The following is a 115,343-nucleotide window of genomic DNA, read 5'->3' as shown; positions in this document are numbered from 1 at the left end:
TGGTAAACTATGGCCAGAGCTTAACGCAAAGAAGTTTTGAAATACTTATTAGCTCAAGATTCATCTGAAGGATTATATATGAAGCTGAAGATTCTTTTTGTAATTATTTGTTTTGTCGGCTTTTCAGCTCAGGCTGAGCTTGTGAACCACTGGCAGCTTAACGAAGGCAGCGGTTTTAGTATATCGGGTATAGGTAAAGCTGAAAGCTCAGGCACGCTGATGCAGGCGGGCAAGAGCGGAAAGCATGGCCCGAGCTGGTACAGCGATTCCCAGCGGGGCAGCGTTTTGGAGTTCGACGGGGACGACTGGATACTCACAAATTCCCGCGGCGTTCTGGGCGGGAGGCCTCGCACGATAACGGTATGGTTTTATCTGCTCAGCAGCAAACACCGCCATACACTGCTCCAATACGGCGGGACAGGCCGAGGCGGGGAATATTTCCGCCTGCTTGCAGAAGACCAGCGGCTTCGTTTTGAGGTTGCCAATGGCAATGCGCTTGCATTGAATGCAGGCGATATCTCTCTGAACTGCTGGCATTATGCAGCTTTGGTGATTGATGATTTCAACGGCGACGGACAAACCCGCACGCCTGAAGTGAAGTTTTATTTCGATGGGCGCCAGCGAGAACAAACCGCCGGGGTAAACCAAATCATAAACACCCGCATCAACGGCGAGGACGGGTATGTGCACCTGGGCGGAGCGGCTCAGGCCGGCAGCGGCAAACCTCCACGCGAGGCGATGGTCGGATATCTGGGGGATGTAAAGATATATGATACCGCCCTCTCAGAAGACGAGGTGATAAAGGATATGGGTCAGAAAACTGCATGGAGCCCGATGCCTGCAAACGAGCAGAACGTGCCTGTTTCAATAGATTCGCTCTCGTGGCTGGCGGGGATACACTCAAAACAGCAGGACTTATATTTCGGGAACAATTATTATGACGTATCAAGGGCAAGCCCCAAAAAACCGATGGGCGTGTATTTGGAGACAGCAAGGCTCACAGGTTCCGGGCAGATCGGCCGATACAGGATAGATTTATCAGAAGAGGAAATCGAATTAAGGCCTTTAAGAACGTATTACTGGCGGGTTGACCAGCGCAATGCAGACTTCTCCGAAAGCCCTTGGAAGGGCAGGGTATGGAAATTCACAACCCAAAGGCTCAAGGCCTGCCCATCCCAGCTCAAAGCAAACGGCGAGCTGCCCGATATAAAGCTCACTTGGGATCCTCCGCGTGATATTTCAGACCCTGTTTACGAGGCGGTGATTGCGGAAGATTCAGATTTCCAGAAAATCGCAGAACGAGCAAATGGGCTGAAAAAGCCTTCTTGGAAGCCTGAAGAGGGCAAACTTGCCATTGGCCGGCAATACTATTTCAAAGTTCGGGCATACAAACCCGGCGAGCCCGAGATGGAGGGGGTGAGCGAGGTTATGCCACTGCTTTATGATTCGCCGATAAAGGTTGAATACTTCGATAAATACACAGAAAATTCTGAGCTGGAAAGCTTCTGGCAGGATGGCGGCGGCAAACCTTCCAATGCCGCTTCTATAAGCCTCAGTTTCGAGGCAGACGGGCAGTCTATGAGGCTCGATTACGACACTATGGTGAAGCTTTGCGAGGCGAAAAGAAAATTCAATGAGCCTCAAAACTGGCTCGATAGCGAAGCGGAGGTGATGGAACTCTTTTTTCGCGGAACCCCCCAGAACTACCCCGCCCTTCTTTACATTGAGATCGAGGATTTGCAGGGTCAGGCGGCAAAAATTACCTGCACAAAAAGCGGGAAGCAGCTTGTGGAGCCAAAGTGGTCCCCTTGGGAAAAGGTGAGGATCCCTTTGAGCAAATTTGAATCAGAGGGTGTGAATCTTACGCAAATCAGCTCTTTGAAGATCGGTGTTGAGGCTGGCTCCGGGCAAACGGGCAGCGGAACAGTTTTTGTTGATTCGATAGGGCTGGATATCAAACGCCCTTCAAATAAATAAGAATTTCGGGAAAAATTATGGTATATTCAAATTTAACATACAGGAAGCTTTATGAAAAGAAGAGATTTTGTTAAATTAGCCGGCTCCGCATTCGGCGCAGCCTTCTGCTCAACAGTGAGCGGGCAAACCTTTTTTGCCAACAGCAAGATGAAGGTAAGCAAATCCGACCGCCCAAACATCATCCTGATTCTTGCAGATGACATGGGTTTTGCGGATATAGGCTGCTACGGCTCTGAGGTTCAAACCCCCAACCTCGACAAGCTCGCAGCTCAGGGAATCCGTTTCACACAGTTCTACAACAGCGCCCGCTGCTGCCCCACAAGGGCGTCTCTTCTCACAGGTCTGCACCCCCATCAGGCGGGCATTGGCTGGATGACAGACAAGTGGGCGGAAAATCAGCGTGAAAATCTCAACAGCCCCGCCTACACAGACGGGCTCAACAAGGAATGCATCACAATCGCTGAGGGGCTCAAACGAGGCGGCTATCATACGATGATGTCCGGCAAATGGCACGTTGGCGAGGACAGAGACAGAGGGCACTGGCCTTTTCAGCGAGGCTTTGATAAATCCTTCTCGCTGATCGTGGGGGCGAGCAGCTATTTCAGGATGAATCCAAATGTAACCGTTTTGAACGACAAAAAGATCGATGCAAATCACGACGACTTCTACATAACAGACGAATTCACAAAGTATGCAAATAAGTTCATCGAAGAGGCGGCCGAAGAGAAGCAGGAGCCGTTCTTTATGTACCTTGCCTACACCTCCCCGCACTGGCCTCTGCACGCAAGACCGGAGGACATAGAGAAATACCGCGGCAAATACAAGGCCGCAGGAGGCTGGCCAGGGGTGAGGGCTGAGAGATTCGAGCGTATGAAGAAGATGGGCATTATAGACCCGAGCTGGGATATATCTGAGCCCGATCAGGGCGTGCTGGACTGGAGCAGTGTTGATCAGGACGAGATGGACCTGCGTATGGCGGTGTATGCTGCTCAAATAGATTCAATGGATCAGAATATCGGCAAGCTGGTTGAAAAGCTCGAAGAGCTCGATATCAGAGACAACACCCTGATTATGTTCCTCGCTGATAACGGCGCCTGCGCAGAGCACTACAACAAAAAGGAAGGCAAAATAGGCTCGGCCGATTCTATGACTGCATACTGGCAGTCCTGGGCGAATGTGAGCAATGTTCCGTTCAGGAGATACAAACACTGGGCTCACGAAGGCGGCATCGCAACCCCCCTGATTGCAAACTGGCCGGCTCAAATCAAAAAGCATGGGATGATTACCCCGGAACCCGGACACATTACAGACATTATGGCAACCTGTCTCGACCTCGCCGACACGGCGTACCCCGAAACGTACGACGGCCATCAGATTACCCCGCTGGAAGGCAAGAGCCTCGCCCCGATTTTCACCAAAGGAACACGTCCGGGGCACGATTATATCTGCGTTGAGCATGAAGGGCATCGCTGCTGCAGGAAGGGCAAATGGAAATTAGTGGCTGTGGCCAATGAGCCATGGGAGCTGTATGATATGGAGGCAGACAGAACCGAAACGAATGATCTGGCAAGTGAGCATCCGGATAAGGTGGCAGAGCTGGAAGCCGATTACAACACATGGGCAGCAAAATGCAATGTCCGACCGCCTTCATACTGGTAGCCGCGTTGAGCGGAAAGCTTCAAAAAGGGCATTATAAAGGGCAGCGGGATTGGATTTACCTTCTGCCCTTTTTGATTTTGCCTGATAAATATGATTTTAGTTTTTCGTAAAAACTGCCTTGAGCTGAGCTTTTTCGCCGCTTTTGAGCTCAAATTTAAATCCAAGCATTTTTGCCCCTTTGTTTTCTGCGTCGTATTCTCTTGGCCCCTTGGCCGAGTAAATCTCAAGCTTGGGAACGAATGAATCCGAGATCGCCTTGAATTTCAGTTCCTGGCCTTTGCGTTTGAGAATGGCCGAGCTGCCTGAGATTTCAATATCTGCCTTTGTCATAAACGCCCAGCGAACAGTGCGGTCTTTATCGCCTGCAGAGAGGCTGTCTTTTATTACTGCATTTCTGCCAACAAGCTCTGCTTTTCGAATCGCAGATTCAAGCTGGCCTTCATATATCTCGCTGAGGTCGGTTTGTGCTGCAAGCCTGCTGTTTGGCGAGGGCTTGCCAACTGAAGCAAAGCCTTTCACCCGCTGGAGCTTCCCGTCAACCACGAGGGTGTTGTGTGAGTAGTTGTTGAGGCGGAAAATTGTCCATCTCTGACCGTTTTGCGAGCCCTGCCAAAGCTTTATTCCTCTTTTCTCGAGGCCGTGGTAGCTTTGGGAGCCAAGGTCAGCAGCCCATCTTACGCCTTCAGTATCGAGCACAAACGAGCCGGCATCCATATGGGCGTGGTTGGCTGATGGGGTTCCGCCCTTGAGGCCGAGATAGAAATGCTTTGTACGAAATATGGCAATTGGGTTGATCCCTTTGCTGAAATATTCATTTTCGGATGTATTACTGTGGTTTTTGAGCATATCTTCTTCTGCCCACAGCAGGCTGAGAGGGAAAAATCTTCCGTGCGGCGTACCTGAGAAATCGCCTTTGGCGAAATGGGAAATTTCATCGATCTCGTGGTCTGTCCAAGAGGGTTTATCGTATCTGCCGGCAAGCCAGAACGCTGCGGGTGTAAAGTTTCTGCCGCTGCCGCCGTCGGAATAATTGAAGTATCTCCCGCTCAGTCCGGTGGCAAAGCTGTAGAATTCGCCGGTTTTGCTGAAGCCTTCCATCTCCGAGAGCCCGAAATCGGTGCCGAGGGCGGTTTGGAGGGCATCGAGGAAAATAACATTGTAAGACGTGCCGTATTTCCAGTAGCCCGGGCCTTCGGGATAGGAGCCGTTGGGCTCGTAAACCTCCATTGAAGGCGGGATATTTTTAACCGCTCTTTTGATAACCTCTCCCGCAATCTCAGGAGCCCTTTCATAAACAGCAAGCGCCCCGATTGTGAGCCCGCCGTTGCAAACCTGATTCCAGTTCATATTTGCCCTTGCCCACCAGTGCTTTCCTTTCAGCGAGGGCTTAAGGCCTTTTTCAATAATCGCATCTGCTATTATCTTTCGGCTATCTTCGGGCAGGTCGTTATAGAGCCAGTCTAAGCCGAATCCCAGTGCGCAGCTCATCTCGCCTACATCGAGAAAATGTGAAGGATTCCAGCTCTTAAAGCCGGCGGCGTTGAGCATTGCGGCTTCTGCACTTTTGAGGAAGCGCTTCTGGCCAGTAATACGGTAGCACAGGGCAGGATAGAGCACACGCTCGATTGTCTCTCGGGATTTGCTGAGCAGCCTTCGCCCGATTTTCTTTTCCTCCACAGGCCTTAAATCAAGCATATTTTCCGCCTGCCTGAGCGCCCCATGATACATTGCTGAAAGCTCTTTACTCTTCCCCCTGAGCTTATTCAAACGCTCCTGTCTCTGTTTTGTCCAAGTTATTCTGGGGTGGCTTTTTTTGATCTTTTCGCTTATAGAGAAATCATCAACCGCCCCCGCCTGAGCAAAAGAGCAAATCAAAACAGCCGCCGCTGCCAAACGTAATGCAGACATAAGAATCTCCTTAAAAATTTCCTGTTCATTATAATGTACGCAGAAAAGAAAATTATGCAAATTCGCTGAAAGCTTGATTTAAAACATTGGTGGAGATGTAAGGTTTAACAGGCAGTGCCCTTCCGTGTGCCTCTGTAAGCCTCTGGCTTAGTCCGTAAATGCTGCGGCCAATCTGTGATGAACGTCTGCTGTCCACTTATTCCGTCCCGCCTGCGGCGGGCCTACATGCGTGGCTCGGTTTAAATATCTCGTTTCGTGAAATCGCTGCGTAATACTAAAGACAATCAGAGCCGTGCGTGGAGTCCGCCGAAGGCGAAGAGCCTGTCCGCCTTCGGCGGAAAACAAGCGGATAGATTCGGCTTTAAAAAGCTCCACCAAAAAATATTGTCGCACACACGAGGCTTATCTCGGGATGATAGTATTTGACTAATCGTATTCAAATATTACAATCTGCTGTTCTATCGGGGCGTGGCTCAGTTTGGCTAGAGCGTTGCGTTCGGGACGCAAAGGTCGGAGGTTCAAATCCTCTCGCCCCGATTTTATCTGATTACTGCCCATCCAGCTCAATCCGTCGGCACGTTCAGCGATTTTTCAAAGCGGAAGATCTCAATCTTATGCAGTTCAATCTTTTCTTCGAGTCTGAAGTCCTTTTTGAGCTTTTCAACGAGCAGATAATTTGGATCGTAGCTGTGGCAGTAAACCAGCCAAACCCCATCGCTGCCCTCTGATTGGCGATGAATAAGCGGGGCGTTCTCAGGGGTTACAGCGGGGCCTTTGCCCTCAATTTTCTGATCGAGAAGCGGGAATCCTTCCACCTCAGCCTCGCCGGCATAGTAGTAGTTGAAGGCCTTTCTGCAGAAGGCCGGATGGATTATAACTGTCTCTGAAGGACTTGCCTGTGCTGAGATTTCTCCGGCTGCTGCCTTCCAGTTTTCATTGAACGGGCCGATGTAGTAATCAGCCAAAACACCGCTCATCACAATAAAGAGAGCAGCGCCAGCGAAAAGCAGCCGTTTCCCTTCAAGCCGGCTTAGGGCCTTGCCCGCAAGGATGAAAAACGCAAACGAACCTGCAAGTATATAGCGTCCTGAATATACGGGCGCAGCAATGAGAGAGAAAACGTAAGGCAAAATCACCGTCCCAATCAGCCACCAAATGGCAATATGGTCTTTGAGCAGCTCAGGGGCGAAAGCTTTCATACTGCCGGCGGCTTTGTAAACCGCCCAGAGGTACAGCATAAAAAGCCCTGCAAAAACAGCCGCAAGCACGAGGCTTTCTCCCGCAAAGAAATAGGGCGCTGCAAGCAGATGGATTATCCCGGGCCTTTCTAAAACCCCTGTCCCGCCTCCGTATTTGCTTAGCCCCTGAAGCAATACTGCAAACCACGGGATAAACAAGGCAGCGGCAAAAAGCTGGCTTGATATCCAGCCGAAAAGATCTTTTCTTTTCAAGCGCCCCGATCTGCGTGTTTCGATTATGATCTGCGTGAGGGCTGCAAGGTTCTGCGCAGCTATAACGAAGATGCCGTAGTAGTGATTGTATAAAAGCAGGGCGGAGGAAAGCGATAGTCCCAGAAGCGAGGCGAGGTTTCTCTTTTCAATAAGCCGAACGAAAAAGTACATCGAAACGCAGGTTAGAAGCCCCATAAGCGAATAGAATCTTGCCTCCTGCGCCCATTGGATATGGTATGCAGAGACTGCAAACATCCACCCAGCGAATAACGCTGCCTTTCTGCCGGCAAGCTTCAGTGCGGTGAGGTAGAAAAATGAAACAGCGAGCATCCCTGAAAGGGCGGATATGAATCTCAGCGAGAATTCCGAATATCCCGCTATCCCGCACCAGAGCTTTGCGAGGCAGTAGTGAAGGGGCGGGTGGTATTTGAGCTCAAGCAGGCGGGCAAACATATCCTCCCAAGACATCGAAACGCGGTGGAATGTGGCCATTTCATCTATCCAGAAGCTCTCCTGCCCGAGCATAAAGAAGCGAAGAAGCCCCGCTGAGACTGTTAAGAGAACAATATCCCGCCAGATGGGCTTTGATTTGTTTTGCAGAGCCCTCATCCGCAAAATCCCTTCATTGAGCGATGTTTGTAAACGGATTCGAGCTGCATTTCTCCCTCGAGTTTCAGTATGCCCGCTCAATGCCGGCAGCTATGGCTTTTGCCAGTTTGGTTCTGTATGAACTGCTGCTGAGTTTTTTGGCCTCGGCCGGGTTAGACATAAATCCAAGCTCAATGAGCGTGGAGGGTTTGCTGTGTTTCACGAGCACGCGGAAATCCGCCCGCCTAACACCGCGTACGGGAAGGCCTCTGTCTCTGAATTCGTCCTCTAAAGCTGATGCGAGCCTTTTGCTCTGCCCAACAGCCGAGCGGGCTATGAAGAAAGATGCTCCCGAAACGCTTGGCGTTCCGCACCAGTCTGCGTGTATGGAGATAAGGGCGTCTGCGTTGTGCCGCTCTGCAAGGGCGGCTCGGGAATTGAGCTCTATGAAGGTGTCGTCATCGCGGCTCATAACAACCCTCGCCCCTTTCTGTTTGAGATAGTATGCCACTTTCTTAGCTGTATCTAAGTTGATCTGTTTCTCATCCAGCCTTGAAAGCGCCTTGCCGAGGGCGCCGGGGTCTTTGCCCCCGTGTCCGGCATCAATTATGAAGGTTTTGCCCTTGATAGAATCCCCGCCGTAACGAGATGTTCGGGGCTCTTGGTAAGTGTAGTCTGGAGTTCTGTTTTGAATCCTTTCAAGCCGCGAGTCTCTCCCTGTTACCACAGGAGCCTGAGCGCTCGGAGCGCTGCAGCCTGCAAGAAATGCCCCTGCCAGCAGGAATACAAGCCCGCTTAAAATCCGTTTAGCAGCCACGCTTCAATACCTTTCTGATCTTTTTGTTAAGTTTAGAAAGAAAAAGTTTTTCCTGTAAGCTTTTCGAAGCATTCTATATATTTCTCGCTGGTTTTGCTTACAATATCCTCCGGCAGTTCTATACCTTCGCCGGATTTATCAAAATCGACGCTCTCGAGATAGTCTCTCACGAATTGCTTATCAAAGCTTTTCTGAGGTCTTCCGGGCTCGTAATCGTCTCCCGGCCAGAACCTTGAGGAATCAGGCGTGAGCACTTCGTCTATGAGGATAATATCCCCTTCGTATCTGCCCCATTCGAATTTTGTATCGGCAAGTATAATCCCCTTGTCTGCGGCGTATCTGCCGGCTTTCTCGAAGATTTCAATGCTCTTTCTGCTTACGTATTCAGCAGCTTCCTTTCCGATTATCTCCGCGCTTTTCTCAACGGAGATATTTTCGTCGTGCTTGCCGTATTCGGCTTTGGTTGATGGGGTATAGAGCGGTTCGGGCAGCTTCTGGCATTCTTTAAGCCCTTCGGGGAGCCTGTGCCCGCACACCTTACCGCTTTTCTGATAATCCTTCCAGCCTGAGCCGGTGATATAGCCTCTGATGATGCACTCTATCGGGAGAACTTCTGTTTTGCGAACAAGCATACTCCTGCCTTCAAGCTGGTCGGGGTGTTCGTTGAAGGGCTCGGGATAATTGCTCACATCATCGGTTATGAAATGGCTTTCTATATCGTCTTCAAAGAAATCAAACCAGAATTTGGATATCTGCGTGAGAACTGTTCCCTTGCCTGGAATGCCGTTTTTCATCACAACATCAAATGCGCTGATTCTGTCTGTCGCTGCGATAATAAGTTTATTGCCGGCATCGTAGATATCACGAACCTTGCCGCGATGCACCTTGGCACCGGGAATGGATGTTTGAAGTATAGTTTTTGACATAAGCACAAACCCTTCATTAATATATCAGATTTTTCGGAGTATATTATTGAAACAGGGTTGCCGAGTCAATATAAATCCCCTTTTTTCTGCTTGGCGGTGTGAGACAATTTTATTGTGCAAAATGCAAATTATCGTGCTGCAATGCTTTGCAGAATTTATTGCTCTTTATTCACTGAACCAGTCCGCCGCAGGCGGGGAGATTCGGCTTAAAAAAGCTTTGCCAAAAAATATTGTCGCTCACTTGCCTGTTAGAATTCGATTTTTCTTGAACAAAGGCCGTTATAATGCTATATATGGTTAAGTAATGTATTATTTCATCTGCCGTATTAGTATTCGGCGGGAAACAGATTAGGCGAAAAGAGGAGATAAGATGAACGCATTACGCGATAAAAATGCAGGCGTGTCGATTGTTCTTTGCGGTCAGGCAGGTCAGGGTATTCAGACGGTAGAAAAGCTGCTAACCTCAATTCTCAAGGCCTCCGGCTGGAATGTCTTTGCCACGAAGGAGTATATGTCTCGCATCAGAGGCGGCACTAATTCCACTCTCATTCGCGCTGGAGCGGGGCCTGTGCGGTCTTTTATCAACAGGATAGACGTGTTGGCGGCGCTGGATAAAAGCGCAGGCGGGCATCTGGCCAAAAGGATCTCGCCGCACACATTGATAATGGGCGAAAAGGAGGTTCTCGAGGGCTTCGGCGATAAAGGCAGCTTCTTTGAGGCAGGCTTTTCTCAGGCGGCCAAAGACCTCGGCGGTAAGGTGTATGCAAATACGGTGGCCGTGGGGGCTTTGCTAAGGCTTCTTGGCATACCCGCAGAGAAGGGCAAAGAGCCCTTGGAGAAGTTTTTCGCGGGCAAGTCCGATGAGATAATCGAAAAAAACCAGCAGGCACTTAAAAAAGGCTTCGAGATGGCAGAGAAGCCCGCTGAGGATTTCGGGGCAGGGCTGAAACTCTCCGGCGAGCCTGATGTTCAGGGCAAAATGCTCGTGAACGGGGCTCAGGCCGTTGGGCTGGGGGCTCTTGCCGGCGGATGCAATTTCATCTCGTCTTATCCCATGTCTCCCTCAACAGCGGTTCTTGCGTTTCTTGCTCAGCAGGGCGGGCAGTTTGGGCTGCTTGCCGAGCAGGCCGAGGATGAGATTGCGGCGGTTAATATGGCAATCGGGGCGTGGTATGCCGGTGCGAGGGCTATGATCACCACCTCAGGCGGCGGCTTTGCGCTGATGGGCGAGGGCGTCAGCCTTGCGGGGATGATGGAAAGCCCGCTCGTGATGCACGCTGCCCAGAGGCCCGGGCCTGCCACAGGCCTTCCCACCAGAACAGAGCAGGGCGATCTCGAGCTCGCCCTATATTCCGGCCACGGCGAATTCCCGCGTATTATCCTCGCCCCGGGAACGCTGAGCGAGGCCTTCAGTCTTGCGAAAAAGGCCTTCAATCTTGCAGATAAGTATCAGGTGCCTGTGATTATCCTCACAGACCAGTACTTTATGGATTCATACTACAACACAGAAACCTTCAGCCTCGACGGGCTCGATAACAGCCCGCATATCACTGAAACCGATAAGGACTACCTCCGCTACAGGCTCACCGAAAACGGCATTTCCCCCCGAGGCGTTCCGGGCTTCGGCGATGGGCTTGTATGCCAAGACAGCGACGAACACGACGAGCAGGGCAGGATCACAGAAGACCTTGAGCTGAGGGTGAAGATGAACGATAAGCGGCTCAAAAAGCTTGAAGCCGCAAAGGCCGATTACGTGCAGCCTTCGCTTGAGGGCGCAGAAGATTACGAAAATCTTATTATCTGCTGGGGCTCGAACTACAATATCGTGAAAGAGGCGATCGAGCTCTCGGAAAGAGGCGATACGGCAATGCTTCATTTCAGTCAGGTGTATCCAACGCCTGAGGATGCCCTTGCCGCCATAAAAAAGGCCAAGAAAACGGCCGTTCTGGAGAATAACGCCACAGGGCAGTTTGCAAAGCTATTGAAGCTCCAGCTAGATTTCGAGCCCGACGAGAAGATTCTCAAATACGACGGGCTGCCGTTCGCAGCAGATACGCTCTCAGAAAAGATTAACGAGATGTTTTAAGAGGTGAGAAATGAGTGCTGAAAAATTTGATATGGGAAATATAGACATTGCGTGGTGCCCGGGCTGCGGGAACTTTTCAATTTTAGACGTTTTGAAAGACGCCCTTTCCGAACTCGAGATTGCTCCGAAGGATCTGGTTTTGGTTTCCGGTATTGGGCAGGCCGCCAAGATTCCGCATTATCTGAAGACGAACTTCTTCAACGGCCTGCACGGGCGGGCTCTCTCCCCCGCCACAGCGATAAAGGCGAGCAATCCCTCGCTTACTGTGATAGCGGAAAGCGGAGACGGCGATATGTACGGCGAAGGCGGGAATCACTTTATCCATACAATCCGCCGAAATCCGAATATCACGAATATTGTGCACGACAATATGGTGTACGGCCTTACCAAGGGTCAGGCCTCGCCAACCAGCCGGCGCGGCTTCAAAACCGGCGTTCAGATTAACGGCGTCGTGCTTGAGCCGTTCAATCCGCTTGCCGTGGCGATTGGGCTTGATGCCGGTTTCGTCGCCAGAACCAGCATAACAGACAAGGAGCTCACAAAGGATATAATAAAGCAGGCCGTGGAGCATAATGGCTATGCTCTGGTTGATCTGCTTCAGCCTTGCCCGAGCTTCAATAAGGTGAATAATTACAAGTGGTTCAAGGAAAACACCTACCGCTTAGAGGATTCGCACGACCCCTCAGACAGAGACAAGGCCTTCAGCCTCGCATGCAAGAAGGACAAGCTCCCGATGGGCGTGTTGTATAAATCTCAAGAGAAGCCGAGCTTCGAGGAGAATATCTCTGCCGGCCCAGAACCGCTCTATGAAAACCGCCTTGATACCGATAAGCTCGATTCGCTGATCCAGAGCTTCGCATAAAAATATTATTTTCGCTGATTTTTGAAATCTTTTCTGCCTGTAAAGCGTCTAAGCAGTAAAACAAATACTTAACGGTTTATCTATAAAGGCGGAAATATGGCAGTTTTTGATACATTTAGAGCGGGAATGATTGCTTCAGCGATTTTTGCAGGGATTGTCTGTATTGATTCGGTCCTGTCTGCACGTTCAAGCAGTGCAGGGGTAAGGCTTTTTTCTCGAATAGATGCAAACACAGACGGCAAGCTGTCTTCTGAAGAGCTTGATGATTATCCAAGGCTTAAAAGAATTCTTATCAAAGCGGATTCGGACGGAAGCGGCGATCTTACTATTGAAGAGCTGAAAGGGTTTTCGAGAACAAACAGAACCTCTGAGCCTGAAGAAAATAAGCCCGCCTCAAGAGATCAGATAAAAGAGCTGACTGTAAACGGCAAAGAGCGCAGATACCTTGTTCATTTCCCCGAAGGTTACGACAAAGACGCCCCAGCTCCTTTGGTGTTGGCGTTTCACGGAGGCGGCGGGAATCCGCGGAGTATGATAAGGCTCAGCGGGCTCAATTCCAAAGCTGATGAGGAGGGTTTTATAGTCGTCTATCCGTACGGTTCCGGGGTTATGGAGGACCGTTTCCTCACCTTCAACGGCGGGAACTGCTGCGCGTATGCAAAGAATAACGGTATTGACGACGTTGCCTTTGTTGAGGCGATTCTGGAGGATATTCAAGCCCATGCAGCAGTAGATCAGCGCAGAATCTACGCAACGGGCATGTCGAACGGTGCAATAATGTCTTACTATCTCGCCTCTGAGCTTGCCGGAAAGATTGCAGCGATTGCTCCTGTGGCCGGGCCTATGGGAACTCAGGAATGCACGCCTTCCGAGCCGGTTTCAGTGATTCACTTTCATGGGACTGGGGATGAGAATGCCCCATTCGAAGGCGGCTACGGGAAAAAATCAATAAGAAAAAAAGACGCAGCCCCTTTCCATTCTGTGGAGCATTCTATTAACTGCTGGATTGAGGCAAACCAGTGCAGAAATGGACCTGCTGTTACCAATCTCCCTGACAGGGCAGAGGACGGGATGAAAAGCATCAAGAAGGTGTGGGATGACGGAAAAAACGGCTCCGAGGTGGTGCTTGTGGAGATTAAGGGAGGCGGGCATACATGGCCAGGCAGACCGCCTACAACTGCCATTTTGGGCGACTCAACTATGGACATATCCGCAAACGATATGATGTGGGAATTCTTTAAGAAGCACCCTAAGCCTGAAAAGGAAGAGAAAAACGCCGCCAGCAAAACCGCAGGAGAGCCAAAGGTGATGCCGGATACGGATGCCTCAAGGGATGCCAGAGGCAGGGGAAAGATGTTCGAATCTGTTCACGTTCCAGGGCTGACCGATTTCCCTGAAGGGACAAACGGCATAGCTTTCGCAGATTTCGACGGCAACGGATACCTCGATGCCCTTACAGTTACAACGCCTCCATTTATCCTTGCAGAAGAGATGAAAGGCCGTGAAAACCCCCGAGATACTCTGCGCCTGATGATGAATTACGGCAGTTTTGAATTTCGCAGCGAAGAGATTACCCTCAACGGCTCGCCGGCAAAGCCGGATGATTTCGGGCAGGGCTGGAGGGGCAGTCAGGTGCCTGTAGCGGCAGATTTCAACAACGACGGCCTGCTCGATTTTTTCGTTTCCAGACAGTTCCCCGGCATGGGAAACAAGCGCCGCAAAGGGCATAAAGCTGTTGGATGCAGCCTTTTTCTCGCTGAGGGCAGTTATAATACCTTCAAGGATGTATCTGAAAAGCTCAATGTGCTCAATGAACGCGCATACAATCGCCAGCCTTCTCTCGGGGATGTTAATCAGGACGGCTGGATTGATATAGCAGTGGGGGCGGACAACACAACAAACGCATTCGAGGGGATATCCAAGGCCGCTCTCTTTGTTTACCGCCCTGAGGATGGAGATTTCGCTTCAGGACGGTATGAGGATATTGGCGGCTCAGACTTAGCCCCAGATTTCGGAGGCTTTTACAACAATCCGCAGAAGGACAAGGCTGGGCCGAAAGTGAGTCTGCGGGATATCGATAACGACGGGGATCTGGACCTTTTCCAGTCAACCCATGTGCTTATCAATATACATTATAACGCAAGAAATCTCCCGCTTTCTCCCGCCGAATACAGGCAGGGGGTTTTTACATGGCGGAATATGCTTGCCGAAACCGGCGAGCTGCGTTTCGAGAAGTCCGTTGATAATGGTATGGCGGGCGAGGCTCGCCTAAAATATGACAAACAAAAGCAGATTTATGTCCCTGAAAACGCAGAAACCGCCCCGGGGCTGGCATATCTGTTTTTTGCAGATATAAACAACGACTCCTTTCTCGATGCCGCAGCGGTGGACGGTACAGACTTCCTTTACACACCCAAAACCGAAGACACTGCGGCCTGTTTATGGCTGAATGAAGAAGGTTTCTCTTTTCGTAAGGCCTCAGGAGAAACCAGTTTCGATGCGCTGAATCATTCATACAGGTACTGGTACCAGTTTTTTGAAAATGAAATTACGAAAAAGCTGAAATTCACAATCCCAAGGGGTAAGATGAATAAGTCTCAGCCGGGGCTTTCACGCAAAGCGCCGCTTGATTTCCGTCCGTATTACGGCGATTTGGTTTTCGCCGATTTCAATAACGATACGTTTATAGATTTTGTGGCTATAGACAGGCGGGAGGCAAAGCTTCTTGAGCCCAGGGCTATTCTCTTTCTCAATCAAAATGGAGAGAGCTTTGAGCCTCAGCCCACAACGTTCTCCGGCATAGACAGCACAGGAATAGCAGGCGAGGCTGCTGATTTGAACAATGACGGACTCGTTGATTTGTTTATATCAGGCGATCCGGACAACACAGCTCCGGAGGGCAACCCGAGACATCGCTATGAGGATAAGGTGTATCTGAATACAGGTGCCCGCAATTCTAAAGATAATCACTGGCTGCGTCTGCGTTTCAGCGGGATATCCCATGCCGCCCTTATCGGCACACGAATAGAGCTTTTCGAGCCGGAAAACGGCGAAAGGATAGGCACGAGAGGGATATACGCCGAACATTCGTATAAATCCGGAAGTCCGCTTGAGGCACACTTCGGCCTTGGGGAAAATGAGCTGGCAGAGGTTAGGGTTTTTCTGCCTTCGGGCGAGAAATTTACGCTCAGAGAAGTGAAAGCAGATCAGTATCTTGATTTAAATGTCTCAAGCCGCAGCCTTGAGCCTGTAAAGGTAGAGAATAAGGCTGAAACGGCGAGCTAAAATAATCCCTTGCGTGGTTTTATGAATCCAGCTTTTCCTTCAATATTTTCTCGATGCAGTCGAGGAGGATCTTGAAGGCGGCGTGGGGCATTTCGCCGTGGTCGTAGCCTTCGAGTTCGTAGATGCTGGTTTGTTTATGCCCGCAAACCTTCATCATCCGCCACATATATGCGTTTTCCTCGTAGCGGCCGAGCATTTCCAGCTCTCTGTCTCCGGTGATAATCACGTATGGCGGTGCATCCTTCCGCACGTGATAGAGCGGAGACATCTCATCGGCTATCGGCTGCGTGCCGGGAATGCCGCGTTCCTTGCGGACGGTGAAATGGGTGATTGTATGCCCGCTGAAGGGGATCAGGCCGGCGATATCGTTCGCATCGATGCCGAATTCCGCCAGATAGCTCTTATCGAGCCCTGCCATACTGGTGAGATAGCCCCCCGCCGAATGGCCGGAAACGAATATCTGCTCGCGCGAGCCGTTGTATTTCTCGATATTCTCAAACACCCAGGCGATCGACGCAGCGGCATCTTCGATATACACCGGCGATTTCACCTTCGGATGCAGCCTGTAATTCACAGCAGCAACGATAACGCCCTTCTCCTTGAGCTCGTGGGGGATGTATTTGCCTCCGGCGCTGAGCCCGCCGCCGTGAAACCATACCACGCTCGGATAAACGCCCTCCTCATCCGGGTAGTACACATCAAGCCGGCAGCGCTGCTTGATATAGCTGTCTGCCTCGGCCTGCCCCGCACTGCGGTAGAGGATGTCGGTTTCGGTTTTGTAGTTCTCCGCCGCAATCGCTGGAAGCGAGAACAAAACAGCGGCGAGAATGATTGCGAGCTTCGGGGCAGTTTTCATCGAATATCTCCTTGAACCCTTTTTTGCATTCTATTTTGAATTAGGGGTTATATTCTATAAGTCAGAAGCTGTGCATAGTTTTTTAATTAGATTTTTCGTTGGTTTCTCTTTGTTTGGAAGAAAGCTCTTGTTGAAGCTTTAATCTTTCAAGTTTTGCCTGAATAATCTTGTTGTCGGTTCTGATCTTTTTAAGTTGTTTATGATCCTGCTTTTGCTCGATTACGAATAAGTAGATTCCCGTTACGCTTGTAAGTAAGGCGTATAAAATTACAATTATTCCTTCACTATCTCTCAAACCATATTCAAGCAAGGCATAGAGAGTCCATATTAAAAAGACTACGCAGCAGATAAAGTGTATCCAAGACATTGCTGTTTTCATCGTCATTTCTTTCAACTAATAAAGGTTATATGGTTTCTTTATAATACCTGTAAGCAGCTAAATAGTTTTCCATAAGCATGGTATGAGACATGCCAAACGTTATCTATTGCCTAGCACTCTTTATCCCTGCCATCTCACGCCAAAAACCTCAACATGCTATTTGGGAATAGGTTAATATATAGTTTTTTAAAGATTTTTGAAATTTTTGATTTGTGTTACAAACTCCTCCGGCTTATCCGGCGAAACCACAACCGTGCGTTCGGCAAACTTCAAAACAACTGTGCGGCTGTTGTCTGTGGCAAAAGCACGATAGGAGCCGAGAGCTTTATTATAAAATGCGCCGGCGAAACAAAACAGCCCTCCATTACCAAATTTACGTATTGATTTGGCCATTGCCTTAGGCTTAGCCTCTGCTGAAATAAGACCCGTTAAATCTAAGCTTGAATTCCAGCCGAGGCGCTGCACGAGAAGAGCGTCTTCTGTGAGGACATAGCCGCGAATCATAAAAAAGGCCGAAATGATGAGTATCGCAAGCGGCATTGCTGTCATGCTCAATGTCCACGTTGCATCACCTTCGGGGCCTGTAAATATGCCAACAATCGCAATGCCGGCAAGAATCAGAGAAAAAAGCCCTGTCATCCCCTTCAAAGCGCCGCTCCAAGGGGCTCCAAAAACCACAGATGATTCCATAATAACTCCTTCATAATATTTGCTTCATCAGCCAGGCCCCGCCGGCATTTCCCCGCATCGCAGCCTGAACCCTGCTGAATTAGGGCATATTGATAAAAAGGTTTTTGTAGACGCAAAACTAATTGCCATTAATAATGTGTTTTAATTTTTCGCAAAGCTCTTCTATTAAATTAATTACCTCTTCTTCAGTATTTGCATATTTAGTAAATTTTTTATTTTTTATCTCTGTCATTTTTGATTCATTCAATATATCTCTAATTGCATTTGGGATATGAGTACACTCTATAGGCCTGTCTTCATTTTGTATTGAGTTTTCATTTTTAGGTTCAAAAGAAACAAAAGAAATCTTATAACTTTGCCTATCACTACAAAAAGTTATTTTTATCTCAAATTTAATATCCTCAAAAATAAAACCATAAATTTTTGCGTGGGCCCGCCCCAATTCAGTTCTTACATATTCATACTTGCAGTATTCAAACGGCGTAAAATCACGGTTTTCTAAGTATTTTTTAAAAAAGGCATAAGAATATAATTCTGCATGCCAGCTACTAAGACGAGCCTTAGTCAGCAATTGTATATTATAATCCGACTCAATTCTCAAAAAGCCATGGCCACAATAATCTATACAACAAGGGTCCCTAACCAATAATACTTTCCATGGCTTAAGGGTATTACTTTTCAAAGCTGTCTTACATATATCACACAAAGATTTTTCTATATTATCAGCATCAAACATTACATCATCAAACACAGCCTTAACGAGGCCTCTTTCTTCCAAATCATCTTTAGAGCTATAGTTTCGATTATTAGGTAGTCTTAAAAGCCTTTTCCAATTAAAATCTCTAGGGATATTATATTCTCTAGAGTTAGTGCTCAGAAGATTGCGTCTCCATGCACTGGTTTTTATCATATAATCTCCCTTTGTAAGTACAGCTCTTTCCCAAAGATATTTAATAGATTTAGACCCATCTTTAATGCAACTGAATACTGAATTTGCTTTTGACGAATAACTCTTAAATTTGTCTAAAAATCGAGAGTTGAGCTCTTGCCCCCAATTACAATGCCCATTTTCTTCGTAATACTCAGTTATTCCGGCAAACTCTAGAATAAAACCGATTTGCCCTTTGAAATAGTCATGTTTTTCTATAGTGATTATAGCTTCACGCCACTCTTGACTTTTCAGAATCAGAGATGCCTTAACTCTCTCTTCATATTTTTGAAAAATAGAAAAGCCTTCAATAGAATTGTTTATATTGGCTAAATATTTTAATATTTCCTGACCTTTACTTACTAGAAGGTTAATTATTTTTATATCTCTTATATAATCTCCTGAACTATCATATATCGTGTTCTCTGTTAAATTATAGACAACCCTTATCCAATCAGTTAATCCAGTATCATCTTTACCAAATTGAATGAGATAAACATAAAAAGCATAGAACCGTAAATTATCTCGATAAGTAGTTGATCTAGCGATTGCTTTTTCAAAAACATTATCCTCATCATAATAACTGCTATCTTCAAGATAAGTTTTAATCTTATCGTTTCCGCCTTCAAGCAAATCAAATATTGCAATTAGATTTTCAATCAAATCTTTAGTAATACATCCAATCTCTTCATAATAAAAATAGGCCTGATTCTTCTCTGCTAACTCATCGCTACGCAGTTTTCTGATAACCTTTTCGGTATCCTCATTTTTTTTCTTAATTGAAGATAATGCATAATTATTTGTTATAACTGTCTGGATGAAATTCATTATCTCTTTGTCGAATGTATTCGTTTTATTGTTGCGGTATTTCCAAAACAAATCTGACCATCTGGTATCTATCTTATGGGAAAAATATTCATGAGCTCTTACTTTTCGGGATCCTCGATGATAGGTAAGTTCATACTCTGGGAGTTCGTTTGAAAATCTTTTAATACACTGCTCAAATTTGGCCTTGAAGTTTTCAAAATCACTTAGCGGTTCTCCTCTAGAATTCATTTTTATATATAAATCATCGGTGAGCCCTAGTGTTTTTAGGTTGAGAAAGTTAAACGTTATTACTGGTTTATCTTTTGCCAATAACCTATCAAACAAATTTTCGGTATCTTTAAATTTACCGTCAATTGTATCAAGCATCGTAAGCATGGCTTTAACTGTTGGGTCATTATCCCAAGACTCAAAATACCAATGCATATCTTTTATAGTTTTTGACAGTCTGTCCTCGCCTTTCTCTGCGTTAACTTTTCCAAAATCAATATCACATTTAGCTAACGCTGTACAAAACTCGCTTGAACTTGCACGAGTGGCATAACAGAATCTAGACTTGCTATCTGAATCATCAGCAAACATAAATTCTTGAAATTCTTTAAACTTATCTTCTTTGGTTGCTAAGTACCAATGCAGCAAGAATAGTGTAGTAAGCCTTTGTTGACCATCTAAAGGAACAAAACAATCTTCATTATTGCCTGTAATCTCTCCGTACACAAAATCCAAGTCAATATTACTATTACCTGTTACATGCTTATGCAAAACATTTATGAAAGATTCCCTTATGCTTTTGTTAGACGCTCTACCCTGTGCATAATCTCGCTGAATTATTGGTATTTCAATTGAAAGCTTATTTTCTGAGATAAGTTGATAAAAACTTAATTGTTTGCTATGTTCTTTTAAGCTATTATTGATTGTCATTGGTATCTCCTTCAATTGCACTTTTTTCGATAAAACCAGCATCGGCCAATGTTTTTTTGATTGCTTCTAGATACTTCGAGCGGTCCTGTTGCTGCCAGTACATCAAATTATCAAACCTCGAGCTATACGCTTTTATGAACACATTTTTGGTGCAGAGAGGGACAAAAGTACCGCTTGTATCTTTGGATAATATAATCTTTCGTTTCACGGGAAAAGGTGCGTTTTTGTAAGACCTATTGGTGCCAGAATCAAGTAAAGTCAAATTAGAGATCTTATCAATATCTTCAGGTTCTCCAGACTCTTCGGATTTATTGAAGAATCCCATTACATTATTATAAATAGCCGTAAAATCGCTCTCTTTATAATTCAAGGCCTGCTCAATTTGACTTGCAATTTTTTTCTCTTTCTCTGGTAAATTATTAATTGAAGCTTGCTCATTTATTTGGTTATAGCCGATAAAATATTCCAGCACTAATTTTAGCCATTCACGTTGCTGCTTTTCAACAACAGGTTTATCAGATTTGATGGAATGAATATGCTCTAAATCCCACATGCCGTTTTTGTAATAGTCAAATGGAAACCGGCTTGATGACGTTGGATTATTTAATAGCGACTGAATATTGAACAACAATAAAACCTTTCTTATTTCATCATTATTTTCACCATAATCCAAAGAATCTATATCATTAGTGCTCTTTTCTTTAATCTCCCCTACCAGAAACTGTTTGAATTCCGATTTTGATTTCTGAGCAGATTGATTCACTAACTCTGAAACACTGCTTCCTGTAGCAATCAAAAAGCCAATGTAATGATAGAAATCTCTATTATGAAACCAATCTTCAAATCTCTGAAAATATTTTTTTACAGAAAGCCATACCTTATCTATATTTTCTTTATGTAACTGTTTATTGAATTTATCAAAGGTATAAAATTGATCATCCTTATTCAATTTTTTGCTTTTCATTAGGTCAAATATATACTCAATCCTTGTATCATAGTTTTTTGTGCCGTTGTAAATGAAATGCCAGAAATCATCTTTTTGAAGTGAATTTTCTATGTTATCCCATTCTGTAGCAATTTGCAGCCTCTTTAAATCAACATGATCTTGATCCTTACCATCTTCCTTCTGGATTTTACCTAAAAACAAGGCTTTGATCAGTTCAGCATTAGTTAGAGGTATCTTCCCGATGTTGATACGGGTAAAGACATCAATTGCATAATCATTATCTTTACACTCATCGCTAATATCATACCAAATTACCTTTACAGCTTTATGTTCTTTAGAAAGCAAAATGTTGAGGAAAACGTTTTTTTCATTGAAGTCCTTATTCTGAAACCACGAATCAATAGTTTGGTAAGCTTTATTAATATAATAGTAATCTACATTACTATCAGACAACTCAGCATTAATATCCCTAAGATACTCTGCGCTATCTGGTCGTGTTTCGTATTCAAGAGTAAAAAGCGGTTTTTGAAACGCTTCTTCAAGAGAAACCTTAATATGCTCTTTTTCCAAAAAAGACAGAATAATATAAATCGTTGTTAATCTTTGCTGCCCATCCACAACTTCCCATTTGCCCTTATTTTTAGAAACAACTAAGGGCTGCAAACAGTAAAACCCTTCCTTAGGAATACAATCAGCATTAGCTTGAAATTCCCAAATATCATCAAGGAGATTTTCGATCTGCCTTTTTTTCCATCTATAACCACGTTGATATGCAGGGATAAAGAACTCTTCACCTAAAAGACTATGAATTGTCTTTGGTTCTAATTTTAATTTTTGGCACAAAATGGACCTCCTGTATATTATCGAATACAAAATATGAGTTTAATTTATACACTTTGGGTTTTCCGCAATATGCGGTTGTTTTGCGGTTTAGGGGTTTGCGGGCGGCGTTTTGACCCGCCTTCGGCGGATGGATGAAGATGGCGCTGTTAAATATTGGGCTCAGCCACGGCGGCTCAGCAGGTGCGGCAATTTGGGTTTGATTTTCAGGAAATCTTGCCATAATGATATTATTATACTATTTTAACCGGTCGCTTCAAGGAGAAAAAATTTGTGGCGGGTAGCAGAGCTGCAAGTCCGCCTGCGGCGGATAGCCAGTGGCAGAGCTGTAAGTCCGCCTGAGGCGGATTGCTCGTTGCAAAATCATTAGTGAAATCTCAGTGCTGATTAGCGGCTTAAAATCTCATAGCTCAAGAGCTGCGAAAAACAAAAATTTTTCAATTTTTCTTACTCCTTCCCTCGCAGGGTTTTATGTGATTACCGTCATTTATTAAACCCGGATTTTTCGCGCAAACCCTTAACATCCCGCCAAGGGTGAGAGGCCTTATTATTTTATAGGCTATGGCAGATTGAGAAAATTCTGTTTTTTTTGGCCTCGTTTCCGATCTGCCCTAAACCGCCAGAATACCGAAAAATTGCAGATAGACAATTTGGCACATAGACAAAATGGCTATAGACAAAATGGCGTAAACATAAGACAAATTGGCGTGCAGCATAGACAGATTGGCGAGGATCATAGACAAATTGTCTACCATAATTTAAAAAATAAAAGAAATAAAAAAGAAAAGGCGGCGTCTCGAACAAAAGAGCCTTCCGGAGGGGCTCTTTGTTCTTCGCCTTCGGGGGAAGATTCGGCCGGCTCAGTCCGTAAATGCTGCGGCATGTCTGTGATGGGCATCTGCTGTCCACTTATTTCCGCCGAAGGCGGATTCATGCGTGGCTCAGTTTAAATATCTCGTATCGTGAAATCGCTGCTTAATACTAACGACAATCAGAGCCGTGCGTGGAGTCCGCCGCAGGCGGATCTAATCTCTAATTTAAGAGAAAGTTAAACATCGGAGTAAGCGGAGACAGCGGAGAGATTCGTGGCAAGTGGCAGAGTGGCAGAGCTGCAAGTCCGCCTGCGGCGGATTGCAAGCAGCAAAATCATTAGAGAAAAATCAGCGGAGAGGATGTGATAAATTAGACAGGATTAACAACCCCGAACCGCTTTGGCTACGGGGCAAGGATTTACAGGATGAGATAAAGATTTCATATTAATTTTAAATCGGCTTTCTCCATCAAAAAAACTTATCTTAAATCATTAGTGAAAAATTAGTGCTGATTAGCAACTAAAAATATCTCCCCTCCGCTTCCTCCGATAACTCTGTGTCAAAAATACAATTTAAACATTGGAGAAGAGTTTGGTATTGCGGTGAAACGTTCTTCCGACAGAGAGCTTTCCCTCATTTATGAAAATGTTTTCTCTGATGTAAAAGAGAGTTAAACATCGGAGGGAGCGGAGACAGCGGAGAGGATGTTAATATATTTATTTAAAAAACCTCTGTGCCCCTCGGTGTGCCTCTGTGGTTAATATATATCTTTTCTCTCCGTGGTTAATGTTTTTTTTACCACAGAGGACACGGAGGATCACGGAGGATGTGTGAATTTTATCTTTAAATCTTAGGATATTTATCCTGTTAATCCCGTCAAAAAAAGGTATCTTACAAAATCATTAGAGAAAAATCAGCGGAGATTAGCGGCTAATATATCTCGCATTAAAAAACCTTAGCGTATCTTAGTGCTGCTCAGCGGCTAATAAATCTCAGCGCCGATTAGCGGCTGAAAGATTCTCTCTGCCTATTCCCTGTATTCTTACGCCCTTTAGCTTTATCCCTTCTCGCTCTGCGTGAAAGCAAATAAAATGGCGTTGGTTTTCTGTTTAACAGGCAAAAAACTTGACTTTTCCAGCCTGTTAGAGATACTCGTGAGATTAGCAAAATCGTTGATTTTTGTTTTTATCTTACTTAAAACCCTAATTAAACAGGCAAAAGCAGTATGAAAGCATCTGATATGAAAAAAGGTATGTCCATAACCATGGACGGCGAGCTTTATATAATCCTCGATTACCAGCATGTGAAGCTCGGCAAGGGCGGCGCTGTGTATCAGACAAAGCTCAAAAACCTCACCGACGGGGGCACTCGAGAGGTTCGTCTTCGTGCGGAAGAGGACATTGAGCAGGCGTATTTAGACAAACGCAAGTACGAATATCTGTACTCCACGGGCACAGAGCACGTTTTGATGGACACAGAGACCTTCGAGCAGATATCGCTTGATGATGATCAGTTCGGCGACGGCACGAAATACCTCAAAGGCAACGAAGAGCTTCAGGTTTGTATGTATCAGAACAAGCCGGTTCTGATAGACCTTCCCAACACCGTTGACCTCGAGGTAACCGATACCGCTCCATACATCAAAGGGGCCACAGCAACCAACCAGAACAAGCCGGCAACCCTAGAAACCGGCATAAGCGTTATGGTTCCGCCTTTTGTAAAAAACGGCGAGAAGATTCGCGTTGACACTCGCACGAATGAGTATGTTACCAGAGTGAAGGAATGATCTGCTGAACCAGCTTGGTTTTCGCAGAATGCTGCATTCGGCCTGCATTTGCCGGCCGTTACCGGCGAATAATTTTATTACAGAAAGGCAGTAATGTTTTCACGCTTTTCAAAAATGCTTGTAAATCTTTTCGGCTCCCGCAATGAGCGAGTCGTTAAAAACTACATGAAAACTGCGCTGAAGGCGGGTGAGTATGAGCAGCAGATGGCTGAGCTGTCTGATGACCAGCTCCGAGATAAAACCAGCGAGTTCCGCGAGGCGATAGCCGGCGGGACAGACCCCGAAGAGCTTCTGCCAGAGGCGTTTGCTGTAGTTCGTGAGGTTGCCAAGCGAAAAATCGATTTGCGGCATTATGATGTGCAGCTTGTTGGCGGGAACGTGCTTTTCGACGGCAAGATTGCCGAGATGGCCACGGGTGAGGGTAAAACGCTCGTTGCCACGCTTGCCTGCTATCTGATGTGTCTTACCGGGCGTAAGGTGCATATTATTACGGTAAACGACTACCTCGCCAAGCGTGATGCTGAATGGATGAGGCCGGTATATGAATCTCTCGGGCTCACTGTAGGGGCTATTCAGGCCGATATGGACCCGGGCGGAGCGGAACGCAAAGAGCAGTATTCCAAAAATATAACCTACGGAACAAACAACGAATTCGGCTTTGATTATCTTCGTGATAATATGAAAGTCAGCGCAGAGCAGCTCGTTCAGGGCAGGCTGGATTTCGCCCTGATTGATGAGGTGGATTCGATCCTGATTGACGAGGCGAGAACGCCTCTGATTATCAGCGGGCCTGCGCACGACGATGTTACCAGATACAAGAAGGCCGATTCGGTGGTACGGGAGCTTATAAGGCTTCAGGGCGGCTACAACAAGATTCAGGCGCAGATAGACAAGCTCGAGAAGGATATCGCAAACGCAAAGGGTATCTCTTCGGATTCGTCTTCCTCGCAGGAGCAGAAGCAAAAGGCCGATAAAGATATTCAGGCCGCAGAGCAGAAAAAGGCGGAGCTGGAAGCGGAGCTTGAGAGGCATACACAGTATTACGAAGTTGAATACGACAAAAAATCTGTACACCTCACTCACGAAGGCATCGGGGCTGCGCAGGATATAGCGAATGTGGGTTCGTTCTATGTGGGCTCGAATATGGACTGGCCTCACCTTCTCGAACAGGGGCTCAGGGCGCATGTATGCTTTGAGCGTGAGAAGGATTACGTGGTTATGGACGGGAAGGTGGTTATTGTTGATGAATTTACCGGCCGTCTTATGCACGGCAGGCAGTGGTCAGACGGGCTCCATCAGGCCGTTGAGGCAAAAGAAGGCGTTAAGATAAAGGAAGAGAGCCAGACTCTCGCCACAATCACCCTGCAGAATTTCTTCAAGCTATACGACAAGCTTGCCGGTATGACCGGTACTGCAATGACCGAGGCGCAGGAGTTTCTCGAGATATACGGGCTGGATGTGGTATCGATACCCACAAACGAGCCATGCATACGAGACGACAGGGACGATGTTATATACAAGACTATGCCGGAGAAATTCAACGCTATTGTTGAAGAGATCAAACGCGAGAGCGAAAAGGGCAGACCTGTCCTTGTGGGAACTGTGAGCATTGAGAAATCAGAGGCGATTTCCAACGCATTGAAGCGGAAATACGGCGTTGAGCATGAGGTGCTCAACGCAAAGCAGCACGCCAGAGAGGCCTCAATTGTGGAGAAGGCCGGCCATCAGCATAAAGGCCGCGACGGGAAGATGTGGGGAAATGTTACTATCGCCACGAATATGGCAGGACGCGGTACCGACATCAAGCTGGGCGAAGGCGTGGCAGAGGCCGGAGGCCTGCATATCGTTGGTACTGAACGCCACGAATCAAGGCGAATCGACAATCAGCTCCGCGGACGTGCCGGAAGGCAGGGAGACAACGGTTCGAGCCAGTTTTTCCTTTCGTTTGATGATGAGCTGCTGTCTGTCTTCGCAGGCGACTGGACAATAAAAGCCCTCACCAAAACAGGCTGGGAAGAGGGAGAGCCGATATATCACAAGTGGATCACCAACGGGATCGAAAAGGCTCAGAAGAAGGTAGAGGAAAAGAACTACGAGATACGAAAATCGCTTCTGGAATACGATGAAGTGATGGACTACCAGAGGCGTGAATTCTACACGAGAAGAAAGAACGTATTGAAGGGCATCGGGCTGCGCAAGATCATCGAGGAGATGATGGAGAACGTTGTTGCAGATGCCTGCGATACGATCCTCGCAGATGACTACCCGAAAAACTGCATCGTTGAATGGCTGCGTGTGAATCTGGGTGTGGATGTTGAGCCCGGCCAGATTAAGGCCAATTCCACGCCGGAAGAGATCGAAGAGCTCGCCAAAGAGAAGGCCAGAAAGAATATCGAGAACGATATCTCAATAACTATGGGCGAGTATATCGAAGATTCTTCAGATAAATCCACATGGAAGCTTGATAAGCTGAGCAAATGGCTTATGAGCACCTACAGCGCAAATGTTCCCCTCTCCAAGCTGCGCAAGATGGAAGCGGATGAGATCGAGCAGACAGCAGTTGAAGCAGCGTCAGGGCAGCTTAACAAGAAAGACTGCAGCAAGCTGGCCGAATTCCTAAAAGACGGCTTCGCAGAACGCGTGTTTACCGATACTGTATCCGCGAGGTTTGATATAAAGATTGATCCGGAAAGGATTAAGGGCAAAGAGAGTGAAGAGGTTCGAGATTATGTGCTGAGCCTTGTCTATGAGAAGTATAATCAGCGCGAGATAGAGTATCCGGTGGAATATGCCCTCAGTATGACATATTCCGGCGATTCGGCGAACGTTTATCAGTTCGACAGCCTCGCCAAATGGGCAAAGCATAAGTACAATGCAGACTTAAACCCCAGCGAACTGCAGGATATGAGCTTCCATCAGGTGGAAGAAAAGCTCATGGCGATAGCTCATGAGAACACGCCGGAGAAAGTGCTTGCTGAAGTAGAAGAAAAGATACAGAGCCTCGGAGCTGAAGAGGCGATAAAGTGGTCTGCTCAGAGGTTCGGCTTCAATCTTGAGGCAGAAAACGCCCCGAAGGATGCCGAGCAGCTCAAAAATCAGGTGCATGAATTTATGCGCAGAGAGCTCAGCAGGCTCGAGAGATACGTACTTCTTCAGGTGTTTGATGCGGCATGGAAAGACCACCTCTACGCAATGGACAGGCTCAAGGAAAGCGTTTCGCTCAGAAGGTTTGCAGAGAAAGACCCGCGCATCGAATACAAGCACGAGGGCTACCGGATGTTCAGCGATATGCTGGAATCTATTGAAAACCGCGTAACCGATACGGTGTTCAAGCTCAGGCTTGAGGCGAACGCTAAAACGAAAAACGTATATGGAAGCCAGCAGAATGAGGTTCACCAGCAGGCCGATCAGTTCGCGCAGAACGAGAAGCAGAGGGAGGCCGGACAGGCCCCAAAGGCTTCTCCAAAGCAGATTGTAAATAAGTCTCCGAAAGTCGGCAGGAACGATCCGTGCCCCTGCGGGAGCGGGAAAAAATACAAAAAATGCTGCGGGAAAAATAAATAGGAGCATTAAATGAGAAGATTTATTCCGGCATTGATAATATCGATTATGATATCTGCCCATGCAGAAACGCTGGTGCTTGAAGACACCGGCTGGCAGCCTGCCCAAGAGGCTCTAAGCGATGTGCAGCTGAGCCTTGCAGAGATTTGCCGTCTTGCGGAGAATCAAAATCAGGACGGGCTCAGCGAAAAACTCGAAGAGTTTGAAGCCGCCAACCCGGATCTCTCGGGTAAGGCATGGGATGCGTTTGCCGAAGCAGAGATGATATATGCCGAGAGAGACGTGGAAGAGGCCGCTGAGAAGTTTTATGAAGTGCTGGATAATTACCCCATGAGCGAATTCTATCAGCCGGCTTTGGAGGGGTTGTATCAGTGCGGAAAGCTGTATCTCTCGGGCAGAAAAAAAACCTTTTTGATGGTATTCAAGCTCAAGGCTTATGATGAGGGCGAAGAGATTATGCGTTCGATAGCCGATAGAGCGGGAAATGCGCCGATCGCTAAGAGAGCGTTCTACACCCTCGCAGAGAGCTACGAGAAGCGGGAAGAATATATCGAGGCTTACAATATCTGGGTGGAAATCGCCACTCGCTGGCCCACGGGCGAGGAAGGATTGAAATCGCTTTACGAAATGGGCAAGAATATGCATCAGGCATACAACGGCCCGAAGTACGACAGCTCATCTCTCAAAAGCGCAGAAGGATACTACGGACAGTTCAAAAAACGCTATCCCGAAGAGGCAGAGCTCAGGGATATAAGAGAAAAAATACAGCTCACCCAAGAACAGCAGGCATACAAGGAATACAGAATCGCAATGCACTACTACCGCGTGGAAGACTATCAGACGGCCATGGTTTATCTTGAATCTTTTCAGGAAAACTGGCCTGATTCACAGTATGCCGGTGAGGTGGAGAAGGTTGCCGCAGAATGCAGAAAAGAGCTGGAAAAGCTGAAGGATAAACCGCGTATCAGGCCGGTAGATAAGAATATCTTCTGGAGGTTCGCTCATTTCTTTGATTTTGATGTCAAATAAGAGGGCTATAAAATGAGATCTGTTAAATTTTTCACACTGCTCACCCTTGCTGCCGGCATTCTGTATATCTCGGGCTGCTCGGGATACACGCAGGGATTCCCTTATCCTGAAAAGGTGCAGACTGTATGCGTGGAGATGTTTGAGAGCAAGAGCTTCCGCAGGGGATACGAATTCGAGCTCACCGAAGCCCTCTGCAAACAGATTGAGGCGCAAACCCCGTACAAGATCGTTTCAGACCGTTCCCGGGCAGACAGCCTGATTTACGGAGAGATAGAATCAATCTCCCAGACGGTTTTGAATACAGACAGCGAAACAGGACTCCCGATTCAAAGAGAGATTGGCGTGAATGCGGTGTTTACGTGGAAGAATCTGGTAACAGGGAAGTTGTACGCAAATAACAAGAGGATTAAGGCTGCCGGTACTTATGCAGACGGGCAGGACGTGGAACTGGCAGGGAAGGCGGCAGTGAACAAGGCCGCCGAGAAAATAGTAGAAGCTATGCAGTTGGAATGGTAAAAGCTCTATAACTGCCGGGGCTTTCGCTCAGCTGGTTAAAAATATACATAAAGGATTAGCTATTTATGGCAGAAGATAATAACAGCAATAACGATAAACAGAAAAACAGTATTCCAAAGGTTCCGGGCGGCGGGAAGTTCAAAAAGCCTAACCCGATGGGTTGGCTTTTTATTATTTCGGTGATGCTTTTGATAATAAGCTCTTTCGGCAAGCTCACCCCCACAGACTCAATAAAATACAGCGAGTTTGAAAGGCTTGTGGAGCAGGGGTATGTGCGAAATGTTGAAATCGGCACAGGCTCTGTAACGATTGAAGGCGAGCTTACCGATGCGGGCGTGCAGGCGAGGAAAAGAGAAAACCCGAACGCTGCAAACCGCTTCAAAACGCAGTATTCTCCGGAAATCCTCGAGGGAACTAAAGACCTGCTTGCAGAGAAACAGGTTGACTACAAATTCGTTGCAGACGGATTCTGGGTAACCTTCCTGATACAGGTAGCACCGTTCCTGATTATAATCGCCCTTTTCTACTTCATCTTCGCAAGGAATATGAAGAGCGGCGCCGGCGGTATGCTGATGAACTTCGGCAGAAGCAAGGCAAGGCTCATGGGAGATGAGCAGAAAAAGGTAACGTTCAAGGATGTTGCGGGTATTGATGAGGCCAAAGACGAGGTAGCCGAGACGATTGAGTTTCTCAAAAATCCGAAGAGGTTTATGAAGATTGGCGGAAGGATACCCCGCGGTATTCTTCTGGAAGGCCCTCCCGGGTGCGGAAAAACGCTTTTGGCAAAGTCTATAGCAGGCGAGGCGGATGTGCCCTTCTACAGCATCAGCGGATCGGATTTCGTGGAGATGTTCGTCGGCGTAGGTGCAAGCAGGGTGCGCGATCTTTTCAAGCAGTCTAAAGAGAATGCCCCGTGCATTATTTTTCTCGATGAGATTGATGCAATCGGGAAGAAAAGAGGCCCGGGCGTTGCAAGCGGCGGGCACGACGAACGGGAGCAGACTCTCAACGCAATTCTCGTGGAGATGGACGGCTTCGAATCCACCGATCAGGTTATTGTGATAGCTGCTACCAACAGGGTTGACGTGCTCGATCATGCTCTGATAAGGCCGGGAAGATTCGACAGGCAGATTTATGTGCCTTTCCCGGATATCAAGGGAAGGCTTGAGATACTGAAGGTGCATTCAAAGAAAATCAAGATGAGCCAGAAGGTCAATCTCGAGGTGATCGCAAGAGGCACGCCAATGTTCAGCGGAGCTGAGCTTGAGGCCCTTATAAATGAGGCCGCTATCGGCGCCACCATGGCAAACAAGAACTATGTGGAGCAGGACGACCTTGAAGAAGCCCGTGATAAGGTGCGATGGGGAAGGGCGAAGAGAAGCCGTGTAATAGACAAAAAGGAAAAAGAGCTCACGGCCTATCACGAGGCTGGACATACGCTCATTCAAAGCGTGCTCGAAGATGCAGACCCGCTTCACAAGGTGAGCATTATACCCAGAGGCCCCTACGGCGGGGCTACGTTCTCGCTGCCTGAGAAGGAGCGGATGACGTTCTCTTCGAAATACTGCTACGCATTTATCAAGGTGTGCTTCGGAGGCAGGATTGCTGAGGACATATTCTTTGATGATGTAACAAGCGGGGCTCAGAACGACATCAAACAGGCGACCATGCTGGTTCAGCATATGGTAACCGACTGGGGGATGAGCGATAAGATTGGTATGGTTAATTTCAGCGGCGATAACGACCAGAAGATGATGTTCGGCGGGAGAAAGCTCGACTGCTCGGAGAAAACATCCGAGGTGATTGATGCTGAAGTGAAGAGGATTATAGACAGCTGCTATAATGAGGCCTATAAACTTATTGAAGAAAATAAGGACAAGGTTGAAGGGATTGCTAAGGCGCTTCTGAAATATGAAACGCTTGATGCTGATGAGGTTAAAACCATCCTTGACGGAGGTGAACTTACCAGACCTACAGTTTCTGATTTGGTAGAGGCGGAGAAGAATAAATCTTCTGAGCTGAGAACCCTCTTTGATGACGACGATGAAGAATCTCTCAAAGAAGATGACTTCTACGATACTGATATCGAAGATGAGGAAGAGGAAGACGACGATCTCTACTGGGACCTCGATGAAGATGAAGAATTTGAAGACAACGATGATGACAAAGACTCTCATGACAGCAGCGATAACGAGGACAGGAAAGATTAGTTCTTAGACAAAACAATGCATAGAAATACGCGAGGCGGGGAAATGAAAAGATATTTTGCTGTTTTGCTCTTGCTCCTTAGCGGCGCAATTGCTCAAAAGGTGGAGATAATCAGCTATCAGGACTACACCAGCGCAGCCGAAGCAGGGCTCGTAAGAGGCTCTAAGAATAGGCTCGCTGTTGAGGTTGATTTTACAGGCAGTGAGGTAATTCATTACTACGCAGACCAAAGCACTGCCCCGGGCGGGCGAGTTCTTTCGGTGAGCCTTGCAGACCCTGACCTCTCAGCAGGCAGCGCTGTTTATCCTGAAACGAGCCTGTATGTTGATAAGCAGGGCAAGAGCTATGAGGTTTATGAGGGCGATTTTTCAGTTTATATTCCCGTTAAGCAGGAGGCCGAAAAGAGCGGGGCTGATGTGATTATTGAAGGGATCGGCTGCGCAGGAGACACCTGCCTGCCTCCATTCGAGAAGTCGCTTACAGCAGAGCCTTCGGATAATATCCAAACCCTTGATATCGCCTTTGCAGCAGAAGAGGGCTCAAAGCAAACTGAAACCCCGCCGGCAGAAGATCCGCAGGAAGCTGAGCCGTTTGAGCTTGGCGAATTTCTGCTGTATTGCCTTTTGGCTCTCGCAGCGGGGCTGAGCTTTAATGTTATGCCGTGCGTTTGGCCGGTTCTCCCGATTGCGGTGCAGAGGCTTGTGAACTTCGCAGGCCACGGCAGAAAGAAACTCTTCGAACAGGGGCTCGCATATTCTCTGGGTATCATATCATTCTTTGCGATTTTCGCTGCTGCAGGAATAGTTATCAAGCTCACAACAGGCAATGCCCTGAATTGGTCTGAGCATCTTCGCTACCCGCCCGTGCTGGTAACAACCGGTATGCTGCTGATAGTTTTTGCATTATTTATGTTTGATGTGCTTTCTTTTGCTGTTCCCGCTTCGATCTCAGGCGGCGGGCAGAAAAGCTCCGGCGGAGACCTCGCCGGCACTACCGTAATGGGATTTTTCGCCGCCCTTCTCAGCACGCCCTGCAGCGGAGCGATTCTCGCAGCGGTTTTCCTCTGGGCGCAAACGCAGTCCCTTGCAGTCAGCACGGTGATAATCCTGCTTCTCGGCGTGGGTATGGCAATACCATACTTCCTGCTTGTAAACTTCCCGGCGCTTCTTGAAAAGCTTCCCAAGCCCGGGGCGTGGATGGAGAAATTCAGAAACGCAATGGGATTTCTGCTGCTTTTTATCGCGGTGAAACTGCTCGCATCGCTCAATGCGGAGATGCTTTCCAAAGCGCTTACTTACGCAGTTATACTGAGCTTTGCGGTTTGGATGTTCGGAAGCTGGGTAAACTTCACCACCCCGAAACGAAAGAAGATGATTGTGCGGGCATTAGCGGTTGTTATTGCTGTTCTGCCTGCATTTGTAATATTCTCCTCTGGCGATAAGCTTATAAACTGGCAGCCATACAGCACACCTCAGATACAGCAGCAGACCGAGCAGGAAAGGCCGGTGCTTATAAAATTCACAGCAGACTGGTGTACGAACTGCCATATTCTCGACAGTCAGGTCTTTCAGGATGAGAAAATCGCATCTGCTCTGGAAGAAAAGAACGTGTTTACAGTGCTGGCTGATACAACGCTCAGCTCAAATCCCGCCACAACTGCCCTGAAAGAGGAGTTTGGAGAATCGGGGAACGTGCCGCTCACGGTGATTATATCCCCGGAGGGAGAAAGAACAAAACTTAGAGGAATTTATAGTAAGAAGGAGCTGCTGGAAGTGTTGGATAATTTCAGCGTGAAGCAAGATGGATAACAGCAGAAACAGCCAAATCTTGAACGAAGAAACTTGGCGCGTGTTCCGTATTATGGCGGAATTCGTTGAGGGCTTTGAGGAGATGAGCAAAATCGGGCCGGCAGTTTCTGTTTTCGGCTCGGCAAGAGCCGATGCGGGCAATGAATACTACAGTCTCGCAGAGCAGACCTCAGCCATGCTTGCAAAGGCCGGATTCACTGTAATCACAGGCGGAGGAGGCGGGATTATGGAAGCCGCTAACAAGGGGGCCTTCGAGGCAGGAGGCGAAACAATAGGCCTCAATATTGAGCTTCCGCACGAGCAGAAGCCGAATGATTATCTCTCGAAGTGTTTGAGTTTTCGCTATTTTTTCTGCAGGAAGGTTATGTTCCTCAAATACGCCAACGGGTTTGTTGTGTTCCCGGGCGGATTCGGCACAATGGACGAGGTGTTCGAATCTCTCGTGCTTATCCAGACATACAAACAGGCATACTTCCCCGTTGTGCTGATGGGCAGAGATTTCTGGCAGGATATGCTCGATTGGATGGTAGAGAAAATGTGCAAGGCTCACGAATTTATAACGCCTGAAGATATAGACTTCATAGACATCACCGACGACCCGCAGGAAACTCTGGACATCCTCCTGAAATTCCACAGAAGGCACGGAACCGGCCCGCTTCAGCCGATTAAATAATTATCAAAGTCATTTGAAAAGCCCAAGATGGAAAACTTCAGGCAAAACCCGCCCAAACAGCAGATCACAGCAGTTTCTGCGAGTCCGAGAGTGAACGGCAATTCCGATGCAGTTCTGGAAGGCATTGATGCAGGGATCAGGGAAACAGGGATTTCGTGCAGACAGGTTCAGCTCAGAGATTTGGATTTCAAGGCATGCATTGGCTGCGAGAGGTGCAGGAAGGATAAGATCTGCACAGGCCTCATAGACGATCTAACCGAGCTTTACCCCTCTTTAATCGAATCTCAGGGCTTAGTCTTGATTTCCCCAACACATAACTACAACGTAACAGCGATGATGAAGGCCTTTATAGACCGGCTCTACTGCTTCTACAATTTTGAGAACACCGTTCCTCGCGGCTGGAGCAGCCAGCTCAGCGGGCAGAGCAGGAAAGCTGCTGTTGTGGGGATAGCTGAGCAGATGAATGAGGAGGATATGGGCTTTACCATACCTTCTATGAAACTCCCGCTTGAGGCGCTGGGTTATGAATTTGTGGATGAGCTTGCTGTTTTCGGATTGTTTGAAAGGGGCAAAGCCAAAGACTGCCCGGAGGTTTTGGATAATGCCCGCAAGCTCGGCCTTAAACTCGCCGACTCGCTCAAATAATAAACTTCGGCAACTGGCCAAGCCTAATCCAAAAAAACGCTGATTTAATCTAATCTTTTGCCACTGAGTCAGTCTGGCGCAGGCGGGAAGCCCGCAAAGGATCTTAGATTTTTGTGCTTTCAGACCGGATTTACAGGACAGAGAGGAAGGCTTTGCTGGCCTGCCGCTCCGTACTGTCTTTCCTGTTTGTCCTATATCTCCTAACAAGGATTATAGAGGCAAGATCCTGCGCCTGTCCGCGGGTGTCTTTGCTCTGCTGTGTTTGCCGCAAGTTCTTCGAGATGATTTATAGCAACGTAATTTAAAACCGAGCTGCACTGGAACACGCGGATAGATTTGGGCAAAGCAAAATCAGCAAAGATGAGCGGCTTATGAGTGTTTTCTTCTCAATGCAAACCCGCCGATTCCAAGAAGGGCGATTGTTGCCGGCTCGGGGGTTATTGTCATTTCGATCTTTTCACCTTGGGCGAAATTGGAATCTGTAATTGTGTATGTACCCATATCCATTCCGAGCGAGTTTATTGTGCTGTTTTGGAAGGTCATTGAGCCGCTTACTGTCAAGATGTTGTTCTCATCGACATCTTCAGGCAGAAAATACAATCTATTTAAGCTTCCGCCTTCTAAATGCAAATAATCCCCGGTTGCGCTGTCAGCACCAACAGGATCGCCGTCCCCAAATGAAGGAACAGACTCCAAAATAATTCTGGCTTGAGTATCTCCCACAGACGGCTCGCTGAAATTAGTAAGATACCCGTCTGAAGGTATCACGCCGCTGTTATAAGGGACCTCGATGGTGTATTCAGCGTAAGAGCCTCCCTCAGCTTTGAATTGTGAGATATTGAGGCTGCCGCTGTGAGAAACTATTACATCGTTTTCCTGCTCGTAGATTTCAATGCTGATATAATCTGCTGAAGCATTGTTTGCCGATAAACAGAAAACCGCTGATATAATCCAGAATATACTAAGCTTTTTAACCATATCAAACACCTTTCAATATATTAATTTTCATTTGAATAACATACTAACATAGTAATTTTTCATAATCAAACTATTTTCCCAAAAAAATTTGATTTCAGGATTTTGTAACGGATTTGAAAAAATATTTTGTTGAATTTTTTCACAGCCATCCCATAGGTCCATAGATTTATCGTTGAGGGCTTGTTTATTGTATTAAAACGCCCTTTTCCTGAAGGATTTCAATCACCCCAGTTTGCATTTTTTTGGCTATTGTTCAATTGTCAGTTTTTTGCTCAATACTGCCCACTCTTTTTTCACCTCTTTCTTTGCGTAAAATCTTGCTACATATTAAAACCTGGCAAATAAGCCTGCTGAGGGCTTGCAACCATACGCGGTGAACCACGTGCTGTCCCACAGGCAGCCATAACGCTAAAAACATCCAGCCGGCTGAATAATACACCCCTCAGCAAAGTAAACAATCGACTGAATGTTCCTTTCCATTTGCCGAGGAAACCTATATACCGTATTAAAATATAAGCAAGCATTGCCGTCCATACTTGCCATAGAATCGCTTCTTGGCTATGCCCTAGGAAATCGCTTAGCTGCAAAGTCTGCTTTATTTGCTTGAAAAACACCTCTATGCCCCATCGGCATTTATATAGGCCGCAGATACTGCTCGGCGCCCACTGAGTATTGTTAGTGATAAATTTCATAAGCTTTTTCTCGCCGTTAACTTCCACATAAGCCTTAACCAAACGGAGCTGCTTCGGGTAGGCCTCATAGCTTTTCGGCATTTCAAGTTCAATTAATGCATCGTATTGGATATCACCTTTTGGTTCTGTATTCTGTTTAACAAAACGATATTTCATATTGTCTTTGGCTCTGGTAACCCAGAATAATTCTCGCCTGTCAAGATCAGCCAGATGCTTAAAATCCACGTAAGCCTTGTCAAAAACCGCTATTTCGCCGCTTTTAAGGTTCTGACAGAGCTGATAAGCCTCTGTCGAATCATGGGTTGAGGCTTCTTTTACAATAGCAAATTGAGGCAGGAATGTCTGGAGATTAAGCTGCATGTGGCACTTTGCAGCGGCTTTGCGTCTGCGATGTTTAGCCCAGTCAATACAGTTGGCTACAAGCTGAATCGTTGTTGAATCAACCGCATATATTGCTCTCTTAAAACGCCTTGGAAGGCCGGAGTATTTATGACCTCTGCCAAAATTAGGATGCTGGGCTTGGATATGGGACAGCACCTCCCAGAAGAGAGTCTCTGCCATACGAGGATCTCGAACCCTGTTTGCATGAGAAAGCCCATTCCTGCTTGGTGGGGTTGCACGGCGAATAGGAATCAAAGCTCCGGAATGATTACGCAATGTGTCGGCAACGTCGTTCAGCGAGAGGCTGTGAGCAATCTGGACATGAAGCATAGATACAATGTGAGACCAGCACGAAAATGTTCGTGATTGCTTGTCAATACCGTAAAACCGGGATAATTTTGAAACAAGATAAGCAGGAATATATTGGCATATCTGCTTGAGAACTGTATATTGATGCTTAGCGGGTGTCATGAGTTACTCCTAATTTTTGGTTAGTTTGTTGAAATTAGTGTAACTCATACCCCGCTATTTTCAAAGAAACATCTTATATTTTGTTCTTCTATGGGATGGCTGTGGAATTTTTTGTTAAATTCCATTCAAATACGCTTATGGAATTCAGAAGAGAACATCAGCGGCTAACCGCTTCGCAGGTTTTGCAGGCCCTTGCGGACGGGCAGGATATCAGTCTTCTCAGGTGTACGGTTTCAGGCGATCTGGAGGTTGACCGTTTCTTCGAGAAGGAGGAGAAATTCGACACATCAAACCTCCAAACCTCTGCACAAGAGCAGTGCAGAATAATCACATTCCCCCAGAAGATCATTATGAATGAATGCACGTTCGAGGGTAACGTATTTTTCGCGCCAGAATGGGATGATGAGGGGCTGCTGCGGGTTGTATTCAAGCAGGATGCGGTTTTCAATATGTCCGTTTTCAAAGAGCAGACCCGCTTCGCAGACAGCACCTTTCACGGCAGGGCGGGCTTCGACGGCTGCAAGTTTTACAGCGTTGCCGCCTTTACAGACTGCAAATTCGGGGCTCAGGCGATGTTCAGGACAGTAGAATTCCACGGCTATGCTCTTTTCAACCGTGCCCGATTTGCTCAAGACGCAAGATTTATCAACACCCTTCTCAGCAAAGGCGGGAACTTCAAGGAATCACTGTTCATGAGCGCTGCGGATTTCAGCGGCGTTTATTCCACCGGCAAATCACTGCCGACCCATTACGATATCACCTTCGCAAGGAGATGCTCCGGCGACGGAGAAACATTCTGGCGCTACGTAAAGCAGGCGGCTACCGAAGCCGGCTACTACAAACTCGCCGGCGACTGTTTCTACGAAGAACGAAAATGCAATATGCGGGGCAGGTTCTACGGCAAAAATTTCGCTAAGCTCGATAAGAAACAGAAAATCGCAAAGCTTGCAAAGGGGATAAAGCTTCTGCCGGAATTCCTGCTCGGCGATCTGCTCTTCGGCTATGGAGAAAAGCCCGTCAGGGTGATTTACGCTGCCTTAACTGTTATCATAACCTGCGGGCTGCTGTATTTCAGCGTGGGTGATTTGGAGTGTCCCCATTCCCCGAACGGAAGTACGTTTTTCGAGAGTATGTACTTCAGCGTTATCACTTTCACCACGCTGGGCTTCGGAGATGTGTACCCAAACGCAACGCACACCTTCACAAGGGCGGTTGCGATGTTCGAGGCGATCAGCGGAACGTTTTTGATTTCACTTTTCGTTGTATGCCTTGCCAAACGCTTCTCCCGCGGATGAAATAAGTATATTTACGGTTTTCTTATTTTTTCTCCCTCTTATCCGCCTCTTTAAGCTATTTAACTTGAAAATGCGTTTTTAAAATGGTAGCCTCATCCTTATACCTTGGAGTTGAGCAGGATGTATCAGTTCCACTTCTTTGATTCACCTCGAATGAAATTCTGGGGTTATCAGCTTTCTGGTATGCGCGTAATCTGCCGAGAGGCAGGGGAAATATTTCAATTTTTTTTTGCAGGAGTTTTATTATGAAGAAATTAATTTTCACAATTATTATTACAGTTTTAGCCGCCAGTGTCTTTGCAGACTGGCAAAGGGATCCGGCAAGCGATGTTGACAAAGAATTTATCTCGGGCAATGAAGGTATTGATACAGGCACGCCCCCGACAGACAACAGCTGCTGGATGGCCTCGGCCTCGAATCTTCTCGCAGGAGCAGGCTACGGCAGCGGAGCGACAATTCAGGAACGGGCAGAAGATATCTATATCGATATGCTCAACTGGCAGGCGACCATAGACCCGTCAAACACGCATGGCACCCAAGACGGCGGCTGGATTGATACAGCCCTAACTTGGTGGCTGAGCTCGTCTCATAACGTGTGGCCTTCCAATCCCTATAACGTTGTGAACGTGTACGGGAATAAAAGTAAGGTTCCGTGGTCTAATGCTGACGGAGCGAAGGATATAGGGAATATGCTTCGGGATTATAAGCAGGTGGGTTTGAGCATCAGCAGGCCGCGAACTTCCCCGGGAGGAAGTCCCAGCGGCGGGCACGCAATAGCTGCATGGGGCGATGACGGCTCCTCTGCCCAGCTCGGAAGCAATCCGGATGAGGTTATTGTGGCCGATTCAGACCGCGATACCGGCGGAACAGACTTCCAGAGCTACACCTACGACGACTACACAAACCCCAATCCGGGAGGCTATGATGAAGGCAACGGCTGGTATTTCAATTTCTCAGCCAACCACTGGTTTATTAAACACATCGCCACTCTTACACCAACAGACAACCCTGTTGACCCGGGAGACGGGCCGACACAGCTTGTTGTGGGCTCTTATAAGATCCATCAGGACGAGCTTGAATCAGCAACCGATCTGCATTACACAGCATGGACAGACTACGACATCCTCGGCTACAATACAGATATAGACTGGCAGACATCCAACTCTCCGGAAATCACAGAAAGCAATACTCACGTTCCGAGCCTCACAAGATCCGATATTACCGCAGACTGGGATCTCTCCGACAATCCCGTGCCATACTGCAACGACGTAACGATAACCACAGAATTCGTGCTTCAGGGCTGGAACGGTGTTTGGTATGACGATGTTTACTTCACATACCCGGGCGGGCAGGAGACAAAATACCTCCAGCCGCCATACGACTCTTCGCTCGGCACAGATATAAGATGCGACACCTACGACGATATCCCAAGGCTTTTGGCAGATGACTTTGAATGCACTCAGGAAGGGCCGATCACCAAGATCTATCTCTGGGGTTCATGGGATCAGGATTATGCAGAAGGCGACCCTCCAGGGAACGTGCAGAAACTGCATCTCAAGATCTACAGCGATGATCCAGTGGGCGATGACCCGAAAAACCCCGATGACGACCCTGATAACGAGGCTTCAAAGCCGCTTGAGCTGCTTTGGGAAGGGGATTTCTCTGATTTTTCAGCAAGCCAGTACAGCATTGTACAGGAGGAATATTTCTGGGATCCGTTCACGAATTCCTCTCTTAGCTGGGACAACAGGATATGGCAGTATGAAATTGATATACCCGAATCTCAGGCCTTTGAGCAGCAGGGTTCCCGAGATAATCCTGAAGTTTACTGGCTCGGCGTTTCGGCTGATATAGACGGCTACAGCTATGCAAAATTCGGCTGGAAAACCACCAGTCTCGAAAACGGCTGGAACGACAAGGCTGTTGCATGGAAGGATACGCTGGTTAAAACAGACGAATTTGATTTCTGGGAAGACCGTTCAAGCCATTCATATCAGGAAAACGGCTCTATTTCTCAAGGTGCATACGACTGCTCAGGCGATCAGGCTCTGAGAATCGGCAACGGCGACAGCGGCTCATCTGTTTTCCTTATTATGAACGTAAATCCGAACTCTGATCAGGTTAAGCTCAGATACAAGATTCCTTGGGCAGGAGCTGTAGCAGGTGTGATTGGCGCAGAGCTTATGGTAGATGGAGACTACAAGGGCAATATAGTATCAGACGGCTGCCTCTGGCAGGAAATGGTGCTGAGCGGAATGGCCGGCGATACCGCAGACGGTGAGATTGAAATAAAGATCAGGGATACATACCCAGACTACGACGGAGATATACAAATCACATCAATTGAGGCCTATTCAATGGCCAAAGACTGGGAGCCGCTGGTCTATCCAGATGGCCACGAGCTTGTTTCTCAGCCTGTGGATATGGCTTTCGGTGTTGTAACTCCACAGACCAGCCAGGGCGTGTTTATGCCTGAATTCGGCTGGAATATCGTTACAGAAGACCTGGACAACACAGACATACCGGATATTTCAGGCGGGTATGTTCTGGGTTCATTTGATTTGTTCGGCGATGATGGGCTTCTCGGGCAGTATCGTTTCGTGCATCAGTATCCATACACCCAAGACCCCGAGACACATACCTTCACAATCCAAGGCGGGCCGGGTGGTTCTTCTGCTCCATGCGCTGATTTCGAAGACGTTAAATCCCCGAGCTCATATTCTGTAGGCGGTTCTTTCAACACTCAGGGCTATGATGTTGATTTCAAAAAATTCTTCTGGCTTCCCAGCGGCAGCACAACAAGCGGCACAGGAACAGTTGATACCTCAGGACAGGCAGGCGGCTCCGGCAGTGAACTCGAGCTGGATAATATTAACGCAGAATTCACCTTCAACTATCCTGTAGAGTGCCTGAGCCTGCTTTTCGGCGAATACGGAGGTAATATAAACCTTGAGGTGAACGGAGTTTTCTCGAATTTCGACAACTTTGCAGACATCAACGGCTACACCATAGGAGGCTGCAGCATCAGCGTAACAAACGGCTACGGCAACGATAAGGGGACTTTGCAGATTCAGGGTACTGTCAATCAGTTCAAGATAGGCGGTCAGGAGCTGTTTATCGATGATGTATGCCCGAGCTGCGGTTCCGGCGGAAGCACTGTAACAGCGGCGAATTTCCGTTTCGGCCACAGCTACGGCAGGCCAGGCAAAGAGAGGCTCTGGGAGTTCAGCGACTGGCTGACAGTTTCACCTCAGCAGGTATCGCTCAGCTCCGGCGAGCCGGCGGATATATCACTCAACTGGGACGGCAGGCTGCCATACCCGGCAAGCGATATTACCCCGGCAAGCCAGATGCCTCAGGCTCCGGACTGCACGGTTTATCTTGAAGGCGACCTCAACGAAGACTGCTGCGTGAATCTCTTAGACCTCAAGATGCTTGCTTCCAACTGGCTCGAATGCACGTTGGCACAGCAGCGATAATAAAGGCGTAAAAAACGGGACTGTCTGCAAAGGGCAGTCCCGTTTATAATACGAATTGCATACAGAATATGCAAACTCGGCCAATGTGAGTAAAGTGTACTTTTCATTGTGTAGGTTGAATCTGCGCAGCCGGCTGATTATAGCTAAGACCTCTACCATCATTCATTTCTGTAAATTCTATCACCCGCATTTCACCAAATTGGCGGTTTTGGGGAATTTTGGGGAATCTGGAAATTTTTCTTGCTTTCCCTTCGTTTACGATAAGAATAGCTCTTATGGAGATTGAAACGTCAATATAAAGGCCTTTTGGCATGATTAGAATTAACAATCACATATCTACTATCGATGAACTCATAGATCTACTTCACGATCTCTGGATTGATATTTCTACTATCGAATACAATCAACAAAAAGCGAAAATTATTTTTATCGTAGGTAAATTCGTGAAATCAAACATATTTAATAAAAAATTTACTCCTTTATTTAATATAAGTGTAAGTCCGGTTTTTGATTATACACTTAATGACAGTGAAAAGGTAGGCACTTATGATATCAATAAAATAATCATAAAGGGAAATGATCTAAGGATTATAACTGGAATTCCATTGGTTTTTGAAATGAAATTGGCAGATAGTTATGTTATTGACGTTGAGTATAGATAGGCAGATTACTTTTAAGATCAATTTTTTGAGAAATATCAAAAACAATGTTTAGCGTTGATCATATTGACAGTATAGCCCCGAACTGCCAGAAGGTGGATGAAAGCGCTGTCGGGAATCCGTATATGTTTACCGGCCGGCGGTATGACAGCGAGTCCGGCCTGTACTATTACCGCGCCAGATACTACAATCCCAAGCTCGGAGTTTTCCACTCCCGCGACCCCCTTGGCTATATCGACTCAATGAACCTCTACGCATATTGCGGAAATAATCCCATAAACTTCGTTGATCCTTGGGGAGAGAGACATTATTGTAAAAATGAAGTGGAAATTATATTAAAGAGAGGAAGACAAACTTTTTACAATCCCTTCAAACATGCGATGCCTCCTAAAGCTACCAAAAACTACAGTCATCCCTATCTAAATAAAATAATTAATCTTATACCTTCAGGGTTCTATCCTGGATGGGATTTTGGTGCTGGCAAGGAGTGCCCAGATACTTATGAAGTTCCGGGCAGGGGGGAAATGAATGCTTCAGAATTTACAAATTATTTTGCTGGATATATGGGGGGATATCATGGTTCAGGATTAGGTTATCTTGCTATGAGGATGGCTGGTAATCTTTACGAAAATTACCAAGGAGATGGTATTCAAAAAGCAAATGTTTTTTCAGGTGATTGTGAAGAAAGCGTTAGGGATATAAATAACGGAGCATATGATGGCATTAAAAGAAGGTATAGAGATATAAAAAACACTTTTACGGCTTTGGACGATCTAATTAATTAGCCGCAATCATGATATAAATTTTATGCGGAGACTACCCATGTTAAAAATACGAAAAGGCAATGCCATAAGCAAAATGTTTTTTGTTATCCTCTGGGCTTTTGTATTGATTGCGATAATCTTTTTGAGGCAAGGGATTTCATTTAACAATGATAAGCTCAAAAGGCTTCAACAGAATAATTACATCAAGCTTGGAGCTGCTTTGAATAATTACAGGGATCTGAATGGCGAATACCCAGCTAAGAATGAATGGGTCGATTTGCTCATTAACTATTTCCCTTATATTCACAGTTCAGACTTCAAAGACTTTACTGCTGGCGGGATTTACTCAGCAGCTCTGAACGAAGATATATTTGATAATGCACTAAACGAAAGCTCGGTTTTGCTTTTTGGGATCTCTGGAGACAAGAAAAATATGTGCCGAAAATTCAGCGAAATGAAAGCTCCTAAGATTAAATGGATTGTTACAAGCTCCGGCGTTTTCTTCAAAAACAAAGATATGTACAACAGAGCAAAGGAGTAAAGATGAGATCTAAAAAAAATGTAGGCCCTATTACTATTCTCCTTTTGGGAGGCTGGCTTTTTGGCGTCGTTTTCGCAGCAGTTCAGCTTAGAATATTTTTTGAAGGTTATGAAAATTGGGCACTGCTGCACAAAAGAAACTATTTGAAAGTGGCCTATGCCTTAAACGAGTATGAAAATTCTTTTGGAAAATATCCGGATAGTAAAAGCTGGTATGATGATATTATAAATGAATACAACTTTGTGTCGGAAGAAGACTTCTTACTTTTCGGGGAAAATGAAAGCTTTAATATTGCACTAAACAGAAATCTGATGGGTAAACAAAGAAAAGATAGAGATACAGTGCTTTTATATCAGGGCTCTGACGAGAAAAATCAGGCAGGGGGAAAAGCAGATTACAAGAAATCAAAGGGCTGGGTTATTACAGTCGGAGGTAAATACTTCGAATTTGACAAAGATTCAGGTGTGCTGAAATCAGAAACAGAATCAAAAGCGATTCAGCCTAAAGATTTAAGATTTTAAATTTGAATCGGAAGAAAACAGAGTTGCCGGCGGGAGCAGGCTGGACAGAAAGCATGAGCGATTTGGCGGAGGCGTGGCTTTGCGCCGAGGGCGATTTATGCTATGATGCAAATTACGATTTTATCGACAGCACCGAGCCTAATATGATCAACATCGAAGACATGGCGTTTTATCTGAGCGAGTATTATATTGCAGAGCGGGATGCCGCCTTTGCGGAAGAATACTACGGCTATTTCGCAGGCGGGCTGGGCAGCGTGGCTGCTGTTTACAGCACCGAGCCGAACGGCATCGCTGAGAGATACAGCTACGATGCATACGGCAGCGTTTCAATAACCGATCCGAACGGCCAGCCGCTGGATGAAAGCGATGTCGGGAATCCGTATATGTTCACCGGCCGGCGATATGATGCCGGCTCGAAGCTGTATTACTACCGCGCCAGATACTACAATCCCAAGCTCGGAGTTTTCCACTCCCGCGACCCCCTCGGCTATATCGACTCAATGAACCTCTACGCATATTGCGGGAATAATCCTGTGAACTTCGTTGATCCGGGGGGGGAGACTTACGAAATTATACATCCTGGCGGAAGCCAAATACCAAGACCTGCAGTAACTAAGGAAGAACATTATAATCGCAACAATTTGAATACATGGCGTCCTAATACAGTAGAAGAAGCAAAAAGATTAGGCTGGAGAAAATTAAGCGGAGCGAAAGACAATTACCATCAACAAGGGCAGGGAAACGAAAATAACCAAAAATGGGTTTCGCCGAGCGGCAAATGTGAAGTAGTTTATGACTCAACAGGCCAAAATATTGTAACAGATCCTGTGAATATGGGGACCTATAATTTTTTCCCTGATACTGAACCTATGAACCACTTAAATTATGATGTTTTACCATACATTAGATGGGGCAATTCTCCAGATGATCCTACAAAATGGTATCAAAGAATCTTAGGCACTTACTAATATTTAACAGCTAGTTATTAAACCAAAGAGACGCAATATTGAAAATAGAATTTGAACTAAAGGGAACAAAATGAAAAAGAGAAAAGCTGTTTTGTTAATTTTCCTGTTGATGATATTTGCAATACCTTTAGCGGTTTTGGGATGGCTCGCAAAAATAGGATTGTTCACAAAAATCTACGAAGAAACCTACATCTGCAGCGAATTGGAGAAGTATAGCTTTCCGCCTGATTTAACCCAGATTGATGAAAACGCATCTTTTATGGTAGAAGGCTGCTGCATTTACCCGTTCTTATCAACTAATGATAATGAATTCGACGGCAATGTACGAGGAGGGCCTTACGAATTATTCATTCAAATCCGCAAGCCCTCAGGGAATAACTGCAAGATAAAAGTAGCTGGCGGTGTCTTAGAAACAGAAAGCCGAAAATTGAATTTCCCTATGGAAAAATTTGATTCCGAAAAATATCCAGCGATGGAGGTATTTAACCTTACAGAAGAGATTCATCTGGATTATAATGCCGAAAAGAAATTTAAACTGAAAATAAAGCTTGATGTTATTGAAGAGGGAGGCAATATTTCACGAAGGAGCATTGAATATAACTTTACAGCAAAAAGAAAAACAATTCCTTCGTCAGTTGTCTAACAATATGCTGATGCGAGAGGGCGTAACAATCGACTCTGCGGCCGAAACGTATTCGGCCGATCCGAACGGGATGGGTACTGTTTTTTGATTATGAGATATTAAGATGGACAAATCGAAAAGTGCGTCAAAGAGAAATATTTTACTGCTTATAAGCGGACTTCTGCTTGTTGCAATCGTGGTATTATGTTTTCAAGCAGGATTTTTGATTATCCACAGGAAGGAAAAATATATATGCAGGGAGCTGAACGAGTACAATCTTCCCATTACCAAAAATCAGATTGATGAAGAAGATTTCAATGTGATAGAGGGCGTACTGTTTTATCCTTTCTTTCAGCCTTCTGCATATAGAAATAATACAGCCGGACCTTACGGCCTTTATATTCAGGTTCATAAAGCAAATCCTGCTGTTAATGCAGAAATAAATCATATTTATATCAAAAGAAAACAGGGAGATATAAAATTAGAAGAGCAAGATTTGGAATTCTCCAAGCTGAACGGATTTGAAGTTTTATCATCAAAAGAAAAATTGCATCTTAATTCAGATGGAAACAATAGGCTTGATTTGATTTTAAGTGTTACCGTTACTAAGAACCAAAAAACGATTGATGATAACATCAGATTTGATTTTGCTGCCCAAAAAAGAACTTATCTGACCGGTCCTGTAAACTAAACTGTTGAAAATGATTATTATAGATAAATGTGGTTTGTATGATTGATGTGGTGAGGCCGGCGGGAGCAGGCTGGACAGATAGCATGAGCGATTTAGCTGAGGCGTGGCTGTGCGCCGAGGGCGATTTATGCTATGATGCAAATTACGATTTTATCGACAGCACCGAGCCTAATATGATCAACATCGAAGATATGGCGTTTTATCTGAGCGAGTATTATATTGCAGAGCGGGATGCCGCCTTTGCCGAAGAATACTACGGCTATTTCGCAGGCGAGCTGGGCAGCGTGGCTGCTGTTTACAGCACCGAGCCGAACGGCATCGCTGAGAGATACAGCTACGATGCATACGGCAGCGTTTCAATAACCGATCCGAACGGCCAGCCGCTGGACGAAAGCGCTGTCGGGAATCCGTATATGTTTACCGGCCGGCGGTACGACAGCGAATCCGGCCTGTACTATTACCGCGCCAGATTCTACAATCCCAAGCTCGGAGTTTTCCACTCCCGCGACCCCCTCGGCTATATCGACTCAATGAACCTCTACGCATACTGCGGGAATAATCCTGTGAACCGTGTCGATCCTTACGGCGAGGCTTGGCCTCCACCTGGAAAAGGTCAAAAAGGTTCACTAACGAATCCAATCAGCATTACGAATAAGTTTCTAAAAAGAAAGATGAATACCTTTAGAAAAAGAGGGCTATTCCCTAATCATCTATATGAACTGCCATTATTATTGTCGTCTGATATTGGATATTTTTATGAAAGAGCAAACCATTATTTCTTATTGAATGGGAAAAAATACACTGGAGAAGAGATTAACTATATTGCTGTTGGGATGTCTTCGGCCTATTGGAATTTTCCTCGCTTCTTGCCAGATGTTTGGAATATGGGAGCAACAGAAGGTGAAAAATATTTCTTCAACTTTGGCTATGACTTTTATGATGAAAATTATAAGTATCATTACAATACCAATTCAAATGATCCCAGTAATATTCCGACTTACGTCCCAGATATATTTTAATTCTTAGGATTGAGCAAATGAAAAAGGTAACTATACTCATCTTTATGTTGATATCAGCCTCTGTTTTGTACTATTCTTGCTGGTATATGGTTGGCTGCTCACTCGTCAATAACCCATTATTTACAGGTATTTGTTCTGTTTGCTTCATATTGTTTATGTTTCTGATGAGCATTGCAGCCCCTGTTTTGTTGATTTCAGCTTTAGTAATGTTTTTTAGAAGCAAGAAAGATAAGGCAAAAATATTATTTATTTCAGGCATTGGATTAGCCGCTGTATCATTTTTTGCTTTGCAGCCTTCATTTAGAAGATACGTATTGCTTAAAGGCTTCGAGAAAAGTATAGCGGGCAAAGCGGAACGCTTTGATTTGGCAGGGCAAATTGAGGGTTTAGATTTACCCGATTCAAAAGAATGGCAGAAAATAAAAGATCCAGAAAACAAAATAAAGGGCTATGATGTTTTTTCGCCGAGAATAATCTTGTTTTACAGAGACTCTGATAAGAAAGCAGTTTATCTTTCTTACGGCAAAGGAATCATCAAACCTTTTGGAATAACAGTCTATAATTCCGACATAGCAAAAGATGATATTGGGGTTTTCGGCGATCAATTAGATTATAAAGCTATCAATAGTAAAATGATTTTATGGAGCGATAAATAAAAGCAGTTTTTTGCAGAATTGAAAAATTAGCAGCTTTGCGGGGAAATTGCTTACAAGGATTGAATATGGTTTTATATATAATTATTTCAATATTTTTGCTGATTTCATTGTTATATTTGATTGTTAAAAAGCGTTTTATTGGAGCTGTAATTATAATTGCGTGCCTGCTTGGAATGTATTTTTTAACATTTAGACCACCTGATGGGGTTAGACATCTTAAAAACGTTGCAACTGTTCCTGATCTCCACAAACCTATAGCTCAGAAAGAGTTAGATATCACCCAAGATGCTATCGTCTTTGCAGACTTGGAAATTCCTCTAAACGACGAGTATTCAGTGGGATTTAGGCCGGTTGGGAATTATTTGCCTTCTGATTATGAGTTTAACGGCACTTGCTCAGTGAAAATAATTAAAAAAGGCAAAATAATTAAAGAAGCCATCGCCAACAGCAGCACAGCACAAGAATACAGAATCTATGATGACGATCTAAATTTGCATACAGATAAGGTGTCTCTGGTTACTTTTGATTCTGGGGATTTGAAAATTGACGGCAAAAAAGTAACAATCGAGATTCGTTTGTTAGATGAAGATGCTTTTGCTGAGGTTGAAAAGCCTGTAAAATTCTATATTGGCATAGATAAACTGCTTTAGTTAAAATAAACGTAATATGTCAGATGTAATAATCGTAAATAAAAGCATGAGCGATTTGGCGGAGGCGTGGCTTTGCGCCCAGGGCGATTTATGCTATGATGCAAATTACGATTTTATCGACAGCACAGAGCCTAATATGATCAACATCGAAGATATGGCGTTTTATCTGAGCGAGTATTATATTGCAGAGCGGGATGCCGCCTTTGCGGAAGAATACTACGGCTATTTCGCAGGCGAGCTGGGCAGCGTGGCTGCTGTTTACAGCACCGAGCCGAACGGGATCGCTGAGAGATACAGCTATGATGCATACGGCAGCGTTTCAATAACCGATCCGAACGGCCAGCCGCTGGACGAAAGCGCTGTCGGAAATCCGTATATGTTTACCGGCCGGCGATACGACAGCGAGTCCGGCCTGTACTATTACCGCGCCAGATACTACAATCCCAAGCTCGGAGTTTTCCACTCCCGCGACCCCCTCGGCTATATTGACTCCATGAACCTCTACGCCTACTGCGGGAATAATCCTGTAAACTACGTTGATCCTTGGGGGCTTAATATCGTTGATGATATTTTTGGTGTAACACTTGATATTGCTGGTAAAACTTGGAATATCCCAAATACCGCTTTGGGATTAGCTGTTGGTGGCGCCGGCTTGTTGATAGGTGGCGAAGGGCCAGAATTTGCCAATAATGCAATTTGTTTTGATAACTCTCCAATGATGTTAGATAGGGCAGGCTTGACTTTGGGAAATGTTATATTAATAGGTAGCAATTTAAGGGAAAATGAGAAATGCGTAATAAGGGAACATGAAGAGCAGCATACCCATCAAGGAGAAATATTAGGCCCCTTATATATACCATTACATTTGATTGACAAAGCTGTTTGGGGATTTTATAAAGGCCCTCTTGAACGAGGTCCTTATGGATTTCCATATGGTCATCCGTATAGTGAAAAGCCAAAAAAACGTCAACCTTGGCCTTGGCAATAAGTATTGAAAGGTTAAATATTATGAATATCAAGTTTTTCGTAATGGCCGCATCAGCCTTGTTTATTATGCAGGGATGCAGCAGATTTCTTTCTTACAACATTTTGGTAACTAAAAGTGAGAAATATTCCCAATCAGAATTTCTTGGAATAAACGATAAAGTCTTGGATTTAGTGAAAGGTATTTGTTTAGATAATGGTTTCAGGAAAGTTCGAGAAAACAGCGATATTCCTGCTGGAGCAGATGCAGAAAGCCGCACTGGCTACAAAATGCACAATCACTTTTTTACTCGTACGGAGTTGGGTTGGATTTCTGTAGCTTCTTATAAAAAACCGATCAGTGTATATATTGAAATTACAAGCTGGGGAGTTGAGTCTTATGATGAAAAAATATATATAAAAATATATGAAGCGTTAGCGCCTTTAGGATTAGAAAACAATATTAACATCAGAAAATGGAAAGGATACATTACTGACAAGCAGTTAAAACAAGCTTGCAGCTCTCTTATTGATGATTCAAAGAAGCTCCCAAAAAACTGGTCAATTGAAAATGCTGGGAATAATTAATCTGATGATCATTGATTCGCGATACGGCTATTTCGCAGGCGGGCTGGGCAGCGCGGCTGCTGTTTACAGCACCGAGCCGAACGGCATCGCTGAGAGATACAGCTATGATGCATACGGCAGCGTCGAGATAACCGATCCGAACGGCCAGCCGCTGGATGATAGCGCTGTCGGAAATCCGTATATGTTTACCGGCCGGCGGTACGACAGCGAGTCCTGCCTGTATTACTACCGCGCCAGATACTACAACCCGGCCCTCGGAGTTTTTCACTCCCGCGACCCCCTCGGCTATATCGACTCAATGAACCTCTACGCATATTGCGGAAATAATCCTGTGAACTACATCGATCCATGGGGGGAGACTTACGAAATCCTAAACCCTAATGGACATATGGCAGATGCTGCAGGCAGTGTACTAGACAATTGCATTACAATGTCTTTTCTTTGGTTTACAGGAATAGGCCCTGATACTTATCATTGGGAGGGAGAGACAAATATAGCTGAAGCAATGAAACACGCAGATGGTGTTAACTTTGCGAGAGAAAGATACTATAAAGAAAAAAGAAGAGACCCAAAGAAAAATGAAGGTAATTATCCATACGATGCTAGATATAAATATAATGACCCTATAAGCTATTATTTAGGTGATGACAGCTGGATTGAAAAATTTATGGGTTCATATAATGTTCATATTACAGAAAATAAAGGCAAATTAAATTTTACTGTAACAGATACAAATAGTTTGGGTTCATTCTTTGGGGGTGCTTTGGGGCAGTTTGGGTATGATCTTCCATTGCCGGGCTCAAATATTTATCAAAACATATCTTGGTCAGAAGAAATGGAGTAAAAACACTGTGATTTCAATCGAGAACTACATATTTATGCGATCCATGTTTCCTTTTTTATTAACTACCCTTGTTATTGTATCTTCTGCAGCTGCAATTTTACTTAAATCATACAAGCTAAAATTATTGCGAAACGCAGCTTCTAAACTTCTAATTTTATGCACTTTTATGGCTACGCTTTTGATATATTTTTTTTCTGTTTTTAATAACTATGCTAAAATTTACTCCGCTTTAGAACCTGAACTTGAAAGCAGAATGATAGCAGGTATTTGGAAAAACCCTGACAATGGAAAAATCAGCTTCTTTTCAAATGGAAGTGTTGAGATTTCGGCAGGTGATTCTATTTTGACAGGCACATGGAAAATAGTTAATGGCAATCAACAAAACAAAGGGAAAACATTAAATGTTTATACAAATAACAAGATCTATGGCAAATATCTGATTTATACGTTTTTTGAAGTTTATTGCTTATGCGAATATGAGAAGGATAATGAACTTCTGAGTTTCCCCACTCCCGATTATTACAAAACATCAATTTCTACGGAGAGCTTATGAAACTTAATAAGATAGATTCTGTAGGCATTCTTTTGTTGCTGCTGACCAGATTACCTTCTATTGCTGGCCTTTTTTTTATAATTGCTTCAGTTGCTTTTAGCATATTAAGGATAATTGGCTTAAAAAAAGACAAGAAGCAGCTGACTATTTTATCCATGATTTGTGCCTCAATAAGTATATCGCTTGGTCTTTCAGTTATACTTCATTGCTGTCTTTCTTTCTATTTTGATAATTCTAAAATTAAAGCTCATTTAAACGCAAGGCATTTGCAAACTTGCTTAGAAAAATATATCAATAACCGAAAAGATAAAAGAATGTACTTTGAAGACGAGTGGCACAAAGAACTTTCAGTCTATTCAAGTTCTACACCGATAAAATTTTATGTTTCAGCGAGAAAAGGAACACATTTTGCATTAAATAACTCGCTTATCGGGAAGGAAGCATCAGAAATAACTGACGAGACTGTACTTTTTGTCGAAACAGATATTTCAAACGACTTAATTGACCAAGAAACTTTAAGCCAAAAAAACGAAGGGAGATACCTGTATCTGTACGACAGAGATTTGCATACAAACACCTCTCTAAACAACGATAATTTAATAATCATTCACAATTTTAGAAAATTGGATCGGTTGGATTGGGGGAAAAATTAAAAGATTACACACTTATTACGACTATGAAGACCTCAGCTCTCAGACTGACGACAACAGAGGGATTTACCTTGATTCGATTGAGCATTTTCTTGGCGGTTCTTCCGTTAGTTATATCGGATACGAAAGAGATCCTGCGGGGAATGTGATATCGAAGGAAGATTCGGCTAATAATACAAAATCGTATTTCTACGACAAAAACTACTGGCTGACTGAGGCAGATGGAATAGAATACGATTATAACAATATGCTGATGCGAGAGGGCGTAACAATCGACTCTGCAACCGAAACGTATTCGGCCGATCCGAACGGGATGGGGCGATACAGCTCTGCGGGCTCTGAGGCGGTGGAGTATGACGGGAACGGAAATCTCTCCCGCTGCGGCGATGAATACTACATCTACGACCCGCAGGACAGGCTTCGGGCACATTATCGGCTTGCTGGTGATCCGAATGAGGCGAGCGTATCGCTGGAAGGTTATGATGTTTTCGGCCGTCGGATGAGCAGTGCGAATGGCTCAGGCGTTGGCGCTGATGATGGCGAGCTTCAGCAGAGCTTTGCATATTCGGGGCATCGCGTGATAGCGGAATACGACGGCTCGGGCGGCCTGCAGAAACGCTTCGTTTACGGAGCGGGAATTGATGAGGTGGTTTGTATGATTGATGTGGTGAGGCCGGCGGGAGCCTGCTGGACAGAAAGCATGAGCGATTTGGCTGAGGCGTGGCTGTGCGCCGAGGGCGATTTATGCTATGATGCAAATTACGATTTTATCGACAGCACAGAGCCTAATATGATCAACATCGAAGATATGGCGTTTTATCTGAGCGAGTATTATATTGCTGAGCGGGATGCCGCCTTTGCGGAAGATTACTACGGCTATTTCGCAGGCGAGCTGGGCAGCGTGGCTGCTGTTTACAGCACCGAGCCGAACGGGATCGCTGAGAGATACAGCTATGATGCATACGGCAGCGTTTCAATAAGCGATCCGAACGGCCAGCCGCTGGACGAAAGCGCTGTCGGGAATCCGTATATGTTTACCGGCCGGCGGTACGACAGCGAATCCGGCCTGTACTATTACCGCGCCAGATTCTACAATCCCAAGCTCGGAGTTTTCCACTCCCGCGACCCCCTCGGCTATATCGACTCAATGAACCTCTACGCATACTGCGGAAATAATCCTGTAAACTACGCTGATCCAATGGGGTTAAGAAAATTAAATAAATATGGTGGTTGGCATTTTAATTATCAGGAAACAAGAGATATAATAAAGGAAGGAGAAAAAGGAGATTGGTCTCCTTTTGATCATATTATTGTTCCTTTTATTAGTGAAAATGCAAAATATGATTATAAAGCCAATAATCCCAATAGAACTTTTACAATCCCAGCTTCAAATACAGCTGAAAAGAAAAAAGAAGATGTTGTATCAGCATCCCAATTTGGGAACTATATTGCAGGTTATCTCGCTCAATATCATCTGGGAACAGCTGGCTGGTTAAGTATGAGGGTAGGCGGGCACCTATATGGGTACATTGATGGTTGTGATTATTATGAAATTCCTATGGTTCCTTTAATGATTGATCAATGTGAACCGCTTATTTGGGACTATGAGAGCTTTGTGGATGATGAGGATAGTATTAGAGATATAAATCGCGGTAGGGATGACGCAATAAACGGGGCTTGGGATTGATGAAAAAGCAAATTTATAAACTAATACTTTCAGTTGTTGCATTATATTTGCTTCTTTTGTCCATGCCGTATATTTACACGGCTCCTGTAATTACAAGCAGCAACAGCAGCCTTATCCAAGAGCTTACTGCATTATTCCAAAATAAACCTGCTATTTATGAAGTTACAGGTTGGGATGTGATTATGGAAGATAAGATATATGTTGGAGAGAAGATTAAGAAGATTAAAAATGTTGACACAAAATTGCTGCATAAATTAATGAAAAAAATGAGAAGGGGGAGATTTTATAAAGCTCGGAGGCGAAATGATTTCGTTCTATTTTTCACTGCAACCCATCACTTTAGTACTGTAAAGTATGGACTGTGTTATTCGGTCGAAAATATCAATCCAAATAGTTCAGAAGATAAAATTATTTCGCGTTACAAGCCTTATTCTGAAATCTCACCGGGCTGGTATATATCCCAAAAACTTGCTGTAAAACAAAGAGTCCTTTTTGTACCGGATAATATACCAAGCAGCTCTCTTATTGATGATTCAGAGAAGCTCCCAAAAAACTGGTCAATTGAAAATGCTGGGAATAATTAATCTGATGATCACTGATTCGCTATATGGTCTGTAGGGACATCTGCTATTTCTGTTATGATAGAGGTTTTTAATGACTGATTCATTTAGCATAAAGGTAAAGTTAGCCAAATTAATAGAGGATATGCTGAACGGCAAGGTTAGTGCGCAATATATTCTCGAGCAGTGGGGCAAGGAATGCTCTTCTTATAATTTCCCGGATAAGGATATTGATGCAATAATACACCAGATCCAGCATTACGCTAACGACAGTGATATTCGAACTAAAGATGAAAAATACGAGGCATATTTCCGGCAGGAGTTTGAATTGTATATCAAAATACTTTTGTCGGAAGTAAAGCCTCCGGTATTTCTTTATGATAAAAAACTCCGGATTTTTGAAACTGTCCTTGCGGCTTGTGAATATTTGAATTATCCTCCGAAAGATACTAACCGCATTACAGCATTTGATGCTAATGGTAATCATTTGCAAACTGAAAGTATGGAAATGCAAACTAAGTATTTTGTTCACAGGCAGTCAAAATCGCCTAATCCGGAGTTATTCCGCAAAGAATTAGAAAAATTTGTTAAATCTCGAATACATAAAAACAAAGATAAATCAAGACTAAAGGGCGATGACTTTTTCAGTGATATGAGCATAAATGAGCTAATCAATTTTATTATAGAGCAGAGGAATGAGAGGGGAAAATGATATATAGGAGCTTCAGCAGAGCTTTGCATATTCGGGGCATCGCGTGATAGCGGAATACGACGGCTCGGGCGGCCTGCAGAAACGCTTCGTTTACGGAGCGGGAATTGATGAGGTGGTTTGTATGATTGATGTGGTGAGGCCGGCGGGAGCCTGCTGGACAGAAAGCATGAGCGATTTGGCGGAGGCGTGGCTGTGCGGCGAGGGCGATTTATGTTATGATGCAAATTACGATTTTATCGACAGCACAGAGCCTAATATGATCAACATCGAAGATATGGCGTTTTATTTGAGCGAGTATTATATTGCAGAGCGGGATGCCGCCTTTGCGGAAGAATACTACGGCTATTTCGCAGGCGAGCTTGGCAGCGTGGCTGCTGTTTACAGCACCGAGCCGAACGGAATCGCTGAGAGATACAGCTATGATGCATACGGCAGCGTTTCAATAACCGATCCGAACGGCCAGCCGCTGGATGAAAGCGCTGTCGGAAATCCGTATATGTTTACCGGCCGGCGGTACGACAGCGAATCCGGTTTGTACTACTACCGGGCAAGATACTACAACCCGGCCCTCGGAGTTTTCCACTCCCGCGACCCCCTCGGCTATATCGACAGCATGAACCTCTACGCATACTGTGGCAATAATCCTGTGAACTATTTTGATCCAATGGGAAAAGATGTTTGGATCGCCAGGCATTACGCAACTGGATGGCACGCTAATTTAAATGTTGGGAATCCTAATGGAAGATACAAATCTTTCGGGTACCATCAAATTGGTTGGGGGACAAGTGGTAGTGATGAATTCTTAAAAAACACATTTAACCCTTGGGCAGAAAATTTTCTAACAGGTGAAGTTTATCGAGACAAATGTCATAAAGGTGGTTTTGTCGAGAAAAAACTTAATACTACAAGCGAAGAAGATGAAGCAATATCTGGCTGGCTTGACAGTATTGTAGGGCAAAGAGGAAACTATTTTATAATTGGTGCTAACTGCCACGCATGGACAAATTTAATGTTTAATGCAATTAAAAATGCATATGGTAAAGAAGAAGAGAGAATGGGAAATGGAATGCGTGCTTATATTGGAGTAGGAATATGGCTGTAAAAAAACTTGTTGCGGAAATTATTTGGGGGTTGGCATTAATATTCAATTTTTTGTATTCGACGAGAGGCATCGGGATGATAAACAGGTGTATTTCGCAAGAGATGGATATAAAAAATGCTAATCCAATAATACACCTTTGGATTGCGTGTCTTGCGATATGCATTCTGCTGGTATTTCTTTATTACAGAAATGCGAATACAATAAAAAAAATATTCTCAGCGATAAGTTTGGCGTTCTTTCTGATATTTACGACTTTATTCTGGTTAAATTGGTGATGTTTAATATATTGCAGCAGAGCTTTGCATATTCGGGGCATCGCGTGATAGCGGAATACGACGGCTCGGGCGGCCTGCAGAAACGCTTCGTTTACGGAGCGGGAATTGATGAGGTGGTTTGTATGATTGATGTGGTGAGGCCGGCGGGAGCCTGCTGGACAGAAAGCATGAGCGATTTGGCTGAGGCGTGGCTGTGCGCCGAGGGCGATTTATGCTATGATGCAAATTACGATTTTATCGACAGCACAGAGCCTAATATGATCAACATCGAAGAGATGGCGTTTTATCTGAGCGAGTATTATATTGCAGAGCGGGATGCCGCCTTTGCGGAAGATTACTATGGCTATTTCGCCGGCGAGCTGGGCAGCGTGGCTGCTGTTTACAGCACCGAGCCGAACGGGATCGCTGAGAGATACAGCTATGATGCATACGGCAGCGTTTCAATAAGCGATCCGAACGGCCAGCCGCTGGATGATAGCGCTGTCGGAAATCCGTATATGTTTACCGGCCGGCGGTACGACAGCGAATCCGGCCTGTACTATTACCGCGCCAGATACTACAACCCCAAGCTCGGAGTTTTCCACTCCCGCGACCCCCTCGGCTATATCGACTCAATGAACCTCTACGCCTACTGCGGCAATAATCCTGTGAACTACGTTGATCCCTGGGGGCTGTGGGCAATAACAATTGGCGGGAGTTCCTCTGGGGGATATGGAGCTTCAGGCACTTATGGCCTCGGGAGTTATTTTGGATATTCAGAATCTGAAGGTTTCTATTGGGGAACTTATTATACTAAAGGAATAGGAATGGCTACAGGAACGTTTGGAGGCTTTTCAATTGATTATGGTTTTTCAAAAAACGCCAAGAAAGGAGAAGATTTAGCTAATAAATCGGTAGAAGTAGGCGGATCTTATGGGGCTGGCTTTACTAGAGGATTTACAAGAGGCCATAATATAAACTCTAAATCCAAAGATGGTTTAGGAAAGGTAGATTTAACAACCTTTAATTTAGGAATTGGGGCAGGATCAGCAGAAGGGCATATAATTATGCTTGAAACTCAGATATTAAAAAACGGAGGTCTATAAAATTGGCAGTTTACTTACAATCAGCTTTTATTGCAGCAGCTCTCGTTACATGGGTATGCTCAATGATTATTGGGCGAAATCAGAGAAATATATGGCTTAGCTGCAAAAAAAGAGGAAAGCTAAATGAATTTGATGCCCCCGATGAATACATGTCTTCATGCCCAGTTTTTTGGTCGCCAGGAAAGATGCTTTCATATACGAAACAAAAACTGAACTTCTTTAGAAATATTCAAAAAAGATTTTCTTCAGAAAATATAGATGATGAAATTGCCGTTATGCTGAGAAGAATCTCAATATGCAAGAATATCATAGGAACTATTTGGCTGATGTTCTTAATAATAGGGATATTGGCTATAATCTTTTAATAAATATCAAATATAAAAATAAAATAAAGCTCAATGTGGTTACTTTAAATAACGAAATTGAAAAGCCTCAACGATTTAAATCTTCTTGGTGGCAAGTGAACACCGATCCGAACGGCCAGCCGCTGGACGAAAGCGCTGTCGGAAATCCGTATATGTTTACCGGCCGGCGGTATGACAGCGAGTCCGGCCTGTACTACTACCGCGCCAGATACTACAACCCGGCCCTCGGAGTTTTCCACTCCCGCGACCCCCTCGGCTATATCGACTCAATGAACCTCTACGCATATTGCGGAAATAATCCTGTAAACTACGCTGATCCAATGGGGGGAGACTTACGAAATTATACATCCTGGCGGAAGCCAAATACCAAGACCTGCAGTAACTAAGGAAGAACATTATAATCGCAACAATTTGAATACTTGGCGTCCTAATACAGTAGAAGAAGCAAAAAGATTAGGCTGGAGAAAATTAAGTGGAGCTAAAGACAATTACCATCAACAAGGGCAGGGAAACGAAAATAACCAAAAATGGGTTTCGCCGAGCGGCAAATGTGAAGTAGTTTATGACTCAACAGGCCAAAATATTGTAACAGATCCTGTGAATATGGGGACCTATAATTTTTTCCCTGATACTGAACCTATGAACCACTTAAATTATGATGTTTTACCATACATTAGATGGGGCAATTCTCCAGATGATCCTACAAAATGGTATCAAAGAATCTTAGGCACTTACTAATATTTAACAGCTAGTTATTAAACCAAAGAGACGCAATATTGAAAATAGAATTTGAACTAAAGGGAACAAAATGAAAAAGAGAAAAGCTGTTTTGTTAATTTTCCTGTTGATGATATTTGCAATACCTTTAGCGGTTTTGGGATGGCTAGCAAAAATAGGATTGTTTACAAAAATCTACGAAGAAACCTACATCTGCAGCGAATTGGAGAAGTACAGCTTTCCGCCTGATTTAACCCAGATTGATGAAAACGCATCTTTTATGGTAGAAGGCTGCTGCATTTACCCGTTCTTATCAACTAATGATAATGAATTCGACGGCAATGTACGAGGAGGGCCTTACGAATTATTCATTCAAATCCGCAAGCCCTCAGGGAATAACTGCAAGATAAAAGTAGCTGGTGGTGCCTTGGAAACAGAAAGCCGAAAATTGAACTTCCCTATGGAAAAATTTGATTCCGAAAAATATCCAGCGATGGAGGTATTTAACCTTACAGAAGAGATTCATCTGGATTATAATGCCGAAAAGAAATTTAAACTGAAAATAAAGCTTGATGTTATTGAAGAGGGAGGCAATATTTCACGAAGGAGCATTGAATATAACTTTACAGCGAAAAGAAAAACCATTCCTTCGTCAGTTGTCTAACAATATGCTGATGCGAGAGGGCGTAACAATCGACTCTGCGGCCGAAACGTATTCGGCCGATCCGAACGGGATGGGTACTGTTTTTTGATTATGAGATATTAAGATGGACAAATCGAAAAGCGCGTCAAAGAGAAATATTTTACTGCTTATAAGCGGACTTCTGCTTGCTGCAACCGTAGTATTATGTTTTCAAGCAGGATTTTTGATTATCCACAGGAAGGAAAAATATATATGCAGGGAGCTGGACGAGTACAATCTTCCCATTACCAAAAATCAGATTGATGAAGAAGATTTCAATGTGATAGAGGGCGTACTGTTTTATCCTTTCTTTCAGCCTTCTGCATATAGAAATAAGACAGCCGGACCTTACGGCCTTTATATTCAGGTTCATAAAGCAAATCCTGCTGTTAATTCAGAAATAAATCATATTTATATCAAAAGAAAGCAGGGAGATATAAAATTAGAAGAGCAAGATTTGGAATTCTCCAAGCTGAACGGATTTGAAGTTTTGTCATCAAAAGAAAAATTGCATCTTAATTCAGATGGAAACAATAGGCTTGATTTGATTTTAAGTGTTACCGTTACTAAGAACCAAAAAACGATTGATGATAACATCAGATTTGATTTTGCTGCCCAAAAAAGAACTTATCTGACCGGACCTGTAAACTAAACTGTTGAAAATGATTATTATAGATAAATGTGGTTTGTATGATTGATGTGGTGAGGCCGGCGGGAGCAGGCTGGACAGAAAGCATGAGAGATTTGGCGGAGGGGTGGCTATGAAAAGTATATTAAGCAACTTAAAAGAATTTGCTTGGATTTTAATCCCGTTTTTTAGTTTTTATTGTTCAGTAAATGGGATTTTTATCGCATATTCATTCTTTACTCAAAACAAATATAATAGAGAAAGCCCTCCGCTAATCCTGTTGTGGTTTTTATGCTTATTGGCTTCTGTAGTTAGCACAAAGCATTTCCGAAAAAACAGAAGCGTTATTATAAAGTTATTTCTGTACATAACGCTTGCTGCCTTTTTGGCTTTTTCTGTATTCTTTTGGGCTTACTGGTAATAGATTATGTGTGCGATAAAGATGAAACACAGCTACTATGGCTATTTCGCCGGCGAGCTGGGCAGCGCGGCTGCTGTTTACAGCACCGAGCCGAACGGGATCGCTGAGAGATACAGCTATGATGCATACGGCAGCGTTTCAATAACCGATCCGAACGGCCAGCCGATGGATGAAAACGCTGTCGGAAATCCGTATATGTTTACCGGCCGGCGGTACGACAGCGAATCCGGCCTGTACTATTACCGCGCCAGATTCTACAATCCCAAGCTCGGAGTTTTCCACTCCCGCGACCCCCTCGGCTATATCGACTCAATGAACCTCTACGCCTACTGTGGAAATAATCCTGTGAACTTCGTTGATCCGTGGGGAGAGAATGAGACTCCTGAAACCCATGAGATACCTGCTCAAGGAGATTATGGAAGCCGCACCAATCCTTGGCCTATCACTCAAGAACAACTTAATCAAGAAATTGAAAATCATATTAATAATCATATGAAACCAACACCGTTTCAAACTGATAGAGAAGATACCTTATATTACTCTACCTCTAATCAATATTATGAAATAAAAGACGGCAAAAAAAGGGAAGTATATAGAGGTGAGGAAATCAACTATTTCGGAGTTGGAGCGGCAGGCGCACGATGGGGGCATCCTTTGTGGATGCCTGACGCGTGGAATTGGATTAAATATGGTCATCCTGCAACTGAAGGAGAAAGAAAATTTTATAAAATAGGACATGATAAGTATATTGAGATGAAGGTTAATAAAAACAAACCAGCAAGACCTTATATTGGAGGCGGAATATGGCTATAAAGTATAATAAATTGCAGTTGCAGGTTTTAATATTTTGCCCTCTAATATTAGCTTTTGTGTTAAATGTTTGTATTGTAAGTTTATGTTTTTTTACTGGCAAATACCTTGATTCAAATATGTTTTACAAGGATTTACTAACCCCTATTTTGTTTTATGGAGATGTTTATAATAGCATTGTGCCTTTCATTTTATTTTTGCTGTCAATCACAGCATTTTTTCTAAGAAAACATAGTTTGTTATACGGAACATTGTTTGTGATTTTCTTAACAATCTGGACTAACCTGATATATGCTGGCATCAGTCCAATAGGATACCATGTCAAACAAGGAGTTATGAAAAGTTCCCCAGAAGTCGATAAAGTCCAAATTAGAAGCTGGCTAAAAGAAGAAGATTGTATCAAAGATACTCCTTATCGCCCTCAGTATTACATAAATGTGATTAATGATAAGCCAAAATGGATTACAGATTTAGACAGTTCTTGCTTTGTCTTTCTTTATAGTTTCAATGGTAAAAAAGCGGCTATATTAGATTACGGTAACCGTTCAATAGGGTCATTTTCGTTAGTAATAACAGATGACAAATTATCTCCTTCTATGAATGCTTATATTAAAGAGGATATTATTGAAATTGGCGAAGGTATTTATTTGAATTGTAACAAATATGAATCTCCGGTTCTTTGGCCGTAATGAATGTTTTATATAAATTAACTACTGGCTGACTGAGGCAGATGGAATAGAATACGATTATAACAATATGCTGATGCGAGAGGGCGTAACAATCGACTCTGCGGCCGAAACGAATGGCCAGCCGCTGGATGAAAGCGCTGTCGGAAATCCGTATATGTTTACCGGCCGGCGGTATGATGCCGGCATGTGGCTGAGCCTTTAAATTCAGCTAAGAATTTTTCATCTTTTCATGATTTTGTTTGTGTTTGAAGCGGAGGGAATCGTTTAATGAGCCTGAGCGGAATCCGTTCTCATCCAAAACGACTTCGGAGAAGCCGGCATTGAGGATTTTTTCTTTAATATGCTGCTCACTTTTTTTGTACTGCTCGAATTTTTCGGGAGGTATTTCGATTTTTGCAGTTATTCCGTAATGACGCACTCGGCATACATCAAATCCGAAATCGGCAAGCACTTTTTCCGCCTCTTCCACCTGCGTGAGCATCCGCCGGTCAGCAGGGCGGTTGTATGGGATTCTTGAGAGAAGGCAGGGTTCTGAAGGCATATCGGCGGTATCAAGGCCGAATTTTCGGCTAAGGGAGCGGATTTCATCTTTTGTGAGCTTAGCTTCAAGGAGAGGCTCGCTCACGCCCATTTCCTTCACTGCATCCCTGCCCGGGCGATAGTCTGAGAGGTCGTCGAGATTGCTGCCGCAGGCGATAATATTGAATCCCTTTTCCTCTGCTTTTCGGCTGATCAGGCTGATGATATTCTTTTTGCAGAAATAGCAGCGTCTTGGGTCTCCCCTTCGCACCTGCTCCACCTCAAGTTCATTAACATTTATTATCTCAAGAGGGAAATCGTATTTTTCGGCTGTTGCAGAGACGTTGCTTGTTTGCTTTTCAGAAGCGGCCGCTCCTCTCACGTATACGCAGAGCATATTTTTTTTACCGAGCACTTTGCGGCAGGTGTATGCGAGAAAGCTTGAATCCACCCCGCCGGAAAAGCTTACACAAACCTTCCCTGACCTTCGGATAGTCTCACAAAGTTTTTCATATTTTTTCAGACACATAACATATCTGCGAAATAAATTATGAAATGTTCTGAAAATAAAAAATTTCTGCCTTATTTGCTTCATTAAGACATTTTTGTGTAAAATTTGCCTTCCTTGCGGCATTAACATAGTAGAGGGGTGTTATTAAGGCCTTGCACCAAAAAACTAAGTGTCCAATTGGTAAGTCCCGCTCCCTCTGCTCTTTAACAGTTGATATGAAGCTAATCTTGTTTTTTAGCTCTGGGTTTGTATAAACCTCGGGGCTTAAAAAATTACTGAACTTTGATTATGTCTTATTATTTCGACAACAAAATAATAGATGATATACGAAACGCCCCCGGCAATTCTATTGAGGATGTTGTAGGTGAACACCTCAAGCTTGACAGGAAAGGTAAAAACTTTATCGGTTTGTGTCCGTTTCACGATGACCACAAACCCAGCCTTACTGTTACTCCCGAGATAGGCAGGTTTAAATGCTTTGCCTGCGGTGCGGGCGGGGATATTTTTTCGTTTATTCAGATGAGGGAAGGCCTGAGCTTTCCTGAAACTGTTAAGCGGTTAGCAGACCGCGCTGGGATTACTCTGCGCGAAAAGAAGGCTCCGGCAGAAGAAAAAACGGTATTCGAGTCTCCCAGCGGCCTTGTTTTTAAGGCCAACAGATGGGCTCTAAACTACTGGCGCGGTGTCATGGAGAGAAGCGAGATGGGCGGGAAGGCCCGTGAATACCTGAAGGAAAGGCAGATTAGCGAAGAGTCTTCAAAGGCCTGGGCTATAGGCTGCGCTCCTGAGGGCTGGAGAAATCTCACAGAAGCCGGTCTATCTGCCGGCATCTCGGAAAGACTGCTGATTGAGGCAGGTCTTTGCAAGAAGAGAGAAGAATCAGGCCGCCTTTACGATGCGTTCAGAGACAGGCTGATGTTCCCGATCTTTGATGCCTCCGGAAATGTAATTGGATTCGGCGGCAGAACGCTCGGCGATGAGAATGCGAAATACATAAATTCGCCTGTAACGCCTGTATTTGATAAGAGCAGGAGTATATACGGGATAGACAAGGCACGGCACGGAATAGTTCGAGAGGGGCGTTCGGTGCTTGTGGAAGGATATACCGATGTGGTAATGGCGCATCAGTACGGGGTGGACAATGTGGCTGCTGCCCTTGGAACCAGCTTTACTGAAGGGCATGCGAGGCTGCTTAGGCGTTATGCACGGAAGCTTGTGATAATGCTTGATGGGGACAAGGCTGGGATAAATGCCGCAGAGAGGGCTTTGGAGGTATGCCTTCGTGAGAGTATGGATGTTGAGATCTGCATTATTGAAGGCGGAATGGACCCGTGCGAATTTCTGCTCTCTGAAGGGAAGGATAAGTTTGTTGAGCTTATAAACTCTGCAGAAGACGGAATAAAATGGAAATGGGAGAAGCTCAAAGCCGATTTCGAGGCTTCCGGCATCTCCGACGGTAAGTTTTTAGTAGAAAAATTTGTAAAATTTCTTTCCGAAGCAGTGGAAAACGGCTCAGTTGACGATATTACAAAGGGGCTGATAGTTAACCGGCTCTGCGCGCTTTCAGGTGTTAGCAGGGAGCAGGTAAATAAGATGATTTACAAAAATATCAGCTCAAGAAGGTTTTTTCACGAAAAAAACCGCTCTGTTGAAGCAATAACAATCGGCGGAGACTATATTTCTGTAGCGGAAAGGGAAGTGCTTGAGGTGCTTCTATGCAGTCCGAGATTAGCGGGGAAAGTTAGAAACCGTATTTCGCCCGATGATTTCACTGTTCCGGTGCTGAAGAAACTGGCGGAAAAGATCTTTCCGCTTGCCGAATCAAGCGATTCGATAGAAACCGCTCTTGTTTTCGACGGACTTGATGAGAAAGAGATCAGGCTTGTAAACGAGATGATCGATTCGGGAAATGAGAAACAGAATTTCGAAAAGAGGATTCAGGATGCTGCTGAAGTGATCTACTACGATAAAACAAGCAGCGAACAAGAGGATTCAGAATCATTAGAAGAATATTTGGAAAATATAAGAAGTAAACAGGAAAACAGCAGGTATAAAAACCTTCGCAATGGGTTGTTTTAAGAGAAACATATGGCAAAAAAGAGTAAACAGGCAAAAGACAATATAAACGAGTCTCTCGGTCAGGATGCAAGCCCTGAACAGCTCAGTGCAGCTGCGGACGAAATCCTCAAGCAGGCCGAGCAGAAACAGAAAAGCGAAGACAGCGCTCACGAAACAGTGCCGGTGAAGCTTGTTCCAGACGAGACGCTGATTGAAGAGAAGATTCGTGAGATCATAAAGAAGGGCAAAAAGAAGGGCTACCTCACCTATGAAGAGATGAATGAGGAGCTGCCTGATGAGTCTATCTCACCCAACAGCCTCGACGGTTTGCTGGTAACGCTGGATGAGATGGGCGTTCAGATTCTCGACGAGGAAGATGTGCCAAGCGCTGAGGGAGAAGGCGTGGAGATAGGTGCAGAGGGCTTTGAAGAGGATGTGGTGGAAGAAGTTGAGCCGGAGGTGCAGGAAGAGGTGGATGCTTTCAGCGCAGCCCTGCTCGAACAGGACGCCAAGAGAATTGAAGATCCTGTCCGGATGTATCTCTCGCAGATGGGGGAAATTCCGCTTCTTACAAGGGATCAGGAAATCAGCCTCGCACGCAAGATTGAGCTCACGAGAATGGCTTTCAGAAGAAGGGTGCTCGAGAGCGACTATGCCGCAAGGCGGGCTGTCTCGATACTCAGGAAAGTGGAAAGCGGAGATCTGCCTTTCGACAGAACAATGAAAATGAGCACAGCTGAGAACCTTATTCGCTCAGTAGTGAAAAAGAGGCTTCCCCAGAATCTTGAAACGGTGGAAAAACTGCTCGATAAAAACAGCGAGCTTTTCCTTGAAGCCCTCGACAGCGGTGATAAATCCAAAAAACTCACAATGCACAAGCAGATCCAGAGAAACCGCAGAAAGATTGCCACCCTGCTTGAAGAGCTCAGCCTGAGAACCAGCAAGATCCTTCCGATGAGAAGGAAGCTGGGAAGCCTTCTCAAGAAGATGAAAAACCTTGAGAGGATTATCTCTGAAGGCCCGGGCAAAGACTACTTCGAAGAAGATATTATGGCAATGACCGAAGAGCTTCGGGGTATGATTGAGCTTGTTAAGGAAACCCCCAAGCAGCTCGAAAAGAGGCTCCGCTCGGTGGATATGGTTTACAAGGAATACGAAAACGCCAAGCGTGATCTCTCAGGCGGAAACCTCAGGCTCGTTGTATCTATCGCCAAGAAATACCGCAACAGGGGGCTCAGCTTCCTTGATATAATACAGGAAGGCAACACCGGCCTGATGCGGGCTGTGGATAAATACGAATACCGCAGGGGATACAAATTCAGCACTTACGCTACATGGTGGATCAGGCAGGCGATAACCAGAGCCATCGCAGACCACTCTCGCACAATCAGAATCCCCGTGCATATGATCGAAACAATGAGCAAGCTGAGAACTGCGAGCAAGAACCTGCTTCAGAGGCTCGGCCGCGAGCCCACCATTGAAGAGATAGCCAAGGAGCTGAAGATCGGGATAAACGAGGCCAGAAGGGTGCTCAAGATATCCAAACACCCAATCAGCCTCGACCGGCCCATTGGCGACAGCGAAGACAGCTACTTCGGCGATTTCATAGAAGACGAGCGAGCAGATTCGCCTGTGCAGTCTGCAACGCAGGAAATGCTCAAAGACCGCATTGATGAGATCCTCAACACCCTCACCTACAGGGAGAAGGAAATCGTTAAGCTCAGATACGGCATTGGCGACGGATACACCTACACGCTCGAAGAGGTGGGCAAAATTTTCAAGGTTACAAGAGAACGCGTGAGGCAGGTGGAGGCAAAGGCTATCCGCAAGCTCCAGCACCCTGTGCGTTCCAGAAAGCTTCAGGGCTTCCTCGACAACGAAGAAGAAAATGATGAAGACAGCGAGGAAGAGGCTTGATAGCGAGAATTAGAGGAAATCTTCTTGAAGTAACCGAAGACTCTGCTCTTGTGGAGGTGGGGGATGTTGCATATCAGGTGCTTCTGCCCGGATACTGCATCAGCAACCTTTCCGCCCAAACAGGCAGCGAGGTTACGCTTTATACAAGCCAGTATTTCGAGGGAACTCCCGGCGGAGGGAATATGATTCCCCGAATCATCGGCTTTATGAGCGAGAAGGAAAAGCAGTTTTTCAATATTTACACAAGCGTTAAGGGGATGGGCATAAAGAAGGGGCTTAAATCGCTTTCTATGCCCGTTGAAACGATCGCCTGCGCTATCGAAAACGCTGATGAAAAGATTGTTATATCGCTTCCCGGGATAGGCAAAAGGCTCGCACAGCATATAATTGCCGAGCTCTCTGGCAAGCTTGATTATTATGCCCTTTCTCAAGGGGCTCCCTCCGCAGAAGGGGGGGCATCTGCCGGAGGCTTCAAGGCGTTTCAGCTTGAGGCGCTTGAGATTCTCACCGCATGGGGTGAGAAAAGGGCAGAGGTTACAGAGCTCATTATGCTTGCTCAGAAAAAACACCCCGAAATCAGCACTGCTGAAGAGCTTGTGCCAACTATATATCGCCTGAAGCAGGGCGCAGAGGCTTAGCCGACAGTTCTGCTTTTATTACGCACATTTTTCAAAAGATTTATTGAATTAAAGTGCAGCAAACCATATAATGCCTTCGAAAGAGAATTTTACGAGGTTTATTATGTTTAGATTCGTTATTATTACAGCTCTCACAGCTTCACTGCTGTTTGCAGACACCTTCACACACAGCGAAACCGGCAAAGTTTACAACGGCTTTGCAACTCAGCCCGATGAGAATGACAAGACCTGGATTGTGCCCGAGGGCGGAGAAAAATTTGAGGCAGATCTTTCCGAATACAAGATTGAGCCTAATCAGAAAGGCCGCAAAAATGAGATTGCGGTGCTTGAGATTACATATCCGATAGTTTCGGCAATGAAAACCGAGGCCTTTGAAGAGGCGATTGTTGAGGAATCGAACAAAGGGCCTTCTGCGATTATTGTAGAGGTGGATACCCCGGGAGGCAGGGTCGATCTGGCAAAGCGGATTTGTTCTTCGATAATGAAAACAAGCAACTGCACCACAGCGGCATATATAGCCGGCGGTCAGCACGGGGGTGCATATTCAGCAGGGGCTGCGATTTCAATGGCCTGCGATAAGATTTATATGGCTCCGGGGACTGTAATTGGAGCTGCTACAGCTATAATTAAGTCTCGCAGAGGGGCTTCGGATATGGATAATGCCTTCGGCGAAACTGTAGGCGAGAAATTCAATTCCGCTTGGAGGAATTACATGGCAAGCATCGCCGAGCAGTCCGGCAGGTCTGCTGCTCTGGCAAAGGCTATGGTGGAGAAGGATACATCCGTTCTTGAAGTGAGCAGGGATGGAAAAAAGCTTTTTATTGAGCCGGGCAGGAAGATTGAAGGCGATGAAGTTAAAGGTGTTGTAGTGCAGAAAGGCTCGCTTCTCACCCTCACAGCGAAAAAGGCGAAGAAATGCGATATGGCAGATGAAATCTGCGAGTCGAGGGATTATGCGGTAAGCGAGCTCAGCGACAGCAAGCCGGAGGTTGTGGTATCTGATAAGATCAAAGATGCAGAAGAAAAGCTTGATAAGGTAACAAGAAGATTCAAGGGGCTTAAAGCAAAAATTGAGCGTGAAATTGTTCAGATAAACGCCCGCTACGAACAGAACAGGCTCAGAAGGCGCGATGCTCTCAAGAGCCTCAGGTCGCTTAGCAGGAATTCAGAATTCCTGCTGAACCTGAAGAAGAGATTCCCCGATGTTCCGGTGAGCGTTGAGGAGATAGAGAGGCTGAAAAATGATGTTGACGGGATGAAGGCGGCAATGGAGTAAAACGCTCTACTGCTCGAAACGAAGGTCAATATTCTCGTATCTGCCTTTAAGGTTTGGATGGGACTCAAAGATTGTATAGAGAACAGCGAGCTTTTTCTCCTCGGGAATCTCGAAATACGCCTCGGCATCGCCCGGGGCAGCTCCCCAGAAGATATCAAGCCCGTCTTTGGTTTTCAGCACAATCTGCGGTATTGAGGAATCTGTGATTCCGTAGTTCTCAACGTCTATGCTCTCCACGTGGGGGAGGAATTTGCGTGTTCTTGATTTATCCATCGCTCTGAAAAGCTGTGTCAGCTTAACGGCAGCCTTAATCTGCTCGTGGAATAGCGGCTCGCCGGGGGAAGGCGCAGATGCCAGCACCACCCCTGAAACTTCCGGAACGCTGAGGCTGTTCATCGGGATATAATCCAGCACAGTCATATCCTCGGAGATATAGAATTTCGTTGATTTATGCCTTAGAAGCACTGCGGGCTTGCGGTAGTCTGCAACGATTGTGAGCCTGTTTACTGAGGTTTGAACGCGAACGTTCTTGAGCCAGGGAAACTTAGACCTGAGATTCTCCGCAACAAGCTCTGCTGTTCCCGGCTTTGCTGTTAGCTTTTCGAGGCCGATATAGCCCTGCTCCACGATTCTTTTTTTCAGAGGGGTGTTGATCCATTCGGGATAGCCCCGCAAAACCATACTTATCTCTCTCTTCGATTCCCTTACAATCTCCTTCCTTACGTGCGTTTCTGCTTTCTTTAGCCCCCAGCCGGCCGCTGAAACCGCAACGATTACAAAGATGAACCCGAGGAATCTAAGAAAGGGTTTCTTTGAAACGCCCAAGGTCTTTTTCCCAGCAGATTTGGTTTTTGCAGCGGTTTTCTTTGTTCTCCTTGCCATTATGAGCTCCTCGAAAGCGCAGAATGGATTATCTGCGAGCAGAGTTCAGGCTGGCTTATTCCAATATGCTCCGCTGCTGCTGGAAGAAGTGAATGGCTTGTAAAGCCCGGGATGGTATTAACTTCTATAAGAAGCGGATTGCCGTTATCTATCATAAAATCCACCCGAGCCAGATCCCTGCATTCCAGAAGATTGAAGGCCTTTTCGGATATCTGCTGCATTTTTTCTTCCAGCTCTTCATCGGCGGCGCCAAACAGAAAGCCTGTCTGGTCGGAGATGTATTTTGCGTTGAAGTCGTAGAAGCCTGTATGGGGCTGAATCTTTATCGACGGGAGTATATTGCCTGCCGCTATGCCTACGGTAAATTCATCGCCCTGAACGTAAGATTCTATCAGGGCTTTGCCGTATTTTTCGGTGCATTTCTTTGCACTTCTCACAGCCGCCTGACTTCCAACCCTTATCTCCACGCCCACACTGCTGCCCTCACAGGCCGGCTTCACTACGAATCTCTCGCTTTTACCGCGGATTATCTCTTCGGCCTTGTCCCAGTTGGTGTCCTGTTCCACAGCAATCCCGAAGGGGCATTCAATACCGCTTTCGGCGAGCTTTTGGCGGGTTATATCCTTATCAAAGCAGTTTTGCGAGCTGATAGAGCCGCTGCCAGTGAACACTGCATCATTCTTTTCGAGGATTTTCTGTATTCCTCCATTCTCCCCCCATATTCCGTGAAGCATAATGAAGAAAAGATCGAATTTTCCGATTATGCTCTCTATCGTTTCGGGGGAAACATCAATAAGCTCGGCATTGAAGCCTGCTTTTCTTATTGCGCTGAGCGCATTTTGGCCGCTCTCAAGCGAAATTTCCCTTTCGCTGCCTACTCCGCCGGCCAATACAGCAATATTTTTGTTATAGTCCATTATTATATCGCTTCAGTTTCCTGCAATTCATTATTTTTAGATGCCTTAATCCTATGGAAGCTCCATATCAATCCGCCCACAACTACTACCGTTACAAAAGCGAGGATGATGTATGAAACCGTTGTTAAAGAATCCGGTATTTCTGCCTTTGCCTTATCCTCGAGCAGTATATCGGAAAGGTAGGTTAGTATTATCGAAAGGCATGCGCTTATGCTCATAACGCTCATAACCCCCGATGCCCCAGCCTGAATGTTGGGCAGTTTTCGAAGCTGACCCAGGCAGCTTATATTCTTCTCCGCCTGAAAGGCATCAACCGCCGCTGAAACTATCAGCAGGTATGCGAGGAACATCACAAGCTTCTGTTCGAGTATTACAGAATCTGGGTATGCAGTATTGTGGATCGTCAATCCGAATGCTGCGATTGACAGAGCGAATATCACACACGCAGAAGAGAAATGCCTCCTGATTTTCTTCCGGTTCGGCATATCGTTAATCTTGAGGTGAGGTATATTTGGCACGTCATCCTGTATTCTTGTTTTCAGGAGCGTAGCAAGGCCGGCAAGCAGAAAGCCCAGAGCGGTTACAGCGGCAGTAACGAGTACATTTATGTTATAACCGCCTTCCGGGTTCTTCATCGGCGTTCCTGCTGTTGCCTTGTCGAATATATTCCAGAAGAAGAGCGTTCCGAGGATTATCGGAATCACGATCCTTATGCTCACATCCCACCATTTGCCCAGCGGCCATTCACTGCAAGAGTTGCTGTGTTTTCTGAGGTAGTCGAGCCGGTAGAGCCAGCCTATCGCAAGACACTCAAGCAGCCCCAGGAACGCAGCACCAAAGGTCCCGTTTACGATTCCGTCTATTTCGCCTACCCAGTTCAGTCCGCCTTGAGTGGCGAAAACTGAGCTGACAAATATGCCCGCAACTGTTATCCCTACAAGCACCTTCCCGCGTGAGAAACCTGTTTTATCAACGATGCTCGCAAGCAGGGTTTTAGTGATTGAAAAGGCAGAATCAATTCCCAATGTTACAAGGGCGAGGAAGAAGAAAAAGCTGAACCAAGCCGAGAACGGAAGCTGAGCGAGGGTGTATGGGAAGGCTATAAACGCAAGCGATACGCCCTTATCTGCCACCTGATCCACAGGTACGGCATTGCCCGCCTGAGCTGTAACGTAAGACATCCCGCCGAGGGTTGCGAATATTGCAACACCTGCTATGAAGCTGGTTGCAAAGTCTGTGAGGGTTATTATGCCGGCATTGTTGTTCAGATCGCTTTTTCTGTGGAGGAAGCTGGAGTATGCAATCATTGTTCCCCAGCCCAGACTCATCGAGAAGAACACCTGCCCGAAGGCGTATCGCCAAGTTATAGGCTTTGCAAGCTCCGAGAAGTCCGGCGAGAGGTAGTATGCAAGCCCTTCGGTGCTCCCGTCGAGCGTGAGCCCGCGAACTGTGAGGATTATGAGCATAATCCACGGAATCGGGACTGTGAGCCATACAATTTTGCCCACAAGATTAATTCCCTTGAAGATGCAAAGATACATAAGTATCCATATTATGATTACCGGCCCGAGAACCTTGAGCTCAATCCCGCCTAGGCTGAAGCTCTCGTGGTGATTTAGGTATTTATCGAAGAAAAAACCCTTGGCCTGATTGATTCCCTCAACTCCTTCCGCTGCCCAGGGCAGCTCGCCCCCGTTGAATATACCCTGAATGCTGTATCCGAGGTATGTAAGGCAGTATCCTAAAATCACCGGATAATAGCAGATAATCAGGATGCACATAAAGCTCCCGAGCCATCCAATCCCCTCAAACGGCTTTACGCAGCGGCGCATTGCGTTTGGGGCGGCTCGCTGGGTGTAATGCCCGAGGCTGAATTCAAGGATAATCAGGGGCAGGCCAACAGCGAAAAGGGCGATTATGTATGGAATTAGGAATGCCCCGCCTCCAAAACTGTATATCTTGTATGGGAAAGCCCAGAGATTTCCCAGCCCTACTGCCGAGCCGACGGCGGCCAGAATAAACCCGCCGCGCGAGCCCCAGTTCTCTCTTTTTTCAAGAAGATCAGTCATAAACTATGTACCTTAAAAAATCAAGATTGCAAAATCAAAGCGAAGAACCGGAAAATCAGCGGGTGAGTTTATTTTTTCTTTTTGGCCTTTTCTTTTCCGCCCTTTTTCTCTTCCGTCTCGTTTTCTGATGAGCTGCTTTGTTGTTCTTGTGCAACAGGCTCTTTTGTTTCCGCATCTACTACTTCCGATTTCGGAGGGGCGGAGAGGTCTATAGAGAGCTTCTTGGGAACGTTGGCATTAACAATCTTCCTAATCTCATCAAGCGGGACCACAGGAAGCTGCGTGTTGGCAATCATTCTGTTAAAGCCGAGCAGTGTTTCCAGACATTCATTCGGCTGATGACTGGGATAATTGCTCGCAAAGAGCAGCTTGTTGATTGCTTCGCCCTCAAAGAACCTTACAAGAAGGGTGTATGTCTGATACCATTTAGACGGGTTTACAGGCAGTGTGGAATAAACGTTTTTATTCTTTGCAAGAACTGCCACCGTCTCGCTTTGGAACGGGACGCCGCAGTTGCTGATGATGATTTTCATATCGGGGAAATTTCTCGCTATCTCGTCTATGAGATAAGGCCTTCCATACTCCAGTATGTCGGTCGGGTCGAGCTGTTCAGGCATATAGAAGTATATCGGCATCGAATTTTCGTTTGCGTATTCATAAAAACGCATTGCCTGAGAATCTGCCGGATGGAAGCCGTGCTTGGAGCAGTACAGGGCGAAGCCCTTAATGCCCCATTTCTCCGTTACTTCCTGCGGGCACTGCTGACCTTCTTTTACCAGCGGATTTACAACACCGAAACCTATGGCCTTTGTATTTGTGCTAAGGAAATCCCCAAGCACCTCATTGGCGCCGGGGTCCATGGCCAGCTTCGGCGAGGCCAAAACCAGATAGTTATCGAGCCGTTCAGTAGCTTCGTTAAATTCTGCAAGCTCTATCGGGCTCAGACGGCCTGTAAGATTGATCTGGCAGTCTGTTATCATAATAAAACTCTACCAAAAAATTAAAGCGGTTATCGCATAACCCAGCTTTTATCAACAAATTCCAGCTTCTGCGCTGCCCTTTTTCTCGGGTCTCCGGGCAGAAGATACTCTAAACAGAGAGTTTTTTGAAGGATAAATTTCCTGTCCTCTCCGTCCTTTTGAGGGATAGTTACAACTTCGGTTTCGTTGCTCAAACCTGCAAAAAACAGTTTTATATTTTTCGCTTTTTTATCAAAGTCTTTCCAAACTGCGAGCAGATCTATCTTGTTGTCGTCCCCCTGAAGGATCTTGTCTTTGGTCTCATCAAGTGTTTGGAGGAAAGGATAACGACCCTGATTGATCAGCTTTATCTTCTCATATACAGGTTTTGTAATCCCAGTATCCGAGGAATAAAGCTTCCAAGTGTCTGTCATAAGCTCAAAATCGGGATAGAAATCCACATCCTCACCGGTATTGTTGGTGAGAGTGAGAATTATGTACCAGTATCTCTGAGTCTGCTCGCCGGTTTTTAACGTAATCTGCCTCGGCATATTGAACTCAACATCAAGGGTCCAAATGCCCGGGGCCGGCGCACGGCTCGGCTCAGGAGCGGCGGCCGCTGCTGCTGTTACTGCTGCTGCGAATAAAATTAAAGCTCTTTTCATAATAAGTATTCCTAAAATCAGGACATTTTTCAAGCTGAATTAGCATACATTCAGCTGTAAATGGTAATAAAAAAATGCGTTAAGGTAAAGTGTTTTGTGGGTTTCAACGCAAACCTTATTGCGAAAATTCAGCTTATTTGCCTATAAACTCGGGGCTTAAACAAATTTCTCACCTGCAAGACAGCCCTTTATGCACCTGAATCTAAGGATGTAAAACGATATTATCCAGCTAAGCACGATTCCCGCAAGCCGAAAAACCCAAAGAGGCCTTGGCTGAATATTTTCCTCTAAACCGCTTAGAAGCACAACGAACATTATAATTATCGGGAATACATACACCATCGCAGCAGATTTTCTTCCCCATAAAGCGATTGCAGAAAACGAAAGCGGAGTTATGAAAAATAACAGCCACACCTTTTGAAATGCCGGATAAGCGAAAAGAAAATCTTTGCTGAACATCTCCGGTGCAGGCAAAGGCATATACGGAGCCGCTGCCTTGGATATAAGCCCGGCCAATAAAAACAGGCAAGCAGAAAGCATCATATAGCTAAATACAAAAGCCAATGAAGCGTTCAGTTTGTCTTTTCTGCTCGAAGGCAGAAGCAAAGACGGGTAGAGCGGCAGCCCCCACATACCAGCCCATAAAGCAGGCAGCGCGAAATATACGCCCCAGTGCACTGCCCCGTTTGTTTGGTTGGCCGGCATAAAACCCAGTATGTAGCCGAAGAGCAAAAGCACCAGAAACGGGGTAAAAACAAACTGCTTCCAATTGAGCAGGAGGCTGTCCAGCAGTATGTATAAATAGCCGGCTAAGGTCTTGGCAGGGCTTCCTTTGAGCCCAAAGATCACCGGCAGACATATTTTCTCGGCAAAAGAAGGGGTGCCTGATGTATTTCGTTTTGCTGCCATGATGGTAATTTTTGCTTTCAAAATATCATTTTTTGAATTCCAGCCTCCCATCGTGCTCACATAATCCTCTTTCCCGCAGATATCCCTTCTCGAGGACGGGTCGTTTATATTTGAAGCAAGATATGCCGCTGCCGCTGCAATTATCAGCCCCGAACAGATTGGGAAATTGATTATCAAATCGCTTACCTGCTTTGAACCGAAAACAAATAATAGAGCCATCCCAAAAGGGAGCATTCGAAGGATGAAGCTGCTTTTTAATGGGTCAGTCTTAAAGCCCAAAAGTGCGGCATACAAATATACAAATATGCACAGCAGGATATTCACGGCAAAGTAAAAGGGGTTTGCGAAAAGGTTGTCCGCACGCACTGCACCTGCAAAGAAAAACAGCAACGCCATTACAGCAAGCATTACAGCCCCCATTGCTGCTATTACCCTGATCGGCATTCTCTTCTGCCCGGGCAGGCAGAAAGTGAGCGGGGCAGAAACTACATCCTTCTGCATCGCGCCGGCAAGAACTCCCAAGAATAATGGAATAATCAGGAAGAGGAAAGACCGTTCAATATGCCCTGTGATGCCCATAACAGCAGCGGGAAGCTGGCATAATGTTACAAGATACCAGAAGTATGCCATTGGCCTTTTATAATAGATGCTCAGATTTGCTGATAGAGGTTTCATAATACATACTCCGCCTTTCCAACTACTGCCTTATATATCTCTTCCAGAGGCAGAGGGATTATTTCAGCATCAATTCTCCCCTCAGAGAGGATTTTTTCAACCTCCGCTCTGCTCGTATCCTGAAGAATAAGCGATGTCTTTATCCCGTCCGAACGGCGGTGAGCAGTTTTCCCAGCGAGAAGGCCTGTCAGCTCTGCCTGCTGGCCTCCCCGCAGGATAACCTTAAAGATATGCTCTTTGAGCTCATCAAACTGGCAGTCTTTGAGGATCCTGCCGCTGTCCATAATCACAGCGCGGTCTATCACCTTCTCGATATCAGAAAGTATGTGCGAGGAGATGATGATCGTTTTCTCGCCGTCGTTCTGCAAAAGCTCGAGGAGAAGATCAAGGAATCTGCTCCTTGCAAGAGGATCCAGCGCGCTTGCAGGCTCGTCTAAAATCAGCAGCTCCGGATTATGGCATATTGCCGCAAGGATGGCCGCCTGCTGCCTCTTCCCGGGCGAGAGCTTGCCCACTACGGCCTTCGGGTCTAAATCGAACCATTCGATAAATTTCTGCTCCAAATGCTCATCCCAGCTCTGGTAGTATGAACGCACGTACCGCAAGAGCTGCCTTATGCTCATCCAGTCGAGAAGCCGGCCTTCCTGATGGACGTAGCCGATTCTTGAAAGCGTTTGCGGGGAGAGCTCCCTGCTCTGCTCGCCGAAAACCTGTGAGCTGCCCTCATCAGGGAGATAAAGCCCGATGATATTTCGCAGGAGCGTGCTTTTTCCGCACCCGTTTGCCCCCATAAGCCCGATGATAGAGCCCCTGCCCGCCGAGAAGCTCACATATTCTAAAGCCTTTTTCCCACCGAAGCTCTTAGTAAGCCCGCTTACTTCTATGATATTATTCATTTTTCTCTCCATCTGAATAACTATCGTACAAATTCTGCACAATTTTTGTGAGCTCTGATTTAGATATCCCGAAAGATCTAGCCTGAGATACTGCCGATTTGAGATTGGATCTGATTATCTGTTCGCCGCTTTCTTCCCTGATCGCCTCAGGCTGAGGATTTACAAACATCCCAACGCCGCGCCTTCTCTCGAAAAAGCCTTCCATCTCAAGATTTGCGTATGCCTTGCTCACTGTCATTGGATTTACGCGAAGCTGAGCGGAAAGCTCCCGCACGCTGGGCATCTGCTCGCCTTCAGTGAGCGTGCCTGAGAGGATGAGATTCTTTATCTCGATGGTAATCTGCCGGTATATCGGAATACCTGAATGAGTGTCTATGTTTATTATCATTATCAAAACCTTCGTATTACTGTATTACCTATATAATACACCAATGCGCCGCCTGTTCAACAAAAAAATGATTTTTTTTCGCATCGCAATATATTTGCGGCAACAGGGGAAGTTTTTTCTGCGAAAAAACCCAAAACGGCCTATCCCGAACAGAACAGAAAAATTATATCTGAAATTTTTATCTCATCCTGTAAATCCTTGCCCCGCAGCCAAAGCGGTTCGGGGCTGTTAATCTTGTCTAATTTATCACATCCCTCACCGCCCAATTTAGTTGAACCGCAGGAAGTGCAGGAAACTTTTAAGGTAAACCCGCGGAGCTAAGGGGCGTGTGGATATTGTGCACATAAATTCAGGCAGAAGCGAGAGAATACCCAAGATAAACACCTGAATATCTTGTTAAAACTCAGCTTACGGCTATGGAGACTCGCTTTAAAAGACAAAATTTGAAATATCTTAACTTCCTGCAAACAAAAGTTTTATAGAATTTTTTGAATAATTCTGATTATTTTTTTTATTTTACCTGCGTTTTTTTAATCAATTCGACTTATAATAAACATAAACATTAACCACCATTTTTTTTAAGGGGAAACAAAATGAAATGGTTCACCTCAATTCTTGTATTGGTAAGTCTGTCTTTATCTTCTTTTCTATACGGGTACGATATCGTAGATCTGTCGTATCTCTCTCCAGAAGACCCAACTCTTGAAGGTCAGGATGTTGTGATAAAAGACGGAGGAGTTTTGGAAGTTGCCGGAGAGCACAGCTTTGCAAGCCTCTATATCGAAAGCGGAGGCGCTCTCACTCATCCTTCAGGCGATGCACCAGAGAACAAAATAGACCTGTCGATTACCGGCGATGTTACGATAGATTCCGGCGCAGAGATCAGCGTTAGCGGGAAAGGTTTCCCCGCACAAAGCGGCCCCGGCGCGGGCAGCGGAGCAAGAGCTGATTCTGCAGGCGGAGGCGGCGGGGCATACGGCGGAAACGGCGGCGAACCCGAAAACAGCTACTATTCAGGCGGCGTGGGATACGGCTCAATTTTAGAGCCTCAGGATCTCGGCTCAGGCGGAGGCCATGGCTTCGCAGGAAATGGCGGAGCCGGAGGCGGGAGAATCAAGATAACAGCCGGCGGCACATTCACAAACAACGGCATGATAGATGCCAAAGGTGCGAATGGGCCTGTTCATTACTGGGGCGCATCCGGCGGAGGTGCAGGCGGCAGTATCTGGATTGAAGCCGATTCCTTAGCAGGCACCGGCAGCTTTATTGCCGACGGGGGCAACGGAGCTTTAGTAAGCGAAGAAGACAGCGGCGGAGGCGGAGGCGGAAGAATCGCCCTGTATTATGCAGGCAGCAGTTTCGCCGGCAGCATATCCTGCGCTGGAGGAACAAGCGCAGACGGCAGATGCGGCGGGGCAGGCACGATATGCACAAAATCAGGCTCAGATGCCTTCCCGCAGGTCCTTTTAGATAATCAGAGCAGAATTGGGGCTGAAAGCCCCCTTAACCCTTCTCAGCCCTGCGACGTTTTGATAACTAACTCAGCATCCGCGGGCCTTGGAGATGTCTTGGTTTCTGTAAACAGCATTACTCTCGAAAATCAGGGTAAGCTGAAGAATCTTGAAGGTGCTGACAGGTCGTACTTAAATATCGGAGAAGACGGCATTCTCAAAAATACCTCTCAGATACTCGCGAATATTGAGATAGACGCTCAGGGCAGCTTCACTGTTGAAGCGGGCGCAGAGGTAAGCTCGAATTATCTCGGCTTTGCAAATCAGGAAGGCCCCGGAGCGGGCACCGGAACACGTGCAGAGGCTGCCGGCGGAGGCGGCGGGGCCTACGGCGGCAACGGCGGCAAGCCCGGCAGCCCGTATCAGGGCGGAACGGGATACGGCTCAATACTCCAGCCGAATCAGTTCGGCTCAGGCGGAGGGGATGGATATGCAGGCGCAGGCGGCAAAGGCGGCGGAAGCATTAAAATTCAGGCCGCCGGAGCGATAACTGTTGACGGAACAGTGAAGGCCAACGGCGCAGTCGGTTCTTCACATTACTGGGGCGCAGCAGGAGGCGGAGCTGGCGGAAGCATCTGGCTCAGCGCCGATTCTCTCTCAGGCAGCGGGCTTATTCAGGCAAACGGAGGAGAAGGGCATGTAGTAACCGAAGAGGACGGCGGCGCTGGAGGCGGCGGAAGAATTGCCCTGTATTATGCAGGCAGCAGTTTTTCGGGAGATCTCCAAGCCTTCGGAGGAGAAGGCAGCTCAATCGGCTGCGGCGGTGCCGGCACAATTTACCTGAAGAACAAGAATGAATCAGAAGGCTCAGTGGTTTTGAACAACAATTCCAACGCCTACACTTCAACAATAATTGAAACCCCTGCCCAGTTTAATCTCACCGTAAGCAGCGGGGCGCAGGCAGCCCTTGAGAATCTATTTGCCCTAAACACCCTCACGGTTGAAGCGGGCGGGAATGTTGTAAACACTGAAGAAATGGACCACTCTGAAGGCACGGTCTCCGGAGATCTTACAGTTCAAACCGACGGAAGCATTCAGGCGAACGCAGATTTCAATACAGGCGGAGATGTAATCGTGGAAACAGGCGGACTGATCAGCGCTGATCATCTCGGCTTTGCAAATCAGGAAGGCCCCGGAGCGGGCACCGGAACACGTGCAGAGGCTGCCGGCGGAGGCGGCGGGGCCTACGGCGGCAACGGCGGCAAGCCCGGCAGCCCGTATCAGGGCGGAACGGGATACGGCTCAATATTCCAGCCGAATCAGTTCGGCTCAGGTGGAGGCGACGGCTACGCAGGCGCAGGCGGCAAAGGCGGCGGAAGGATTAAAATTCAGGCTGCCGGAGCGATAACTGTTGACGGAACAGTGAAGGCCAACGGCGCAGTCGGTTCTTCACATTACTGGGGCGCAGCAGGAGGCGGAGCTGGCGGAAGCATCTGGCTCAGCGCCGATTCTCTCTCAGGCAGCGGACTTATTCAGGCAAACGGAGGAGAAGGGCATGTAGTAACCGAAGAAGACGGCGGCGCTGGAGGCGGCGGCAGGATAGCTCTGTACTACAATGCTAATACCTTCGCAGGCAATATCGAGGCCTTCTCCGGCACGGGCACAAGCGGGAATGCCGGCGGAGCTGGTACAATTTACGCTAAAGACAAAGGGCAAACTTACGGGCTCGTTACAGTGGATAACAACGGCGTTTCCCAAGGACTCACGCATTTTGAAACGCCGGAAAAGTTCAATCTGCTGGTGAAAAACGGCGGTAAGGCTGCACCTCTGACAAAGCTAATCGCAGATAATGTAACTCTCGCTGACGGCGGAATAATAACCCAGCCAAGCGGCAGCGAAATGATAGAGATAGCAGCCGAAACAGATTTTCTGATTGAAACCGGCGGGCAATTAAATGCAAATGCCTCTATTGAAACAGCAGGGAATTTAACAATCCAACCGGATGGATATATCGCCGCTGACTACAGAGGATTCCCAAACGAAAGCGGCCCAGGCGCGGGGAGCGGAGCAAGAGCTGATTCTGCCGGCGGAGGCGGCGGAGCCTACGGAGGCTTCGGCGGTGATCCGCAAAGCCCATTTTCAGGCGGCGCACCTTACGGGGATATGTACTGCCCGAGCGATTACGGCTCAGGCGGAGGCGATGGATACGCGGGCTCAGGCGGGGCAGGCGGCGGCTCGCTGCGGGTGAAAGTGGGCGGTGAGCTCAGCATAAGCGGCGCTGTGAGCTCTGACGGGAAAAACGGCCCATCGCATAGCTGGGGCGCAGCCGGCGGCGGAGCTGGCGGGAGCATCTGGATTACAGCAGGCTCAGTTACCGGCTCCGGGCTTATAACAGCAAACGGTGGGAACGGGCCGATTGTGAGCGAGCAAGACGGCGGAGGCGGCTCAGGCGGGCGAATCGCTTTGTATTCAGCCGATTTGGCTCTGCCGATGTCTAATATTCTCGCAATCGGCGGAAGCGGCTTTGAATACGGCGAAGACGGCACTGTTTACACCCACAGCCCTGCAGATGATCTGTTCGTACTCAGCGAGACCTCGCCGACGGGAGTTGTGGACGGGTATCTCAGCTCCTTGGAGATCAGCTTCTCCTCGCCGATTCAAGACAGCTCGTTCCAGCCTGCTGATGTGAGCATAACCGGCCCTGATGGGGTTGTTGCAGCAAGCGGGATATCCAAATCAGTTTCGCTCTCCGGCAAGCCTGTTTACAGGATAGAGTTCCCGGAACAGACCGCTGAGGGCAGCTACAGCTTCCAGATAGGACCGAATATCTCCTCGCAAGACGGGCTCTTGATGAACCAGAATCATAACGAAACAGCAGGCGAAGCGATTGATTATTACAGCTGTGAAGTTACCGTGAGCTATTTGAACAGCCCGGAACTTTCCGATATGATGGAATATTGGCTCGAAGATGCCTCAGCAGAAAACTTCCCGCAGGAATACGACTACGTTGATGACGACAGAATAGACCTGCTCGATTTTGCCAAGTTCGCTGAGAACTGGCTCGGAAGACTTTCCAGAAACTGAAATTACAGAAACCATTTACAAAACCATTTACAAAACCATTTTTCATTAACACTGCCGGCACACAAACCGGCAGTGTTTTTTTGAGTCCGAAACTATTAAAGTCTAAATCCATTTTTAAAAACTCAAAAAAACAGCGATGTAGTGCCTGGGCAAAAAATCCAGTCCTTTATTGACAGGCACTTATGAAAATTAACCGCCGAATTCAGGAAATATCACACGCTCCAGTGTTGCTGAATCCACCATGGCGGCTCGGCTGTATGGCTCAGGTTTTCCCCGCTGCGAAAAAATCATTTTTGAAAAACAAGCGGCACTGCCCACTTGCTGAATTCCAGCTTTTCCCCCTCTTTGCAATTCTTTTGATAGAGCGTGCAATGGTTGGAATCTCTTTCCGTAAAGAATTTGAATTCCGGGATATTCACCTTTTCAAAGCCCTGCTTCTCAAGCCTGCGCGACTGGCTGTCTTTATTTCTATGCGGCTGGGGCGTTAAGAAATGCACCATCCCGCCTTTCTTGCAGACAATAGTCTTTCTGCCGTCCATATCAGTTCTAACGAAATTTGCCCCTTTCAAAACATCCGGTAAATTGCGAACCTTGTAATCACGGTCGGAAAATAAAACCGCTCCAACTTCAAGGCCGAGCTGCGGGGTCTGTTTGATTTCGCCGACAGGTTTTCTCAGCAGCGTTTTTTCTTCTTTGTTCTCTGAGCCGGAGCTGCCGAATTTCTCTTCTATCAGCTTGTTTCGTTCCTGCTTTTCTTCCAGGATTTCTGCCAACGTTTTGCGTTTGCCTTCAGCATTCTCTCGGGAGCTTCCGGAAGTGAAATGGCTTTCAAGCAAAGCCCTCATCCGCCATACAATCTCAGGCATCTTTTCGGCAAGATTGTTCTTTTCTGCGGGGTCGTTTTTCAGGTTGTACAATTCCATCTTCTCATCAGCAGGATAAAAAACGAGCTTCCACTCACCTTCCCGCAAGCCCAAGGAGTTGAGGGCTCTGTCTCCTCCGATGATATACGGCCTTATCTGGTTGTTACTGTTGCTGTCTGATAAAGCCGGCAATACATTGAAGCTGTCGAGAGCCTGATTTGGTTTTAATTCACAGCCTGTTAACGCTGCAAAAGTGGCGGCCATATCCGAAAGCATTATCGGCTCGCTGCTTACCTCTGCTCTCGGTATTACCCCGGGCATTCGAGCGATAAAAGGAACGCGCAGCCCGCCTTCGTATGCAGTGGCTTTATGCCCCCGCCAAGGAGCAGCAGGGCGGTATTTTTCTTCGCCGGCTCCGTGTGAGCTCGAACTCGGATACCCGCCGTTGTCGCTGGTAACAATCAGCAGGGTGTTTTCCGCCAATCCAAGCCTGTCCAGAGTTTGCATTATGCGTCCTATTGTCCAGTCAAACTGCATAACGTAATCGCCGTGAACGCCTGCGCCGCTTTTACCTGCAAAACGCTTGTCTGGGGCAAGGGGGAAATGTATTGAGCAGGTAGGGAAATACAGGAAAAACGGCTTATCGGCATTCTGCTCTATAAATTCTTCGGCTTTTTGAGCGAGCCGTGCGCCAATCTCCTCCGCTGGCCTGCGGTTTTCCCAGCTGCCCTTTGGAATATGCTTAACAAGCTTATAGCCGTATCGCTCGATTATTTTTATTTCACTCTCAAAAGGAGGCTCTGTTCCGCCTTCAATCTTGCCGTCTTCTATATAATAATCCGGCTTCATATTATGTCCGTCGGGAACAATGTAAGATTTATCGAAGCCAATATCGTTCGGGCCGAGCCCCGGGCTGTTAATATCCCTTGGAAGGCTGCTGCCCAAACCCAAATGCCATTTACCCACAACGCCTGTTTGGTATCCCTTCTGCTTGAGCATCTTTGCGATGTTAAAATCCTCCGGCCTGATAACCATCGGCTCGCCGTTGAATAACACATGGCTTGTGTGATAGCGCCGGAAAGGGCAATTGCCAGTCAATACAGAAAATCTTGTGGGCGAGCAAACTGCGGCGTTGCTGTATGCATCGGTTAATCTCATTCCCTGCCTTGCCAGTTTGCTTGTGTGAGGAGTTGGAAAATATTCCTGCCCGTAGGCAGCTAAGTCTGAATAGCCTACATCATCAGCCATTATGAATATTATATTTGGCTTTGTTTTGGATTCCTTCCCAAACGCATAATTTTGGCTGTGTAAAAATTTTGAAGCTATAGACGAGCCTGCGGCAAAAGATGCAGCCGTTTTCAAGAAGCTCCTGCGTGAAACATTTTCCAGAATACTTTTTTTAATGTTATCGTTATGCATTACTTTTGCTTTCTTTCAATATGGCAAGCAGATAACTGCACTGCTGATTTTATCATTTCTGAAATTAGAAGAAATCCCTCAAGCCTAAAACTGCGATATATGAGATTACCAGAGAGAACATAAACGCTGCTGCCATCCCGAAGTTAAGAAGCCAGCCTGCGCGGTATCTGCCCATTTGCTTGCTGTTTACGAGGAATATTATGCAGCCTACGACCAGCGGTAGATTGAAAACCTGCGATACCTGCGTTGCGATTTGGGCAAGTATCGGGTTTGCCCCGAGTATTGGGACGGTCAAACCTATCAAGGCGGCCACTGCTGTGAGCGAGCGGAACATCACCGAGCGAGTAACCATCTTGCCCTTGTTGTAGTCGGAAATCAAAAGCGGGGCAACCATCATTATAGGCAATGTGGAAGACAGCCCTGCGCTGAGCGTGCCCACGAGGAACAGCGCAACGGCAAATCTGCCTGCGAACGGGCTCAAACTGTTTGCCATATCCAGCACGTTGGTTATCACCTTGCCTTCTGCGAACAAAGCACCCGCTGCGCAGACCATTACAGAGCCGCTTATAATAAACATCATCAGTGCAGAGGTGAATGAATCCCTCTGCTGCTGGCGAAGGCCGTCATTTGCTTCTATCCAGCCCTTGCTTTTGACTAAAAGCGGACGAACAACAAACGTAGGCGCCGCCATAGTTGTGCCCACGAAAGCCGCTATCATAAGATTAGCCCCTTCCACATCCGGTATTGACGGGATAAAACCCTCGGCAATATCAGCAGGCGAAGGCAGCACTATAAACATCGAAACAATAAAGCTTAAGCCCAGAAGCGTAACGAAAAACACCAGCACCTTTTCGAAGATTGAATAGGTGCCGAACCAGAGTATGGCGTACATAACTGCCATTATCAGAATCGCTATAATCAGCGTAGGCACATATCCGGAAGGATCCAGCGAGGGAACTAATAGCCTCAGAGTTTCGTAAACCGCCGCTGAGGAAAGGCCAACGAGCCCAGACAGGCAGCACCATTGGCCTACGCTTACCCCCACAAGCACCAGTATCGCTATAAACTTACCGCCTTTGAGCTGCGTTTTGAAGCTGTGTATCGCTGTTTCGCCGGTAATCACGGCGTATCTGCCGTAAGCCTCCATCAGCACCCACGCAAACAGGCAGCTGAATGCCAAAACCCAGAGAAGCTGAGTGCCGAATTCAGAACCCGCCTTGCTCATCGAGGTTACGCTGCCTGTGCCGATTGTGTAACCAATGCAAAAAATCCCGGGGCCTACTGTGAGAAGAAGCAGCCAGAGTTTTCTTAGAGGTGATACTTTTTTCTTCTCTTGTGTTTGCATAATTCAAACTCCTTGTATGATTCTTGTCTTAATTTACCTGACTACCCTGCCCGAAGCGTTGCCGCCGGCAAGCGCTTCCACTTCGCTTCTCGTGGAGAAATTGAAATCGCCTTTGATTGAATGGGCAAGGCAGGAAGAAGCAGCAGCGAAAGACACCGCCTCCCTGCAACCGCTGAGCTCGGGTGTGTTCAGAGCAAAAATAAGCCCTGCTGCGAAGGCGTCTCCTCCGCCCACTCTGTCAACAATATCCGTGATTCTGTAAGGTTGGTATTCTCCGGCTTCGGTCGGGGCGTAAAAGGCCTTGGCCTGCTTGCAGTCGTAAAGCATTGCTCCCCAGTTGTTGTGCGAGGCCGATACGCTCTCCCGAAATGTGGTGGCTATCTTTTCAATGTTTGGGAATGCCCTGCTGATCTTAGCGGCCACGTCTTTATATGCCTGAACATCGAGGCTCCCCGCTTCAACGTCCGTGTTTTCTGCTTTTATGCCCAGCACGCAGTCGGCGTCTTCCTCGTTGGCGATCAGCACATCAACACCGGATACAATCTCGCTCATTACCTCGCGGGCAAGGGCCTGCGGCTCTATGCCTTGTTTCCATTTCCAAAGCTTTGCGCGGAAGTTCAGATCGCAGGAGATTGTTACCCCTGCCTGCTTCGCCTTCTTTACAGCAGCAAGCGTGCTCTCGGCAGCATTTTTTGATATCGCCGGCGTTATGCCCGATATATGAAGCCAGCCTGCATCCGAGAACACCCCGTCCCAGTCGTAGTCTGCGGGCTCTGCTTTGCTTATTGCCGAATAGGAGCGGTCGTATATTACCCGGCTGGGGCGCTGATTGGCTCCGGGTTCGGTGAAGTATAAACCTAACCTGCCGTCGCTGCGGATTATGTGAGATGTGGCCACCCCTAATGAGCTCAGCTCAGCGATGCAGGCAGATGCTATATCGTTTTCCGGCAGAGCAGTAACAAACTCGGCCTCCCCGCCTAACTGCGATACCGATACTGCAACATTTGCCTCCGCACCTGCAAACAGCATATCAACCTTCCCGGGCAGACACTGGCGAAACCTCATAAAGCCCTCGGGCATTATTCTGCCCATTATCTCTCCGAATGTTACTACCTTTTTCATCTATTTAAGCCTTTCTCTAATCTTGTGAACTGCTCAATTCTCAAGCCTGTTTTTTGCCTCTTTGCATAAATTGCTTATCAATTTCCAATCGCCTTTTGAGATTGCCTGTCTTGGAGCAAGCCAAGACCCGCCTACAGCAGTGATATAAGGCTGACTTAGATAATGGGTGAAGTTTTCGGCGTTGATCCCTCCGAGAGGGATAAATCCGATTCCCAGATGCAGATACGGAGCCGCCATAGACTTAAGATATTTGATTCCGCCTAAGGGCTCTGCGGGGAAAAATTTAAGATATTTGCAGTTACAGCTTAAAGCCTGCTCTACATCTGAAGGCGTGCATACGCCCGGCGCAAAAGGCAAACCGGCCTTCACTGCCTCTTCTGCGACCGCCGGATTAAACCCCGGCGCAACGGCAAACTCTGCGCCGGCTTCAGCGACCTGACGAACTTGCCCGCAGCTTAGAACTGTGCCGGCCCCAACGAGCATCTCCGGATATTCCCTGCTTATAACGCTGATCGCATCAACACCGCAATCGGTTCGCAAGGTTAGCTCAATACTGCTCATACCTGCTTCAAGGAGTGTTTCCGCCAAAGCGGGCACCTTATCTAAATCGTCAATAACGACCGTAGCGACTATTCGCTCTTGTTTTATTCTTTGAAATATGTCTTCGTATGAATGCATATATCTTCCGTATAATTTTAAAGATTAATATTTGCAATATCAGACATTAAATTCAGTCTTCGTGTTTGCCAATCGCCGCATAAAAAGCCGAAATCCGTCTTATCAGCTCTGGTATTGCAGGCCTTAAGCTCAATGCAATGAGTTATTTTTCTGGATACTTTAGAATATGCCACTATAACAAAAACCTCCTCACACTAAACACCATTATGCGAACAAAAAACACCTTATTGCGACGCTTCAGGGTTGATTAGAAAGTAATTTGGCAATATAATGGAATTTTATTCAACCATAAAAGACAGCAGGAATTTTATGCAGCAAACAAAACGAATAGCTTTGCTCATTGAAACATCCACCTCATACGGCAGGGCATTGATCAGGGGCATTTTGCAATATGCAAACGTTGCTGCTTCTTGGGTGTTTTACAATGAACCGCGGGGAATTGCCGATGCCCTCCCCAATCTCTCCGGCGAGAATCTTGACGGAATCATTATGAGAGATACCGCCGAAAATATGAAACTGCTCAATTATAACCTGCCCACAGTGGTCTCAATTCGCTATGAGAATAAGGTTGAAGGCGTTCCGAATATAGTCAGCGATTGCGAAGCGATAGGAAAAATGGCCGCAGATTTCCTTATGGAGCGAAATTATTCCAATTTTGCCTATTGCGGGTTTGAGGATATGCCCTGGTCTGTTCAGCGACGGGAAGCCTTTATAAAAAATCTCCCTGATTACAAAAAGATAAGCACTTATCAAGACAGAAGCGGTTCTTTGGATTACGAAAGCAAGCTCCAGCGGTTAGCAGAATGGCTGATATCTCTGCCTAAACCCGCAGCGCTTATGGCCTGCAACGATGTCCGCGGGGCGAGCATTATAGAGGCCTGCAAGCTTGCAGGCGTGCGAATACCGCAGGAATTATCAATATTGGGCGTTAATAATGACGATATGATATGCGAAATGGTATCCCCTGAGCTCTCGAGCATCTCTCTCAACATAACTAAAGCCGGATACGAGGCCGCAAGAACGCTGGACAGGCTGATCAAAACCGGACAATCGCCAACAGATTTTATTACAGTGGAGCCTGAAAGGGTGATCTCAAGGGCCTCAACGGATATAAAAGCAATACACGATAAAGACCTCGCCGCTGCTCTGCATTTTATCTCCCAGCACAGCAGAGAAAACATACAGGTAAGTGATGTAGCTGAAGCTGTATGTGTGAACAGGCGAAGCCTTGAGAGGCGTTTCAGACGAATTTTGAACAGGAGCGTCTATGATGAAATAAAAAGGGTGAGAACAAACTTAATGAAAAAAATGCTCACAGAGACGGATATGCCTGTCGCTGAGATCGCTTACACCATGGGATTTGATGATGCCAACCACATCTCACGATATTTTAAGCTGCAAACTGGCATTTCGCCGTTAAAGTTTAGAAAGCAGAACTGCTGAGTGTGCGGCAATTTTTTGTGGCAAAATGCCAATTATCAGTAAAAAATCAGTGCTGATTAGCGGCTGAAGAATTATCCCCCTCCGTTTCCTCCGGTAACTCTCCGTCACAGGCGGACTGGCTCTGTCAAAAAAAATATCTCCAACATCAGAGCAGGATTATGTATTGCGGTGGCAGCGTACTTGCCGGCATAGAGCTTTCCACCTCATTTATGAAAATGCTTTCTCTGATGTAAAAGAGAGTTAAACCGAGCCTGTCCGCCGAAGGCGGAAAGCAAGCGGATAGATTCGTAGCTCGTAGCTCGTGGCAGAGTGGCAGAGTGGCTGAGTGGCAGAGTAGCTCGTTGCAAAATCATTAGTGAAAAATTAGTGTAGATTAGCGGCTGCCTCTCATATTCAAAAATCCTGTAGATCCTTGCCCCGCAGCCAAAGTGGTTCGGGGCTGTAAATCCTGTCAAAAAACCTCCGTGTAACCTGTGGATTATATGTGTCCACAGTTGTGAAAGTGTTTTCATACTCTTCGAGTTTGGCTTTTGGTAGTGAATAATTTTTCCGCTCTTCAGCACAAAAGCATATCCGGAAGGCTCGTCCACATTACTCTTTTAATAGTTCTTTTCTTTTACGTGGGAATTTCTCCCACACTTTTGTGAACGTTTTTCCCACACCTTTGGGAAGTTTTTCCCACAGTTAGACGCTGGGGGTGTGGGATTTTCTCCCACACTGCTGTGAACGTTTTTTGATGCTTTTCGAGTTTGGCTTTTGGAAGTGAGTAATCTTTCCCTCCCTTCAGCACAAAAGTGTATCCGGAAGGCTCGGCCACATTACTCTTTTCTTTTCTTATTCTTTTATGGTCTAATTTTTGAACCGGTTTCGGTCTAATTTTTAGACCACTGCCGGTACAGTTTTTAGACCGGTCTGGTTTTTGAACCGGTCTATTTTTAGACCACTACCGGTGCAGTTTTTAGACCAGTCCGATTTTTGAACCGGTCTCATTTTTAGACCACTACCGGTGCAGTTTTTAGACCAGTCCGATTTTTGAACCGGTCTCATTTTTGTACCGGTTTTATATGTGTTAGATTTGCCTCTGCCCGTTCGATTTACCTCCAGAAGTCCAGCAAGTTTAAATAGGGACAGTTACCCATTTATTGTGGATTAAATATTTTTCCTCTGCGTCCTTTTGTCCACTTATTTTCCGCCTTCGGCGGACAGGCTCTCCGCCTGCGGCGGGCCTACATGCGTGGCTCGGTTTAAATATCTCGTTTTGTGAAATCGCTGCGTAATACTAACGACAATCAGAGCCGTGCGTGGAGTCCGCCGGAGGCGGAGAGCAAGCGGATAGATTCGGCATTAAAGAGCTTTGCCAAAAAATAATGTCGCACACCTTTTTTTGCCTCAAATATATTCCCCTTGAATCAACACTCAAAATGTGGTAAGCTGAGTATTATGCTTTTATAATTTAACAAGGGAGGTAAAGTTATGCGTCTTAAGTTATGTGTTATTCTTTTAGTTTCAGCGGTCTGCGTTTATGCCCAGCTCCCGGGAGAGGGCACCCCTGAATCGCCTTGGGTGATAGATAACGCTTCGGATTTCGATGCCTACCGCCGCAATGCGAGCTTTTGGACAGGCACCGCAGTACTCGCCGGCGATATAGACCTCTCCGCTTACTCGCCGTATTCCAGAGCGCCGATATCCCCGGATACAGACACCTTACTCGGCAACTTCCAAGGCACCCCATTCTCAGGCACGCTCGATGGGCAGGGCTTCAGCATTACAGGGCTCTCAATCAATCCGTACACAGCTTCCGGCAAAGACCACGAATTCCTCGGGCTTGTCGGTAAAATCGCTTCTTCGGGTGTCGTGAAAAACATCTCAGTGGAGCTTGAGATTAACCCCGCTCAAAACTGCGGGAGTTTTTGCGCGGGGGCAATTGCAGGGAAAAATTTAGGGCTGATCAGAAACTGCATCTGCCATGCGGAGATAACTCTTCTTGCCGGCACGAATGTGTGCATCGGCGGGATCACCGGCTACAATGAAGGCGATCTCGAGCGTTCTATGAGCTCAGGGTTCATAAAATGCGGAGGGGGCTCCAATCGGGTTGGCGGCGCAGCGGGCTTCAACAGCGCCGGGGATATGCTGCTCTGTTCTTCGAAAGTAAACTGCGTTCTCGGCGACAGCTCGCAGTATATCGGCGGGCTGATCGGAGACAATATGGGCGCCGAGATTAATCAGTGCTGGGCTGGAGGAGATATAACAAGGCTCTCCACCGCTTCGGATTATCCGGACTATGCAGGCGGTTTGCTGGGTCGGAATTACTCAAACAGCAGCATCAAAAACTGCTTCGCTACAGGCGAGGTTGACGGAGATGAATACGCAGGCGGGCTGGCCGGAAGGCACGAAAACAGCGGCATTCGAAAATGCTATTCTACCGGCAAGGTAACGGGAAGCCTGCACGTTGGCGGGCTTGTGGGCAAATCAGATACCGAAGACCCCGATGTGTACGACAGCTTTTGGGATACCCAGACCTCCGGACGGCCGACAAGCTCCGGCGGCACCGGCAAAACCACCGCCCAGCTCCAGCAGGAAAGCACATTCGCCGGCTGGGATTTTATCGCCGTATGGCGAATCAGCCAAACGCCGTTCAACGAGCCTGATTATCCGAAGCTCCGCTTCTACAACCCCGCAGATTTGGATATGTCCTGCGAGGTTGAACTTAGCGATTTTGTGATATTCGCCCAAAACTGGCTCAGCGAAGACTGATTCAGCGAAAATCTGAACGGCCGAAGAAGGCCTGCCGGCATATTGGCAATTACAGGCTTAAGCGGGTTTATATGCTCGATTCAAAGCGGTATTGGCCTGAGCCGATATGCACAACAGCCGCTTCCTGAGCGGGCTCTGCGTCTTTGATTTTATGGCCGTTCTGCCTGATGCTTTCAATGTTTTCGGTTGGCAGATACACATTTGCTGATGTGTTTGCGGGGATCTCCACATCAAGAATAAATTTCCCGCCCTCAATTTTCCATTCGGTTTTAATCTCGCCCCTTATTGAGCGGTATGAAGTTTTTGCCCAGTCGAGATCTCCGCCGGGTTTTGGCTGGATGATTATATTCTTGAACGCATTCCCGCCGGTTTTGATTCCGCCTATCGTTTCGTATATCCACTGGCATACAGCTCCAAATGAATAGTGGGCGAAGGAATTCATCCCCGGGTCTGCAAAGCCCTGCTCGGGTGTCCAGCCGTTCCAGCGTTCCCAGATTGTAGTTGCCCCGTGCTTTATAGAGAAGCCCCATGAGGGGAAGGTGTCGTTAAGCAGGAGCTGATAGGCGAGATCGCTGCGCCCGATATTATCAAGCGCGAGCATAAGGTCTTTCGTCCCCACAAAGCCTGTGGAGAGGTGGCCGTTTTCTTCCTTTATCCTGCGGACAAGGTGCTCGGCTGCAAGCTCGGCAGTTTCCCCGCGGACTAACCCGCAGGAAATCGCCAAAACATACCCCGTTTGCGAATCGCCCTTTATCTTTCCGTCGCTGCTGATATAAGCCTTATTGAATGCTCTTCGCAGCTGCTCAAAAAGCCTGCTGTATTTCGCTGCATCTTCTTCTCTGCCGAGCTTTTCGGCGATTTGTGAGAGCAGGTTGGTGCTGCGAGCGAAGTATGCGGTATAGATAACGTCTTTGGGCGTGTTATCGTCGATGTTAAGCCAGTCTCCGAAGCAGTGGAAATTATCCGGAGGGAGCAGATTATCTTTGCTTCGGTTTATTCTGAAAGCGATGAAACGCTTCATATTATCGTAGTATTTCTCGAGGATTCGCTTATCGCCATACATCTTGTAGATTGTCCAAGGGCATATAATGCCTGCATCCGCCCATGCGGGGCCTCCGTCGGCGTTCCATGCCATTGGCTCGCCGTCGCCTGCTTTCTTCAAGGGGGCAACCTTGGGATACTGCCCGTCTTCTCGCTGGGTATCATTTAAGTCTCTGAGCCATTTGATGAAGAATGCGTGAATATCGTTCTGGTATGCCGCTGTGTTTACATACACCTGCGCATCGCCGGTCCAGCCGAGGCGTTCATCTCGCTGGGGGCAGTCTGTTGGGATATCTATGAAGTTCATTCTCATCGTCCATTCGGCATTTTCCGCTATCTTGTTGACCATTGGATTAGAGCATTCAAAATTCCCCGTTTCAGGCATATCGCTGCTCAGGGCAAGGCCGGTAACATCGCTGAGACTTGGCTTTTGCTTGAGGCCGGTCAGCTCTACGTACTGAAAGCCGTGGAAGGTGAATGAGGGGTGCCAGATTTCTTTGCCGCCGCCTTTGCAGATGTATGTGTCTTCGGCATCTGCGCTGCGGAGGTTGGCGGTGTAGATTGTGCCGTCTTCATTGAGGCGTTCTGCATGGCGGAGCTTTACGGCCTGTCCGCGTTTGCCGCTGATCCGCAGCTTCACAACGCCTGCGAAATTCTGCCCCATATCAAACACATACCGCCCGGGAGCGGGCTCCGATAAGCTCACAGGCTCTACCTTCTCGAAAACCACTACCGGCTCGCTTACCGCCGCCTGCACTTTCGGGCTCACCTCATCGGAGCCTGTCGAAACGTCTTTCCAGCCGCTGTCATCAAATCCGGGTTTGCTCCAGCCGGGCATCTCAAGCCTTGCGTCGTATGTTTCGCCTTTGAGGAAGTCTGCTTTTTTTACTGCGCCGAGTGAGGCCTTCCAGTCTTTCGAGGTGCTTACAGTTTGCGTGGTGCCGTCTGTATATTCTATCTCAAGCTGGCCGAGGAAACGCAGGTCCTCGCCGTAATGCTTTCGTTTTTGGGTGAATCCGATGTACCCTGCAAACCAGCCGTCTGCTATCACGCTGCCGATTGCGTTTTGGCCTTTTCTGAGCTGCTCTGCAACATCATACGTCCGGTAGTAAACCCTTTTTTCGTAGTCTGTCCAGCCCGGGGAGAACCAGTCTTCCCCGATTCGCTTGCCGTTGAGGTAAACCTCGTATATCCCCAGCGAAGACGCATGCAGATACGCGCTCTTGATTTTTTTATCCGCCAGCTTGAATTCATCTCGCAGATAGCGGGCTGGAGCTGCGCCGCCCTGAACTTTAGGCTCGCCCCAAGGGCCTGAGCCGTATTTCCCTGCCGGTTTTGCGTTTTGCCATTTTGAATCATCGTATGAGAGTGTTTTCCATTTGTCGCTTTTGCTTTCAGAGCAAAGCCACTCTTCGCTGGTTGTTAATTCAATCTTTTCGCCTGAGTCTGCTGTTATTTCTGAGGCGAGGATAAGGCCTGCCGGATTTGCCGAATCGCCTGCATTTTCCGCGCTTACTGCAATAATATTCTTGCCTGATTTTAGCATTCCAGCTAAAGAGCAGTGTTTCAGGGAGCTGTGGGATTGCGTTTGTGCAGCGAAATCTCCATTCACATAAATCTCACAGGCATTGTCTGCGGCAAACAAGCAGTATGCCGATTTGATTTCCCAACTTTCAGGGATGTTGAATTTCAGGCGGAAAAATGAGTTGCCTGTTTTTACAGGCCGGCTTGCATTTGGGCGAGACCATATCCAGTCTGCTTTGCGAATAGATTCAGCCGTTTTCCTTTGATCTCGTGAAGGTATATCATCGAAGCCGATCCATTCGGCCTGCCAGTCTGAAGGGTCTAAAAGCCCCATAGTCCAATGAGCGGGACTGCTCCAATCGGAAGGCCTCAGCTGGCTGTCCCAAACTTTCACCTTCCAGCAGCATTGCATTCCGGATTCCAGAGGCTTGCCTTGATACTCCACTGCGATTGTATTATCGCTGATTACCTTGACTGAATCCCATAGGTCAGCCTTTTCCGGCGTGAGTTTTCTTGGGCTTGTGGCTGCTAAGATTCTGTAAGCCCTCTGGCTCTGGTTTCGCTTATCTGATGATACAGTCCAGCTTAGACGAGGTTTGGCTGCATCAATGCCAAGCGGATTTGTGCGGTACTCGCATCGCAGATTTTCAGGTTTGAGCGAACCTGCGTAAAGAGTAGTGAGAAGAATCGCAGAGCAGGCAGCAGCAATTTTCAAAAAACGTTCGTTTTTCATAAAACCACCTTCTATTATGATTTAGCAATTAGATAACGCAGCAGAACCCGTTAGCAGCTTTTAATCCCAGTTTATGCCAAGAAGCGTTTTACGGTTTCTGTTTGAGCTTATTAACCGCAGATTCAACAATTTCTGCATCCACCGGATGCGCCCACTGCCCGCCTTTTGTTAAGGCCTTTCCGATATCCTCAATCAGGGCGAATCTGGGCCAGCCGTCAACGGCTTTTTTATCGTGTTTTATCAGGCTGAGGATCTGTTCAGTGCTGATGTATTCTGGTATCCTAACGGGCAGAGAAAGCTCTTTGAGCAGATTTTCTGTTTTTTCGACCCGTTTTTTCGAGCCCGAGCCGAGCTCAATTTCTATAAGCCCCGCTGCGATTATCCCTATCGAAACGCATTCTCCGTGCAGGAGCTTGTATCCGCTGAGTGTTTCCACAGCATGCCCGATGGTATGGCCGTAGTTTAGGATTCGCCGCTGGTTTTTCTCGCACGGGTCTTCTTCGACTATCTTTGCCTTTATCTTGCAGTTCTTCTCAGCGAGCTGGGATAAGACATCGTCCTCCCGCTCTCTCAATTCCGAGATGCTTGCCTCTAAGAAGCCGAAATAATCGCTGTCCATAATCATCGCATGCTTAACAGATTCAGCGAGCCCAGAGAAATACTCCCTTTCGGGGAGCGTTTTGAGGGTGTGGGTGTCTATGATTACAGCGGCTGGGTGGTGAAATGCGCCGAATGCGTTTTTGCTGATAGAGGAATCAACTCCCGTTTTTCCGCCGATGCTCGAATCTGCCTGAGCAACAGTGGTGGTGGGGATGTGCAATACAGGCACGCCTCTTTTGAAGATTGCAGCAGCGAAGCCTGCCATATCGCCCACAGTTCCCCCGCCGAGCCCGGTGATAACTGAATCTCGCCCCATACCGGAAGCTTCCATAGCCTCCACAATCTCTATCACGGTGGTTATGTTTTTGCTTTTCTCGCCAGCGGGAGAGATTACAAAAAAACCAGCCTCCTGCTGGAAAGCTGAATCCAGCCCCGCAGAATGAACGTTTTCATCTGTAACGATAAAATTCCTTCGTCCTGCGGCGAAACGGGCTAAAAGCTGATTAGAGAGTATTCCGCTGCCGATAACAACAGGGTATTCCCCCGCCTCGGAAGGTTTGGTTTTTACACTGAGCTTTATTAAATCTTCCAAAAAACTGCCCTGCAAAAATGTCGATCAGACAAAATGAAAAAAAGCCGTAAACCGCCTTGGGGCAATTTACGGCTTTTCGGAATACTTTACCACCTAAACGTTCATTCCGGAAATCTCGCAGGCAAAAACCATCGTGCCTTCAACGAGACCCTGCACCTTTGCAGTGTATTTTCTGCTCCGCATCTTATATATATGGCAGAGCATAATAAGCCTGTCTCCGGGTACTACCGTACCCCTGAAATTCGCCGATTCAATCCCCGCAAAGCCGATAAAGCCTTTAAGACCGTAAATCTTCTTCATATAGAGGCTCGAAAGCTGAGCTGCCGCTTCAACCATAATCACACCGGGCATAATCGGCCTGCCCGGAATATGCCCGCGCACCCAGAATTCCTGGTCCGTTACGTCTTTGTAGCCAACACTGTAATGGTTTTCATCGTCATACCAGATGATACCATCAAGCTGCTGCATTTCATAATTCTGCGGGTTGTATTTTAGTATTTCAGTTTTATCAAAGAGCACTCGGCTCAGATCAATGTTATCTATGTCGAAAAGTAGTTTAGGAGGCATCCGAGTATTCCCAAATTTCAGATATCAGTCGCGCATTTCAAGAACTTTTGCCCTTATAGTCTGGGCTGCTGCTTTAATGTCCTGCATTTTCTTGCGCACTCTGGTACCAGCGGCTTTATTTCCGCTTTGAGCTTTCTGTAAATCCATTTCAGCTTCTTCAACAAGATTCTTTAGAGTATCAAATTCCTGCATTGCCAACTCCTTGGTCTTAAAATGTTAACTGTTTATTATTTAATTATGACTGTTGCAGAAACTTTAGTGAAAAACGGAGGATTGTCAAAACAAAAAACCGTTTCAAATCGGAATATCCTCGTTTTTGAGCTCTTCAGCCGCTTCTGCGGGCATATGAAGGCCTGAAAGATGGATCGCAAGCCCTGGCAGAGAGCCCACAAGAAGCACAAGACGCTGGCAAAGGGCTATTGTAACGGCCTGCTCAGGGCTCACCTCAGGCAGAAGTGAGAAGGCGGCGGAAATCCCGACCTCCAGAACTCCCAGCCCACCAGGGCTTATCGGAAGCGAGCCAATCATCCAGCAGAGGGGGAAAAAGGCAGCGTAGTAGCGGAAGTCTGCCTCGATCCCTGCGGAGCTGCACACAAGGTAAAACCCTGAAATGCTGCAAAGCTGAATCAGAAGCGTGAAAACAATGGCAAGAAACATCTTAAACGGGCTTCCTGCATACACCTTAACCGCCTCGAGAAGACGCAGAACCTTATGACGGATCTTAGCCCAAAGCTTCTGCATAAAGGCGGTTTTTCTAATTAGGAAAAATACCGCAACTGCAAGAACAAGCGCAGAAGCCCCTGCGAGGAGGATCGTTTCAAGGCCGCGAATCTCTTTTGAGGAATCATCTGCGGAAGATAGGAGCTTGTATGAATAAAGCAGGCCGATGCCTGCGAGCAAAAGCGATGATGCAAGCCCGCAAAAGCGGTCAACAATAACGCTGAAAGCCGCCTCCATCTTCTTATGGCTGGTATGATGGGTGATATACCAAGCACGAAGTACATCCCCGCCCACAAAGCTGAGCATTACGTTGTTGTAGAAAAAACCTACGTATGTCAGCTTTACCGCTGCGAGGCTGGAAACCTTTATGTTTATAAGACTCAGCAGATATTTCCACCTTATCCCTACCATCGACTGAGCGATTAAGAAAAGCGCTACTGCAGCAAAAAACATCAAGGGCTTGATCTTTGAGAAAGACGCTGCTAATTCCGATATGTCCTGAGTGCTTAGCAGCAAAACTACAGCACCAACGCCTATTATTATCCTTGCGATATTAGAAATTGTTTTTTTCATCCATCCAACCTATAAGAAGAGTATTTTCAAATTGTTCAGTGTTAAGCTTGATTATCAGGAATGATTTTTTGCAGTTCTTTTACTAAAACTGGCAAGTCAAACTCTATTATATCCCATAGTATATCCAAGTCTACAGAATCATATCCATGAAACAAACGATTTCGTAAACCTATTATTTCTTTCCATTGGATTTTAGAGTATTTCATTTTTGTGTTTTCAGAAATTTTGGTTGCTGCTTCCCCAATAATTTCGACCAATCTTGTTAAAGCAAGCTCGAGTATTCTTTCCTTGAATATATCTTCCCTGTTTTTATTACTTGCCAAATTTTCTGCTTCTTTGCAGCTTTCAAGCATATGCTTTAAACGCATCTGGTCTTTATGCTGCTCCATAAATAACCTCGGAATTGTTTATCACCTGCTCCCTGAAATTCTTGCTGAGAAAGGCCTTTGTGTTCAGGTCAACTTTTCTGCCGAAAATTTCTGAAAGCTCATTTTGAATTCTGAAAAAATCCAACCCTACACGGGCTCCCTGCTCAAATTCTGCAAGGATATCAATATCGCTTGAATTTGAGAAATCGTCCCTGAGCACAGAGCCGAACAGAGCAAGTTTTTTGATTCGGTTTTCTTTGCAGAACTCTGCTATTCGTTTATATGGTATTTCAATTTTGGCATTCATTTCAGTTTATGAGTATAACAATTTTCAAAACTAATACCAAACACCGAATGTTAAATTCGGAAGTAAGGGCAGTTTTGCTATCTGCTTCTTCTCAGCTCGAGTGCGCTGTCTCCTGCGATACTTCTTACCTGCCCTCTGAAATTTTGGTCTGGAGTAACGGAGAATTTCCCGTCGAACTGGACAGTAACAATGCTTCCGTCTTCGGTCTTAATTTCAAGGAAAACAGGCGATTTGCCGCTGTATTCTGTGATAACCCGCTTGAGCTTCTCAACCTTCGCCTCTTCATAAGAGCTTTCCCATTTTATAAACACGTTCGTTGAGAACTGATTCATAACCAGCTCAGGGAGGATAATCCTCTTTGCGATGATCTGGGGGTTATCGCGGGATTTATCAACCTTCCCCTGAACGAATATAATCTTATCCTGCTCTATCAGATGCGAGAATTCTGCGAACTGATCGGGAAAAAGGACAATCTCGCATTCCCCGTTGAGGTCTTCAAAGCTCACGATACACATCTTCCTGCCTGCATTTTTGCCTGATTTTGTGGTGAAGACTTTTGTATCGGTAATCATCCCGCCGATAACGATATCAGCTCCGTCTGCCATTTTTGGGATTTCATCGCTGTGGGCAGTGGAGTAGGCGGTGATTGTATCGCCCTGCCTGCTGAGCGGGTTTGATGTTACGAATATCCCGAGCAGGTCTTTTTCGTAGCTGAGCATAAGAGCCGGAGGCCAGGCCGGAACGTCCGGCAGGCTGTTTGCCTGAGCTTCCTGTCCGCTCTGTTCTTCTCCGAAAGCGGCAAACAGATTCCCCTGTCCGCTGAGCTTATCGGCCTGAGCAGTCTGCCCTGCACGAACGGCAGGCTCCACCGCTTCGTAAAACTGCGCCCTGCTTGCTCCGAGCCGGTCGAAAGCGCCGGCTTTCACAAGAGCCTCGATAGACTGCTTTGTAACGGCTCTTAAATCAACATTTTCGCAGAAATGATACAGGCCTGTAAAGCCTCCGCATTCTTCTCTTGCCTGTATAATTTTTTCTATTGCCTTCTCTCCAAGACCCTTTATTGCCCCTAGGCCGAAGCGAATCTTGCCATGCTTATTCTTTCTGTCTTCTTCTGAATCGTATGCAGCCTTGAAATCCACAAAGCTTTCGTTTATATCCGGCGGGAGGATATCAATCCCCATAGCCTTGCACTCTTTGAAGTATTCCTTGGCCTTTGTCTGATCGCCCTTTTCGTAGGTGAGCAGGGAGGCCATAAACTCCACAGGCCAGTACTGCTTGAGGTAGGCTGTCTGGAAAGCAACAAATGCATAACGCGAGGAATGGCTTTTGTTGAATCCGTATCCGGCGAACTTGTTGATAAGGCTGAAGATATCCTCTGCCTGCTGTTTTTCGAGGCCGTTATCAACGCAGCCATCGATAAAATGCTGCTTCTTATCAGCGATCACCTCTTCCTTCTTCTTGCTTATCGCCTTAATGAGTTTGTATGCCTCACGAAGCTTGATTCCGCCGAGCCGGTGGCAAATCTGCATCACCTGCTCCTGATACACCATAATCCCGAAGGTTTCTTCAAGAACCTCCTTCATCACTGGATGGGGCACCTCCCATTTCGCTCCGTGCTTTCTTGCAATGAAATCATCGATAAGATCCATCGGCCCCGGGCGGTACAGGGCGTTTGCGGCGATCAGGTCTTCAAGGCGGTCTGGCTTGAGGTCTTTGAGCAGCCTAACCATACCGGCAGATTCAAACTGAAACACACCCTTGGTTTTCCCAGCGCCGAATATCCCGCCTAACACCTCTTGGTCTTTTGTGTCAACGGCTTCGATATCAATATCCACGCCGTGAATCCGCTTAACCTTTCGCTTCGTGGATTCGATGATACTCAGCGTCCTGAGGCCGAGAAAATCCATCTTCAAAAGCCCCACATCCTCCACATGGGACCCTTCAAACTGGGTTATCAGATCCTCCGAACCGCTCTGACGGTAGAGCGGGAGCATTGTATCCAGCGGCTCATCAGCAATCACCACTGCGCATGCATGCACGCCCGCGTGCCTTGAAAGCCCTTCGAGCTTTCTGCCGGTGTCTATCAACTTCTTTGTCTGGGGGCTGTTTTCGTATTCCTTTTTGAGGTCTTGGTCGTCTTCAAGCGCCCCCTCAAGGGTAACCTTCGGCCCTTCGGGAATCATTTTGGCAACCCTGTTAACATCAGGCAGGGGCACATCCAGAGCCCTTCCCACATCCCTTATCACACACTTTGCCCCCATCGTGCCGAATGTGGTTATCTGGGCAATCTCGCCGTACTTCTCGCGTACATAGTTCAAAAGCGCTGGCCTGCCGTCCTGACAGATATCGATATCGATATCGGGCATCTCATTACGCTCGGGATCCATAAAACGCTCGAAGAGAAGGCCGTATTTGATTGGGTCAACGTTACACAGCCCTAAGCAGTAGCCAACGATAGTTCCTACACCGCTGCCTCTTGCACCGGTGGGGATGCCGTTTTTCGCTGCCCAGTTGCAGAATTCCCATACGATAAGGAAGTAGCTCGAGAAGCCTTTTCCGTCTATAACGCCGATTTCTCGTTCTATTCTATTTTTAATGTCTTCTGTTATCTCGCTGTATCGCTCTTCGGCGCCTTTGTAAACCAGCTCACGCAGATATTCGCCCGGGGTCTTTTTATCCGGCGGTGTAAATTTCGGGGCGTGCTGGGTTTCCAGATCGATCTCAACATTGCATCGCTCCGCAATTTTGAGCGTGTTATCACAGGCCTCGGGGATATCGCTGAAAAGCTCCCTCATTTCCTCAGGCGATTTGAGATACACGCTGGTGGGGTAATGCATCCTGTTTTCATCGCTCACGATCTTTCCTGTACTGATGCATGTGAGGATATCGTGGGCTTCGTAGTCGTTTTTGTTGAGAAAGTGCACGTCATTTGTTGCCACTAACCCCAGCCCGAGCTTATTTGCCATCTCGATCATCTCGGGATTCGGGTCTACCGGCTCCTCATCCACCCAGCTGTGCCGCTGGAGCTCAATGAAGAAGTTGTTCTCGCCGAAAATTCTTGCATAATTCTCAGCCGCCTTAACGGCATCCTCATGCCTGCCTCGTATAATGTATTGCGGGATTATCCCCCCAAGACACGCAGAGCAGGCTATTATCCCCTCGCTGTATCGGCTGAGCAGCTCATCATCCACTCTCGGTTTGTAGTACAGGCCTTCTGTGTATGAAAGGGAGGTGAGCTTTATGAGATTCTGATAGCCCGTGTTGTTTTCAGCGAGCAGGAGGAGATGAAAATTGGAATCTCTCTGGGTTCCCGTTCTCTCCTGCCTTTTTCCCGGGGTATAGTAAGCTTCAAGGCCGATTATCGGCTTAACACCGCTGCCGGCGAATGTCTTGTAGAAATCTATCGCACCGTATAGGTTTCCGTGGTCTGTCATTGCCGCAGAAGACATTCCGTATTCATTGCATTTACCCAGAAGCTCAGGGATCTTTACAGCCCCGTCCAGCAGTGAGTATTCGGTGTGAAGATGAAGATGCGCAAAACCTTGATTAGACATTTTATAACCATAAATAATATATTGCGAATGATAATAAACACGAAAATTTATGCCCAAGATTTTATCTATACCGCTTCGCTTAGCAAGCCGAGAATTGAAATGTAAAAGAGGTTTCCCTGCGGGGGAATGTGGCTCGTTATGGTAGGCATCTGCCTTTTTTACTTATAGCTTAACTTTTTCTTCATTTCAGCGCAGGCTTAACCTTGTGCAGTAAAATTACTTGCCCAAGTTTTTTTTATCCCTGAAACACGTTTTTTTCAAGGTATTTGAATATTTAATTTGAAAAGTACGATTAAATTTTCTAAGCTGAATTAAGAGCTTCGATTTTTCATCTGTGTATTGATGTAGGTGTAATATTGTATTTTGCTAAAGGAGGCAAAAAATGAAGAAGTTATTATTTTCCTCAATTCTGATCCTGCTTATCCCGGGGATTATCTGTGCGGAGCCGTATTTCTCGAAGCAGGGTGCTGCCGATTGGCAGGAGGCTCTGGATGCGGGTTTTATTCGCGGCCTCACCCCTTCAGAGTGGGATGGTTATATGAACCAGTGGCAGCAGTTTCTAGGCCCTGGCGGAGTGCCCTATCCTGTTGATACTCAGTTTCTCCCGCCTGAGCTTTATGTTGCAGAGAACGCCGGAGATATGGACGAACAGCCCGGGCTTGTGATGGCTTGGGGCGAAGACGGCCAGTCCGACGGCGACTATGCCAGCGCGTGGGTGTATGAGTACGGAGTGGATCCGGACTTGAGCGGAGCGGTGATTCAGATTACCGTTGTCCCGCCGCAGTACGGCCCGACCGGAAGTCAGGTAAACACCGTGTCTTTCGGGATACGTGATATGAACGGGGCGATTCGTTCATGGCACTGGGTCTGCGGGCCGGGCGGTATCCCTTGGAACACGCCCACAACGATTACGATCAACGCCTGGATGACCGGTATAGGCGCGACGACGCCTTCAGCCTCAGGCTTTATGAACAACCCCGCATTCGACATCACAAAGGTGATTGATTTCATCGTGGACGAGAATGCCGCTTGGGTAGGCGGGGCAGCTCCAGTGCCGCCTCCAGGACAGACTGTTCCAAAGCCTTGGAACTACTGGTACGACCTTATTGTTAGGCCGAGCGATAACCCAGAGGGGATGACAGTGGGCTTCAATCCCGAGATCCATCAGGATATCGAAAACCCCGATCTCTGGCCGAACGACTATCATATGGAGTTTGTAGTGGAGTCTTACAATCCCTTCAATCCGGATGTTCCCGCCCCGCCGATTCTTCTCTCGCATATTGATGATATGTTTATGTCTTTCGATTACAGCATAACCCCGCTGGGCGACGGGTATTATCAGGTGGAGATGGACTGGTCTAACCCGGTAGAAGACCCTATTCCATACTGCACGGTAATACATCTGGGCTTCGAGCTGGAGGTTATAAACAGCAATGTGATTTTGGAAGTGAAGGGCTGGTGGACGAAGGACGGAGAGCCGGTGGGCGATATTGCCGAACCTAATTTGCCAAACGACGGGTTTACCCCGCTTTTGGGATTTAGAGTGGAAGACGGAATGATAAACCCGCCGCCGATCGGGATGCCTGAATTCGGCTATCTCACGCTTCGTAACGGAGACGGCAACCCCGATACCTCGCAGGGCGAGATTCCTGTGGAGATAGTGCAGCTTGAGCTGGCGGTTCTCAGCCCTGAGGAGCTGGCAAATCAGCTGGGCGATTATCCTTTCGGCGAGCTCAACTCATCCAGCCCGCTTCAGCAGGAGCTTCCGTGGCAGCCTGCTCTAATCGACGGCGCGCTGGTGGGCGAGAATAATCCGGTGAATATGCCGCCGGACAGCTTCTTTGATGTATTCTTTGATATAGATTTGCCCGAGCCAACGCCGATTGATGCCGGCGATTTCGTGATTATCCGCGAGAAGGTAAGATTTACAAACAACAATAATATGGTTGAGGAAAGATGGTCTTGGCATATGCACGAGGCGGACAACGGAGAATGCGATCTGGGCGATGCTCCGGACGATACCAACGCTGCGTTCGCCCCTATGACCACTTACCCCGCTGCTGTTGCTGCGAAATTCCCAACGACCTATCAAAACGGCAGCCCGCCTTTCGGCCCGATACACTTCTGGCCTGCCTCAGGCCCGTATCTGGGTACGGGAGTAACGCTGGAATGGGACGCAGACTTCGGCTCCGATGAGGATCCTACGAACAATATCATCCCGGTATCCAACACAGCTGACAAAGATTTCGCTGACGACGGAATCATTGGTATGCCGCTCTCAATGCCGAAATGCGAGAATACGGCATTCGATTACCGCGTAACAGTGCCTTCAGCGGCTGCTGGATTATCCGCCTACGTTAATGCATGGGCTGATTTCAACCGCGACGGCGACTGGGACGATGTGATTGTATGCCAAGACAGCGGACAGCAGGTTAGCGAGTGGATCGTGCAGGACCAGCCGCTTGCGAATCTCAGCGCAGGCGTGCAGACATTTACCACCCCCCCATTCTACTCCTGGCACCCGGGCAGCGCTGATGAAGAGCCGATGTGGCTCAGGATTACGATTTCACCCCTGCCGTTTACAGGCAGCGGCGACCCGGTGGCAGCGGGCTCAGGCCCTCCATGGGGCTACACCTACGGCGAAACAGAAGATTATCTCTTCGTTCCCGTTACAACCGAAGGAGATACCTGCGACTGCGCAGACCTCACAGGCGACGGCTTTGTGGACCTGAGCGACCTTGCCTGTATGGCAAGCCAATGGCTCACAAGCTGCCCGTAATGTCAGAATTTAAAGAAAAAGGGCTGAAGATTTTTTCTTTAGCCCTTTGATTTCCTTTTTCTGATGTTATAATACACTTATTATTTAGGTGTAAGTGTTAGAAAGGAAAGTTCAAAATGATGGTAATAGGTTACAGCAGGAAATTACACTTTGTGTTTGCGTGTATTTTCTCAGCAGCTGCAGCGGTAAATGCGGCGTATGTGCAGGAAGATTTCAGAGGCACAACCGCCCCGGGCTGGGTGATTGAGTCTAATTCTGCCGGTTCTCCGGGATTAACTGCGGAAACAGGAGAAGACCCGGACGGCGATGGATGGCTGAGGCTTACCAATGATCAGGATGAAAGCCAAGGGGCTTTTGCTTACTACGATACCGCCATTCCTACAAATCAGGGCCTTGTTTTTACATTCGATTTTGTTACATGGGGAAGCGGAGGCACTCTTGCCGACGGCCTTGCCCTTGCTATTTTCAGAGCGGATGTGGATCCCGATCCTCAAAGCTACGGCGGCTCGCTTGCATACGCACCTCAATACAATTCTCCCGGATTGAACGGGGCTGTAGCAGGGTTCGGATTTGATGAATTCGGTAATTTCTCAAACCCTACTGAAGGCAGAACAGGAGGTCCCGGGCGAACTCAAAATGCTGTGGCAATACGAGGCTCACAGGGGGAAGACAGATTCACCGGATATGAGTATCAAACGGGAACCGGCCCAGACCCATTGCCTGATTTCTCAACAGATGAAGTGAGTTCAAGGGATGATGCCGTTATACATACGGTAAAGATTACAATCCCCACAGACAAGGTGATCTCTGTAGAGTGGAAACCGGAAGGGGAAGACTGGTCTTATCTGATAAGAGATTACGAGTGCGGGCTTAACTGCCCCGATCAAATCAAATTCGGTTATGCCGCCTCAACAGGGTCACTTAAAGCCTACCACGAGGTAAGAAATCTGAGCGTAACAGCTGTTCCTGAGCCTGCCTCAATTTCCATCATGGCCTTGGGAGGATTAACACTCCTTAGAAAACGAAGAAAATAAGCTCAAATTCAGATCTCCGTAAGTTTTTCTAACGCGCAGTTTCTCAGGGCACTGAGTTGCTGGGGCGATTCTCCGCGAGCCTGCAAATGCGATGGAAAAAGATTCTGCAAGCTGTACTTTTCTTCGTATATTTCTATTCGCCGGCGATGATTAGTATTACCCGGCCTTTGAATCCCCGCAGGCTCTCTGTTCGCAGCTTCCGGATTTACCTTCATTACCCTTTAGCTTTTCATATATGCTATTGAGGCGGGGGCGGAGGATATCGTTCCAGATTTCATAGCCCTTTTTGTTCAGGTGCAGGCGGTCTTTGAGGAAGAGCTGATCGTTCGGCCTGCCTTCCTCGGTTAGGAGAGCCGAAGCGGTGTCAACGTAATAGAGATTCCCGCTTTTCTGATTATAACTGCGGATGAGCTGATTGGTTTTGCTCATATTATCCCAATACTGCCAGCGGCTTGAGGCCGGCTTAATCGGGAGATACACAAACGGTGTGTTCGGATAGTCGCTGCGGATTTTGCTCAAGAGCTGCTTGTAGTCTTCAAATATCTGCTCTGGGGGTTTGGCGGAAGCAGCGTCGTTATCGCCGGCATAGAATACTATCACTGCCGGATCATAGCTGCCTCTAAATCGGGTTTTTTGATAATAGCTGCCATAAACCAGTCCTTGTTTACTTTGCCCCTATAATGCCGAACATAACCCGAACAATCAAGACTGAATTACACAGCCATCCCATAGAAGAACAAAATATAAGATGTTTCTTTGAAAATAGCGGGGTATGAGTTACACTAATTTCAACAAACTAACCAAAAATTAGGAGTAACTCATGACACCCGCTAAGCATCAATATACAGTTCTCAAGCAGATATGCCAATATATTCCTGCTTATCTTGTTTCAAAATTATCCCGGTTTTACGGTATTGACAAGCAATCACGAACATTTTCGTGCTGGTCTCACATTGTATCTATGCTTCATGTCCAGATTGCTCACAGCCTCTCGCTGAACGACGTTGCCGACACATTGCGTAATCATTCCGGAGCTTTGATTCCTATTCGCCGTGCAACCCCACCAAGCAGGAATGGGCTTTCTCATGCAAACAGGGTTCGAGATCCTCGTATGGCAGAGACTCTCTTCTGGGAGGTGCTGTCCCATATCCAAGCCCAGCATCCTAATTTTGGCAGAGGTCATAAATACTCCGGCCTTCCAAGGCGTTTTAAGAGAGCAATATATGCGGTTGATTCAACAACGATTCAGCTTGTAGCCAACTGTATTGACTGGGCTAAACATCGCAGACGCAAAGCCGCTGCAAAGTGCCACATGCAGCTTAATCTCCAGACATTCCTGCCTCAATTTGCTATTGTAAAAGAAGCCTCAACCCATGATTCGACAGAGGCTTATCAGCTCTGTCAGAACCTTAAAAGCGGCGAAATAGCGGTTTTTGACAAGGCTTACGTGGATTTTAAGCATCTGGCTGATCTTGACAGGCGAGAATTATTCTGGGTTACCAGAGCCAAAGACAATATGAAATATCGTTTTGTTAAACAGAATACAGAACCAAAAGGTGATATCCAATACGATGCATTAATTGAACTTGAAATGCCGAAAAGCTATGAGGCCTACCCGAAGCAGCTCCGTTTGGTTAAGGCTTATGTGGAAGTTAACGGCGAGAAAAAGCTTATGAAATTTATCACTAACAATACTCAGTGGGCGCCGAGCAGTATCTGCGGCCTATATAAATGCCGATGGGGCATAGAGGTGTTTTTCAAGCAAATAAAGCAGACTTTGCAGCTAAGCGATTTCCTAGGGCATAGCCAAGAAGCGATTCTATGGCAAGTATGGACGGCAATGCTTGCTTATATTTTAATACGGTATATAGGTTTCCTCGGCAAATGGAAAGGAACATTCAGTCGATTGTTTACTTTGCTGAGGGGTGTATTATTCAGCCGGCTGGATGTTTTTAGCGTTATGGCTGCCTGTGGGACAGCACGTGGTTCACCGCGTATGGTTGCAAGCCCTCAGCAGGCTTATTTGCCAGGTTTTAATATGTAGCAAGATTTTACGCAAAGAAAGAGGTGAAAAAAGAGTGGGCAGTATTGAGCAAATAACTGACAATTGAACAATAGCCAAAAAAATGCAAACTGGGGTGATTGAAATCCTTCAGGAAAAGGGCGTTTTAATACAATAAACAAGCCCTCAACGATAAATCTATGGACCTATGGGATGGCTGTGACTGAATTAAAAAAACAGCAGCAAGCATAGCGGCAGCTTGTCCAAATCTGTGCTATGGTAAAGGGAGCAGTTTACTGAAATCATTCCAGCTTTCAAAAATCAATTAGAATCTCTTTTTCTTGAAGACAGGAGTATCAGGTTGCGAATATCTTCAGTTGTTCTTGCGGCGAGGAAGTTTTCAACGAAGTTTTTCTGCTGAAGTGTTTGTGCGATAGCCATAAGCGCACGGAGGTGGAAGTTTCTCTGGTCTGCTGAGCCGGCAAGAGCAAAGATTACTTTTACCGGATCATCTGAAGAAGGGAACTTTATGCCTTGTTTTGCCCGTATTACGCTGACGCAGAATACTTCTCTGCCGTTTACTATAATATGTGGTATGGCCAGGCCAGGTTCGATGATGGTTGCGCTTTGTTTTTCTCGCTGGATAAATTTTTCATAAAGCTGCGTGCGGTTTACCTTGAGCTCTTCGGCCATCGACGATGCGATCTGTGCGAAGAGCTTTTCGGGTTGCGGGCTGTCTGGGATGTCAAGTATTTCACAGCTGCGGATAAGGCGGTCAAATCTATCTTCTATGATGTTGTCGCGTTCGATGAGTATGTCTCGCAGTTCATTTTCGAGAGTCGAGGTTTTAAGCTGAATGTCTGTAACGCGCTGAACGATACGCATAACGGCTGAGGAGGTTTTGGTATGGTGGCGGGTGAAAAGGAAGTACCACAAGATGCTGAGCAGGAAAAATCCTGCCGATATCAACAGAGGGATCAAGCCCATATCGATAATCAGCAGGCAGTATAATATTATGGCGATTATGTTCAGGTATGGGTACAGCGGCGTGCAAAACTCGGGGCGGTAAGACTGTATTTTGCTTTCTCGCATAATTATAACGCTGGCATTGTCGAGTAAGAAGAGTATAATCATCAGAGTCGAGGCGGTTTTAACGAGGATTTCAATTTCGAGCATTGTTATAGCGGCGATCATAAACAGTGAAGTGATTATAATGCTTACGTAAGGAGTTTGAGTTTTGCCGACGCGTCCGAGCAGTGCGGGCAACAGTTTGTCCCGGCTCATAGCAAGCGGTGAACGTGAGGCGGAGAGAAGCCCGCCGTTGGCGGTGGTAATGTAGGCGGTGAGTGCGCCGATGCTGAGCAATACGAAGCCCGGGGTGGACATAAATGTATTGGCAGCCAGGGCGATGGGTGCGTAGCTTGATTCTAGCTCTTCGCCATATAGAACGCCGAAAGTAACGATGATGGTCAGGAAGTAGAAGAGGCTTACGACCAGCCATGCGAGTATCATTCCGAGAGTTAGGTTGCGTGCGGGATTGCGAACTTCTTCTGCGATGTTAGCCACTTGTGTGAGCCCGCCGAAGCTGATGAATACGAGGCCGGCAGTTGAGAGCACACTTGACCATCCCTGGGGCATAAAGTTATCAAATCGTGAGATGCGGACGGAATTGAAGCCGCTGGTAATGTATAACGTGAGGATGATCAGCAAACCCGCGACGAGGAATATTTGGAAGCGGGTTGTGGATTTAACACTGAGTATGTTGAGGAAAGTGAAGAATAAGCAGCAAAGCACGCCGGCGGATTTTAGCTGAAATTGGCTGAGCTGGATATCGAAAAGGGCAGCGGAGACCTCAATAAGGGCAATTATCCCGATAATTGCGAAAGCACTTTTCAGCGCGAGCGAGAACCAGTTTGCCATGCCTGTGAATATGCCCCATAAAGGTCCGAGGCTTCGCTGAACATAGAAGTATGTTCCCCCGGAACGGGGCATTGCGGTTGCCAGTTCGGCTTTGCTTAGCAGGCCCGGGATAATCAGCAAGGATGCGAAGATGTAGGAGATTATGGAGGCAGGTCCTGCCTGAGCGTAGGCTATTGACGGCAGCACGAATAGCCCCGAGCTGATCATTGCACCGGAGGCGATGCAGAAGACATCGAGCATTGAGAGGCTTCTTTCTAACTTTGCCATTGGTATTCCTGTATTTAATACTGGTTGTGAAAACGTTTTTGCTTACCGTTTCAGAACAGTAACGTAAAATATAATTTGTTTTTAGTTTGAGCCTTGGAGGTTCTTGAATTTTATGTTGTTATTATACATAAAAGTTAGAGAGAGTGCATATAATTCTTGTGAATTTTTATTTTGGTCTGTAAAAGTACGCTCAAAAAAGAGCAGTGTTTTTTCCCCAGCTAGTTAGTTTTTGTAATTTTTTATCCGTTAAACCGAATTTGCAGCGTCAATCTTGCCATAATCGGTGCGATTGCAGTTGCTCGTTTCTGCAAACTCTTCTCAAACCTGTATAAAAAATCTTAGAATGCCTCTCAATTCCCGCAGGCTCCTTGTTCGCAGCTTCCGGATTTGCTTTCATTTTCCTTTAGCTTTTCATATATGCTATTGAGACGGGGGCGGAGGATATCGTTCCAGATTTCATACCCCTTTTTGTTCAGGTGCAGGCGGTCTTTGAGGAAGAGCTGATTGTTCGGCCTGCCTTCCTCGGTTAGGAGAGCCGAAGCGGTGTCAATGTAATAGAGATTCCCGCTTTTCTGATTATAACTGCGGATGAGCTGATTGGTTTTGCTCATATTATCCCAATACTGCCAGCGGCTTGAGGCCGGCTTAATCGGGAGATACACAAACGGGGTATTCGGATAGTCGCTGCGGATTTTGCTCAAGAGCTGCTTGTAGTCTTCAAATATCTGCTCTGGGGGTTTGGCGGAAGCAGCGTCGTTATCGCCGGCATAGAAAACTATCACTGCCGGATCATAGCTGCCAACAACATCCTCGCAGTAGTGAATTATATCGGAGATATGCGAGCCCCCGAAGCCGCGGTTGATAACGGGAAGGTGCGGGAAGGCTTCGGCCGTCTGCCACATCCTGATGCTCGAGCTGCCGATAAAGAGAACCGCTTCATCAGGCGAGCTGTTTTTGCTGTCCCACTTTTTGAAGGATTCAATCGCGTTCTCAAATCTCTCGGGGCTGGGATCTTCAACTTGCTTCTCTGAAGCTGAAGATAATAGCGAAAAACTCATCAGAAAGGCTGCTGAAAATAGAAAACTTTTTGATTTACTCATTTTTTCGTTCCTTAGATTAAGTGTTTAGTTATCTTTGGGCACAATATCAAAAACAGCGAGCTCGGGGCGGGCGAGAAAACGTGCCTTAATCACTCCGCCTCCATCCAGCCCCACGCCTCTGCAAACGTACATCTGCACGCCGGCTCTCTCGAACATTCCCTCTTCGTATTTCTTGCCGAATTTCGAGAACGTGATTATCGCCCCATAGAACGGCAGGGCAATTTGTCCTCCGTGGGTATGGCCTGCAAGATACAGCTCCGCTGACCCCGGCGGGATCGATTCGATTAAATCAGGGCTGTGATACAAAAACAGCCTGAAGCTGGCTTCATTGAGCTTTGAGAGTCTTTCGAGATTTGGATACTGGAAATCCGCTCCATAAATCTGGAGCGTTTCGCCGTCTTTCTCGATTGTTCTTGATTCGTTGAAAAGCGGATCTATGCCGGCCTGCTCGAAAAGTTTTCTCGTATCGAAAGACCAGTTCCCCTCGCAGCCGTATATTCCGAGCGGTGGATCAATATTGTTGAAGATATCCCTGAAATGCTGTTTGGCTGCGTATTTTCCTATATTGCAGGCGTCGCCGGTGAAAACAACAATATCAGGCTTGAGCCTGCGCACCTCGCTTACGAGCCTCTCCTCGAGAACTGCCCGCCGGTCGCAGTGGGTATCGGTAATCTGAACAATCCGGTAGGATGTGTTTTGGAGCTTGGCGGTTTCGATTCTATGGCGGGAGATTTCCAGCCAGTGCGGCTCAATGAAACACGCATACACATACGTTATCACAATCGCAGCAGCAGCAGAATGCAGGAGGATTCGGAGCGTTTTGAAGCGAAAGAGCTTTGCGAGAAATGCTGGTTGTTTTGCAAATTTAAAATAAATCTGCAAAGCCTCAAGGCTCAAAACAAATGCTGCTGTTAGAAATGACCCCAGCGTTACAAGGCGAATCATAAAAAAGCAGAACTCGGTATAGCTCATTTGAGGAACCCCAATATCAATTCTTCTCGGATTTCAGCTCTCTGCTCATAAGACTCGCAATAACCTCATCTACGCTCATCTCGCCCTTTATCACGCTCTGAACACCAGCCGCTATCGGCATCTCCACCCCGAGCTTGCCGGCAAGGGCAACAACAGAATCGCACGTTGACACGCCTTCCACAACGCTGTTTGTCTCGGCCAGAGCCTCGCTTACAGCCATCCCTCGGCCGAGCTTTTCGCCGAAGCTGCGGTTGCGTCCTTTCGGAGAGATGCACGTTGTTACCAGATCGCCAAGACCGGTGAGGCCGGCGAATGTGTCGTGGTCTGCTCCCATTGCGGCGCCGAGGCGGGTTATTTCAGCCAATCCGCGGGCAAGCAGGGCGGCCTTGGCGTTATCGCCTGCGCCGATGCCGTCTATTATTCCGGCGGCTATTGCTATAACGTTTTTCGATGCACCGGCAACCTGCACGCCGATTATATCCGGGCTTGAATACACGCGGAACCAAGGGGTGGTAAAGGTTTGCTGAATCCTGCGTGCGATGCTTTCATCGCTGCACGCAGCGCTTGCGCTTGCCGGGAGCCTGCGCATAAGCTCATCTGCGATATTCGGGCCTGAGAGCGTGGCGAGGGGGTTTTTGCTTCCTGTCTCGGCCTCTATAATCTGAGTGGGCAGCAGCAGACGCTCATTCTCAATGCCCTTTGTTACCGATACTATCGGCACGCCGGCAGGGAGGAAGGGTTTGAGCCTCGCCCATACCCTCCCGCAAAACTGGCACGGCACTGCAGAAATAATCAGATCCGCACCCTGCATGCAGGAAGCATCGTCCGCGTTGAATTTAAGTGCGGGGTCGAGCTTGAAGCCCGGGAGGAACAGGGTATTCTCGCCGGTTTTCTCTATCTCTTTCAGCTGGGTCTCGCTATGTCCCCACATCGTTACGCTGAAGCCTTTGGAGCAAAGATTCGAAGAGCAGGCCGTGGCCATTGCTCCGTCGCCGATTATGGTAATATTATTGTACAATTTGCTTTTCCTTATTATTCCAAAATCAAAACCACTATTATAAGAAAATTCAAATGCTTTCAAAACCATTCAATTTAAATAAATCAATATCACTCTGCATAAAAAAAGGACGCCGGCGAGGGCGTCCTTTGTGATTGTTAGTTTTTGGAAGTTTATTTGCTTCCTTCCGGCAGAGCTTGGGAAGCCTTGATGAACGAATTAACATCAAATTCGCTGCTGAGGAACTTCTTTGCTGCCTTGAAAGGTCTTATGCAGAAGCGGTATGAATATCCGTTTCCGCCCGGAAGTGTATATTCCGGATGGGTTCTTGCGCCCCAGCTGTTATCTCCGCCAACGCCCATCTGCTTGTAGTCAATATTCAGCGTGATGAAGTCTCTGTCCGGCAGGGCGTACGGATGGCCTTCTTCGGAGGCATCTGCAAGGTCCTGCATTGAATACCGCCAAGCGCTCACGCTCAGCTCGGGCATTCCAAGCACCATTATTCCCTTGCCGCTTTTGTTTGTCATAGCAGCCCAGCGAACATCAGTCTTGTTGCCGTTTTCCTGCGGACGTATATATTCGTGTTCGGGCTTGGTAACATTTTCGGTATGTATTCCGATTGGCATACCGGTTTTTCTGTCCCAGTAGGTCTCCCAAGGGCCGCGTCCGTACCACGTCATATTCTCGAGGCAGTCTTTGATTTTCACCTGCATACCGATTCTCGGTATATTCGGAATGTTCTGATTGCTGCGTGAGAGGTTTGCATCAACGATGATATCGCCGCTGCCGTAGATGAAGTATCTTGCTGAGAGCTTGATATTCTTCACAGGCAGATTCCAGTCCGCAGACACTCTGAACTTTGTCTCTGAGAGTTTGGCGTATGTTATAGACTCAAGCTTGCGGTTCTTCCCGGCGTCTTTCCATATTCCAAGCCTTTCGGGCATTTTGCTTCCGCCTGCGTTGCAGCCGCCGTCGTTATCTGTGGGCACTCTCCAGAAATTCGGCTCAAGCGGGCCTTGGAGAACTTTCATTCCGCCTGCTGTGTATTCGGTGAGAGACCCGTTTTGCTTGGAGAATACCGCCTTGAATTTATCTGAGGAGAAGTGAATCTCGTCATCTGTTTCTGCGATTTCAATTTCTGGAAATTCTTCAGAATCTTCTGCCATATAGCTCCCGCTCTTCAGACTGAATTGATCCCATGCGATTTCATAGCCCTTATCAGCCCAGCTTAAATCAGATTTGAGCTTGAAGCTGATTTTAGCCATATATTCCTTAGCCGGAGCCATTTTGATTTTCTCAAGCGGCAGGTCTATATCGGCGCTGCTTTGAGCGGGGATGTCTTTAAGTTCGATTTCGCCGCCGGCAATTTTTTTGCCGTCTTCGGTTACTGCGAATTCAGCGTTTACAAAATCAGCGAGGTTGCGGAAGCAGTATTTGTTGTGAACAGTAAAAATGCCTTTATCAGCATCCTTTTCTTTAACTTTGATATTCTGATAAACCTTCTTTACCTCGAATACATGCGGATGAGGCTTTCTGTCCGGGAGTACAAGCCCGT

Annotated in this window: 93 protein-coding genes and 1 tRNA gene (1 of these 94 running past the window's edge); 54 read left to right on the top strand and 40 right to left on the bottom strand. The window is 46.6% G+C overall.

Features of this window, described 5'->3' with window-relative positions; genetic code table 11:
- Positions 1-78: 78 nt before the first annotated feature.
- Both STSP1_RS07155 and STSP1_RS07150 read left to right on the top strand, forming a co-directional pair.
- Positions 79-1,977 carry a LamG domain-containing protein gene (locus STSP1_RS07155; protein ID WP_085755700.1) on the top strand — a complete coding sequence of 633 codons (1,899 nt, stop codon included), beginning with the start codon at positions 79-81 and terminating at the stop codon, positions 1,975-1,977.
- A gap of 51 nt (positions 1,978-2,028) precedes the next feature.
- Positions 2,029-3,636, top strand: a complete 1,608-nt coding sequence (locus tag STSP1_RS07150; RefSeq protein ID WP_085755699.1) for an arylsulfatase — start codon at positions 2,029-2,031, stop codon at positions 3,634-3,636.
- Between the two features lie 96 nt (positions 3,637-3,732).
- Here STSP1_RS07150 and STSP1_RS07145 read toward each other — a convergent pair whose 3' ends face one another.
- Both STSP1_RS07145 and STSP1_RS12510 read right to left on the bottom strand, forming a co-directional pair.
- Positions 3,733-5,544 (bottom strand): heparinase II/III domain-containing protein, encoded by a 1,812-nt coding sequence (locus tag STSP1_RS07145; protein ID WP_085755698.1) that lies wholly within the window; start codon positions 5,542-5,544, stop codon positions 3,733-3,735.
- Positions 5,545-5,596: 52 nt separating this feature from the next.
- The gene (locus tag STSP1_RS12510; protein ID WP_161491663.1) at positions 5,597-5,740 is read right to left on the bottom strand and encodes a hypothetical protein; all 144 of its coding nucleotides are present in this window, start codon (positions 5,738-5,740) and stop codon (positions 5,597-5,599) included.
- A 266-nt stretch (positions 5,741-6,006) separates the two neighbouring features.
- On the opposite strand from STSP1_RS12510, the gene STSP1_RS07140 reads away from it, so the two are divergent.
- Positions 6,007-6,081, top strand: a tRNA-Pro gene (locus STSP1_RS07140).
- Between the two features lie 26 nt (positions 6,082-6,107).
- Here the strand turns inward: STSP1_RS07140 and STSP1_RS07135 are convergent.
- The 3 genes from STSP1_RS07135 to STSP1_RS07125 form a co-directional block, all read right to left on the bottom strand.
- A complete protein-coding gene (locus tag STSP1_RS07135; protein WP_085755697.1) occupies positions 6,108-7,604 on the bottom strand; it encodes a glycosyltransferase family 39 protein in 1,497 nt (498 codons plus the stop codon).
- A gap of 64 nt (positions 7,605-7,668) precedes the next feature.
- Positions 7,669-8,400 carry an N-acetylmuramoyl-L-alanine amidase family protein gene (locus tag STSP1_RS07130; RefSeq protein ID WP_085755696.1) on the bottom strand — a complete coding sequence of 244 codons (732 nt, stop codon included), beginning with the start codon at positions 8,398-8,400 and terminating at the stop codon, positions 7,669-7,671.
- Between the two features lie 32 nt (positions 8,401-8,432).
- The gene (locus tag STSP1_RS07125; protein ID WP_085755695.1) at positions 8,433-9,326 is read right to left on the bottom strand and encodes a phosphoribosylaminoimidazolesuccinocarboxamide synthase; all 894 of its coding nucleotides are present in this window, start codon (positions 9,324-9,326) and stop codon (positions 8,433-8,435) included.
- A 370-nt stretch (positions 9,327-9,696) separates the two neighbouring features.
- On the opposite strand from STSP1_RS07125, the gene STSP1_RS07115 reads away from it, so the two are divergent.
- The 3 genes from STSP1_RS07115 (at position 9,697) to STSP1_RS07105 (ending at position 15,559) form a co-directional block, all read left to right on the top strand.
- Positions 9,697-11,412 carry a 2-oxoacid:acceptor oxidoreductase subunit alpha gene (locus STSP1_RS07115; protein ID WP_085755693.1) on the top strand — a complete coding sequence of 572 codons (1,716 nt, stop codon included), beginning with the start codon at positions 9,697-9,699 and terminating at the stop codon, positions 11,410-11,412.
- 10 nt (positions 11,413-11,422) lie between these two features.
- Positions 11,423-12,274, top strand: a complete 852-nt coding sequence (locus tag STSP1_RS07110; protein WP_085755692.1) for a thiamine pyrophosphate-dependent enzyme — start codon at positions 11,423-11,425, stop codon at positions 12,272-12,274.
- Positions 12,275-12,370: 96 nt separating this feature from the next.
- Positions 12,371-15,559, top strand: coding sequence for an extracellular catalytic domain type 1 short-chain-length polyhydroxyalkanoate depolymerase (locus STSP1_RS07105; RefSeq protein WP_085755691.1), 3,189 nt, complete (start codon positions 12,371-12,373; stop codon positions 15,557-15,559).
- Positions 15,560-15,578: 19 nt separating this feature from the next.
- On the opposite strand, the gene STSP1_RS07100 is transcribed toward STSP1_RS07105, so the two are convergent.
- The 5 genes from STSP1_RS07100 to STSP1_RS07080 all read right to left on the bottom strand — a co-directional run bounded on the left by STSP1_RS07100 (position 15,579) and on the right by STSP1_RS07080 (position 21,947).
- Positions 15,579-16,415, bottom strand: coding sequence for an alpha/beta hydrolase (locus tag STSP1_RS07100; RefSeq protein WP_085755690.1), 837 nt, complete (start codon positions 16,413-16,415; stop codon positions 15,579-15,581).
- Between the two features lie 82 nt (positions 16,416-16,497).
- Positions 16,498-16,794, bottom strand: coding sequence for a hypothetical protein (locus STSP1_RS07095; RefSeq protein ID WP_085755689.1), 297 nt, complete (start codon positions 16,792-16,794; stop codon positions 16,498-16,500).
- 186 nt (positions 16,795-16,980) lie between these two features.
- Positions 16,981-17,484, bottom strand: a complete 504-nt coding sequence (locus tag STSP1_RS07090) for a PH domain-containing protein (protein ID WP_085755688.1) — start codon at positions 17,482-17,484, stop codon at positions 16,981-16,983.
- A 118-nt stretch (positions 17,485-17,602) separates the two neighbouring features.
- The gene (locus STSP1_RS07085) at positions 17,603-20,158 is read right to left on the bottom strand and encodes a DUF262 domain-containing protein (RefSeq protein WP_161491662.1); all 2,556 of its coding nucleotides are present in this window, start codon (positions 20,156-20,158) and stop codon (positions 17,603-17,605) included.
- Entirely contained in the window at positions 20,145-21,947 is a 1,803-nt protein-coding gene (locus STSP1_RS07080; RefSeq protein ID WP_226997467.1) for a DUF262 domain-containing protein, read from the bottom strand. Before STSP1_RS07080 ends, STSP1_RS07085 begins: the two co-directional genes overlap by 14 nt.
- A 2,034-nt stretch (positions 21,948-23,981) precedes the next feature.
- Between STSP1_RS07080 and efp the strand changes: the two genes are divergently transcribed.
- The 8 genes from efp (at position 23,982) to STSP1_RS07035 (ending at position 34,982) form a co-directional block, all read left to right on the top strand.
- Positions 23,982-24,542 (top strand): elongation factor P, encoded by a 561-nt coding sequence (efp, locus tag STSP1_RS07070; RefSeq protein ID WP_085755685.1) that lies wholly within the window; start codon positions 23,982-23,984, stop codon positions 24,540-24,542.
- 93 nt (positions 24,543-24,635) lie between these two features.
- Positions 24,636-28,106, top strand: a complete 3,471-nt coding sequence (gene secA, locus STSP1_RS12685) for a preprotein translocase subunit SecA (RefSeq protein WP_085755684.1) — start codon at positions 24,636-24,638, stop codon at positions 28,104-28,106.
- 9 nt (positions 28,107-28,115) lie between these two features.
- Positions 28,116-29,132: an outer membrane protein assembly factor BamD gene (bamD, locus tag STSP1_RS07060; protein WP_085755683.1), complete on the top strand. Its 1,017-nt coding sequence runs from the start codon at positions 28,116-28,118 to the stop codon at positions 29,130-29,132.
- 12 nt (positions 29,133-29,144) lie between these two features.
- Entirely contained in the window at positions 29,145-29,648 is a 504-nt protein-coding gene (lptE, locus tag STSP1_RS07055) for an LPS assembly lipoprotein LptE (RefSeq protein ID WP_085755682.1), read from the top strand.
- A gap of 65 nt (positions 29,649-29,713) precedes the next feature.
- Positions 29,714-31,858 carry an ATP-dependent zinc metalloprotease FtsH gene (gene ftsH / locus STSP1_RS07050; RefSeq protein ID WP_085755681.1) on the top strand — a complete coding sequence of 715 codons (2,145 nt, stop codon included), beginning with the start codon at positions 29,714-29,716 and terminating at the stop codon, positions 31,856-31,858.
- Between the two features lie 42 nt (positions 31,859-31,900).
- The gene (locus STSP1_RS07045; protein WP_161491661.1) at positions 31,901-33,664 is read left to right on the top strand and encodes a protein-disulfide reductase DsbD family protein; all 1,764 of its coding nucleotides are present in this window, start codon (positions 31,901-31,903) and stop codon (positions 33,662-33,664) included.
- Positions 33,657-34,337 carry an LOG family protein gene (locus STSP1_RS07040; RefSeq protein ID WP_085755679.1) on the top strand — a complete coding sequence of 227 codons (681 nt, stop codon included), beginning with the start codon at positions 33,657-33,659 and terminating at the stop codon, positions 34,335-34,337. The genes STSP1_RS07045 and STSP1_RS07040 overlap by 8 nt, the downstream gene beginning before the upstream one ends.
- Before the next feature lie 27 nt (positions 34,338-34,364).
- Positions 34,365-34,982 carry a flavodoxin family protein gene (locus STSP1_RS07035; RefSeq protein WP_085755678.1) on the top strand — a complete coding sequence of 206 codons (618 nt, stop codon included), beginning with the start codon at positions 34,365-34,367 and terminating at the stop codon, positions 34,980-34,982.
- Between the two features lie 369 nt (positions 34,983-35,351).
- On the opposite strand, the gene STSP1_RS07030 is transcribed toward STSP1_RS07035, so the two are convergent.
- Both STSP1_RS07030 and STSP1_RS07025 read right to left on the bottom strand, forming a co-directional pair.
- The gene (locus tag STSP1_RS07030) at positions 35,352-35,960 is read right to left on the bottom strand and encodes a PEP-CTERM sorting domain-containing protein (RefSeq protein ID WP_085755677.1); all 609 of its coding nucleotides are present in this window, start codon (positions 35,958-35,960) and stop codon (positions 35,352-35,354) included.
- A gap of 320 nt (positions 35,961-36,280) precedes the next feature.
- Positions 36,281-37,504: an IS4 family transposase gene (locus STSP1_RS07025; protein WP_085754774.1), complete on the bottom strand. Its 1,224-nt coding sequence runs from the start codon at positions 37,502-37,504 to the stop codon at positions 36,281-36,283.
- Positions 37,505-37,605: 101 nt separating this feature from the next.
- Between STSP1_RS07025 and STSP1_RS07020 the strand changes: the two genes are divergently transcribed.
- From STSP1_RS07020 to STSP1_RS12750, 30 genes are all read left to right on the top strand, one after another.
- Positions 37,606-38,799 (top strand): potassium channel family protein, encoded by a 1,194-nt coding sequence (locus STSP1_RS07020; RefSeq protein WP_161491660.1) that lies wholly within the window; start codon positions 37,606-37,608, stop codon positions 38,797-38,799.
- Between the two features lie 245 nt (positions 38,800-39,044).
- On the top strand, positions 39,045-42,278 hold the full coding sequence (locus STSP1_RS07015; protein WP_085755675.1) for a DUF7901 domain-containing protein: 3,234 nt from the start codon (positions 39,045-39,047) through the stop codon (positions 42,276-42,278).
- Between the two features lie 311 nt (positions 42,279-42,589).
- Positions 42,590-42,940 (top strand): hypothetical protein, encoded by a 351-nt coding sequence (locus tag STSP1_RS07005; protein ID WP_085755673.1) that lies wholly within the window; start codon positions 42,590-42,592, stop codon positions 42,938-42,940.
- Positions 42,941-42,984: 44 nt separating this feature from the next.
- Positions 42,985-43,722 (top strand): RHS repeat-associated core domain-containing protein, encoded by a 738-nt coding sequence (locus STSP1_RS07000; protein ID WP_085755672.1) that lies wholly within the window; start codon positions 42,985-42,987, stop codon positions 43,720-43,722.
- Positions 43,723-43,759: 37 nt separating this feature from the next.
- Positions 43,760-44,242 (top strand): type II secretion system protein, encoded by a 483-nt coding sequence (locus STSP1_RS06995; protein ID WP_085755671.1) that lies wholly within the window; start codon positions 43,760-43,762, stop codon positions 44,240-44,242.
- Between the two features lie 2 nt (positions 44,243-44,244).
- The gene (locus STSP1_RS06990) at positions 44,245-44,763 is read left to right on the top strand and encodes a hypothetical protein (protein WP_085755670.1); all 519 of its coding nucleotides are present in this window, start codon (positions 44,245-44,247) and stop codon (positions 44,761-44,763) included.
- A gap of 2 nt (positions 44,764-44,765) precedes the next feature.
- Complete coding sequence (locus STSP1_RS06985) at positions 44,766-45,731, top strand: RHS repeat-associated core domain-containing protein (protein ID WP_085755669.1); 966 nt, start codon at positions 44,766-44,768, stop codon at positions 45,729-45,731.
- 70 nt (positions 45,732-45,801) lie between these two features.
- Positions 45,802-46,374: a hypothetical protein gene (locus STSP1_RS06980; protein ID WP_085755668.1), complete on the top strand. Its 573-nt coding sequence runs from the start codon at positions 45,802-45,804 to the stop codon at positions 46,372-46,374.
- Positions 46,375-46,477: 103 nt separating this feature from the next.
- Complete coding sequence (locus STSP1_RS06975; protein ID WP_085755667.1) at positions 46,478-47,044, top strand: hypothetical protein; 567 nt, start codon at positions 46,478-46,480, stop codon at positions 47,042-47,044.
- Between the two features lie 38 nt (positions 47,045-47,082).
- A complete protein-coding gene (locus STSP1_RS06970) occupies positions 47,083-48,063 on the top strand; it encodes an RHS repeat-associated core domain-containing protein (RefSeq protein WP_085755666.1) in 981 nt (326 codons plus the stop codon).
- A 17-nt stretch (positions 48,064-48,080) separates the two neighbouring features.
- Entirely contained in the window at positions 48,081-48,719 is a 639-nt protein-coding gene (locus STSP1_RS06965) for a hypothetical protein (protein ID WP_123807010.1), read from the top strand.
- Positions 48,720-48,784: 65 nt separating this feature from the next.
- Positions 48,785-49,369 carry a hypothetical protein gene (locus STSP1_RS06960; protein WP_085755664.1) on the top strand — a complete coding sequence of 195 codons (585 nt, stop codon included), beginning with the start codon at positions 48,785-48,787 and terminating at the stop codon, positions 49,367-49,369.
- A 16-nt stretch (positions 49,370-49,385) separates the two neighbouring features.
- The gene (locus STSP1_RS06955) at positions 49,386-50,357 is read left to right on the top strand and encodes an RHS repeat-associated core domain-containing protein (protein ID WP_085755663.1); all 972 of its coding nucleotides are present in this window, start codon (positions 49,386-49,388) and stop codon (positions 50,355-50,357) included.
- A 20-nt stretch (positions 50,358-50,377) separates the two neighbouring features.
- Positions 50,378-50,920 carry a hypothetical protein gene (locus tag STSP1_RS06950; protein WP_085755662.1) on the top strand — a complete coding sequence of 181 codons (543 nt, stop codon included), beginning with the start codon at positions 50,378-50,380 and terminating at the stop codon, positions 50,918-50,920.
- The gene (locus STSP1_RS06945; protein WP_161491658.1) at positions 50,904-51,764 is read left to right on the top strand and encodes an RHS repeat-associated core domain-containing protein; all 861 of its coding nucleotides are present in this window, start codon (positions 50,904-50,906) and stop codon (positions 51,762-51,764) included. The genes STSP1_RS06950 and STSP1_RS06945 overlap by 17 nt, the downstream gene beginning before the upstream one ends.
- Before the next feature lie 7 nt (positions 51,765-51,771).
- The gene (locus STSP1_RS06940; protein WP_123807009.1) at positions 51,772-52,317 is read left to right on the top strand and encodes a hypothetical protein; all 546 of its coding nucleotides are present in this window, start codon (positions 51,772-51,774) and stop codon (positions 52,315-52,317) included.
- Positions 52,314-52,970: a hypothetical protein gene (locus tag STSP1_RS06935; RefSeq protein WP_085755659.1), complete on the top strand. Its 657-nt coding sequence runs from the start codon at positions 52,314-52,316 to the stop codon at positions 52,968-52,970. Before STSP1_RS06940 ends, STSP1_RS06935 begins: the two co-directional genes overlap by 4 nt.
- A 142-nt stretch (positions 52,971-53,112) precedes the next feature.
- Entirely contained in the window at positions 53,113-54,654 is a 1,542-nt protein-coding gene (locus tag STSP1_RS06930) for an RHS repeat-associated core domain-containing protein (protein ID WP_085755658.1), read from the top strand.
- Positions 54,654-55,238: a hypothetical protein gene (locus STSP1_RS06925; protein WP_085755657.1), complete on the top strand. Its 585-nt coding sequence runs from the start codon at positions 54,654-54,656 to the stop codon at positions 55,236-55,238. The genes STSP1_RS06930 and STSP1_RS06925 overlap by 1 nt, the downstream gene beginning before the upstream one ends.
- 70 nt (positions 55,239-55,308) lie before the next feature.
- Positions 55,309-55,926 (top strand): hypothetical protein, encoded by a 618-nt coding sequence (locus tag STSP1_RS06920; RefSeq protein WP_085755656.1) that lies wholly within the window; start codon positions 55,309-55,311, stop codon positions 55,924-55,926.
- 43 nt (positions 55,927-55,969) lie between these two features.
- Positions 55,970-57,028 carry an RHS repeat-associated core domain-containing protein gene (locus tag STSP1_RS06915; protein ID WP_085755655.1) on the top strand — a complete coding sequence of 353 codons (1,059 nt, stop codon included), beginning with the start codon at positions 55,970-55,972 and terminating at the stop codon, positions 57,026-57,028.
- 274 nt (positions 57,029-57,302) lie between these two features.
- Entirely contained in the window at positions 57,303-58,388 is a 1,086-nt protein-coding gene (locus STSP1_RS06910; protein WP_161491657.1) for an RHS repeat-associated core domain-containing protein, read from the top strand.
- 2 nt (positions 58,389-58,390) lie between these two features.
- On the top strand, positions 58,391-58,753 hold the full coding sequence (locus tag STSP1_RS12505; protein ID WP_085755653.1) for a hypothetical protein: 363 nt from the start codon (positions 58,391-58,393) through the stop codon (positions 58,751-58,753).
- A gap of 95 nt (positions 58,754-58,848) precedes the next feature.
- Positions 58,849-59,139: an RHS repeat-associated core domain-containing protein gene (locus STSP1_RS12620; RefSeq protein WP_161491656.1), complete on the top strand. Its 291-nt coding sequence runs from the start codon at positions 58,849-58,851 to the stop codon at positions 59,137-59,139.
- A gap of 25 nt (positions 59,140-59,164) precedes the next feature.
- Positions 59,165-59,491 (top strand): hypothetical protein, encoded by a 327-nt coding sequence (locus tag STSP1_RS06895; RefSeq protein ID WP_085755651.1) that lies wholly within the window; start codon positions 59,165-59,167, stop codon positions 59,489-59,491.
- A 70-nt stretch (positions 59,492-59,561) separates the two neighbouring features.
- Positions 59,562-60,134, top strand: a complete 573-nt coding sequence (locus STSP1_RS06890) for a hypothetical protein (RefSeq protein WP_085755650.1) — start codon at positions 59,562-59,564, stop codon at positions 60,132-60,134.
- A 103-nt stretch (positions 60,135-60,237) separates the two neighbouring features.
- Positions 60,238-60,804, top strand: coding sequence for a hypothetical protein (locus tag STSP1_RS06885; RefSeq protein ID WP_085755649.1), 567 nt, complete (start codon positions 60,238-60,240; stop codon positions 60,802-60,804).
- A 403-nt stretch (positions 60,805-61,207) separates the two neighbouring features.
- Positions 61,208-62,014 carry an RHS repeat-associated core domain-containing protein gene (locus STSP1_RS06880; protein WP_085755648.1) on the top strand — a complete coding sequence of 269 codons (807 nt, stop codon included), beginning with the start codon at positions 61,208-61,210 and terminating at the stop codon, positions 62,012-62,014.
- Positions 62,005-62,700 carry a hypothetical protein gene (locus tag STSP1_RS06875; RefSeq protein WP_085755647.1) on the top strand — a complete coding sequence of 232 codons (696 nt, stop codon included), beginning with the start codon at positions 62,005-62,007 and terminating at the stop codon, positions 62,698-62,700. The genes STSP1_RS06880 and STSP1_RS06875 overlap by 10 nt, the downstream gene beginning before the upstream one ends.
- Before the next feature lie 67 nt (positions 62,701-62,767).
- Positions 62,768-62,902, top strand: coding sequence for a hypothetical protein (locus tag STSP1_RS12750; RefSeq protein WP_257789394.1), 135 nt, complete (start codon positions 62,768-62,770; stop codon positions 62,900-62,902).
- A gap of 6 nt (positions 62,903-62,908) precedes the next feature.
- On the opposite strand, the gene larE is transcribed toward STSP1_RS12750, so the two are convergent.
- Entirely contained in the window at positions 62,909-63,748 is an 840-nt protein-coding gene (gene larE / locus STSP1_RS06870) for an ATP-dependent sacrificial sulfur transferase LarE (protein WP_161491655.1), read from the bottom strand.
- 270 nt (positions 63,749-64,018) lie between these two features.
- Here larE and dnaG point away from each other — a divergent pair, with 270 nt between their 5' ends.
- From dnaG to STSP1_RS06850, 4 genes are all read left to right on the top strand, one after another.
- The gene (gene dnaG / locus STSP1_RS06865) at positions 64,019-65,809 is read left to right on the top strand and encodes a DNA primase (RefSeq protein WP_085755645.1); all 1,791 of its coding nucleotides are present in this window, start codon (positions 64,019-64,021) and stop codon (positions 65,807-65,809) included.
- A gap of 9 nt (positions 65,810-65,818) precedes the next feature.
- Positions 65,819-67,705 carry an RNA polymerase sigma factor RpoD gene (gene rpoD / locus STSP1_RS12785; protein WP_085755644.1) on the top strand — a complete coding sequence of 629 codons (1,887 nt, stop codon included), beginning with the start codon at positions 65,819-65,821 and terminating at the stop codon, positions 67,703-67,705.
- On the top strand, positions 67,702-68,343 hold the full coding sequence (gene ruvA, locus STSP1_RS06855) for a Holliday junction branch migration protein RuvA (protein ID WP_085755643.1): 642 nt from the start codon (positions 67,702-67,704) through the stop codon (positions 68,341-68,343). Before rpoD ends, ruvA begins: the two co-directional genes overlap by 4 nt.
- A 103-nt stretch (positions 68,344-68,446) precedes the next feature.
- Positions 68,447-69,619, top strand: a complete 1,173-nt coding sequence (locus STSP1_RS06850; protein ID WP_123807007.1) for a Clp protease/crotonase-like domain-containing protein — start codon at positions 68,447-68,449, stop codon at positions 69,617-69,619.
- Between the two features lie 6 nt (positions 69,620-69,625).
- Here STSP1_RS06850 and STSP1_RS06845 read toward each other — a convergent pair whose 3' ends face one another.
- The 8 genes from STSP1_RS06845 to STSP1_RS06810 all read right to left on the bottom strand — a co-directional run bounded on the left by STSP1_RS06845 (position 69,626) and on the right by STSP1_RS06810 (position 77,979).
- Complete coding sequence (locus tag STSP1_RS06845) at positions 69,626-70,501, bottom strand: cell division protein FtsQ/DivIB (protein WP_085755641.1); 876 nt, start codon at positions 70,499-70,501, stop codon at positions 69,626-69,628.
- Positions 70,501-71,418 (bottom strand): D-alanine--D-alanine ligase family protein, encoded by a 918-nt coding sequence (locus tag STSP1_RS06840; protein ID WP_085755640.1) that lies wholly within the window; start codon positions 71,416-71,418, stop codon positions 70,501-70,503. Before STSP1_RS06840 ends, STSP1_RS06845 begins: the two co-directional genes overlap by 1 nt.
- A 2-nt stretch (positions 71,419-71,420) precedes the next feature.
- Positions 71,421-73,487, bottom strand: a complete 2,067-nt coding sequence (locus STSP1_RS06835) for a sodium-dependent transporter (RefSeq protein ID WP_085755639.1) — start codon at positions 73,485-73,487, stop codon at positions 71,421-71,423.
- Positions 73,488-73,555: 68 nt separating this feature from the next.
- Positions 73,556-74,467 (bottom strand): amidohydrolase family protein, encoded by a 912-nt coding sequence (locus STSP1_RS06830; RefSeq protein WP_085755638.1) that lies wholly within the window; start codon positions 74,465-74,467, stop codon positions 73,556-73,558.
- A 29-nt stretch (positions 74,468-74,496) separates the two neighbouring features.
- Entirely contained in the window at positions 74,497-75,111 is a 615-nt protein-coding gene (locus tag STSP1_RS06825) for a hypothetical protein (protein ID WP_085755637.1), read from the bottom strand.
- Between the two features lie 156 nt (positions 75,112-75,267).
- Entirely contained in the window at positions 75,268-76,695 is a 1,428-nt protein-coding gene (locus STSP1_RS06820) for a hypothetical protein (RefSeq protein WP_085755636.1), read from the bottom strand.
- Entirely contained in the window at positions 76,692-77,591 is a 900-nt protein-coding gene (locus tag STSP1_RS06815) for an ABC transporter ATP-binding protein (RefSeq protein WP_161491654.1), read from the bottom strand. The genes STSP1_RS06820 and STSP1_RS06815 overlap by 4 nt, the downstream gene beginning before the upstream one ends.
- Positions 77,584-77,979: a GntR family transcriptional regulator gene (locus STSP1_RS06810; protein ID WP_085755634.1), complete on the bottom strand. Its 396-nt coding sequence runs from the start codon at positions 77,977-77,979 to the stop codon at positions 77,584-77,586. Before STSP1_RS06810 ends, STSP1_RS06815 begins: the two co-directional genes overlap by 8 nt.
- 593 nt (positions 77,980-78,572) lie before the next feature.
- Here STSP1_RS06810 and STSP1_RS06805 point away from each other — a divergent pair.
- A complete protein-coding gene (locus STSP1_RS06805) occupies positions 78,573-82,514 on the top strand; it encodes a hypothetical protein (RefSeq protein WP_085755633.1) in 3,942 nt (1,313 codons plus the stop codon).
- A gap of 287 nt (positions 82,515-82,801) precedes the next feature.
- Here STSP1_RS06805 and STSP1_RS06800 read toward each other — a convergent pair whose 3' ends face one another.
- The 4 genes from STSP1_RS06800 to STSP1_RS06785 all read right to left on the bottom strand — a co-directional run bounded on the left by STSP1_RS06800 (position 82,802) and on the right by STSP1_RS06785 (position 87,941).
- Positions 82,802-84,796: a sulfatase family protein gene (locus STSP1_RS06800; protein ID WP_085755632.1), complete on the bottom strand. Its 1,995-nt coding sequence runs from the start codon at positions 84,794-84,796 to the stop codon at positions 82,802-82,804.
- 64 nt (positions 84,797-84,860) lie between these two features.
- Complete coding sequence (locus STSP1_RS06795) at positions 84,861-86,141, bottom strand: Nramp family divalent metal transporter (protein WP_085755631.1); 1,281 nt, start codon at positions 86,139-86,141, stop codon at positions 84,861-84,863.
- A 33-nt stretch (positions 86,142-86,174) separates the two neighbouring features.
- Positions 86,175-87,263, bottom strand: coding sequence for a sugar kinase (locus STSP1_RS06790; protein ID WP_085755630.1), 1,089 nt, complete (start codon positions 87,261-87,263; stop codon positions 86,175-86,177).
- 33 nt (positions 87,264-87,296) lie between these two features.
- A complete protein-coding gene (locus STSP1_RS06785; RefSeq protein ID WP_085755629.1) occupies positions 87,297-87,941 on the bottom strand; it encodes a bifunctional 4-hydroxy-2-oxoglutarate aldolase/2-dehydro-3-deoxy-phosphogluconate aldolase in 645 nt (214 codons plus the stop codon).
- 309 nt (positions 87,942-88,250) lie between these two features.
- Here STSP1_RS06785 and STSP1_RS06780 point away from each other — a divergent pair, with 309 nt between their 5' ends.
- Entirely contained in the window at positions 88,251-89,384 is a 1,134-nt protein-coding gene (locus STSP1_RS06780; protein ID WP_161491653.1) for a DNA-binding transcriptional regulator, read from the top strand.
- 879 nt (positions 89,385-90,263) lie between these two features.
- On the opposite strand, the gene STSP1_RS12495 is transcribed toward STSP1_RS06780, so the two are convergent.
- On the bottom strand, positions 90,264-90,431 hold the full coding sequence (locus tag STSP1_RS12495) for a hypothetical protein (RefSeq protein WP_161491652.1): 168 nt from the start codon (positions 90,429-90,431) through the stop codon (positions 90,264-90,266).
- Between the two features lie 426 nt (positions 90,432-90,857).
- Here STSP1_RS12495 and STSP1_RS06775 point away from each other — a divergent pair, with 426 nt between their 5' ends.
- On the top strand, positions 90,858-92,138 hold the full coding sequence (locus STSP1_RS06775) for a GLUG motif-containing protein (RefSeq protein WP_085755627.1): 1,281 nt from the start codon (positions 90,858-90,860) through the stop codon (positions 92,136-92,138).
- Between the two features lie 67 nt (positions 92,139-92,205).
- Here STSP1_RS06775 and STSP1_RS06770 read toward each other — a convergent pair whose 3' ends face one another.
- The 8 genes from STSP1_RS06770 to STSP1_RS06735 form a co-directional block, all read right to left on the bottom strand.
- Entirely contained in the window at positions 92,206-95,436 is a 3,231-nt protein-coding gene (locus tag STSP1_RS06770; RefSeq protein ID WP_085755626.1) for a family 78 glycoside hydrolase catalytic domain, read from the bottom strand.
- Between the two features lie 88 nt (positions 95,437-95,524).
- Positions 95,525-96,628, bottom strand: coding sequence for a 3-dehydroquinate synthase (gene aroB, locus STSP1_RS06765; protein WP_161491651.1), 1,104 nt, complete (start codon positions 96,626-96,628; stop codon positions 95,525-95,527).
- Positions 96,629-96,721: 93 nt separating this feature from the next.
- The gene (locus STSP1_RS06760; protein WP_085755624.1) at positions 96,722-97,195 is read right to left on the bottom strand and encodes a 3-hydroxyacyl-ACP dehydratase FabZ family protein; all 474 of its coding nucleotides are present in this window, start codon (positions 97,193-97,195) and stop codon (positions 96,722-96,724) included.
- Between the two features lie 24 nt (positions 97,196-97,219).
- Positions 97,220-97,387, bottom strand: a complete 168-nt coding sequence (locus STSP1_RS06755; RefSeq protein ID WP_085755623.1) for a hypothetical protein — start codon at positions 97,385-97,387, stop codon at positions 97,220-97,222.
- 102 nt (positions 97,388-97,489) lie between these two features.
- Entirely contained in the window at positions 97,490-98,488 is a 999-nt protein-coding gene (locus tag STSP1_RS06750) for a lysylphosphatidylglycerol synthase transmembrane domain-containing protein (protein ID WP_085755622.1), read from the bottom strand.
- 41 nt (positions 98,489-98,529) lie between these two features.
- Positions 98,530-98,877, bottom strand: a complete 348-nt coding sequence (locus STSP1_RS06745) for a HepT-like ribonuclease domain-containing protein (RefSeq protein WP_085755621.1) — start codon at positions 98,875-98,877, stop codon at positions 98,530-98,532.
- The gene (locus STSP1_RS06740) at positions 98,864-99,163 is read right to left on the bottom strand and encodes a nucleotidyltransferase family protein (protein WP_085755620.1); all 300 of its coding nucleotides are present in this window, start codon (positions 99,161-99,163) and stop codon (positions 98,864-98,866) included. Before STSP1_RS06740 ends, STSP1_RS06745 begins: the two co-directional genes overlap by 14 nt.
- Before the next feature lie 77 nt (positions 99,164-99,240).
- Entirely contained in the window at positions 99,241-102,717 is a 3,477-nt protein-coding gene (locus tag STSP1_RS06735) for a DNA polymerase III subunit alpha (protein ID WP_085755619.1), read from the bottom strand.
- A 382-nt stretch (positions 102,718-103,099) separates the two neighbouring features.
- Here STSP1_RS06735 and STSP1_RS06730 point away from each other — a divergent pair, with 382 nt between their 5' ends.
- Both STSP1_RS06730 and STSP1_RS06725 read left to right on the top strand, forming a co-directional pair.
- Positions 103,100-105,496 carry a GEVED domain-containing protein gene (locus STSP1_RS06730; protein ID WP_085755618.1) on the top strand — a complete coding sequence of 799 codons (2,397 nt, stop codon included), beginning with the start codon at positions 103,100-103,102 and terminating at the stop codon, positions 105,494-105,496.
- A gap of 116 nt (positions 105,497-105,612) precedes the next feature.
- Positions 105,613-106,530, top strand: coding sequence for a PEP-CTERM sorting domain-containing protein (locus STSP1_RS06725; RefSeq protein WP_085755617.1), 918 nt, complete (start codon positions 105,613-105,615; stop codon positions 106,528-106,530).
- Between the two features lie 156 nt (positions 106,531-106,686).
- Here the strand turns inward: STSP1_RS06725 and STSP1_RS06720 are convergent, their stop codons facing one another.
- Positions 106,687-107,187: a GDSL-type esterase/lipase family protein gene (locus tag STSP1_RS06720; RefSeq protein WP_085755616.1), complete on the bottom strand. Its 501-nt coding sequence runs from the start codon at positions 107,185-107,187 to the stop codon at positions 106,687-106,689.
- Between the two features lie 163 nt (positions 107,188-107,350).
- Between STSP1_RS06720 and STSP1_RS06715 the strand changes: the two genes are divergently transcribed.
- Complete coding sequence (locus STSP1_RS06715; protein ID WP_085754774.1) at positions 107,351-108,574, top strand: IS4 family transposase; 1,224 nt, start codon at positions 107,351-107,353, stop codon at positions 108,572-108,574.
- Positions 108,575-108,853: 279 nt separating this feature from the next.
- Here the strand turns inward: STSP1_RS06715 and STSP1_RS06710 are convergent, their stop codons facing one another.
- The 5 genes from STSP1_RS06710 to lacZ all read right to left on the bottom strand — a co-directional run.
- Positions 108,854-110,719, bottom strand: coding sequence for an amino acid permease (locus STSP1_RS06710; RefSeq protein WP_085755615.1), 1,866 nt, complete (start codon positions 110,717-110,719; stop codon positions 108,854-108,856).
- 350 nt (positions 110,720-111,069) lie between these two features.
- Positions 111,070-111,819, bottom strand: coding sequence for a GDSL-type esterase/lipase family protein (locus tag STSP1_RS06705; RefSeq protein ID WP_085755614.1), 750 nt, complete (start codon positions 111,817-111,819; stop codon positions 111,070-111,072).
- 24 nt (positions 111,820-111,843) lie between these two features.
- On the bottom strand, positions 111,844-112,791 hold the full coding sequence (locus STSP1_RS06700) for a metallophosphoesterase (protein WP_085755613.1): 948 nt from the start codon (positions 112,789-112,791) through the stop codon (positions 111,844-111,846).
- 16 nt (positions 112,792-112,807) lie between these two features.
- On the bottom strand, positions 112,808-113,809 hold the full coding sequence (locus STSP1_RS06695; RefSeq protein ID WP_161491649.1) for an NAD(P)H-dependent glycerol-3-phosphate dehydrogenase: 1,002 nt from the start codon (positions 113,807-113,809) through the stop codon (positions 112,808-112,810).
- A 152-nt stretch (positions 113,810-113,961) separates the two neighbouring features.
- Positions 113,962-115,343 carry the end of a beta-galactosidase, LacZ type gene (lacZ, locus tag STSP1_RS06690; RefSeq protein ID WP_085755611.1) on the bottom strand. It continues 1,834 nt past the right edge of the window, so the window shows 1,382 of its 3,216 coding nt (coding positions 1,835-3,216); its start codon lies beyond the right edge, outside the window; it ends in the stop codon at positions 113,962-113,964.

The sequence above is a fragment of the Sedimentisphaera salicampi genome (assembly GCF_002117005.1).
GTDB lineage: Bacteria > Planctomycetota > Phycisphaerae > Sedimentisphaerales > Sedimentisphaeraceae > Sedimentisphaera > Sedimentisphaera salicampi.
Note: the sequence above shows the minus strand (reverse complement) of the source record. Positions and strands in the feature narration are given on the sequence as shown.

Coding starts and splice junctions, on each gene's coding strand:
- STSP1_RS07155 (WP_085755700.1), top strand. CDS start 79: ATGAAGCTGAAGATTCTTTTTGTAATTATTTGTTTTGTCGGCTTTTCA.
- STSP1_RS07150 (WP_085755699.1), top strand. CDS start 2,029: ATGAAAAGAAGAGATTTTGTTAAATTAGCCGGCTCCGCATTCGGCGCA.
- STSP1_RS07145 (WP_085755698.1), bottom strand. CDS start 5,544: ATGTCTGCATTACGTTTGGCAGCGGCGGCTGTTTTGATTTGCTCTTTT.
- STSP1_RS07135 (WP_085755697.1), bottom strand. CDS start 7,604: ATGAGGGCTCTGCAAAACAAATCAAAGCCCATCTGGCGGGATATTGTT.
- STSP1_RS07125 (WP_085755695.1), bottom strand. CDS start 9,326: ATGTCAAAAACTATACTTCAAACATCCATTCCCGGTGCCAAGGTGCAT.
- STSP1_RS07115 (WP_085755693.1), top strand. CDS start 9,697: ATGAACGCATTACGCGATAAAAATGCAGGCGTGTCGATTGTTCTTTGC.
- STSP1_RS07110 (WP_085755692.1), top strand. CDS start 11,423: ATGAGTGCTGAAAAATTTGATATGGGAAATATAGACATTGCGTGGTGC.
- STSP1_RS07105 (WP_085755691.1), top strand. CDS start 12,371: ATGGCAGTTTTTGATACATTTAGAGCGGGAATGATTGCTTCAGCGATT.
- STSP1_RS07100 (WP_085755690.1), bottom strand. CDS start 16,415: ATGAAAACTGCCCCGAAGCTCGCAATCATTCTCGCCGCTGTTTTGTTC.
- STSP1_RS07095 (WP_085755689.1), bottom strand. CDS start 16,794: ATGAAAACAGCAATGTCTTGGATACACTTTATCTGCTGCGTAGTCTTT.
- STSP1_RS07090 (WP_085755688.1), bottom strand. CDS start 17,484: ATGGAATCATCTGTGGTTTTTGGAGCCCCTTGGAGCGGCGCTTTGAAG.
- STSP1_RS07085 (WP_161491662.1), bottom strand. CDS start 20,158: ATGACAATCAATAATAGCTTAAAAGAACATAGCAAACAATTAAGTTTT.
- efp (WP_085755685.1), top strand. CDS start 23,982: ATGAAAGCATCTGATATGAAAAAAGGTATGTCCATAACCATGGACGGC.
- secA (WP_085755684.1), top strand. CDS start 24,636: ATGTTTTCACGCTTTTCAAAAATGCTTGTAAATCTTTTCGGCTCCCGC.
- bamD (WP_085755683.1), top strand. CDS start 28,116: ATGAGAAGATTTATTCCGGCATTGATAATATCGATTATGATATCTGCC.
- lptE (WP_085755682.1), top strand. CDS start 29,145: ATGAGATCTGTTAAATTTTTCACACTGCTCACCCTTGCTGCCGGCATT.
- ftsH (WP_085755681.1), top strand. CDS start 29,714: ATGGCAGAAGATAATAACAGCAATAACGATAAACAGAAAAACAGTATT.
- STSP1_RS07045 (WP_161491661.1), top strand. CDS start 31,901: ATGAAAAGATATTTTGCTGTTTTGCTCTTGCTCCTTAGCGGCGCAATT.
- STSP1_RS07040 (WP_085755679.1), top strand. CDS start 33,657: ATGGATAACAGCAGAAACAGCCAAATCTTGAACGAAGAAACTTGGCGC.
- STSP1_RS07035 (WP_085755678.1), top strand. CDS start 34,365: ATGGAAAACTTCAGGCAAAACCCGCCCAAACAGCAGATCACAGCAGTT.
- STSP1_RS07030 (WP_085755677.1), bottom strand. CDS start 35,960: ATGGTTAAAAAGCTTAGTATATTCTGGATTATATCAGCGGTTTTCTGT.
- STSP1_RS07025 (WP_085754774.1), bottom strand. CDS start 37,504: ATGACACCCGCTAAGCATCAATATACAGTTCTCAAGCAGATATGCCAA.
- STSP1_RS07015 (WP_085755675.1), top strand. CDS start 39,045: ATGAAGAAATTAATTTTCACAATTATTATTACAGTTTTAGCCGCCAGT.
- STSP1_RS07005 (WP_085755673.1), top strand. CDS start 42,590: ATGATTAGAATTAACAATCACATATCTACTATCGATGAACTCATAGAT.
- STSP1_RS07000 (WP_085755672.1), top strand. CDS start 42,985: ATGTTTAGCGTTGATCATATTGACAGTATAGCCCCGAACTGCCAGAAG.
- STSP1_RS06995 (WP_085755671.1), top strand. CDS start 43,760: ATGTTAAAAATACGAAAAGGCAATGCCATAAGCAAAATGTTTTTTGTT.
- STSP1_RS06990 (WP_085755670.1), top strand. CDS start 44,245: ATGAGATCTAAAAAAAATGTAGGCCCTATTACTATTCTCCTTTTGGGA.
- STSP1_RS06980 (WP_085755668.1), top strand. CDS start 45,802: ATGAAAAAGAGAAAAGCTGTTTTGTTAATTTTCCTGTTGATGATATTT.
- STSP1_RS06975 (WP_085755667.1), top strand. CDS start 46,478: ATGGACAAATCGAAAAGTGCGTCAAAGAGAAATATTTTACTGCTTATA.
- STSP1_RS06970 (WP_085755666.1), top strand. CDS start 47,083: ATGATTGATGTGGTGAGGCCGGCGGGAGCAGGCTGGACAGATAGCATG.
- STSP1_RS06965 (WP_123807010.1), top strand. CDS start 48,081: ATGAAAAAGGTAACTATACTCATCTTTATGTTGATATCAGCCTCTGTT.
- STSP1_RS06960 (WP_085755664.1), top strand. CDS start 48,785: ATGGTTTTATATATAATTATTTCAATATTTTTGCTGATTTCATTGTTA.
- STSP1_RS06955 (WP_085755663.1), top strand. CDS start 49,386: ATGTCAGATGTAATAATCGTAAATAAAAGCATGAGCGATTTGGCGGAG.
- STSP1_RS06950 (WP_085755662.1), top strand. CDS start 50,378: ATGAATATCAAGTTTTTCGTAATGGCCGCATCAGCCTTGTTTATTATG.
- STSP1_RS06945 (WP_161491658.1), top strand. CDS start 50,904: ATGCTGGGAATAATTAATCTGATGATCATTGATTCGCGATACGGCTAT.
- STSP1_RS06935 (WP_085755659.1), top strand. CDS start 52,314: ATGAAACTTAATAAGATAGATTCTGTAGGCATTCTTTTGTTGCTGCTG.
- STSP1_RS06925 (WP_085755657.1), top strand. CDS start 54,654: ATGAAAAAGCAAATTTATAAACTAATACTTTCAGTTGTTGCATTATAT.
- STSP1_RS06920 (WP_085755656.1), top strand. CDS start 55,309: ATGACTGATTCATTTAGCATAAAGGTAAAGTTAGCCAAATTAATAGAG.
- STSP1_RS06910 (WP_161491657.1), top strand. CDS start 57,303: ATGTTTAATATATTGCAGCAGAGCTTTGCATATTCGGGGCATCGCGTG.
- STSP1_RS06890 (WP_085755650.1), top strand. CDS start 59,562: ATGAAAAAGAGAAAAGCTGTTTTGTTAATTTTCCTGTTGATGATATTT.
- STSP1_RS06885 (WP_085755649.1), top strand. CDS start 60,238: ATGGACAAATCGAAAAGCGCGTCAAAGAGAAATATTTTACTGCTTATA.
- STSP1_RS06880 (WP_085755648.1), top strand. CDS start 61,208: ATGTGTGCGATAAAGATGAAACACAGCTACTATGGCTATTTCGCCGGC.
- STSP1_RS06875 (WP_085755647.1), top strand. CDS start 62,005: ATGGCTATAAAGTATAATAAATTGCAGTTGCAGGTTTTAATATTTTGC.
- STSP1_RS12750 (WP_257789394.1), top strand. CDS start 62,768: ATGCTGATGCGAGAGGGCGTAACAATCGACTCTGCGGCCGAAACGAAT.
- larE (WP_161491655.1), bottom strand. CDS start 63,748: ATGTGTCTGAAAAAATATGAAAAACTTTGTGAGACTATCCGAAGGTCA.
- dnaG (WP_085755645.1), top strand. CDS start 64,019: ATGTCTTATTATTTCGACAACAAAATAATAGATGATATACGAAACGCC.
- rpoD (WP_085755644.1), top strand. CDS start 65,819: ATGGCAAAAAAGAGTAAACAGGCAAAAGACAATATAAACGAGTCTCTC.
- STSP1_RS06850 (WP_123807007.1), top strand. CDS start 68,447: ATGTTTAGATTCGTTATTATTACAGCTCTCACAGCTTCACTGCTGTTT.
- STSP1_RS06845 (WP_085755641.1), bottom strand. CDS start 70,501: ATGGCAAGGAGAACAAAGAAAACCGCTGCAAAAACCAAATCTGCTGGG.
- STSP1_RS06840 (WP_085755640.1), bottom strand. CDS start 71,418: ATGGACTATAACAAAAATATTGCTGTATTGGCCGGCGGAGTAGGCAGC.
- STSP1_RS06835 (WP_085755639.1), bottom strand. CDS start 73,487: ATGACTGATCTTCTTGAAAAAAGAGAGAACTGGGGCTCGCGCGGCGGG.
- STSP1_RS06830 (WP_085755638.1), bottom strand. CDS start 74,467: ATGATAACAGACTGCCAGATCAATCTTACAGGCCGTCTGAGCCCGATA.
- STSP1_RS06825 (WP_085755637.1), bottom strand. CDS start 75,111: ATGAAAAGAGCTTTAATTTTATTCGCAGCAGCAGTAACAGCAGCAGCG.
- STSP1_RS06820 (WP_085755636.1), bottom strand. CDS start 76,695: ATGAAACCTCTATCAGCAAATCTGAGCATCTATTATAAAAGGCCAATG.
- STSP1_RS06815 (WP_161491654.1), bottom strand. CDS start 77,591: ATGAATAATATCATAGAAGTAAGCGGGCTTACTAAGAGCTTCGGTGGG.
- STSP1_RS06810 (WP_085755634.1), bottom strand. CDS start 77,979: ATGATAATAAACATAGACACTCATTCAGGTATTCCGATATACCGGCAG.
- STSP1_RS06805 (WP_085755633.1), top strand. CDS start 78,573: ATGAAATGGTTCACCTCAATTCTTGTATTGGTAAGTCTGTCTTTATCT.
- STSP1_RS06800 (WP_085755632.1), bottom strand. CDS start 84,796: ATGCATAACGATAACATTAAAAAAAGTATTCTGGAAAATGTTTCACGC.
- STSP1_RS06795 (WP_085755631.1), bottom strand. CDS start 86,141: ATGCAAACACAAGAGAAGAAAAAAGTATCACCTCTAAGAAAACTCTGG.
- STSP1_RS06790 (WP_085755630.1), bottom strand. CDS start 87,263: ATGAAAAAGGTAGTAACATTCGGAGAGATAATGGGCAGAATAATGCCC.
- STSP1_RS06785 (WP_085755629.1), bottom strand. CDS start 87,941: ATGCATTCATACGAAGACATATTTCAAAGAATAAAACAAGAGCGAATA.
- STSP1_RS06780 (WP_161491653.1), top strand. CDS start 88,251: ATGCAGCAAACAAAACGAATAGCTTTGCTCATTGAAACATCCACCTCA.
- STSP1_RS12495 (WP_161491652.1), bottom strand. CDS start 90,431: ATGAGACCGGTTCAAAAATCGGACTGGTCTAAAAACTGCACCGGTAGT.
- STSP1_RS06775 (WP_085755627.1), top strand. CDS start 90,858: ATGCGTCTTAAGTTATGTGTTATTCTTTTAGTTTCAGCGGTCTGCGTT.
- STSP1_RS06770 (WP_085755626.1), bottom strand. CDS start 95,436: ATGAAAAACGAACGTTTTTTGAAAATTGCTGCTGCCTGCTCTGCGATT.
- STSP1_RS06760 (WP_085755624.1), bottom strand. CDS start 97,195: ATGCCTCCTAAACTACTTTTCGACATAGATAACATTGATCTGAGCCGA.
- STSP1_RS06755 (WP_085755623.1), bottom strand. CDS start 97,387: ATGCAGGAATTTGATACTCTAAAGAATCTTGTTGAAGAAGCTGAAATG.
- STSP1_RS06750 (WP_085755622.1), bottom strand. CDS start 98,488: ATGAAAAAAACAATTTCTAATATCGCAAGGATAATAATAGGCGTTGGT.
- STSP1_RS06745 (WP_085755621.1), bottom strand. CDS start 98,877: ATGGAGCAGCATAAAGACCAGATGCGTTTAAAGCATATGCTTGAAAGC.
- STSP1_RS06740 (WP_085755620.1), bottom strand. CDS start 99,163: ATGAATGCCAAAATTGAAATACCATATAAACGAATAGCAGAGTTCTGC.
- STSP1_RS06735 (WP_085755619.1), bottom strand. CDS start 102,717: ATGTCTAATCAAGGTTTTGCGCATCTTCATCTTCACACCGAATACTCA.
- STSP1_RS06730 (WP_085755618.1), top strand. CDS start 103,100: ATGAAGAAGTTATTATTTTCCTCAATTCTGATCCTGCTTATCCCGGGG.
- STSP1_RS06725 (WP_085755617.1), top strand. CDS start 105,613: ATGATGGTAATAGGTTACAGCAGGAAATTACACTTTGTGTTTGCGTGT.
- STSP1_RS06715 (WP_085754774.1), top strand. CDS start 107,351: ATGACACCCGCTAAGCATCAATATACAGTTCTCAAGCAGATATGCCAA.
- STSP1_RS06710 (WP_085755615.1), bottom strand. CDS start 110,719: ATGGCAAAGTTAGAAAGAAGCCTCTCAATGCTCGATGTCTTCTGCATC.
- STSP1_RS06705 (WP_085755614.1), bottom strand. CDS start 111,819: ATGAGTAAATCAAAAAGTTTTCTATTTTCAGCAGCCTTTCTGATGAGT.
- STSP1_RS06700 (WP_085755613.1), bottom strand. CDS start 112,791: ATGAGCTATACCGAGTTCTGCTTTTTTATGATTCGCCTTGTAACGCTG.